90 protein-coding genes (1 of these 90 cut by a window edge) are annotated in these 93,007 nt (G+C 60.0%); 46 read left to right on the top strand and 44 right to left on the bottom strand.

Annotated elements, in window-relative coordinates; genetic code table 11:
* On the top strand, positions 1–253 hold the 3' portion of the coding sequence (locus AC1DPR_RS17100; RefSeq protein ID WP_018857383.1) for an AzlD family protein. Its footprint begins 50 nt before the window's first position; the window shows 253 of its 303 coding nt (coding positions 51–303); the start codon falls outside the window, past its left edge; the stop codon is at positions 251–253.
* A 31-nt stretch (positions 254–284) separates the two neighbouring features.
* Here AC1DPR_RS17100 and AC1DPR_RS17105 read toward each other — a convergent pair whose 3' ends face one another.
* Complete coding sequence (locus AC1DPR_RS17105; protein ID WP_018857382.1) at positions 285–1,781, bottom strand: replicative DNA helicase; 1,497 nt, start codon at positions 1,779–1,781, stop codon at positions 285–287.
* 339 nt (positions 1,782–2,120) lie between these two features.
* Here AC1DPR_RS17105 and AC1DPR_RS17110 point away from each other — a divergent pair, with 339 nt between their 5' ends.
* The 3 genes from AC1DPR_RS17110 to AC1DPR_RS17120 are packed head-to-tail and all read left to right on the top strand — an operon-like array spanning position 2,121 to position 5,337.
* Complete coding sequence (locus AC1DPR_RS17110) at positions 2,121–2,564, top strand: MarR family winged helix-turn-helix transcriptional regulator (protein WP_018116191.1); 444 nt, start codon at positions 2,121–2,123, stop codon at positions 2,562–2,564.
* A 10-nt stretch (positions 2,565–2,574) separates the two neighbouring features.
* Positions 2,575–4,257 (top strand): MFS transporter, encoded by a 1,683-nt coding sequence (locus AC1DPR_RS17115; RefSeq protein ID WP_113470710.1) that lies wholly within the window; start codon positions 2,575–2,577, stop codon positions 4,255–4,257.
* A 15-nt stretch (positions 4,258–4,272) separates the two neighbouring features.
* On the top strand, positions 4,273–5,337 hold the full coding sequence (locus AC1DPR_RS17120; protein WP_018857380.1) for an HlyD family secretion protein: 1,065 nt from the start codon (positions 4,273–4,275) through the stop codon (positions 5,335–5,337).
* 57 nt (positions 5,338–5,394) lie between these two features.
* Here the strand turns inward: AC1DPR_RS17120 and rplI are convergent, their stop codons facing one another.
* The 6 genes from rplI to AC1DPR_RS17150 form a co-directional block, all read right to left on the bottom strand.
* The gene (gene rplI / locus AC1DPR_RS17125) at positions 5,395–5,970 is read right to left on the bottom strand and encodes a 50S ribosomal protein L9 (protein WP_113470711.1); all 576 of its coding nucleotides are present in this window, start codon (positions 5,968–5,970) and stop codon (positions 5,395–5,397) included.
* A 21-nt stretch (positions 5,971–5,991) separates the two neighbouring features.
* Positions 5,992–6,975, bottom strand: a complete 984-nt coding sequence (locus AC1DPR_RS17130) for a YybS family protein (RefSeq protein WP_018857378.1) — start codon at positions 6,973–6,975, stop codon at positions 5,992–5,994.
* Between the two features lie 154 nt (positions 6,976–7,129).
* The gene (gene rpsR / locus AC1DPR_RS17135) at positions 7,130–7,378 is read right to left on the bottom strand and encodes a 30S ribosomal protein S18 (protein WP_004680498.1); all 249 of its coding nucleotides are present in this window, start codon (positions 7,376–7,378) and stop codon (positions 7,130–7,132) included.
* Positions 7,379–7,390: 12 nt separating this feature from the next.
* Complete coding sequence (gene rpsF / locus AC1DPR_RS17140; RefSeq protein WP_018857377.1) at positions 7,391–7,849, bottom strand: 30S ribosomal protein S6; 459 nt, start codon at positions 7,847–7,849, stop codon at positions 7,391–7,393.
* A 253-nt stretch (positions 7,850–8,102) separates the two neighbouring features.
* Positions 8,103–9,878 carry an adenylate/guanylate cyclase domain-containing protein gene (locus AC1DPR_RS17145; protein ID WP_113470712.1) on the bottom strand — a complete coding sequence of 592 codons (1,776 nt, stop codon included), beginning with the start codon at positions 9,876–9,878 and terminating at the stop codon, positions 8,103–8,105.
* Between the two features lie 201 nt (positions 9,879–10,079).
* Positions 10,080–11,123, bottom strand: a complete 1,044-nt coding sequence (locus AC1DPR_RS17150) for an aldo/keto reductase (protein ID WP_113470713.1) — start codon at positions 11,121–11,123, stop codon at positions 10,080–10,082.
* A 207-nt stretch (positions 11,124–11,330) separates the two neighbouring features.
* Between AC1DPR_RS17150 and fabD the strand changes: the two genes are divergently transcribed.
* The 7 genes from fabD to gmk all read left to right on the top strand — a co-directional run bounded on the left by fabD (position 11,331) and on the right by gmk (position 17,851).
* Positions 11,331–12,275, top strand: coding sequence for an ACP S-malonyltransferase (gene fabD / locus AC1DPR_RS17155; RefSeq protein ID WP_113470714.1), 945 nt, complete (start codon positions 11,331–11,333; stop codon positions 12,273–12,275).
* Positions 12,276–12,305: 30 nt separating this feature from the next.
* A complete protein-coding gene (gene fabG, locus AC1DPR_RS17160; protein ID WP_018857373.1) occupies positions 12,306–13,043 on the top strand; it encodes a 3-oxoacyl-[acyl-carrier-protein] reductase in 738 nt (245 codons plus the stop codon).
* Positions 13,044–13,332: 289 nt separating this feature from the next.
* A complete protein-coding gene (locus tag AC1DPR_RS17165) occupies positions 13,333–13,569 on the top strand; it encodes an acyl carrier protein (protein WP_003547058.1) in 237 nt (78 codons plus the stop codon).
* Between the two features lie 94 nt (positions 13,570–13,663).
* The gene (gene fabF / locus AC1DPR_RS17170) at positions 13,664–14,926 is read left to right on the top strand and encodes a beta-ketoacyl-ACP synthase II (RefSeq protein ID WP_026371806.1); all 1,263 of its coding nucleotides are present in this window, start codon (positions 13,664–13,666) and stop codon (positions 14,924–14,926) included.
* A gap of 111 nt (positions 14,927–15,037) precedes the next feature.
* The gene (gene mltG, locus AC1DPR_RS17175) at positions 15,038–16,279 is read left to right on the top strand and encodes an endolytic transglycosylase MltG (protein WP_425349845.1); all 1,242 of its coding nucleotides are present in this window, start codon (positions 15,038–15,040) and stop codon (positions 16,277–16,279) included.
* Positions 16,280–16,294: 15 nt separating this feature from the next.
* Positions 16,295–17,182, top strand: coding sequence for a YicC/YloC family endoribonuclease (locus AC1DPR_RS17180; RefSeq protein WP_018116251.1), 888 nt, complete (start codon positions 16,295–16,297; stop codon positions 17,180–17,182).
* 3 nt (positions 17,183–17,185) lie between these two features.
* Positions 17,186–17,851, top strand: coding sequence for a guanylate kinase (gmk, locus tag AC1DPR_RS17185; RefSeq protein WP_018116250.1), 666 nt, complete (start codon positions 17,186–17,188; stop codon positions 17,849–17,851).
* 111 nt (positions 17,852–17,962) lie between these two features.
* On the opposite strand, the gene rsmA is transcribed toward gmk, so the two are convergent.
* From rsmA to AC1DPR_RS17220, 7 genes are all read right to left on the bottom strand, one after another.
* On the bottom strand, positions 17,963–18,790 hold the full coding sequence (rsmA, locus tag AC1DPR_RS17190; protein WP_477816804.1) for a 16S rRNA (adenine(1518)-N(6)/adenine(1519)-N(6))-dimethyltransferase RsmA: 828 nt from the start codon (positions 18,788–18,790) through the stop codon (positions 17,963–17,965).
* Complete coding sequence (pdxA, locus tag AC1DPR_RS17195) at positions 18,790–19,815, bottom strand: 4-hydroxythreonine-4-phosphate dehydrogenase PdxA (RefSeq protein WP_113470716.1); 1,026 nt, start codon at positions 19,813–19,815, stop codon at positions 18,790–18,792. The genes rsmA and pdxA overlap by 1 nt, the downstream gene beginning before the upstream one ends.
* 5 nt (positions 19,816–19,820) lie before the next feature.
* Positions 19,821–20,771, bottom strand: a complete 951-nt coding sequence (locus AC1DPR_RS17200; protein WP_113470717.1) for a peptidylprolyl isomerase — start codon at positions 20,769–20,771, stop codon at positions 19,821–19,823.
* A gap of 187 nt (positions 20,772–20,958) precedes the next feature.
* Entirely contained in the window at positions 20,959–23,316 is a 2,358-nt protein-coding gene (locus tag AC1DPR_RS17205) for an LPS-assembly protein LptD (RefSeq protein WP_113470718.1), read from the bottom strand.
* Positions 23,316–24,404, bottom strand: coding sequence for an LPS export ABC transporter permease LptG (gene lptG, locus AC1DPR_RS17210; RefSeq protein WP_018116849.1), 1,089 nt, complete (start codon positions 24,402–24,404; stop codon positions 23,316–23,318). Before lptG ends, AC1DPR_RS17205 begins: the two co-directional genes overlap by 1 nt.
* On the bottom strand, positions 24,401–25,579 hold the full coding sequence (lptF, locus tag AC1DPR_RS17215; RefSeq protein ID WP_025659817.1) for an LPS export ABC transporter permease LptF: 1,179 nt from the start codon (positions 25,577–25,579) through the stop codon (positions 24,401–24,403). Before lptF ends, lptG begins: the two co-directional genes overlap by 4 nt.
* A 101-nt stretch (positions 25,580–25,680) precedes the next feature.
* Positions 25,681–26,412, bottom strand: coding sequence for a phosphatase PAP2 family protein (locus tag AC1DPR_RS17220; RefSeq protein ID WP_018857364.1), 732 nt, complete (start codon positions 26,410–26,412; stop codon positions 25,681–25,683).
* A 226-nt stretch (positions 26,413–26,638) separates the two neighbouring features.
* On the opposite strand from AC1DPR_RS17220, the gene AC1DPR_RS17225 reads away from it, so the two are divergent.
* Both AC1DPR_RS17225 and AC1DPR_RS17230 read left to right on the top strand, forming a co-directional pair.
* Positions 26,639–28,132: a leucyl aminopeptidase gene (locus AC1DPR_RS17225; protein ID WP_018857363.1), complete on the top strand. Its 1,494-nt coding sequence runs from the start codon at positions 26,639–26,641 to the stop codon at positions 28,130–28,132.
* Positions 28,129–28,578 (top strand): DNA polymerase III subunit chi, encoded by a 450-nt coding sequence (locus AC1DPR_RS17230; RefSeq protein WP_113470719.1) that lies wholly within the window; start codon positions 28,129–28,131, stop codon positions 28,576–28,578. The genes AC1DPR_RS17225 and AC1DPR_RS17230 overlap by 4 nt, the downstream gene beginning before the upstream one ends.
* Positions 28,579–28,627: 49 nt before the next feature.
* Here the strand turns inward: AC1DPR_RS17230 and AC1DPR_RS17235 are convergent, their stop codons facing one another.
* From AC1DPR_RS17235 to AC1DPR_RS17250, 4 genes are all read right to left on the bottom strand, one after another.
* A complete protein-coding gene (locus AC1DPR_RS17235; protein WP_113470720.1) occupies positions 28,628–29,554 on the bottom strand; it encodes a Gfo/Idh/MocA family protein in 927 nt (308 codons plus the stop codon).
* Positions 29,555–29,649: 95 nt separating this feature from the next.
* Positions 29,650–30,480: a polysaccharide deacetylase family protein gene (locus AC1DPR_RS17240; RefSeq protein ID WP_018859160.1), complete on the bottom strand. Its 831-nt coding sequence runs from the start codon at positions 30,478–30,480 to the stop codon at positions 29,650–29,652.
* 128 nt (positions 30,481–30,608) lie between these two features.
* Entirely contained in the window at positions 30,609–32,492 is a 1,884-nt protein-coding gene (locus tag AC1DPR_RS17245; RefSeq protein ID WP_029792495.1) for an ABC-F family ATP-binding cassette domain-containing protein, read from the bottom strand.
* Between the two features lie 47 nt (positions 32,493–32,539).
* A complete protein-coding gene (locus AC1DPR_RS17250; protein WP_477816805.1) occupies positions 32,540–33,592 on the bottom strand; it encodes a GGDEF domain-containing protein in 1,053 nt (350 codons plus the stop codon).
* A gap of 348 nt (positions 33,593–33,940) precedes the next feature.
* Here AC1DPR_RS17250 and ndk point away from each other — a divergent pair, with 348 nt between their 5' ends.
* Entirely contained in the window at positions 33,941–34,363 is a 423-nt protein-coding gene (gene ndk / locus AC1DPR_RS17255) for a nucleoside-diphosphate kinase (RefSeq protein ID WP_018116857.1), read from the top strand.
* A 68-nt stretch (positions 34,364–34,431) separates the two neighbouring features.
* On the opposite strand, the gene AC1DPR_RS17260 is transcribed toward ndk, so the two are convergent.
* Positions 34,432–34,935 carry a hypothetical protein gene (locus AC1DPR_RS17260; RefSeq protein ID WP_018859163.1) on the bottom strand — a complete coding sequence of 168 codons (504 nt, stop codon included), beginning with the start codon at positions 34,933–34,935 and terminating at the stop codon, positions 34,432–34,434.
* Positions 34,932–35,483, bottom strand: a complete 552-nt coding sequence (locus AC1DPR_RS17265; protein WP_029792498.1) for a CGNR zinc finger domain-containing protein — start codon at positions 35,481–35,483, stop codon at positions 34,932–34,934. Before AC1DPR_RS17265 ends, AC1DPR_RS17260 begins: the two co-directional genes overlap by 4 nt.
* A gap of 63 nt (positions 35,484–35,546) precedes the next feature.
* Here AC1DPR_RS17265 and AC1DPR_RS17270 point away from each other — a divergent pair, with 63 nt between their 5' ends.
* Positions 35,547–36,443: a branched-chain amino acid ABC transporter permease gene (locus tag AC1DPR_RS17270; protein WP_018859165.1), complete on the top strand. Its 897-nt coding sequence runs from the start codon at positions 35,547–35,549 to the stop codon at positions 36,441–36,443.
* Here the strand turns inward: AC1DPR_RS17270 and AC1DPR_RS17275 are convergent, their stop codons facing one another.
* The 5 genes from AC1DPR_RS17275 to AC1DPR_RS17295 form a co-directional block, all read right to left on the bottom strand.
* Positions 36,444–36,911, bottom strand: coding sequence for a molybdenum cofactor biosynthesis protein MoaE (locus tag AC1DPR_RS17275; protein ID WP_018859166.1), 468 nt, complete (start codon positions 36,909–36,911; stop codon positions 36,444–36,446).
* Between the two features lies 1 nt (position 36,912).
* Positions 36,913–37,167, bottom strand: a complete 255-nt coding sequence (gene moaD, locus AC1DPR_RS17280; protein WP_018116862.1) for a molybdopterin converting factor subunit 1 — start codon at positions 37,165–37,167, stop codon at positions 36,913–36,915.
* Positions 37,164–37,754, bottom strand: a complete 591-nt coding sequence (pgsA, locus tag AC1DPR_RS17285) for a CDP-diacylglycerol--glycerol-3-phosphate 3-phosphatidyltransferase (RefSeq protein ID WP_018116863.1) — start codon at positions 37,752–37,754, stop codon at positions 37,164–37,166. Before pgsA ends, moaD begins: the two co-directional genes overlap by 4 nt.
* Positions 37,755–37,864: 110 nt before the next feature.
* Positions 37,865–39,904: an excinuclease ABC subunit UvrC gene (gene uvrC / locus AC1DPR_RS17290; RefSeq protein WP_113470722.1), complete on the bottom strand. Its 2,040-nt coding sequence runs from the start codon at positions 39,902–39,904 to the stop codon at positions 37,865–37,867.
* The gene (locus tag AC1DPR_RS17295) at positions 39,901–40,668 is read right to left on the bottom strand and encodes an SDR family oxidoreductase (protein ID WP_026372045.1); all 768 of its coding nucleotides are present in this window, start codon (positions 40,666–40,668) and stop codon (positions 39,901–39,903) included. Before AC1DPR_RS17295 ends, uvrC begins: the two co-directional genes overlap by 4 nt.
* Before the next feature lie 362 nt (positions 40,669–41,030).
* Here AC1DPR_RS17295 and AC1DPR_RS17300 point away from each other — a divergent pair, with 362 nt between their 5' ends.
* Positions 41,031–41,663, top strand: coding sequence for an outer membrane protein (locus AC1DPR_RS17300; RefSeq protein WP_018116866.1), 633 nt, complete (start codon positions 41,031–41,033; stop codon positions 41,661–41,663).
* 72 nt (positions 41,664–41,735) lie between these two features.
* Here the strand turns inward: AC1DPR_RS17300 and AC1DPR_RS17305 are convergent, their stop codons facing one another.
* Positions 41,736–42,569 (bottom strand): oxidoreductase, encoded by an 834-nt coding sequence (locus tag AC1DPR_RS17305; protein ID WP_018859169.1) that lies wholly within the window; start codon positions 42,567–42,569, stop codon positions 41,736–41,738.
* A 113-nt stretch (positions 42,570–42,682) separates the two neighbouring features.
* On the opposite strand from AC1DPR_RS17305, the gene AC1DPR_RS17310 reads away from it, so the two are divergent.
* On the top strand, positions 42,683–43,606 hold the full coding sequence (locus AC1DPR_RS17310; RefSeq protein ID WP_477816806.1) for a LysR family transcriptional regulator: 924 nt from the start codon (positions 42,683–42,685) through the stop codon (positions 43,604–43,606).
* On the opposite strand, the gene AC1DPR_RS17315 is transcribed toward AC1DPR_RS17310, so the two are convergent.
* Together AC1DPR_RS17315 and AC1DPR_RS17320 are read right to left on the bottom strand one after the other, a co-directional pair.
* On the bottom strand, positions 43,579–44,175 hold the full coding sequence (locus AC1DPR_RS17315) for a glutathione S-transferase (RefSeq protein WP_018116869.1): 597 nt from the start codon (positions 44,173–44,175) through the stop codon (positions 43,579–43,581). The two genes, AC1DPR_RS17310 and AC1DPR_RS17315, sit on opposite strands and share 28 nt — an antisense overlap.
* A gap of 58 nt (positions 44,176–44,233) precedes the next feature.
* On the bottom strand, positions 44,234–45,103 hold the full coding sequence (locus tag AC1DPR_RS17320) for a 23S rRNA (adenine(2030)-N(6))-methyltransferase RlmJ (RefSeq protein ID WP_113470724.1): 870 nt from the start codon (positions 45,101–45,103) through the stop codon (positions 44,234–44,236).
* A gap of 83 nt (positions 45,104–45,186) precedes the next feature.
* On the opposite strand from AC1DPR_RS17320, the gene AC1DPR_RS17325 reads away from it, so the two are divergent.
* From AC1DPR_RS17325 to AC1DPR_RS17335, 3 genes are all read left to right on the top strand, one after another.
* Positions 45,187–47,325 (top strand): molybdopterin-containing oxidoreductase family protein, encoded by a 2,139-nt coding sequence (locus tag AC1DPR_RS17325; protein ID WP_477816807.1) that lies wholly within the window; start codon positions 45,187–45,189, stop codon positions 47,323–47,325.
* Positions 47,322–47,915, top strand: a complete 594-nt coding sequence (locus AC1DPR_RS17330) for an NUDIX domain-containing protein (RefSeq protein WP_018859174.1) — start codon at positions 47,322–47,324, stop codon at positions 47,913–47,915. Before AC1DPR_RS17325 ends, AC1DPR_RS17330 begins: the two co-directional genes overlap by 4 nt.
* Positions 47,916–48,014: 99 nt before the next feature.
* Complete coding sequence (locus AC1DPR_RS17335) at positions 48,015–49,178, top strand: alpha-D-ribose 1-methylphosphonate 5-triphosphate diphosphatase (protein ID WP_113470726.1); 1,164 nt, start codon at positions 48,015–48,017, stop codon at positions 49,176–49,178.
* A 106-nt stretch (positions 49,179–49,284) separates the two neighbouring features.
* Here AC1DPR_RS17335 and purN read toward each other — a convergent pair whose 3' ends face one another.
* Positions 49,285–49,959 carry a phosphoribosylglycinamide formyltransferase gene (gene purN, locus AC1DPR_RS17340; RefSeq protein WP_169681050.1) on the bottom strand — a complete coding sequence of 225 codons (675 nt, stop codon included), beginning with the start codon at positions 49,957–49,959 and terminating at the stop codon, positions 49,285–49,287.
* Positions 49,956–51,029 carry a phosphoribosylformylglycinamidine cyclo-ligase gene (purM, locus tag AC1DPR_RS17345; RefSeq protein WP_477816808.1) on the bottom strand — a complete coding sequence of 358 codons (1,074 nt, stop codon included), beginning with the start codon at positions 51,027–51,029 and terminating at the stop codon, positions 49,956–49,958. Before purM ends, purN begins: the two co-directional genes overlap by 4 nt.
* A 246-nt stretch (positions 51,030–51,275) precedes the next feature.
* On the opposite strand from purM, the gene AC1DPR_RS17350 reads away from it, so the two are divergent.
* The 5 genes from AC1DPR_RS17350 (at position 51,276) to AC1DPR_RS17370 (ending at position 57,764) form a co-directional block, all read left to right on the top strand.
* Entirely contained in the window at positions 51,276–52,400 is a 1,125-nt protein-coding gene (locus tag AC1DPR_RS17350) for an AI-2E family transporter (protein ID WP_018859177.1), read from the top strand.
* Positions 52,393–53,106 (top strand): DnaA regulatory inactivator HdaA, encoded by a 714-nt coding sequence (gene hdaA, locus AC1DPR_RS17355; RefSeq protein WP_018859178.1) that lies wholly within the window; start codon positions 52,393–52,395, stop codon positions 53,104–53,106. Before AC1DPR_RS17350 ends, hdaA begins: the two co-directional genes overlap by 8 nt.
* Positions 53,107–53,171: 65 nt before the next feature.
* A complete protein-coding gene (locus tag AC1DPR_RS17360; RefSeq protein ID WP_026372047.1) occupies positions 53,172–55,376 on the top strand; it encodes an RNA degradosome polyphosphate kinase in 2,205 nt (734 codons plus the stop codon).
* 12 nt (positions 55,377–55,388) lie between these two features.
* Positions 55,389–56,912: an exopolyphosphatase gene (gene ppx, locus AC1DPR_RS17365; RefSeq protein WP_018116879.1), complete on the top strand. Its 1,524-nt coding sequence runs from the start codon at positions 55,389–55,391 to the stop codon at positions 56,910–56,912.
* A 231-nt stretch (positions 56,913–57,143) separates the two neighbouring features.
* Positions 57,144–57,764, top strand: coding sequence for a YdeI/OmpD-associated family protein (locus AC1DPR_RS17370; protein WP_018859180.1), 621 nt, complete (start codon positions 57,144–57,146; stop codon positions 57,762–57,764).
* 87 nt (positions 57,765–57,851) lie between these two features.
* Here the strand turns inward: AC1DPR_RS17370 and AC1DPR_RS17375 are convergent, their stop codons facing one another.
* The 4 genes from AC1DPR_RS17375 to AC1DPR_RS17390 all read right to left on the bottom strand — a co-directional run bounded on the left by AC1DPR_RS17375 (position 57,852) and on the right by AC1DPR_RS17390 (position 63,089).
* The gene (locus AC1DPR_RS17375) at positions 57,852–59,210 is read right to left on the bottom strand and encodes an esterase-like activity of phytase family protein (protein ID WP_113470729.1); all 1,359 of its coding nucleotides are present in this window, start codon (positions 59,208–59,210) and stop codon (positions 57,852–57,854) included.
* A gap of 45 nt (positions 59,211–59,255) precedes the next feature.
* Positions 59,256–60,323, bottom strand: coding sequence for an adenylate/guanylate cyclase domain-containing protein (locus tag AC1DPR_RS17380; protein WP_026372048.1), 1,068 nt, complete (start codon positions 60,321–60,323; stop codon positions 59,256–59,258).
* Between the two features lie 145 nt (positions 60,324–60,468).
* Complete coding sequence (gene rnd, locus AC1DPR_RS17385) at positions 60,469–61,614, bottom strand: ribonuclease D (protein WP_113470730.1); 1,146 nt, start codon at positions 61,612–61,614, stop codon at positions 60,469–60,471.
* An 83-nt stretch (positions 61,615–61,697) separates the two neighbouring features.
* The gene (locus AC1DPR_RS17390) at positions 61,698–63,089 is read right to left on the bottom strand and encodes a multicopper oxidase family protein (RefSeq protein WP_018859184.1); all 1,392 of its coding nucleotides are present in this window, start codon (positions 63,087–63,089) and stop codon (positions 61,698–61,700) included.
* A gap of 268 nt (positions 63,090–63,357) precedes the next feature.
* Here AC1DPR_RS17390 and aspS point away from each other — a divergent pair, with 268 nt between their 5' ends.
* The gene (gene aspS / locus AC1DPR_RS17395; protein ID WP_113470731.1) at positions 63,358–65,148 is read left to right on the top strand and encodes an aspartate--tRNA ligase; all 1,791 of its coding nucleotides are present in this window, start codon (positions 63,358–63,360) and stop codon (positions 65,146–65,148) included.
* A gap of 59 nt (positions 65,149–65,207) precedes the next feature.
* On the opposite strand, the gene AC1DPR_RS17400 is transcribed toward aspS, so the two are convergent.
* Positions 65,208–66,374 (bottom strand): serine hydrolase domain-containing protein, encoded by a 1,167-nt coding sequence (locus tag AC1DPR_RS17400; protein ID WP_018859186.1) that lies wholly within the window; start codon positions 66,372–66,374, stop codon positions 65,208–65,210.
* Positions 66,375–66,440: 66 nt separating this feature from the next.
* Between AC1DPR_RS17400 and AC1DPR_RS17405 the strand changes: the two genes are divergently transcribed.
* A complete protein-coding gene (locus AC1DPR_RS17405; RefSeq protein ID WP_018859187.1) occupies positions 66,441–67,085 on the top strand; it encodes a TetR/AcrR family transcriptional regulator in 645 nt (214 codons plus the stop codon).
* Positions 67,086–67,165: 80 nt separating this feature from the next.
* Here AC1DPR_RS17405 and AC1DPR_RS17410 read toward each other — a convergent pair whose 3' ends face one another.
* Positions 67,166–68,353, bottom strand: coding sequence for a YdgA family protein (locus AC1DPR_RS17410; RefSeq protein ID WP_026372049.1), 1,188 nt, complete (start codon positions 68,351–68,353; stop codon positions 67,166–67,168).
* Positions 68,354–68,589: 236 nt separating this feature from the next.
* On the opposite strand from AC1DPR_RS17410, the gene parC reads away from it, so the two are divergent.
* Together parC and AC1DPR_RS17420 are read left to right on the top strand one after the other, a co-directional pair.
* Positions 68,590–70,845 carry a DNA topoisomerase IV subunit A gene (parC, locus tag AC1DPR_RS17415; RefSeq protein WP_018859189.1) on the top strand — a complete coding sequence of 752 codons (2,256 nt, stop codon included), beginning with the start codon at positions 68,590–68,592 and terminating at the stop codon, positions 70,843–70,845.
* Positions 70,846–70,977: 132 nt separating this feature from the next.
* Positions 70,978–71,511 carry an SRPBCC family protein gene (locus AC1DPR_RS17420; protein ID WP_018116890.1) on the top strand — a complete coding sequence of 178 codons (534 nt, stop codon included), beginning with the start codon at positions 70,978–70,980 and terminating at the stop codon, positions 71,509–71,511.
* Here the strand turns inward: AC1DPR_RS17420 and AC1DPR_RS17425 are convergent.
* The 4 genes from AC1DPR_RS17425 to hemB form a co-directional block, all read right to left on the bottom strand.
* Entirely contained in the window at positions 71,450–72,337 is an 888-nt protein-coding gene (locus AC1DPR_RS17425) for a DMT family transporter (RefSeq protein WP_477816809.1), read from the bottom strand. The two genes, AC1DPR_RS17420 and AC1DPR_RS17425, sit on opposite strands and share 62 nt — an antisense overlap.
* Positions 72,338–73,114, bottom strand: a complete 777-nt coding sequence (locus AC1DPR_RS17430; RefSeq protein WP_018116892.1) for an arginyltransferase — start codon at positions 73,112–73,114, stop codon at positions 72,338–72,340. It lies immediately after the preceding gene.
* Between the two features lie 179 nt (positions 73,115–73,293).
* The gene (locus AC1DPR_RS17435; protein WP_018116893.1) at positions 73,294–73,752 is read right to left on the bottom strand and encodes an RDD family protein; all 459 of its coding nucleotides are present in this window, start codon (positions 73,750–73,752) and stop codon (positions 73,294–73,296) included.
* A 75-nt stretch (positions 73,753–73,827) separates the two neighbouring features.
* Complete coding sequence (hemB, locus tag AC1DPR_RS17440) at positions 73,828–74,841, bottom strand: porphobilinogen synthase (protein WP_018116894.1); 1,014 nt, start codon at positions 74,839–74,841, stop codon at positions 73,828–73,830.
* Positions 74,842–74,976: 135 nt separating this feature from the next.
* Between hemB and AC1DPR_RS17445 the strand changes: the two genes are divergently transcribed.
* The 7 genes from AC1DPR_RS17445 to AC1DPR_RS17475 all read left to right on the top strand — a co-directional run bounded on the left by AC1DPR_RS17445 (position 74,977) and on the right by AC1DPR_RS17475 (position 81,684).
* On the top strand, positions 74,977–75,414 hold the full coding sequence (locus tag AC1DPR_RS17445; RefSeq protein WP_018116895.1) for a DUF6163 family protein: 438 nt from the start codon (positions 74,977–74,979) through the stop codon (positions 75,412–75,414).
* A 130-nt stretch (positions 75,415–75,544) separates the two neighbouring features.
* Complete coding sequence (gene ldtR, locus AC1DPR_RS17450; protein WP_018116896.1) at positions 75,545–76,060, top strand: transcriptional regulator LdtR; 516 nt, start codon at positions 75,545–75,547, stop codon at positions 76,058–76,060.
* A gap of 624 nt (positions 76,061–76,684) precedes the next feature.
* A complete protein-coding gene (locus tag AC1DPR_RS17455; protein ID WP_018859192.1) occupies positions 76,685–77,989 on the top strand; it encodes a L,D-transpeptidase family protein in 1,305 nt (434 codons plus the stop codon).
* Between the two features lie 177 nt (positions 77,990–78,166).
* Entirely contained in the window at positions 78,167–79,465 is a 1,299-nt protein-coding gene (gene glyA, locus AC1DPR_RS17460) for a serine hydroxymethyltransferase (protein WP_113470732.1), read from the top strand.
* Positions 79,466–79,474: 9 nt separating this feature from the next.
* The gene (nrdR, locus tag AC1DPR_RS17465; protein ID WP_007531462.1) at positions 79,475–79,951 is read left to right on the top strand and encodes a transcriptional regulator NrdR; all 477 of its coding nucleotides are present in this window, start codon (positions 79,475–79,477) and stop codon (positions 79,949–79,951) included.
* Positions 79,952–79,954: 3 nt separating this feature from the next.
* The gene (ribD, locus tag AC1DPR_RS17470) at positions 79,955–81,064 is read left to right on the top strand and encodes a bifunctional diaminohydroxyphosphoribosylaminopyrimidine deaminase/5-amino-6-(5-phosphoribosylamino)uracil reductase RibD (protein ID WP_113470733.1); all 1,110 of its coding nucleotides are present in this window, start codon (positions 79,955–79,957) and stop codon (positions 81,062–81,064) included.
* On the top strand, positions 81,064–81,684 hold the full coding sequence (locus AC1DPR_RS17475) for a riboflavin synthase (RefSeq protein ID WP_018859195.1): 621 nt from the start codon (positions 81,064–81,066) through the stop codon (positions 81,682–81,684). Before ribD ends, AC1DPR_RS17475 begins: the two co-directional genes overlap by 1 nt.
* Here the strand turns inward: AC1DPR_RS17475 and AC1DPR_RS17480 are convergent.
* The 3 genes from AC1DPR_RS17480 to AC1DPR_RS17490 all read right to left on the bottom strand — a co-directional run bounded on the left by AC1DPR_RS17480 (position 81,647) and on the right by AC1DPR_RS17490 (position 83,162).
* Positions 81,647–82,183, bottom strand: a complete 537-nt coding sequence (locus AC1DPR_RS17480) for a GNAT family N-acetyltransferase (RefSeq protein WP_113470736.1) — start codon at positions 82,181–82,183, stop codon at positions 81,647–81,649. The genes AC1DPR_RS17475 and AC1DPR_RS17480 overlap by 38 nt on opposite strands.
* 25 nt (positions 82,184–82,208) lie before the next feature.
* Complete coding sequence (locus tag AC1DPR_RS17485) at positions 82,209–82,712, bottom strand: cupin domain-containing protein (RefSeq protein ID WP_018859197.1); 504 nt, start codon at positions 82,710–82,712, stop codon at positions 82,209–82,211.
* A gap of 99 nt (positions 82,713–82,811) precedes the next feature.
* Entirely contained in the window at positions 82,812–83,162 is a 351-nt protein-coding gene (locus tag AC1DPR_RS17490) for a hypothetical protein (protein WP_018116903.1), read from the bottom strand.
* A gap of 332 nt (positions 83,163–83,494) precedes the next feature.
* On the opposite strand from AC1DPR_RS17490, the gene AC1DPR_RS17495 reads away from it, so the two are divergent.
* The 3 genes from AC1DPR_RS17495 to AC1DPR_RS17505 all read left to right on the top strand — a co-directional run bounded on the left by AC1DPR_RS17495 (position 83,495) and on the right by AC1DPR_RS17505 (position 86,779).
* Positions 83,495–83,950 (top strand): 6,7-dimethyl-8-ribityllumazine synthase, encoded by a 456-nt coding sequence (locus AC1DPR_RS17495; RefSeq protein ID WP_016553506.1) that lies wholly within the window; start codon positions 83,495–83,497, stop codon positions 83,948–83,950.
* Positions 83,951–83,953: 3 nt separating this feature from the next.
* Positions 83,954–84,436, top strand: coding sequence for a transcription antitermination factor NusB (gene nusB / locus AC1DPR_RS17500; RefSeq protein WP_018116902.1), 483 nt, complete (start codon positions 83,954–83,956; stop codon positions 84,434–84,436).
* Positions 84,437–84,643: 207 nt separating this feature from the next.
* Positions 84,644–86,779, top strand: a complete 2,136-nt coding sequence (locus AC1DPR_RS17505) for a sodium-translocating pyrophosphatase (RefSeq protein ID WP_113470734.1) — start codon at positions 84,644–84,646, stop codon at positions 86,777–86,779.
* Between the two features lie 70 nt (positions 86,780–86,849).
* On the opposite strand, the gene AC1DPR_RS17510 is transcribed toward AC1DPR_RS17505, so the two are convergent.
* On the bottom strand, positions 86,850–87,386 hold the full coding sequence (locus tag AC1DPR_RS17510; RefSeq protein WP_018116900.1) for an outer membrane protein assembly factor BamE: 537 nt from the start codon (positions 87,384–87,386) through the stop codon (positions 86,850–86,852).
* Between the two features lie 179 nt (positions 87,387–87,565).
* Here AC1DPR_RS17510 and AC1DPR_RS17515 point away from each other — a divergent pair, with 179 nt between their 5' ends.
* The 7 genes from AC1DPR_RS17515 (at position 87,566) to AC1DPR_RS17545 (ending at position 92,857) form a co-directional block, all read left to right on the top strand.
* Positions 87,566–88,156 (top strand): ubiquinol-cytochrome C chaperone family protein, encoded by a 591-nt coding sequence (locus AC1DPR_RS17515; RefSeq protein ID WP_192304347.1) that lies wholly within the window; start codon positions 87,566–87,568, stop codon positions 88,154–88,156.
* 10 nt (positions 88,157–88,166) lie between these two features.
* Complete coding sequence (locus AC1DPR_RS17520) at positions 88,167–88,721, top strand: YceD family protein (protein WP_018116898.1); 555 nt, start codon at positions 88,167–88,169, stop codon at positions 88,719–88,721.
* Positions 88,722–88,824: 103 nt separating this feature from the next.
* Positions 88,825–89,871, top strand: coding sequence for a phosphate acyltransferase PlsX (gene plsX, locus AC1DPR_RS17525; protein WP_025661225.1), 1,047 nt, complete (start codon positions 88,825–88,827; stop codon positions 89,869–89,871).
* Positions 89,872–89,890: 19 nt separating this feature from the next.
* The gene (locus tag AC1DPR_RS17530; protein ID WP_026372141.1) at positions 89,891–90,862 is read left to right on the top strand and encodes a beta-ketoacyl-ACP synthase III; all 972 of its coding nucleotides are present in this window, start codon (positions 89,891–89,893) and stop codon (positions 90,860–90,862) included.
* A 107-nt stretch (positions 90,863–90,969) separates the two neighbouring features.
* Positions 90,970–91,308 carry an integration host factor subunit alpha gene (locus AC1DPR_RS17535; protein WP_007531489.1) on the top strand — a complete coding sequence of 113 codons (339 nt, stop codon included), beginning with the start codon at positions 90,970–90,972 and terminating at the stop codon, positions 91,306–91,308.
* 217 nt (positions 91,309–91,525) lie between these two features.
* Positions 91,526–92,068 carry a MerR family transcriptional regulator gene (locus AC1DPR_RS17540; protein ID WP_018859820.1) on the top strand — a complete coding sequence of 181 codons (543 nt, stop codon included), beginning with the start codon at positions 91,526–91,528 and terminating at the stop codon, positions 92,066–92,068.
* 123 nt (positions 92,069–92,191) lie between these two features.
* Positions 92,192–92,857: an HAD family hydrolase gene (locus tag AC1DPR_RS17545; RefSeq protein ID WP_113470735.1), complete on the top strand. Its 666-nt coding sequence runs from the start codon at positions 92,192–92,194 to the stop codon at positions 92,855–92,857.
* Positions 92,858–93,007 lie beyond the last annotated feature (150 nt).

Here is a 93,007-nt window from a genome sequence, read left to right on the forward strand (position 1 = left end):
AACGGTGCTGACCCGCATGAGCGGCCTGTTTCTCCTTCGCCATGTCGAGATGACGGAACAGACTCGCACGGCCATCGAGGCGATACCGCCAGCGGTTCTGATGGCTGTCATCGCGCCCACCGCCTTTGCGACAGGCTGGGCCGAAACGGCGGCCTCCCTGGTGACGGCGCTCGCAGCGCGGCGGCTGCCGATGCTCGCAAGTGTTGCCGTCGGTGTGGCGACCGTTGCCATCCTGCGAACTGCCGGCTTGTAGATCGAGCAGTGTGCTGACGGAAAGGGTCCCGTCAGTGCTCTTCGTACTGAATGAAGGAGGGATCGGCGAGGTCGGCGAAGCGGGTGAATTCCGATTGGAAGGCGAGCTTCACCGTACCGGTCGGCCCGTGGCGCTGCTTGGCAATGATGACGTCGGCCGTACCCTTCACCTTGTCGAACAGCGCTTCCCATTCGGCATACTTCGGATCGTTCGGATCGCGCGGCTCGAGGTTCTTGACGTAGTATTCCTCACGGAACACGAAGAGCACGACGTCGGCGTCCTGTTCGATCGAGCCGGATTCACGAAGGTCGGAAAGCTGCGGGCGCTTGTCGTCGCGGCTTTCGACCTGACGCGACAGCTGGGAGAGTGCAATGATCGGAACGTTGAGTTCCTTACCGAGCGCCTTCAGGCCCGTCGTGATCTGGGTGATTTCCTGCACGCGGTTTTCGCCTGATTTGCCCGATCCGGTCATCAGCTGGATGTAGTCGACGACCAGGCAATCGAGGCCGCGCTGGCGCTTCAGGCGGCGGGCGCGGGCGGAAAGCTGCGCGATCGAGATACCACCGGTCTGGTCGATATAGAGCGGCACCTTCTGCATCATCATCGAGCAGGCAACGAGCTTTTCGAAGTCGGCATCGTTGATGTCGCCGCGGCGGATCTTCGAGGAGGAGACTTCCGTCTGTTCCGAGATGATACGGGTGGCCAGCTGTTCGGAGGACATTTCGAGCGAGTAGAAGCCGACGACGCCGCCGTTCTTGGCCTTGTAGCTGCCATCGGGCTGCACTTCGCCTTCATAGGCAGCCGCGATATTGTAGGCGATGTTGGTCGCTAGCGAAGTCTTGCCCATACCCGGACGACCGGCAAGCACGATCAAGTCAGAACGCTGCAAACCGCCCATTTTGCCGTCAAGCGAATGGATGCCGGTGGAGATGCCGGACAGACCCCCGTCGCGCTCCTTGGCGACGGCTGCCATGTCGATCGCAAGCGCCACGGCATCGTTGAAGGACTGGAAGCCGCCATCGTAGCGGCCGTTCTCGGCGAGTTCGAACAGACGACGTTCCGTATCTTCGATCTGTGTCTGCGGCGGCATGTCGAGCGGGGCGTCATAGGCGATGTTGACGACGTCTTCGCCGATGGTGATCAGCGCGCGACGCAGCGCCAGATCGTAGATCGCGCGACCATAGTCCTCGGCATTGATGATGGTGACGGCTTCGCGGGCAAGACGCGCCAGATATTCGGAGACCGTCATGTCACCGACCTTTTCCTCAGCCTTGAGGAAGGTCTTGATCGTCACCGGATTGGCGATCTTGCCCATGCGGATGATGTCGCCCGCGACTTCGAAAATCTTGCGATGCAGCGGTTCGTAGAGATGGATCGGCTTCAGGAAGTCCGACACCCGATAATAGGCGTCGTTGTTCATCAGGATCGCGCCGAGAAGCGCCTGTTCGGCCTCGATATTGTTCGGGGCTTCCCGGTAGTGCTGCTCCGCGGGAGCAACGGCGGCAATCTTTCGAGCGACGTCGTTCATCTTGATCCGTTCTGTCTTGTTCAGCTTCGGGTGTGGCGCGCGCGCGCGACAAAATCAAGTGCGGAAGAGAGAAGACGCCAATGCCGCTGTCGATACAGGGGAGCTTTGCCCATTGTTCGACTTCTCCACAGTCTCACTTGCGGTTAATGCAAAAATACCGAAAGTGTCACCTGCGGAACACGGCCAAAACGACTCACTTCCATTGTGCCTTATTTGGTAGTCTAGGCCTGTCGGAGGAGACTTGCATCCGAGCAGGCGCGTCGGCACTTGAAAAACAACGGAAAATAATATAGGTAGTAAGGATATAATTAGTGCACTAACAAAATGGGGCTGAAATATATGGCAAAACCCACCCTTGGGCGTGAGCTAATCGAAGACCTTGCTGCCTTCAATCGCAAGCTTAGGGCCGTCTTCGACAAGATAGTGCGGGAGCGCAGCATGACGTTGCCGCGCGCCCGGGTCTTCTTCACGCTCAACAAGAAAGATGGGATCAATCAGCGCGAACTTGCCGAACGGCTGGAGCTGGAGACGCCAACGCTCGTCAGGATCCTCGATGCGATGGAAGCGCAGGGCTTCGTGCAGCGGCGCGTGGCCGGCTCCGATCGCCGTGCCAAGGAAATCTACATCACCGAGACCGGCAAGGTCGTGGCGGGTGAGATTGAAGACATCGCAGTAAAAGTGCGGGCGCAGGTCATTGCCGGTATTCCCGAAAGCGATCTGAAGACTACTTTGGACGTGATACGGGCCATGCAAGCCAACCTGCAGGGCATTCGGGGAATTTGAGGTCCTGCCGATGAGCCTCGCCCAGACCGCCAACGACAATGTGGCGCCAAGGCCAGCCGGGGAGGCGAAGCCGGACACGCAACCGATGCCGTCGCCGCCTCCAGCGGCGGGCGTACCGATGCCGGCCTGGAAAATGCCGCTCTACATGGCGGCGTCGGTCCTGCTTTTTCTGACGCAGGGCCTCGGAATGAACCTGCTCACCGCCAATATCTATCAGCTGCAGGGTTCGTTTTCGGCGACCACGACTGAACTCTCCTGGCTGTCGGCGGCTTACATGGCGCCTTACGCCAGCATGTCGATTGCACTCTTCAAGATCCGTAGCCAATACGGCCTTCGCCGTTTCGCTGAACTCGGCATTATCTGCTTCGTCGCTGCGGCGGTGCTCAATCTTCTTATCACCGACCTGCATTCCGCAATCGTCGTGCGCACGCTGAGCGGCATGGCTGCAGCACCGCTGTCGACGCTCGGCTTCCTCTACATGCTGGAGCCTTTCCCCCAGGAAAAGAAGCTCTCGCTGGGGATCAGCCTTGCGCTGATGTGTACGTTGTTTGCTTCGCCGGTGGCGCGCATCGTCTCGCCCTCGCTGCTTCATTTCGGCGGCTACCAGGCGCTCTATATGTTCGAGATGGGGCTCGCGCTCGTCGCCTTTCCAATCATCTATCTGCTGCCGCTCACAGCACCGCCGCGGGCCAATGTCATCCAGCGGCAGGATATAGTGAGCTATCTCCTGCTGGCGGTCGGCTTCGGATGTCTCGCCGTCGTATTGACGCTTGGCCGGCTCTATTGGTGGTTCGAGGCGCCGTGGATCGGCGTGCTGCTGGCGGTGTCGGTCGGCTCGCTTGCGCTCATGCTCGCCATGGAGTTGCCACGCGCCAGTCCCCTGATCGATTTCCGCTGGCTGTTCACCGGCGCGAACATGCGGATGGCAGGCGTCCTGCTGCTCTTCCGCTTCGTCTCCTCCGAGCAGTCGTCAACCGCTGCCAATTTCTATCAGCAGCTCGGGCTTCTGAACGATCAGACCGTGACACTCTACGCGATCATTCTCCTCGCCTCGTTGGTTGGTGGTCTTTTCTGCGCATTTCTGATGACGACCCGTTACGTCGAGACCGCCCACGTGCTGGCGCTCGCCCTTATTGCAGCCGGCGCCTTCATGGACAGCCAGTCGACGAGCCTGACGCGTCCGCCTCAGATGTATCTGAGCCAGGCGATGGTCGCCGCCGGTGCGGCGATGTTCCTGCCGCCTGTCATGGCGAATGGCTTCAAGGCGGCGATCTCCCGCGGCGTGCAGTATATCGTGAATTTCCTGGTGATCTTCGTCTTCACGCAGAGCATTGGCTCGCTCTTTGCCTCGGCGATGCTCGGGACTTTCGTGACGATCCGGGAGAAGTTCCACTCGAACGTGCTCGTCGAGCATATTCTGCTGCAAGATCCGATCGTGGCGCAGCGCATCTCCCAGATGAGCGCGGCCTACGGCAAAGTGCTTGGCGACAAGACGCTGCTCAACGCGGAGGCCCTGATGTTGCTCGCGCAGCAGGTCAGCCGCGAGGCCTGTATTCTCGCCTACAACGATACGTTCCTTGTCATCGGCTACTCCTCCGTCTTCGGCCTGATCGTCATTCTTCTGCATCAAGCGTGGCGCCGGCTGCCGTGGTCAGGGACAGGCCAGTCCGATGCAATCCCCGCTCAATCGTGATCTCAGGGCGTCAGCATGTTGAAATTTCTTCGGTCCCCCTCGACCATCATCGCAGTGCTCGCCGGCATCGCCGGCGTCCTGCTCGTTCTCTATGCATGGCGCCTTCCGCCGTTCGTCACGTCAGTGGAGACGACCGACAATGCCTATGTTCGAGGCTACGTCACGATCTTGAGTCCACAGGTGAGCGGCTATGTCGTCGATGTGCCCGTGAAGGACTATCAGCAGGTCAAGCAGGGCGACACGCTCGCCCAGATCGATGACCGCATTTACGTCCAGAAGCTTGCCCAGGCGCGTGCTGCGCTCGACGGGCAGAAGGCGTCGCTCGAGAATTCCCGCCAGTCCGAGCTTGCGGCAAAGGCGAGTATCGCCTCCAGCGAGGCGCAGATCGATAGCGCGAACGCAGCGTTGACGCGCGCGCAGCAGGCCTGGGATCGCGTAAACAACCTCAGCAACCGCGGGATCGCATCGCAGAGCGAGACAGAGGCCGCACAGGCGACGCTTGACCAGGCAAAGGCCGCCCTGAACCAGGCGAAGGCCGCACTCGAGGTTTCCAAGCAAAACCTTGCGACGATCATCGTCAACCGTTCGCTGCTGGAAGCCAACGTCTCAAGCGCTGAAGCCGTGGTGCATCTGGCGGAAATCGACCTCCAGAACACCAGGATCCTGGCGCCACGCGACGGTCACCTCGGCGAAGTCGGGGTTCGAATCGGGCAGTACGTGACGGCCGGCACGCAGCTCATGGCGGTCGTGCCGGAGGACGTCTGGGTCGTCGCGAATTTCAAGGAAACGCAGCTTTACGGCATGCAGGTCGGCCAGCCGGTAACCATCACCGTCGATGCGCTCGGCAGGCGGCAGCTGAGGGGGTACATCGAGCGCTTCTCGCCGGCCGCCGGATCGGAGTTCGCGGTCATCAAGGCTGACAATGCGACCGGCAATTTCGTGAAGATCGCGCAGCGTGTCGGCGTGCGCATCCGCTTCGATCCCGACCAGCCGGCAGTCAAGGACTTGGGCCCGGGTCTCTCGGTCGTCGTCGATGTCGACAAAAGTGCCGCGCCGCAACAGAACACAGCATCCAAATAAGCAGAAAGCCCGGCGTGAGCCGGGCTTTCGTACATTCCAGAGAGGTTTCTCTGAAGATTAAGCTTCGTCGCCTTCGAGGTTTGCTTCCGGATCGAAGAAGTCTTCCGGACGCAGGGCGTCTTCGTCAACGCCGTAGATGGCATCGACGGAGGTGAGGGTTTCGCCCTTCGCCTGACGGCCAGCTTCTTCAGCCGAACGCGCAACGTTGAGCTCGACGTGAATTTCGACTTCAGCGTGGAGCTGCAGTTCAACCTTGTGCAGGCCGATCGACTTGATCGGGGTGTTCAGGTGAACCTGGTTGCGGCCGATGTTGAAGCCTTCGGCAGCGAGGATTTCAACGACGTCGCGAGCAGCAACCGAGCCGTACAGCTGGCCGGTTTCGCCAGCCGAGCGAACGACGATGAAGGACTTGCCGTCGAGAACGTCAGCAACCTTCTGTGCTTCCGACTTGCGCTCGAGGTTACGAGCTTCGAGCGTTGCACGCTCGGATTCGAAACGCTTCTTGTTGGCTTCGTTGGCGCGAAGAGCCTTGCCGAGCGGCAGGAGGTAGTTACGAGCGAAGCCGTCGCGAACCTTTACGGTTTCGCCCATCTGGCCGAGCTTGGAGATGCGTTCAAGAAGAATGACTTCCATGTTGGTGTTCCTTTCGTGTCTTTAGATTTTCGTGTCTGTCTGTTTGGGGGCATCGACATCCTTGTTCGGGGTCAGTGCGATCGCCTTGCGGGTATCGCTCAGTCCCACCACGAGGATGAAAAAGGCTGGCACCATCAGGACGAGCGATGCCAGGTAGCAGAGGATGAGTGCCGGCAGGCGCCAATCCTTGCCGCGCGTGCGGAAGTGCAGCGCGGCGAAGCCGGAAAGCAGGAAGCCGGCGCCGAAGGTGCCGACGACGGTTGCTCCGATCATCGCCGGTATGCCGCCGAAGAACGTGGCGGCAAGCCCAACGAGAAAAACGAAGATTGAATTGCGGTTCATGCGCAGTGCCGAAGGAATGTCCTCACGCGGACGCAGACCACGGCCGGATGCACTGACGATCCGGGTTGCGATGTGGTAGGCGGAAAACAGCATGACCACCCACATGCCACCCTGGATGGCAGGCAGCATGAGCAGGACCAGCGATTTGGTTTGTGCCGTCACTGCCGGATCGGGCGAAAACTCTGGCTGCTGCTGCGCAAGCGAGCCGAACAGGACATCGACCAGCCGGTCGATGAGCTCAGGACCGTAACCGATCATCACGCCAACGACGATCACCGCGATGGTGACGAGGCCGCAGAGATGCAGCAGGATATCCGAAAGCGGATACCAGGCCATCAGATGCTCAGGCCCGCCAAGCTCCGAGGCGGGACGGGCAAGATTCGCAAGGTGGCTGAGCCACCCGGCCGGAAGCAGCGTGACCAGCGTCATCATCAGCGCGAAGGACGGCGAGATGGCGATCGCGCCGACTACAGCGGCTGCGACGACGGCAGAGATTGCCGCCATGTTGCCCCAGCCGAGGCCGACGAGAAGAATGGGAAGTGCCGAAGCAGCGTAGAGGACCGCGCTGAACGACGGCTGCAGGCTCGCGCCGAGCACCAGAAGTGCTGCGGTCACTCCGGCGAGTGCGCCAATGCTTAGCGTTTTTGTGTTCAGTCGGTTCACGGTCGCTGTCCTGCTTCATCGAGCAGTTAGAGGGTTCTTCTGAACAGCTTCAGAAAAGCCTCAACATGGGTTTTAAGAGTTCCGATCCGCGCCCATCGCGAAAGGGAGAAGGGAAGGCACAGCTGCCTTCCCTCGATTTGGTCTCGTCGGCTGATTAAGCGACGACGTACGGCAGCAGGCCGAGGAAACGAGCGCGCTTGATCGCCTGGGCGAGTTCGCGCTGCTTCTTCTGGGAAACAGCCGTGATACGGGAAGGAACGATCTTGCCGCGCTCGGAAATGTAGCGCTGCAGGAGACGAACGTCCTTGTAGTCGATGCGCGGAGCGTTTGCGCCGGAGAACGGGCAAGTCTTGCGACGACGGTGGAACGGGCGACGAACCGGAGCGGAGGAAGCTTCAGACATTCTTAGATCTCCTTATGCACGGTCTTCGCGGGGAGCACGGTCCGGACGCGGACCACGCTGGAAGTCGCCATCCCGGCGCGGCGGACGGTCGCCGAACTCGCGGCGCGGGCCACGGTCGCCGCCTTCACGCGGGCCGCGGTCGTCGCGGTCGCGCTTCTGCATCATGGCAGACGGGCCTTCTTCGTGCTTTTCAACAGCGATCGTCATGTAGCGCAGGACGTCTTCGCTGATGCGCATCTGACGTTCCATTTCCTGCACGGCAGCAGCCGGGGCGTCGATGTCGACGAGAACGTAGTGAGCCTTGCGGTTCTTCTTGATACGGTAGGTGAGGGACTTGAGGCCCCAGTTTTCTACGCGCCCGACCTTACCGCCGTTAGCTTCGATAACACCCTTGTACTGTTCTACGAGGGCATCAACCTGCTGAGCGGAAATATCCTGTCGGGCAAGGAATACATGTTCATAAAGAGCCATGACAGCTTTGCCTTTCTTGCGTTTATTCAACCCGATATTCGGCGGCTAAGCCTCAACGACTGCTCCTGAATGGGCGGACCCAGGCAAGAAAAGCGTTTCCGAGACGGTCGAGAGCGGAGACACGGGAGGCTGGAACGCTTCCGTTCCGAACGATTTCCCGTAGGAAACCGGCCCTCCGTTCAGCCACCAGCCAGAAGACCGGGTTTGCGAACAGGGCGCTTATACGGATTTTTGGCGGAAACGCAAGGGACAGTCAGCAATGTTCTCGTTGCGAGTTCAACGACGGTAGCCCGGCCTTGCGCAGCCCGTCGACGAAATGGTCGTAGTGACCGGGGTCGACGTAGGGCGTCAGGATCTTCCAGTAATGCTCCAGGTCGGCGGGGACATTCGCGAGAATTTCCGGGATCAGGCGCTGTGCCTCCTCGCGCCGCTGCAATTGCCCCAGGCTTGCAAGAAGAACGACGCGGTTGAAATAGGCGCGTCGCAGGGAAAGGCCGCGCTCGGAATAGTGGATCGCTTCCTCGTAGTTGCCGAGATGGTAGTTCGACAGCGCCAGCCGGTCGAGGATGAGGTAGGCCAGGGGATCATGCGGGCTGAGCCGCAGGGCCATATGGAGTGGATCGCAAGCTGCCGCAAAGTGGCCAGTGAAGATTCTGGCCCACCCAAGTCCCATATGCGCCAGCGCGAAATTGGGATTGAGATCGATCGCCTGCTGTGCCTCTTCTACTGCGGCCGGGGCGTTGTGAGCGACGAAATGGCCAAGACACATGGCGTAGTGGGAATAGGGATCGCGCGGATCGAGCGCCACTGCGCGCTCTGCCTCCGCCCGAAGTTCCGTGCTGTCCCTGTCGACATCGCTGCTGAAGCCGTGGAAACAGCGCGCGTAGAGCGAGCGAGCCAGCATCATGTGAGCGCGTGCGAATTCGGGGTCGAGCTCGATGGCTCGGCGATGCCAGGCTATGGATTCGATGAAGTGTTCGGCGGTATCCTGGGCATTGTGGAGCCATGTGCCGCGCATATGGCTTTCATAGGCATCAAGATTGTCCGTCGTTCTAAGCAGTGCCCGGCGGCTTTCGCCTATCAGGATTTCCGGCTCGATGGCGCCGACGACATTTTGGGTGAGCTCGTCCTGGATGGCGAAGATGTCGGCGATTTCGCGGTCGTAGCGCTGTGCCCAGAGGTGAATGCCGCTCTCCGCTTCGATCAGCTGCCCCGTGACGCGGACCCGCGTCCCGGACCTGCGCACACTACCCTCCACGAGATAGCGGACACCGAGATCGCGTCCAATCTGCTTCACGTCGACGGCCCGCCCCTTATAGGCGAAGGAAGAATTCTGGGCGATGACGAAAAACCAGCGGTAGAGCGAAAGCGCGGTGATGATGTCTTCGGTCAAGCCATCGGCGAAGAACTCCTGCTCTGGGTCATCGGACATGTTGACGAAGGGCAATACCGCAATCGAGGGTTTGTCAGGCAGTCGGAGCGGCCCCCCGAGCGCGCCGCCCTCCACGGGGTCCTCGCCGGTCCAGTCGACCTTATGCACAGGCACCGGGCGCGGAATGTTCTTCAGCGTACGATCGCCCATCGGCACGAGAGGGAAGTCCAGCTTCCCTTCGATCTGCTCGCGCAAGGCGCCAGAGATGCAGATACCCGAAGGTAGCGCCACCTCCTGAAGGCGGGCGGCGACATTCACCCCGTCGCCGAGCAGGTTATCGCCGGAAACCACGACGTCCCCGAGATTGAGCCCGAGGCGAAACTCCATTCGGCGATCCACAGGCAAGTCGGCGTTTCGGCGATTGAGCGCGCGCTGGATGGCGACCGCTGCGCGAACGCCTTGCACTGCGCTGTGGAATTCCGCCACCACGCTGTCTCCGGAGCTGCCGAAAATCCGCCCGCCATGCTCGCAAACGAGGTCACCAATCGTGGTGCTGTAGACGCTCAGGGTCGCAAGCGCATCCTCCTCGTTGGCTGCAACAAGGCGGCTGTAACCGGCCACGTCGCCGGCAAGGATGACTGCGAGCTTCCGTTCCACGGAATGAGCTCCCCGCGGCCCTACACAGAGCCCTATAAACGTAGCTGAATTGCGCAGGACGGAGAAGCGGAAATTGCCGCGCGGGCAAAGTTCTCGAAACTTGTCGTTGTGGCGACTTGCGTGGGGCGGGCCCCGATGCAATGGTTTCAGGGCAGTGATCTGGCCGTCGACGGCCAGATCGTGATGCATCGTCCGGTTGCCTTAGATCGGGATCGGGTACTGGCGATGAACCGCCTCGATTTCCACGAGAACGTCGTGCGACAGCTTGAGATTGACGGAGCTCAGGTCTGTATCGAGCTGTTTCATCGTCGTCGCGCCGATAATCACCGAAGCCATGAATCGGCGATGCAGGCAGAAGGCGAGCGCCATCGCAGCAGGATCGAGCCCATGCCGTGCAGCGATGTCGAGATAAGCCTTCGTCGGTGCTTCCTGCAAAGGCTGCAGCCGACCGCCGAGATCGCCATTGATCGCCCCGCGCGAGCCTTCCGGCTTGGCGCCGTCGATATACTTGCCGCTCAGGATGCCGCCGGCAAGGGGGGAATAGGCGAGCAGGCCGACATCCTCGTGATGCGACAGCTCCGCCAGATCGAGGTCGTGGTGGCGGTAGAGCAGATTATATTCGTTCTGGATCGTGGCAACGCGCGGCAGGCCGAGCTGTTCGGCGAGCGTCAGATACTTCTGGGTGCCCCAGGTGGTTTCGTTGGAAAGGCCGAAGGCGCGAACCTTGCCTTCCCTCACAAGAGCACCCATCGTTTCCAATATCTCCGTGATATTGGCGACGGCCTTGGCGTGGTCCTGCTTGAAGGGATCGTAGTGCCAAGCCTGACGGAAATGGAAATGTCCGCGGCTCGGCCAATGAATCTGGTAGAGGTCGACATAGTCGGTCCGCAGGCGCTTCAGGCTTGCCTCGATCGCCAGGCGAATATTCTTCGCGTCGGCACCGTCGCCGTTGCGGATGTAGGAACGGCCGGGGCCCGCGACCTTCGTCGCGAGCACGATATCCTCGCGCTTGCCCGTCTTCTGGAACCAGCTGCCGATGTAGTCTTCGGTCAGCCCCTGCGTTTCCGCCGAAACGGGCGTAGTCGGATAGAGCTCGGCCGTGTCGAAGAAGTTGACGCCCTTCTCGACGGAATGGTCCATCTGCTCGTGCGCTTCGATCTCGGTGTTTTGCGTGCCCCACGTCATGGTGCCGAGGCAGATTTCGGACACGGAAATATCCGTGCGGCCAAGTTTCCTGTATTTCATCTGAAAGCCTTGAAAGTGATCTGAAAAAGAAATGGTCTGGAGGGGCGGCGCAAATCTAGACTGTAATTGAGTAAGCGCAAGGGGCCAAAACGCTGCGTTCTCGCAGCTGCAAAAGCCTTGGAGCGCGGGGCTCCGGCACTTGACTCTGAAGGAAAGAATGTCAATTGGAGGCGAAATAACCAGAGGTCCAATTATAAAGGACATAGGATGACCATCGCTTTCACATTTCCGGGGCAGGGCAGCCAGGCTGTCGGCATGGGCAAGGATCTCGCTGAAAACTTCGCCGAGGCACGCGCCGTCTTCCAAGAAGTCGACGAAGCGCTGGGCGAGAAGCTGTCCGAGACGATGTTCAATGGGCCGGAAGATACGCTGACCCTGACGGCCAATGCGCAGCCGGCCTTGATGGCGGTGTCGATGGCGGTTATCCGGGTCCTCGAAACCAACGGCGTCGACCTAAAGGCAAAGGTCTCCTATGTCGCCGGTCATTCGCTAGGCGAATACTCAGCGCTCTGCGCCGCAGGAACCTTCTCGCTGGCCGACACTGCACGGTTGCTCCGCATCCGCGGCAACGCCATGCAGGCCGCCGTACCGGTCGGCGTGGGCGCGATGGCGGCCATTATTGGCCTTGAACATGCCGATGTCGCCGCCGTCTGCGAGGAAGCCTCGGCCGTCGGCTCCTGCCAGATCGCCAACGACAACGGCGGCGGTCAGATCGTCATATCAGGCGAGAAGGCGGCCGTCGAAAAGGGCGCTGCGATTGCGACCGAGAAGGGCGCCAAGCGCGCGATCCTGCTTCCGGTCTCCGCTCCCTTCCATTCTTCGCTGATGGCCCCAGCTGCAGAAGCGATGCGCGAAGCGCTGGCCGGCGTGAGGAAGTCCAACCCGGTCGTGCCTCTTATCGCCAACGTGCGCGCTGCGCCGGTGACCGACGCCGACGAGATTGCAAAGCTGCTCGTGGAGCAGGTGACGGGCCAGGTCCGCTGGCGCGAGACTGTCGAGTGGTTCGCGGTCAATGGCGCGACTACGCTTTACGAGGTCGGCTCCGGCAAGGTCCTGACCGGCCTTGCACGCCGCATCGACAAGACGGTGAACGGCATCGCCGTCAACACGCCTGCTGATATCGACGCGGCCGTTGCCGCCCTGATGGCCTGATAGATTTAACGATTACAAGGAACACTACCCATGCTCGATCTTTCCGGCCGCAAGGCTCTGGTTACCGGCGCATCCGGCGGCATCGGCGAAGAAATCGCCCGTATCTTGCATAAGCAGGGCGCAATCGTCGGCCTTCATGGCACCCGCGTCGAGAAGCTTGAGGCGCTGGCCAACGATCTCGGCGATCGCGTCAAGATCTTCCCGGCCAACCTCGCAGACCGCGATGAAGTCAAGGCGCTTGGCGTCAAGGCGGAAGCCGATCTCGAAGGTGTGGACATCCTCGTCAACAACGCCGGCATCACCAAGGACGGCCTGTTTGTGCGCATGAGCGACGAGGACTGGGATAGCGTCATCGAAGTGAACCTGACGGCGATGTTCCGCCTGACGCGCGAGATGACCCATCCGATGATGCGCCGCCGCTATGGCCGTATCATCAACATCACGTCGGTCGTAGGCGTGACCGGCAATCCGGGCCAGGCCAATTACTGCGCCTCCAAGGCGGGCATGATCGGCTTCACGAAGTCACTGGCTCAGGAGATCGCAACCCGCAACGTCACGGTCAACTGCGTGGCGCCTGGCTTCATCGAGTCCGCCATGACCGGCAAGCTGAACGACAAGCAGAAGGAAGCGATCATGGGAGCGATCCCGATGAAACGCATGGGCACCGGCGCGGAAGTCGCCTCTGCGGTTGCCTATCTCGCCTCGTCGGAAGCTGCTTATATGACAGGCCAGACGCTGCACGTAAACGGCGGCATGGCCATGATCTGAAACGGGAAACTGCGTTTCGAGGCAGTTTTCGCCGCAATAGCGTGTTGAGCAACCCGATGGGGTTGATTTTCTGGCTTTGCGGCAGACTTAAACCGTGTTAAGCGGGCCATGACTGTGAACAGTCTCCCGAGAAAGCAGACGGACCGGCGGGCTTTTGTGCAAGCCTGGGACATTTCTGGTAGCCGGGTTCAAAGAGTTTGCCGAGGGTGGCTTAACGGCGCCGCAGGCTGAAACAGGGTAGGGATGTCACAAGGCATTCTGATCAGGATATAAGGTCGAGGAAACCGACATGAGCGATATCGCAGAACGCGTAAAGAAAATTGTTATTGATCATCTTGGCGTCGACGCCGACAAGGTTGTTGAAAGCGCCAGCTTTATCGACGATCTGGGCGCTGACTCGCTCGACACCGTCGAACTGGTCATGGCGTTCGAAGAAGAATTCGGCGTTGAGATTCCGGACGACGCTGCAGACTCGATCCTGACGGTCGGCGATGCCGTGAAGTTTATCGAAAAGGCTCAGGCTTAATCCTRAGCGATTGAGAAAAGGGCGGACCCGGAGTCCGCCCTTTTTATTTCTGGCATGGTTCTCCAAGAACATAAAAGGCGGGGGAATGCAGTCGATGAGACGGGTCGTCATAACAGGTACCGGCATGGTATCACCCTTGGGATGCGGAACAGAAGTGACGTGGTCCCGCTTGCTTGCGGGTCAGAACGGCGCCCGCCTTGTCACTGAATTCGAAGTCGACGATCTGCCCGCAAAGATTGCCTGCCGCATTCCGGTTGGTGACGGCAGCAACGGCACCTTCAACGCCGACGACTGGATGGAGCCTAAGGAACAGCGCAAGGTTGATCCGTTTATCATCTACGGCATGGCCGCCGCTGATATGGCGCTTAAAGATGCGAACTGGCACCCCGAGAGCGATGAGGACCAGGTTGCGACCGGCGTCTTGATCGGCTCCGGCATTGGCGGCATCGAGGGCATTGTCGAAGCAGGCTATACGCTGCGCGACAAGGGCCCGCGCCGCATTTCGCCCTTCTTCATTCCTGGCCGTCTGATCAACCTCGTATCCGGACAGGTGTCGATCCGCCACAAGCTGCGCGGGCCGAACCACTCGGTGGTCACGGCATGCTCGACTGGCGCTCACGCGATCGGTGACGCTGCCCGTCTCATCGCGTTCGGCGATGCGGACGTCATGGTTGCTGGCGGCACCGAGTCCCCGGTCAGCCGCATCTCGCTCGCCGGCTTTGCCGCCTGCAAGGCGCTCTCCACCCAGCACAACGACGATCCGACCAAAGCGTCGCGCCCCTATGACAAGGACCGTGATGGGTTCGTCATGGGTGAGGGGGCCGGTATCGTCGTTCTCGAAGAGCTGGAACATGCCAAGGCGCGCGGCGCCAAGATCTATGCCGAAGTGGTCGGCTATGGCCTCTCGGGCGATGCCTATCACATCACGGCTCCGTCCGAGGACGGTGAAGGCGCGCAGCGCTGCATGACGATGGCGTTGAAGCGAGCCGGCTTGACCGCTGCCGATATCGACTACATCAACGCGCATGGCACGTCGACGATGGCCGACACGATCGAGCTCGGCGCGGTGGAGCGTCTGGTTGGTAATGCAGCCTCCAAGATCTCGATGTCGTCGACGAAGTCCGCGACCGGTCATCTGCTCGGTGCTGCCGGCGCGATCGAGGCCATCTTCGCAACGCTTGCGATCCGGGACAATGTCGCGCCTCCGACGCTCAACCTCGACAATCCTGAGCGCGAGACCGCGATCGACCTCGTCCCGCACAAGGCCAGGCAGCGGGAAATCAACGTCGCCCTGTCGAATTCCTTCGGATTCGGCGGCACGAATGCCTCGCTGGTGCTGCGCCGCTACGTCGCCTGAGTTCAGGCGTTGACGTTCTGGCGGTGGGGCTGCACCTTGCGCGGCGTGGCCCCACCTGCATTTTGCCGCATTGCTTAGCAAGAAGCGGGACTTGAGGCCAAGTTTAGAGGATTGCCGGTGAACGATACGAACCAAAACAACGGGACGATCGGCGAGGAGAGCCAGCAGACGCAGAGTGGGCCGATCATTCCCAAGTCGCCAAGCGAGGCGCTGCGGCCGGAACGCGTGCCCGAGCCGCCGAAGCGCTCGAAGAAAGCGCGCAGCCAGGTTATCATTTTCCTGAACTTCCTGATGACGCTGGTCGTCCTCGGCTGCGCAGCCGCTGTCTTCCTCTTCTACTACGCGATCTCGGCCTACCAAGATCCTGGTCCGCTGGAAACGAATACGAACTTCATCGTGCGAAATGGTGCCGGCGTTGCTGAAATTGCCGCGAGCCTTGAACGAAACAACATCGTCTCGGATGCCCGTATCTTCCGCTACCTCACGGCAACCCACCTTGATGATGGCGAGAGCCTCAAGGCGGGTGAGTACGAAATCAAGGCACATGCTTCCATGAACGACATCATGGAACTGCTGAAATCCGGGAAGTCGATCCTGTATTCCGTCGCCTTCCCCGAGGGCCTCACCGTCCGCCAGATGTTCAATCGCCTGAACGAGGATGCCGTGCTGGAAGGCGATCTCCCGGCTGTCGTCCCCGCAGAGGGAAGCCTCCGCCCGGATACCTACAAGTTCTCGCGCGGCACGAAGCGGGTCGAAATCATCGGGCAGATGGCTGCGGCCCAGCAGAAGCTGGTCGAGCAGGTTTGGGACAAGCGCGACCCGTCGCTGCAACTCAAGTCAAAGGACGAACTGGTCGTCCTCGCCTCGATCGTCGAGAAGGAGACTGGCGTTCCCGATGAGCGTGCCCACGTGGCTTCCGTCTTCCTTAACCGGCTGGGCAAGGGGATGCGCCTTCAATCAGATCCGACAATCATCTACGGGTTGTTCGGCGGCGACGGAAAGCCGACGGATCGCCCGATCTATCAGTCGGACCTGAAGAAGGAAACGCCCTACAACACCTACGTGATCAAGGGGCTTCCCCCGACGCCGATCGCCAATCCGGGCCGTGATGCGCTGGAGGCTGTCGCCAATCCGTGGAAGACGCAGGATCTGTATTTCGTCGCCGATGGCTCCGGCGGGCACGTTTTTGCAGCCACTCTTGAGGAGCATAACGCGAACGTCAAGCGCTGGCGCCAACTGGAAGCCGCCAAGGGAGCCGATCCCAATATTGCGGTCGACGGACAGCCCGAGAGCCAGACGCAGCCGGACACACCTGCCGCGCCTGCTGCCCAAAAGAAAAAGAAGACGAACTGATTTTTGGAGGCTCGCATGGCTTTGCAGTCCATGACCGGTTTTGCGCGGCGAGAAGGCACGAGCGGCCGTTGGCGTTGGGCTTGGGAGTTGCGTTCGGTCAACGGCAAGGGCCTTGACCTGCGCTTGCGCTTCCCGCCGGGGCTGGAGCGTATGGAGAGCGACGTGCGTCGCCTTGCCGGCGAGCGCTTCAGCCGAGGCAATATGCAGGCGTCGCTTTCCGTCTCTGCCGGTGAGAGCCGCATTGAAACCGTCCTCAATCAGGAAGCGCTTTCCGCTGTGCTCGCCTTGCGCGATCAGCTTGGCGGCATCATCGATCCCGCGCCGTTGCAGCTGGATACATTGCTCGCCATCCGGGGTATCATCGAATTCCGCGAGAGCGAGGACGGTGATGAAGCGATCGCCGCCCGCGATTCCGATATTGTGGAAGGCCTGATCGCAGCTCTCGCCGACCTACGGCACATGCGCGAGACGGAAGGTGCCGCTCTGTCGCGCGTACTTCTCGACCATGTGGCCACTATCGAGGGATTGACAGAGGTGATCGAGCGTGACCCCTCCCGCTCTCCGCAGGAGATCTCGACGAGATTGGCCGCGCAGGTCGCATTGCTGATGGATGGATCGGGAAAGCTGGATCGCGACCGGCTGCATGCGGAAGCTGCTCTGCTCGCCACCAAGGCGGATCTCCGTGAAGAGATCGATCGCCTGAAAGCGCATGTGGTTGCCGCTCGCGACCTGCTCGGCAAGGGCGGCCCGGTCGGGCGTAAGCTGGATTTCCTTGCACAGGAATTTAACCGAGAATCGAATACTATCTGCTCGAAGTCGAATGCCGCGGCAATCACCGCCGCCGGCATCGAACTGAAAGTCGTCATCGACCAGTTCCGCGAGCAGGTCCAGAATCTGGAGTGATACATGAGCCCGGCCCAGTCGAGCACACCCACCAAAATCGCCCGGCGCGGGCTGATGCTTGTCCTGTCCTCGCCCTCGGGCGCAGGCAAGTCGACAATTGCTGGCAACCTTCTCCGAGACGACCACAGCCTCGAAATCTCTGTCAGCGTTACGACCAGGGCCAAGCGGCCGAGCGAGATTGCCGGCAAGCATTATCACTTTATCACTGTACCGCAGTTCGAGAGGATGCGCGACTCAGGCGATCTGCTCGAATGGGCGGAGGTTCACGGCAACTTTTACGGCACGCCGCGCGAGCCCGTGGAATCGGCCATGGCCGAAGGTCGCGACATGCTGTTCGATATCGACTGGCAGGGTGCCTTGCAGCTTCAGGACAAGATGAAGGCCGATATCGTTTCGATCTTCGTGCTGCCGCCCACCATGACCGAACTGCAGTCTCGCTTGCATCGCCGGGCCGAGGATTCGGAAGAGGTCATTCGTACGCGGCTTTTGAATTCGCGCGCGGAGATCGAACGCTGGCGCGAATACGACTATGTCATCGTCAACGACGATCTCGATGAGGCTTTTCGCAATGTGAGCTGCATCGTCAATGCCGAACGCGTCCGCCGCGACCGGCGTTACGGCTTGTTCGATTTCGTCAACGGGCTGCTGACTGAAGAGCCGAACCTTTAGGACCTGCACGGTCGATGCAATGGTGCTTGCGGCTAGATCAACTGACCGGGCCGATATGCTGTCACGCGATTCACTATCCTGGAAAGTCGGCGTGCCCTAAGCGAACGCTGGCTAGAGGCAATTCGCCAGTCGAACAAACTCTTCGACTGAAAGCGTTTCGGCCCGTCGTTGCGGGTCGATATCCGCCTTCTTCAACAAGACTTCGCCCCCCAGCGGCTTTAGGCTCTGCCGCAGCATCTTGCGTCGCTGGCCGAAGGCGGCATGCGTGACCTTCTCCAGATCGGCGACCGAGCAGGGGATCGGGCTTTGCTTTGGGGTCAGATGAACGACAGTCGACGTTACTTTCGGCGGCGGCGTGAAAGCTTGCGGCGGAATGTCAAACGCCATCCGTGCGTTCGTACGCCATCCGCAAAGCACGCCAAGACGTCCATAGTGGTCGTCGTCTTCGGCCGCAACGACGCGCTCTCCCACTTCCTTCTGAAACATCAGCGTCAGCGAGTCCCAGAAAGGAGGCCACTGCTTCGGCAGGATCCAATTGACCAGCAGCTGCGTGCCGACATTGTAGGGCAGGTTGGCAATGATCTTCACCGGTCCCTCGGGCGTCAGAGCTTCGAAGTCCGTCTTCAGCGCATCGCCTTCGATGACCTCGAGCCTCCCCGGATAGTGATCCGCGATTTCCGAAAGCGCGGGTAAACAGCGAGAATCACGCTCGACGGCGATCACCTTCTTTGCACCCAATGCCAGAATGGCGCGCGTCAGGCCGCCGGGACCCGGACCGACCTCAAAAACCGTGGCTCCTTCCAAGGAGCCGGCTGTGCGAGCAACCTTCTGCGTCAGGTTGAGATCGAGCARGAAGTTCTGSCCGAGCGCCTTGCGCGCRTCGAGGCCRTGGCGCTGRATRACMTCGCGAAGSGGCGGCAGCCCATCCAAGGCAGCCATCAACGATGCCCTTCTGTGGTGCGTCCGAGGTGACCGGCGAGCTTCAGCGCCGCGACGAGACTGTTTTCACGCGCAAGGCCCTTGCCGGCGATCCCGAAGGCGGTGCCGTGATCGGGCGAGGTGCGCACAAAGGGCAATCCCAGCGTGACGTTGACAGCGTCGTCGAAGCCAAGTGCCTTGGCCGGTATCAGGGCCTGGTCGTGATACATGCAGATCGCAACGTCGTAACGCGCTCTGGCGTCGTCGTGGAACATCGTATCGGCAGGCAGCGGACCGATTGCGTTTATCCCCTCGGATCTCAGGAATTGGATGGCCGGTTTGATGACCGTTTCATCCTCTTTGCCGATCGCACCGTCTTCTCCGGCGTGTGGATTGAGACCGGCTATCGCGAGCCGGGGTTGCTCGATCCCGAAGCGACGCCTGAGATCGGCATCAGCAATCCGGCAAGTCTCGATGATGAGATCGGCCGTCAGTGCATGAGGCACATCCTTGAGCGGAATATGAATTGTAACAGGAATGGTGCGGAGCTTCGGACCCGCGAGCATCATCACCGGCATCCCCGCCTGTCCAGTCGCACGTGCGGCGAGATCGGCCAGAAACTCAGTGTGTCCGGGGAAGGGAAAGCCGGATTCGTAGAGAACGGACTTGGCGATCGGGTTGGTGACGACGCCGAGGGCTTCGCCACTCATTGTCAGCGAGACAGCTCTTTCGATCGCGGCGATCGTGCTCTTTGCCGTCGCCACATGCGGCTCACCCGCTACAACGTCGATACCTGCGGCAATGGGGAGCACGGGGAGGGCATCTGCAAAGACATCATTGGCGTTGGTGCAATCGGTCTCGCGAATGGCGATCGTCAAGCCTAGGAGCTTGGCACGCGATGCCAGCACATCAGGGTCGCCAATGAACACGAACGGAGGCAGACCCAGCTCCCTGCGCCGCATCCAGGCCAGAAGTGTGACATCGGGGCCGACGCCGGCCGGATCGCCCTGGCTGAGAGCAAGCGGGCGCGAGAACGAGAGTGTCATCTTGCTCAGGGACGCATGATCTGCGCCTTCTTGCGCAGCTCTTCCATATATTTCTGGGCGTTCGGATTTTCCGGAGGGGCGTTCTTCCCTGCCTTCGCCTTATCAAGGTCTTCCTGGCGGAACACCATTTCGGCGGCTTGGTCATCAGAAACCTGGCGCTGGCTGCAGATGGCGATGTATTCGACACCTCTGTCGGTCACGCGCGTGGCGGTCGTGTTGCCCTTTGCCTGCTCGACAAGCGGCTTCCATTCGGCCGGAAGTTCCGGTGCAAGAACGCGACCAAGGTCACGGACTGACACGTCAAGCATCGTTGCTGCGAAGACCTTTGCCTGGTCACAACCCGGATACTTCGCGCGAGACGCCTCGGCTTCGCTCTTGCGTTTGCCGACGATGCCCTTCTTGTTGGCGGGAACGACGAAGATCATCTGCTGCAGAATATATTCGGTGGTTTCCGGCTTCTGCTTGTTCTCCATCATGCGGGCAACAAGGTCGGAATTCGACATGCGATTGCTCGAACCGTAGCGGGCATTGACAAGGCGCGGCCAGCTCATCTGCACGGCAATGAAAGCCTTGAAATGATCAACACCGACGCCGGCGCGTTCGAGAATTTGCGTCATCTGGTCCGTCGTCAACTTGTTGCCGCTCGCGAACCGCGCGAACGATGCGTTGACGTCGTCCTTGGAAACCGACATGCGGACGCGGGAAATTTCCTGCTGCTTCAGCGTCTGTTCGATCAGCTGTTCTTCCGCTGCTTTCGCATCAGCCTTTTGATGCTGCAGGCGCAGGAATGCCTGGCGCTTGGCGATGTCACCGCTGGTGATTGCTGTTCCGTTGACGACAACTCTGACTTCGCTTGCAGCAACAGCTGAGCCGGCCTGCGGCGAGGCAAAAGCCGCCAGCATCGCGAAAGTCGCACCGGCAATCATCGTCCTTACGGTTCTTCTTGCGCCAATCATCTATCGACCCTTCCCATTGACGCCGCGCACTCACGTCGCGGCGCGCATACCTTCCCGAGACACACGGGCATTACCGCTGCAAATTGAAAATTCAGCATATGCCTTAGATCTCAACTGGCGACAATGTCCTGCATAGTCTTACGGCGAAAGAAAGGCCCTTTCTTTCGCCGTATTACAGAACTGACAGTTAATTCTGGTAGATGGTTGGGCTGGCATCTATGGGCGTGCCGAGATTGATGTCGCCCAGCGTCCGGAAGGTCAACCTCGCCCCGATACTCCAGTCGCTCGCGGTTTCCGCGGTGGTATCGCGCTTGTCGATATATGCGATCGTGAAGATGGTGCATTCGTCTTCATAGGTAAGGCCGATTGTCTTCCTGACAACAGTGTTGTCCTGAAGGTCCCAAGCGACGCCGCCAAATACCGTCCAATAATCCTTGAACTTAACAGCAGCCTTGGCCTGGATCTCATCATTGTCCTCGGCGAAGCCGTATTCCGGCTGCGCCGAGACATGCGTGTAGATCATCTGACCTTGGAAATTGTCGGTCTGGTAACCGGCCGTCAAATCGCCACGACGGAAATCCAGGTCCTTGTCGTCAATCCGATAGGAAGCTGCAAGGGCAACGCCCTGTGGCGTTTCGATCCCGCCGAGTCCGACGAAGTCGGAGACGTCCGTTTCGAGGCCGGAGTCGGCGCCGACGTTTACCAGATCAGCCGTGTCAAAGGAGTTTTGGCCGCCGAGCTGGTAGGATTGGCCGAAGATACCGTGCAGCTTGTAGCCGTTGTCAAACGTACCGGTGTACTGGAAGCCGACATTGGCGCGCGTGCCACCTTCGATACGGTCGTAGCCGGAGAACTTATCACGCTCGAAAAGATTGGTCGCATCGAACACGAAGCTCTGCGCATCTTCGTTCGGAAGAGAGCCGGCAAGCCGTTCGTCGGGCCGTGCATAAAGCTGAACAATCGGTTCGAACAGGTGTGTGCTGTTCGCGGTCGTACCGAGGATCGGGTAGCGCATTTCCAACCCTGCGGTAAACATCGAACGCGTCGCTGCATTACCGTCGTCGTAATTGCCGTCATAGACAAAGGTGCCGGAGGTCGGCGGCGGCGTCATGTTCAACGCCAAGGCATCGCCGCGGGCTGCAAGCAGCGGAGTGATCAAGAAGCCCTGAGGCGTGACAAAGGTCCGCTTCCATTCCAGTTCGCCCGTCAGGCGAGATGTCTGGCCCTCAAGGCCGCGGAACCGATCAAAGCCTGCGACGCTATAAAAGTCGTCGTGCGTGCGCGACAGGTTCGTGAAGTTGACATCGGCAGATAGTTCACCTCCGGCGAGCGGCTGCGGCGCCACGAAGTGATAGTCCATCACCGGGTAAACGATTGCCTGCTGCTTCTCGGCGATATCATTCGGATCGGCGTTCTGAACGTCGAAATAGAACGAGCGCAGATCGAAATAATTCCGCTTGCCGAGACCCGTCAGGTAAACTTGGTTGGTATGTGTACTTTCGTCCAGACCCTTCAGGTTATAGGTGCGAGCGAAGTTGTTGTCACTCTGAACCATCACGTCCCAACCAAACGCCCATCGCGGGTTGATTTGGAAGGCCCCCTTCGACGCTACGACACCGCGGAAGTCATTTTCGGCATCGCTAGTGCCGGGCGTAAAGGTCCCCGGGCTGAGCTGGTCGATACCGGCCACGCGCAAGGTGTGCGTGCCGTTCTCGAATCTCTGGCGGAATTCCGCGTCCGCCAGGAAACCCTGGGTGGTGTAACCCGTGCCGGTCACCGTGACGTCGCTGCTCGGCGAAATGACGTAATAGTACGGGACAGAAAGGCCGAAGCCGAGATTCTGCGATGCGCTAAAGGTCGGGAAAAGGAAGCCGGACTTCCGCTTCACGGTATTGTCGGGGACCTCGATCCACGGAACGTAGGCGAGCGGGTGGCCAAGGAGCTCGAAGCGCGCCTTTTCAAGGCGAATCGTATGCTTGACGCCGTCCTGAATGACGCGTTCAGCCTTTACCTGCCAGAAGGGAGGTCGTTCCGGTCTTTCAGCGCAAGGCAAACAGGCGGTATAGACGCCCCTGTTCAGGATCATTTGCGTGCCCCCAACACGCTGGCCGGTTTCGGCAACCAGGCGCGTATTGTCGGGGGTCTCAATTCGGAGCGCGTTTACGAACCCGTTGGCAAAATCGTCGGTGATGTCAATCTTGTCACCGTACATGCGGTTGCCGTCGGGGGCGATCAACTCCACGTTGCCGAGCGCCATCAGGCGGCGGGTCTGCTGATTGTACTCGACGCGTTGCGCCACCAATCTGTAGCCGGCGTAGTTAATCTGTACACCGCCGATGGCCGAAACGATCTGCGCGTCCTTGTTGTAGACGAGTTCGTTTGCCGACAGAATCAGCTTCTGGTCGGCGGACACGTTCGGCCTCAAGCCTTGCAGGGCATCCTGGGCGAAAGCAGCAGGAAAGCCATTCGAATAGGTAGACAGGGCCGCGCCTAGGAGCAGGGCAACCAACTGTTTACTAAGAGTCTTGCGGTCGCCTGCCGCCACTAGCCATCCTCCTGATGAAGCAGAATTGTTGCACCCAAAGCCAAGGCAACAATGACCGGAATCCACGTTGCCACGAAAGGCGGGACAACCCCACTGCTTCCGAATGCTTTTACAAGCACGGTGACCACATAAAGCACGAAGCCCGACAGGATTCCACCCAGAATCACCGACCTCGACTGGTTGAACCGGCTAAATTTTAGGGACACTGTTGCAGCAATGAGAGTCATTGCGACAAGCAACAGTGGTTGGGACAACAACGAATGAAATTGGGTCTCAAGCGCCTTGGTCGGAATCCCGAAGGATCTCGCCGCGTCAATTCGGCTCGAGAGATCAAAAAAGCCAATAGTTTCAGGGGCTGTCAGCCTCTGCTGGATGAAATCCTGTTTCAAATTGGTGCTTACGCGCACCTCATCGAGCCGTGTGGCGACTTCGCCCGGACGACGCTCGACAACGTTCTTAAGAAGCCAGTAACCATCTTCCAATTTTGCCGACGCGGCGTCCTGTCTCAGGATGATGTGATCGGACGAATCGAAATGCACGAACACGGCGTTCATAAGCAGCGTGCCGTTTTCGAGAATCGTATTCGCTCCGATGATCACGTCGTCCCCGCCGCTGATCTGGCGAATCCACGGAACTTGCGGCGCGGCGTTCGACCCTGAGACTTCTCCACGCCAGTTGCTCTCGATGACGGCAGCCTGACGTTGCCCCCAGGCTGCCAGCGGGTTGAGGACGGTCATGACCAGGACGCCGAGCAAAAAAGCGCCTGCGAGGAAGGGAGACATGAACTGCCAAACCGAGATGCCGGCAGCACGCGTCACGACCAGTTCGTATTTTCGGTTGAGCCCGATTAGAACGGTCATGCCCACAAAGAGGGCAATGAAGGGCACGGTCTGCTGCAAGATGAGCGGCAGACGCACCGCCGTCATCGCGAGCCCGCCGGTCACGGTGTAGCCGGGAAGACCGGAGAGTCGGCCAGCGGTCTCGCTGAAATCAACGAGGTAGACGATGCCAATCACGCCGAGAAAGAACCACATTGTGGTCAGCAGGTATCGACGGAAGAAGTAACGGCCGAGTGTCCCGAGAATCATGCGCTGCCTCCGGCGGAGGGATCTGCCGACCGACCAAAGCGTCGCGACAGTCTCTGCCAAGAGGCGGAGATTCGGTCGCTCATCGCGGACACGACCGACAGGCGCTTGTGGTGCGACAGAGATGCGATTGCCAAAAGGCTGGCGACCACGGGAATCGCATAGAGCACGCCGATATACTCTGGATCCGTGTCGATCTGGTTGGCGGCGTAGAACGACGCCCAACGAATACCGAACGCGAAGATGAGCGCCGCGACCATGGGGTGCAACCGTGCTTCGCGGTGGGAGCGAGCATCACCGGCGATCGCGAGCGAAATCAGCGCAAACACCATCGGAAGAACCCAATCCGTCATGCGGCGGTGCAATTCGGCACGATAACTACCGGGTCTGGCGATGTAATCCTTGTCGTTCGGATCCGGATTGAAGAGGAACGCAAGCTCGCGGTCGGATGCGCGAAGAGTCGCCTGACCGCGGTTTTGGGTCAGATCGGACAGGTCGAAGGAGTAGGAATCGAAACGAATGACGGAGACTTCACCGGTTTGCGTTTTGCGGTGAACCTCGCCATCATGCATGATGAGTGACGTGCCCTTCTCGTCAACGGCGCCTTCACGTGCGTAGTAGATAAGCTCGAATGCGGGGTCGCGCTCATCGACGACGAACAAGCCCTTGAGCACGCGTCCGGCCAATCTCTCGGATATCTGTACGTAGAGGCCGGTGTCGATGCGGCGGAAGTTCTTCTCTTCAATCACGGTCGAGAGCAGATCCGCATAGGCAGCGGCCACCATCTGGCGAACCCCCGTCTTGGCCTTCGGCTCGACGACGTTGTCCACCAGAAACGAAAAGATGCTAATGACGGCGGCGAGGATGAGGATCGGGCGCAGGATAATGCTGCGCTTGGCGCCAGCCGCGTCGATGACGGTCAGCTCCGAATCGTTGTTCATTGTCGTCAGGGTCTGCGTCACACCGATGACAAGTGCGAACGGCAGCACGATCGGAATGATCGACGGTAGAATCAGCGTTGCCAGCTTGGCGAACGATCCCATCGACTGGCCGCTGTCGGTTACGAGATTGACGCGCTGCAGGACCTGAGTCGTCCAAATGATCGCGAGCACCGGCAACAGGGCAACGAGAAACATCTGGCCAACGCGCCGGAGTATGTATGTTTCAAGCAGTTTCATTAATGCCCTTGAACGCCATTTGCGAACCAATGCCGCTACGCAGCGAAATCCATCTACGCTGTTTGGGTCTCTTTTGCGACAAGCTGGAGTCGAAAATTCATTCAAATTTCAGATTTTTTTTTGCCCTGTGGCGAATCGGTAAGCGCAAGAAGACCTGCAAAGACAACAACGGACGAAAGCCAACCCAGGATGACGTCTGAAAGGTAGTGCGCGCCAAATGCAAGACGCATGGCAGGTGTCAGAAAGGCGATCGCTGTGAGGGGGAGGGCAAGCGCGAAGCGCGCCGGCTGTGGTATCAGGAAAATCAGACAGAAAACCCAGCCGGCGCCTGCCGCTTCGCCGGAAATGAAAGAGCAGTTCGATACGCATTTTCCGATCATGGAGCCCGCCTGCACGAAGTCGAGGTGGCCACCAAAATCCAGCGTTTGGGACGGTCGCGGTCTACCCCAGTATGTCTTGAGAATGAGATTGGCGAGGATCACGGGGCCGATCATCAGCGACGTGAGCGCAATCTTGAAGGAGCGGGCGCGCGCGAGGTTGAAAGTGGATCCGCAGTGCCCGTAGCACTCCAAAAGTTTCCACAAGAGGACGATGGCGATGAGGTAGGGAAGCCGGAAGAACAGCGTTCTCAGGAACCCGAGATAAGCCTCGTGCCGGTAGGGAAAGTAGCCGCAGTTTTTTCCGAATGTGGCTGGAGTGCTGCATGCCTCGCGCACAAAGAAATGCGCTGATGCGTAGACATCGATCTGCGGAAAGCCATTGAACAGCAGAAGCAGCAGCCACCACAGACAGAAAAGACCTATAAACACACGTGCGGGATCGCTGTCGGGCATTGGTATGCGCCAAGACGTCCTGGTCCCTGCAGGCATCAAAAGGGAAAGCAATTCGGAATTCCTGTGGACTCAATTCCGCGGGAGGAATATGCGCCGAAGATGACATCCCTTTAACGGGTTGGCGGTTAGTCAGGCCGCCACGGCCTCATCCCGAAGACTTGTTTTTGGGGGTGAAACCCGAAATGATCGGATAGAGCGGATTTAGGACAATCCCACTGGAGAAGACATGTCAGCCAAGTTCGATATCTCATTTGCAAGCTCCACCGAGATCGCCGGTGGCTACGCGGTCCTCCTGCAGGCAAGCGGAGCGGATCTTGCCGCCGGGGGCAAGCTTGCGGATCCCGCTGGCGTCATCGCGAGAGCCGCAAAGATCGCCGGCTTCTCCGCCAAGGCGACGACTGTGCTGGATCTCGTTGCGCCCGAGAGGTCCGCGGCTGAGCGGCTTATCGTCGTAGGACTCGGCAAACCTGAAGAGCTGACCGCTCACGATTGGCTGAAGGCTGGCGGCGTCGCCGCATCCAAGATCAAGAAGGCCGAAAAGGTCGCAATCTTCGTCGATGCGCCGGGTGCCGGCGTCGGAGCGAAGGAAGCGGCGGATTTTGCGCTTGGAATGCTTTTGCGCGCCTATAGCTTCGATACCTACAAGACCAAGAAGAAGGACGAGGACGGCAATGGCCGGAACGGGCAGGTGCCGATCAAGATCGTTACCGCCAAAGCGACAGAGGCGGCAGAAGCCTTCAAGCTCTCGGAAGCCGTTGCGGCGGGCGTTAACCTGGCCCGCGATCTTGTGAACGAGCCGCCGAATGTTCTGGGTCCGGTGGAGTTTGCCGCCAAGGCAAGCGAGTTGCAGAAACTTGGGGTCGAGGTGGAAATCCTCACCGAGAAGGAAATGCAAAAGCTTGGCATGGGCGCCCTGCTGGGCGTGGCACAAGGCTCGGTCCGGCCCCCGCGTCTGGCGGTCATGCAGTGGAAGGGCGGCAAGAGCGGCGAGAGCCCGATCGCCTTCATCGGCAAGGGCGTGGTCTTTGATACCGGCGGCATTTCGATCAAGCCCGCTGCCGGCATGGAAGAAATGAAGGGTGACATGGGCGGTGCTGCCGCTGTCACCGGCTTGATGCACGTCCTCGCTGCCCGCAAGGCAGCCGTGAACGCGGTCGGCATCATCGGTCTGGTCGAAAATATGCCCGACGGAAACGCGCAGCGTCCCGGCGACATCGTTACCTCGATGTCGGGCCAGACGATCGAGATCATCAATACCGATGCTGAAGGCCGGCTCGTTCTGTGTGACGCGTTGTGGTATTGCAACGATCGCTTCAAGCCGAAATTCATGATCAATCTGGCAACATTGACCGGCGCTATCCTTGTTGCGCTCGGCAATGTTCACGCCGGTCTGTTCTCGAATGACGATGAGCTCTGCGCGCAGCTGACCGCTGCCGGCCTGACAAGCAGCGAAAAGCTGTGGCGCATGCCGCTCGGCAAGGAGTACGACAAGCTGATCGACAGCAAGTTCGCCGACATGAAGAACTCCGGCGGCCGTCATGCGGGATCGATCACCGCCGCTCATTTCCTGAAGCGATTCGTGCAGGAAACGCCTTGGGCACACCTCGACATCGCAGGAACGGCAATGGGCTCGCCGCAGGATGAGATCAATCAGTCCTGGGGTTCCGGTTACGGCGTACGCCTGCTCGATGAGCTGGTGCGTGCCAACTACGAGTCATGACGGAAGTTCTGTTTTACCATCTGACGGAATCCAAGCTGGAGGATGCCCTCCCGCCGTTGCTCGAGAAAAGCGTCGAGCGCGGCTGGCGGGTCGCGGTGCAGTTGAAAGACGCTGCGCGACGCGACCTGCTCGATCAGCATCTCTGGACATTTCGCGAAGATAGCTTCCTGCCGCATGGCACGGATGAGGGGGACCTGGCGGCAGATCAGCCGGTTCTCCTTACGGTTTCCGAAGGGAATTCCAACGCGGCGACGGTACGATTTATCGTCGATGGCGCTGAGCCGCCGCTGGTCGAGCCTTATAGCCGCATCGTCTTCATGTTCGATGGTTACGACCAGGCGCAGCTCGAAGGGGCTCGCGCGCAATGGAAGAAGCTGAAAGGCGAGGGACATAACCTCACCTATTGGCAACAGACCCCGGAAGGGCGCTGGGAAAAAAAAGCATGAAAAAGCCCGCTTCAAGCGGTCCGCTTCAAGCGGGCTTTTTCATTTGAAATCAATCGTGGAAGGCGTCGACGAACTTGCGCCTGCCGAGCATGAAGGCATCGGCAACGTGGCGAAGCGGCGCCAGATCGACGTCGGATTTGCCGGCTTTGACAATTTCCGCAAAGCGCCGGTAAAGCGCGGGGTACTCTTCCTCGGGCGCCGAAAACTTCAGCTCGCCATTGATCGACAGCTTGGAGCCGCCTTCCGCAAGGTCCACATGGCCGGCTTCGGTTTCCGCGAGGATGTCCCAGCTCTGCTTGCCGGTCTGACGCCAGTCGAATTCGGCATGAACCGGCACGCCGTCAGCGTTCTGGAAGTGCAGATCCGCGGCGATCGGCGCATCGCGATTTTCCGGGAATTCGAGCGTTGCGCCTGTCAGGAAGATCGCCTTTGGGAGGATGTGGGTAACGATCGAAAGGGCGTTGATGCCCGGGTCGAAGACGCCAAGGCCGCCGGCTTGCCAGATCCAGTCCTGGTTCGGATGCCAGTGGCGAACGTCTTCCTTCCAGATGACATGAACGCTCTTGATCGTCGTCGACGCGAGGAAGGACTTCGTGGCTTCGACAGCTGCTGCGTAGCGGGAATGCCAGCTCGCAAACAGCGAAACGCCCTTGCTGGCCGCCAGCTTTTCGAGATCGGCCACTTCGCTTAGAGTCGCGCCCGGAGGCTTTTCGAGGAACACATGCTTGGCGGCGGAAAGCGCCTTGTGCGCTGCCTCGTAGCGATACTGCGGCGGCATGCAGAGCGAAACGGCATCGATCGCCGGAACGGCGTCGAGCATTGCATCGATCGTCGTGAAGCTCTGGATGCCTTCGACGGTGCCGTGGCGACTCGCCGTTGCAACGAGCTTGAAGTCCGGATTCTTTGCAATCGAGGGGAGGTGCTGGTCGCGGACGATCTTGCCGACGCCAACGATGGCGAGGTTGATAGGTGACATGCTGGTGCTCGCGTTCGGTGTTTCGCTCAAAAGTATGATTTATTTTGCGCCTGTTTTAGCAGAAAGAAACCGGGGGGCAAGCGTCGATAGGCCCGTCAGATGGACGCCATTTCGGCCGGTGCCGTCGGCTTCTTGAACTGCAGCGTTACGACCTTATACCCCTCGGCCTCAAGGGTTGAAAGGAGCGTCGGCAGCATTGTCGCCGTGCGATTGTGGATGTCGTGCATGAGGATGATGCCGCGGCCCCGCTTGTGCAGCAGGTCCATCGTCCGCTTGGTGACGGCGGCTGGCGATGTATTGAAGTAGTCCTTGCTGTCGACGTCCACATCCATCACCACCATATCGCGCATTGCCACGGCGCCACGAAGCTTCTGGCTATCGGCAAGGTATGGAAAGCGAAAGAAGTTGACGTCGCCGCCGGTCGCCTTGGTCACGGCGGCCTCGCCGCGTGTGATTTCCTTCATGGCCATGTCGAAGGTCAGCGTCGCCAGGTTCTCGTGCTGGTAGGTGTGGCTGCCGATCGCGTTGCCTTCAGACGCGATCTTGCGGGCAAGCTCCGGATGTCGTTCCGCCATTTCGCCGACCATCATGAAGGCGCCCTTGACGCCGAAGTGGTCCAGTGTCGCGAGGACACGGTCCGTGCGGCCGGGGATCGGACCGTCATCGAAGCTGAGGATGACCTCCTTGTCCTGGAGGTGCAGGTCATGAATGGACGCGACGATGAGTGCTCGACCGGCGAGGTGATGCAGGCGGCTGTCGCTCGACATTTGGGGCAGGGCAGCATCGGTCCCCGTTGCCGGGCTGCCTTCAGGCGCGACGATGGAGGAGGTGGTCATTGTGGTGTCAGGCGCAGGATGCCTGGTGGATTGGCAGCCGGCCAGGGCCATGCTCAAGATGGCACCGGAAATGAGGGCAAAGCGATGCATAAAAGGGCTCAACAAATCAGTAATGAAAGTTGAGGCAACCTTGATGATTATGGTTAACGATCGGTTTCGATCGCCCCGGAACGCGTCGAATCGTGCTCAACCCGACAAGCTTCCAGCCATACCTGTGGCTATCCTGCCATCGCTTCTTCGTATTCGGAGGAAAGCTCCAGCCACTGCTCCTCGGCGGCGGTGAGCTTTGCTGCAGCCTCGCCACGTTGCTTGGCCTTTTCCGCAGCCTTCGCAGGCGCCTTTTCGTAAAGCAGCGGATCCGCAAGTTCTGCATCAAGCGCCTGAATCAATTTCTCCAGCTTGCCGGTCAAGGATTCGATTTCGTTGATCTTTTTCTTGAGCGGCGCCAGCGAAGCGCGCTTCTCGGCATTGAGCTTGCGCTGGTCGGCCCTCGAGGCGGGTTCTTCAGCAAGCTGTGGTTTCTCGTCCTTCTTCTTGCCCGATGCGACAACGAGATCGCGGTACTCGTCCATATCGCCTTCGAAGGTCGTGACGGTGCCCTTGTTGACGAGCCACAGCCGATCGACGGTTGCCTCGATAAGGTGGCGGTCGTGCGAAATGAGAATGACCGCGCCCTCGTAATCGTTCAGCGCCTCGATGAGCGCCCGACGGCTGTCGATGTCGAGGTGGTTGGTCGGTTCGTCGAGGATCAGGAGGTTGGGCGCGTGGAAAGCCGCGAGCCCCATCAGCAGGCGCGCCTTCTCCCCGCCGGAAAGATCCTTGGCCGCGGTGGACATCTTTTCGGTCGCAAGACCCATCTGAGCGACTCGGGCCCGCACCTTCGCTTCCGGCGCGTCGAGCATCAAACGGCGCACGTGATCAACCGGCGACTGGTCCGGAATTAGATCGTCGAGCTGGTGCTGCGCGAAAAAGCCGATCTTCAGGTTCGGCGCGAGCTTGACCTCGCCCGCCTCCGCCGACATGCGACCGGAAATGAATTTCGCGAAGGTGGATTTGCCGTTGCCATTGGAGCCGAGCAGCGCGATGCGATCGTCATTGTCGATCCGCAGATTAAGGCCCTTCAGGATAGGTTTGCCGGGCTCGTAGCCAACAGCGCCGCCGCTGATAGCCACGATCGGGGAGGCAGGTTGCTTTTCCGGCTCGGGGAAGGTGATCGGCTGTACGTGGTCTTCGATGACGGCAGCCACCGTTCCCATGCGCTCCAACGCCTTGACGCGGCTCTGCGCCTGGCGTGCCTTGGAGGCCTTTGCCTTGAAGCGGTCGATGAAGCTCTGCAGGTGTTTGCGCGCCGCCTCGTTCTTGGCTCGCGCCTTCGTCTGCAACTCGTCCGCTTCGGCCTTCTGCCGTTCAAACTGGTCGTATCCGCCGCGATAGAAGGTCAGCTTCTTCTGATCGAGATGGACGATCGAGTTGACGGCGTTGTTCAGCAGGTCGCGGTCGTGGCTGATGACGATGACGGTGTGCGGATATCGGCGCACGTAATCCTCGAGCCACAGTGTGCCTTCGAGGTCGAGGTAGTTGGTCGGCTCGTCGAGGAGCAGCAGGTCGGGCTCGGAAAACAGCACCGCGGCGAGGGCAACACGCATCCGCCAGCCGCCCGAGAAGGACGACGCCGGACGCGATTGCGCCTCCTGGTCGAACCCGAGGCCAGCGAGGATGCTGGCAGCACGCGCTTCCGCGGAATGGGCGTCGATATCCACCAGCCGCATCTGGATTTCAGCGATGCGATGCGGATCGGTGGCGCTTTCCGCCTCCGCCAGCAAGGCTGAGCGCTCCTTGTCGGCTGCCAGTACGATTTCGATCAGCGCGTCTTCCGTTCCCGGTGCTTCCTGAGCGACCTGTCCGATGCGTGCATTCTTCGGGATCGACACGGAACCGCTTTCCGCGGCTACATCGCCGGTGATCACTCGAAACAGTGTGGATTTGCCGGCGCCATTCCGACCGACAAGACCGGCCTTCGTGCCGGCTGGCAGCGAAACGCTGGCGTGATCGAGAAGCAGGCGGCCGGCAATACGTGCGGAGATATCGGAAATCGTGATCATGGCCGGCGTTTTGGCCGAAAGCCGCGATCAGCGCAAGAGCCTCCGGCTCAGCGACCGAAGGCTTGCACGGGCTGCCGTCGATTTGACTGAGCGGCGTGAAGGGCAACGCGTGCATTTGCCTGCAGCTGCGATGCCGTCGTTGCGTCGGCGCTTAGAGCAATGCCGAGCGAAATCGTAAGGCCCGAGGGGGCAGCGTTGTCGGATGCCGCGAATGTCATGTGATCTTCTACCGACGCTCGGAGGCGATCGGCAATCGCCAGAGCTTCCTGCATCCCGACATTGGCGAACAGGAAGGCGAACTCGTCACCATCGGTGCGCGCAACAAGATCGTTCTTCTTGATCGACTTGCGCAAGAGATCCGCGAGCTTCTTCAGGAGGCGCGTGCCGATCTGTGTGCCGTAGCGGCTGTTGAATGCCTTGAAGTCGTCGACGTCGACCATGATGAGGGCGCTGCCGGCAGCACCTTCCTCCCGGTCGTAGAGATCGGCGATCGCCTTATTGAGGGCGATGCGGTTTGGGATCCCTGTGAGCTTGTCGGTGACCGACGCGGAATGAGCAGCAGCGATACCAAGCTCGATTGCTTCAAGGCGTTCGACGTCGCTCTTCAGCCGGGCCCCGATCTCCTTTTCCGAAGCGAGCACGTTTGAGAGGGAGGTCGACAGATACTCCATCTCGCTCATGAAGGAGCCGAGGCTTTGGTCAGGTTTTCCTGCAATGGATTGCAATGCTGTTTCTGCAGCGCGCAGGAATGCCTGCTTCTGGCGCAAGCTGTCCGAAAGTCGGTCCGCCGCGTCGCGCAGCATCCTGCTTGTCTCTGCATGCGAGATTTCGCTTGAGAGACCGCAATGGCTGACGAGCCGATACTTCAGGCCGATTTCATCGAGCGAGGCTTGCCGCGGGCTTGGCCCGAGCGCCGCGATGTCCTGTGCTAGGGCAGCGTTCTGGCCGATGATCGCCTCGTACAGGAGTTCGTAGTTGCGCGGCAGGCCGGCAATCGCGAGCCGTGTCATATGCTGGGCGATCCGCTGAATATCGGTGGGGGCGGCGGCCGGGCGCGGTGCGGCTTCTCGTTGTACCTGTGAGTTTGGCGCAGTTCGCATGACGTTCCCCTCGTGCCGACTGTGGCGCCGGCGGTTGGCTTCTCTATGCAACTACCGCGCTAAAAATAGCTTAAATTCGGTCGTTTGTAGTTGAATTGTGGCGCTGAACAGTGAAACGCGGTTAATGGAGCGTATCCATCTGACATTTACTGTCCTGGCGGACGTTGGATGTTGGTTGTAGCGGAACCGGTATCGTGTGGCGAAGCGCGTGTTGGAGACGTTGCTATCAGTCGACGAGGGGCAATCGTTACATGACAGGCGCGTGAAATTGCCCATGCCCACTTGTTTTCAGGCTATCGGGCGGGTAAACACCGCCCACTTTTCCCACGAAATAAAGGAATTTGACCCATGGCGATTGAACGCACTTTCTCGATGATCAAGCCGGACGCAACGAAGCGCAACCTGACGGGCGCTATTACCAAGATGCTCGAAGATGCCGGCCTGCGTGTCGTCGCCTCCAAGCGCGTCTGGATGAGCAAGCGGGAAGCTGAAGGCTTCTACGCCGTTCACAAGGAACGCCCGTTCTTCGGCGAACTCGTTGAAACCATGACCTCCGGCCCGACCGTCGTTCAGGTTCTGGAAGGCGAAGGTGCCATCCTCAAGAACCGCGAAGTCATGGGTGCGACCAACCCGGCAAACGCTGACGAAGGCACGATCCGTAAGGTTCACGCCCTTTCGATCGGCGAAAACTCGGTTCACGGCTCGGACGCTCCGGAAACCGCTGCCCAGGAAATCAAGTACTGGTTCTCCGACACCGAAATCGTCGGCTGATTCAGGCTCTCAGCGAAACCGCTGAAGCTTTTGAATTGACTGAAAGCCGGGGCTTTGCTCCGGCTTTTCTACGTTGAAGGACAGGTTGCGGCAGTATCGTAGTCCACGGTGCCGTCAGGTTTGAAAACCTCGGGGTTCTTCGTATAGAGCGGCCCAACGACGAGGGGCTTGCCGGGCATGACCGACTGATCGAGGCTGGAGATCACCTCGGTCTTCAGGCTCTGCAAGGTTTCGCCCCTGGCATCGACGAGGCGAACGTTCACCGCGTAAGGCTTATCCTTCTTGACGCAATGAAGTGCGGGGCTCTGCAGCGTGATCTTGTCCCAGAACGGATAGATCTTTTCGTTTGTGACCAGCACGTCACCGCCCGCCGGGTTCTCGAACTCCGCGATGGCGACGGTGCCTTCCGGTATCGGCGCCTTCTTGTTCAGGGTCACGACATAGGTCGCGACCGCGATCCTGTAGTTGAAAACGAAGACGCGACCGCTGATCTCGACCAGCTTGTCGGTCTCTCGCTGGCATCCCGTCAGCATTGCGGCTGCAACGGAAACGGCCATCAACAGCGCTTTCATGGCGCTTCCTCCTCTTTCCTGCGGCGATAGTGGCGGCTCGCCTTGGCGCGATTGCCGCACACCGCCATGTCGCACCAGGCGCGACTTCTGTTCTTGCTCCGGTCGATGAAGAGCCAGCCGCAGTTGCGGCAGATCTTCATGCGCTCGGGATCCGGCATCGCGATCAGCCGCAACACCGAATGGGCTGTTGCCGCATCAAGGCCGTTTGCTCCATTGGCGCCACGCAACGTGCGCGCCAGCGCTTCCAGAAGATCGGCGAGCAGCCGGTCATCGGTTTCGCCTGAAACACGAGTCCGGAAATACCTGTCCGTCGCCTCGCGCAACTCCAGAAAGTTTCTTTTGTTCTGTGGGGCCGGAGCGGCCATGTCGCCGAAGAGCGCCCGCTCAGCGCAGAATTCCGCCGCTGCCTGCGGAAAGGCTTCCAGTTGAGCGGGTGCTTCGAAACGGTCGATCCGTCGCGCCCCGTCATGGCGAAGCACGACGCTGTTGGCGACATCCAGCGCCAATGCGCCTCCGGAAAAGCGGTGTGGGGTCCAGGCAAAGCTCATGATGAAAATATAACTGGTAAAATAAGTTTTGCTAGTTATGATTTAAGCAATCAGGAGCTTTTGATGGCCTATCTGCTGCAGCAATTGGCGAACGCGGTACCGCTGGCTGCGCTCTATGGTGCGCTTGCCTTTGGCTACGCCGTCGCCTTCGGGGTCACTAAGCGTGCGGACATCACCTATGGCGCGATCTTCGCGTTCTCGGGCCAGATTCTCCTGCTTTTCACGGATCTTGGCTACAACAGGCTCTGGTTGATCCTGCCGGCTGCGCTGGCGCTGGGGGCTCTGTTCTCGCTCATCTATTCGATGCTGGCCTCGGTCTGGATTGGCCGTTCCATCATGCTGCCGCTGGTTCGCCAGTCGTCGAACACCGTGATCGTCGCGGCGCTCGGCATCACCATCGTGCTGATGGAGACGGCGAGGCTCGCATCCGACACCAAGAGCCTATGGCTTTCGCCGTTCCTGAACAGCGTCGTCGTCTTCTGGAATGACGGGGCGTTTAAGGTGACGCTCACTGAGATCCAGCTGATCAATACCGCATTGATGTGCGCCATGATCGCGCTCGGCGTTGCCGTCATGAGGCTGACCTCCTGGGGCCGCGTCTGGCGGGCCGTGACCGACGATCCCCTGGCCGCAGAATTATGTGGCACCAGCGCCGATCGCGTCTTTCTCGTCGCCTACGCGGCGGCTGCCCTGATCGCCACGGCATGCGGCATTCTTGCGACCTTCTATTACGGCACGATGGATTTCGGTGCTGGCCTGATGTTCGGCCTCAAGGTGCTGATGGTGGCAGCCGTCGGCGGATATTCAGATCCGTTGAAGTCGGCCGGCGGTGCCGCCGGTCTCGGTGTCGCGGAGACGATGTGGAGCGCTTACGGCCCTTATCTCTGGCGTGACCTTGTGGTGTTCTCGCTGCTCGTGCTTCTTCTCGTCCTCAGCCGGAGGGAGCGGGCGATACCCTGACTATTTCCATTTGTCGCGGGCAGCGTCATCCGCATCCTTGGCCGCGACCCATCCGCCCGTCGAACCATCCTTGCCGTGCTCCTTCTTCCAGAAGGGAGCGGCTGTCTTCAGATAGTCCATCACGAAGTTCGCGCCATCGAACGCGGCCTGCCGATGCGGCGCCGCGGCGATGACAAGCACGATATTCTCCCGTGCGGCGATCTTGCCGTAACGGTGGATGGCGGTCAGCCCGAGGAGCCCGAAGCGCTCGATCGCAAGGTTGGCGATCCGGCTCATCTCGGCCTCGGCCATGCCCGGATAGTGTTCGAGTTCGAGTGCTGCAAGCTTGCCGCCTTCGTCACGGCACAGGCCCGAGAATGTGACGATCGCGCCGATGCCGCTGGTTTGCGTACTGAGCCGATCGACTTCCGCCTGAAGGTCGAAGTCCTCGCGTTGGACGCGAATATAAGGCTCGACCTTGCTGCTCACTTCAGCCTCCGGTCATCGGCGGGAAGATGCCGATCTCCCTGGCGTTGCCGATCGGTTCGTCATGCTCGACGTGCTCCTGGTCGACCGCGACGCGGATGACGTCTGGAAACTGAAGCGCGGTCTCATATTCTTCGCCCATCGTCTTCAAATGATTCAGAAGGTCGGCAACGGAAACGACGGAAGAGGGCAAGGTCATTTCTTCTTCGGCCTTGCCGATCCGTTCGCGCACCCAGGCGAAATAGACGAGCTTTGTCATTCTTCATCATCCACGATGTGCTTGAGGCCCGCCCGGAAATAGTCATAGCCGGTATAGATCGTCAGCAGTGCTGCGATCCAGAGAAGGCCGATGCCGGTCTTCGTTGTGTATGGGAAGATTTCGTCGCCAGCAGGGCCAGCGAGCAGGAACGCGATCGCAACCAGCTGCACCGTCGTCTTCCACTTGGCAATCCGTGTCACGGGCACGCTGACCTTCAGGGCCGCCAGATATTCGCGCAGACCGGAGACCAGGATCTCGCGGCAGAGAATGGTGATTGCAGCCCAGATCGACCAACCGGCAATCGTCTGGTCGGCCGCTACCAGGAGAAGAATGGAGGCGACCAGCAGCTTGTCGGCGATCGGATCGAGCATTCGGCCGATGTTCGACGTCTGGTTCCATATGCGGGCGAGATAGCCGTCGAGAAAGTCGGTGATCGACGCGATGATGAAGATCCACAGCGCCACCCATCGTGCCGTATTGCTGATCGCCAGCTTTCCTTCGAGGAAAAAGCACAGCACGATCAACGGTACTGCCAGAATGCGGCCATAGGTCAGCAGGTTCGGTATATTATATGCGCGCGATGCCATGAAACATGTCTCTGAAGTTATGTGCTCGTAGATGACGGCTTTGAGCGTAAAGCGTCAACATTCTTTCTATTTTTTCGCTGCCTTTGCGTGGAATTTGCGACTGACGCCACCTATTTCGCGGCGTCATCATGAAAATGATTATAAACCAGCTTGGCGACGGTCTCCGAAATGCCTTCGACGGTCATCAGATCGGACAAAGCGGCGCGGGAGACCGCTTTCGCGGTTCCGAAGTGCTGCAACAGGGCGCGCTTGCGCGACGGTCCGATCCCGCCGATCTCATCAAGCGGGTTCTTGACCATCTCCTTCTTGCGCCGGGCGCGATGCGAGCCGATGGCGAAGCGGTGCGCTTCGTCGCGCATGCGCTGGATAAAATAGAGTACGGGATCGCGCGGCGGCAGCGTGAAGCTCTCGCGTCCCGGTGGGAAGAAGCGCTCGCGCCCGGCGTCGCGGTCGACGCCCTTGGCAACGCCGATGGCGATCACACTGTCGGTGATCCCCAATTCCTCAAGGATCGCACGCACGGCCGTCATCTGTCCCTGGCCGCCGTCGATCAGGATGACGTCGGGCCAAGCGGGGAAGGGCATGTCGGCGGCATCCGCCGGCGATGCCGGTTGGCTGCGATCGGGAATGCCTTCTTCTTTCAGCAGACGCGAGAAGCGTCGTGTCATCACCTCGCGCATCATGCCGAAGTCGTCGCCCGGCGTGATGTCGGTCGATTTGATGTTGAACTTCCGGTACTGGCTCTTCACGAAGCCTTCCTGTCCCGCGACGACCATGCCGCCGACCGCATTGGTGCCCATGATGTGCGAGTTGTCGTAGATCTCGACGCGCTGTGGCACATAGGGAAGCTTGAAGGTCTCCTTGAACTCCTCGAGCAACCGCGATTGCGACGCGGTTTCAGCGAGTTTGCGGCCATGCGCCTCGCGGGCATTGGCAATCACGTGCTCCACGAGGTCACGTTTCTCTCCGCGCTGCGGAATGAGGATCGATACTTTGTGTCCGGCCTTTTCGCCGAGCGCGGCAGCGAGCAGTTCGAGTTCCTCGACGGTCTCCGACAGCAGGATTTGCTTCGGTACCGGCTTGTCGTCGTAGAACTGCGCGAGGAAGGCGTTCAACACCTCGGCAGCCGAGAGCTGCGGGTCAGCCTTCGGGAAATAGGCGCGGTTGCCCCAGTTCTGCCCAGTGCGGAAGAAGAACACCTGGATACAGGAGATCCCGCCCTCATGATGGATCGCAAAGACATCCGCCTCTTCCACGCCCGCGGGGTTGATGCCTTGGTGACTGGAAACATGCGACAGCGAAGCCAGGCGGTCGCGGTAGACGGCGGCGCGTTCGAAGTCGAGATCCTCGGCAGCGACATTCATCGCCTCGGCCATATGCTCCTTGATTTTCTGGCTCTTGCCGGAGAGGAAATCCTTGGCCTCCTGCACGAGCTCGGCGTAGCCCTCGTCACTGATCTCATGCGTGCATGGCGCCGAACAGCGCTTGATCTGGTAGAGAAGGCAGGGGCGGGTGCGCGTCTCGAAGACGCTGTCGGTACAAGTCCTGATGAGGAAGGCGCGCTGCAGCGAGTTGATCGTCCGACCGACGGCGCCGGCTGACGCGAAGGGACCGAAATAGTCGCCCTTGCGAGCGCGGGCGCCGCGGTGCTTGAAGATGGCCGGGGCGCGGTGGTCCCCCGTGATCAGAATGTAGGGAAACGACTTATCGTCACGTAAGAGCACATTAAAACGAGGCCGCAAGCGCTTGATAAGATTCGCTTCAAGCAGCAGCGCTTCCGTCTCGGTGCGGGTCGTCACGAACTCCATGTTCGCCGTCAGCCGTACCATCTGGGCGATCCGGTTGGAGTGCACGCGCCCGAGCGCGTAGTTGCTGACGCGCTTCTTCAGGCTGCGGGCCTTGCCGACGTAAAGCACGTCGCCGGCTTCGTTGAACATGCGGTAGACGCCAGGGCTGTTGGGCAGTCGCTTGACGAATTCGGCGATCAGGTCGGCGCCGACGAGGCCGGTTTCGTTCACCCCGCCTTCGTTCCAATCGATCGCAGTCGTGGTGGGCGCAGCGGAGACGTCGCTCTCCACTTCGATTTCGTCGTCTGCGTCGTCCGTTTCGTCGTAAAGAACGCCGCCATCCGGCAGCTTTCTTGAATTCATTCCGTAATCTCCGCCACATCGGGCGTCTGCCAGGCAAGATGCTGGCCGCCATCCAGGGCAATCATTTGACCGGTGATCGAGGGCGTTTCGTAGAGGAAGCGAATCGTTTTGCCGAATTCCCCGAGCTGCGGCCCTCGTTTGAGGATAAGCGCTGAAACCTGCGCTTGGAAGTCTTCTTGCGACTGTCGCTCGCTCGGCATCGAGGGGCCGGGACCGATCGCATTGACACGGATACGCGGCGCGAGCGCCTGCGCCATGGTCTGCGTCGCCGTCCACAGGGCGGACTTAGACAGTGTGTAGGAATAGAAGCTCGGCCGCAGGGCCCAAACGCGCTGGTCGATGATGTTGACGACGAGACCATCCGTCTCGTCGGGCAATTGCGCCGCAAAGCCGGCCGACAGAATCGAGGGGGCGCGAACATGGACCGCGAAGTGCTCGTCCCAGGCGTCGGCATCGATGTGGCGGACGGAGTCCTCGTGGAAAACAGAGGCGTTGTTGACGAGGAGATCGATTGGCCCGATCGCTTCCGATGCCCTTTTTATCAGGTCGCTCGTCTCGCCAACTTCCGTAAGGTCTGCCCTTACGGCAATCGCCCGGGAACCGTTTTGCCGCAATTCCGCCGCGAAATTCTCGGCCTCCTCAATCGAGCGGCTGGCATGGATTGCGACCGCAAAGCCATTCGCAGCCAAATCCAAAGCGATTGCCCGGCCTATTCTTTTCGCCGCCCCCGTCACCAGCGCCGTTCGAAGTCTTTTCTTGTTCAAAATAATGCCTTTTCGCCGCGCAACTCTGTTCGCTGCTTATATAGGCGCGGGAGAAGATGAGATAAATAGCCGTTTTCATTGCGATGTTGCCGGAATTATTGTATGTATTATTTAAGAATATAATTCCGTAAAATAAGTATTCATGATTTAACCATTCATTATGGTTAACAAATAGTCTGTTGCGGCAAAGCAACATCGAATTTCAGCCGCCCCCGCGCCACAATCAAATCACAATTTGGCTCTTTCAAATCCTCAATTGGGCATCAATTTCCCTTCCGAACCGCAAGGGACATTTGTAATAACCCGCGAATGCTTCGCTGTAGGACAGTTGACGAAGGGCGCGGGTCTGAAAGGAGACGAGTATGCGTACGTTTATTGCTAGCCTGTTGGTTTCGACCGTTGCCCTTGGTGGGTTTTCCGCCGCTTATGCAGCCGATGCCGTTGATCAGATCCCGGAAGCTCCGGTTGCACAGAATGAGCCGGCTCCCGCTGCCAACTGGCAGGGCTTCTACCTCGGTGGTGCCGGCACCTACAACATGGGCGGCTTTGGCAACAAGTACAACGCGCGTGCGCTCGGCGGCCAAGTCTACACCGGCTACAACTGGCAGGCTGGCCAGATCGTTTACGGTGCCGAAGCCGACATCGGCTATTCCGGTGCTGACGGCGCTGCTGGCGGCGGCGAAGGCAAGAACGAAGTCAACGGCTCGATCCGCGGCCGTATCGGCTACGACCTGAATCCGTTCCTGCTGTACGGCACGGCCGGTCTCGCTGCGACCAAGAACAAGTTCAGCAACGCCGCTGGCTCCGACACTGACACGTCGCTCGGCTACACGGTTGGTGCAGGAGCGGAAACCTTCGTCACCAACAACATCACGGCCCGTGTCGAGTACCGCTACACCAACTACGCTGACAGCGACTTCCACGTCGGCGGCGCGAACATTTCGCGTGGCTACGACGAGCACAGCGTCAAGGTCGGTATCGGCGTCAAGTTCTAAGCCGAACATCGAATGCGGAAAAGCCGGGTTCCCAGCCCGGCTTTTTTGTTTCTGCGATGAACTGCTTGCGGCCTATTTGGGAAAGTCAGTCGAGACGGCAAGCTCACGCCATGCAGCGAGTTCTTTGGCGACATGGGCGTTCTTGGCTTCGATCACCGCCACGGTATCGCTCCCGAAGGGCATGCGCAGCGGAGGATTGTCCGAATGCGCCAGCGTGACCATCGCCTTGGCAAATCGAGCAGGGTCGCCGGGCTGCTGGTGGTTATGGCCGGCTGCGAATTCGCGCATCGCGCCGACCGGCGTCTCCTTGTAGTCGGCAATCGAGCTGGGACTAACGGCCAGTGAGCTCTCGTCGAGGAAGTCGGTGCGGAAGAAGCCGGGCTCGACGACCGTCACCTTGATGCCGAGTGGGGCCACTTCAGCAGCGAGAGCCTCGGAGATACCTTCGACCGCGAACTTGGTCGAGCAATAGATACCCCAGCCGGCATGCGACTCGTAGCCGCCGATGGACGAGATATTCAGCACCTGCCCCGAGCGCTGGCGACGCATGTGCGGCAGGACCGCGCGGGTGACCTTCAGCAGGCCGAAGACGTTTGTTGCGTAGAGCTTTTCGATCTCCTCAGTGGTTGCTTCTTCCACGGCGCCGAGCAGGCCGAAACCGGCATTGTTGAGCAGGATGTCGATCTTGCCGAAGCGCTTGACGGCTGCTTCAGTTGCCTTGTGCGCCGAGGCTTCGTCCGTCACGTCAAGCGACACGGCGAGCAGATTGGGATGATTGCCGAATTTCTCTTCAAGACCCTTCGGGTTACGCGCCGTAGCGACAACGGCGTCGCCGGCATTGAGAGCTTCCTGGGCGATGAGGGCGCCGAAACCACGCGATGCCCCTGTAATGAACCAAACACGCATGACGATCTCCTTTGTCCGTTGCGCTGCGATTTGCTTACGGAGTGAAGGTAGCGTATTGGCATAATTGAGAGAATTTACGTTGTGTTTCATAGGGTGCTGAGAAAAATTCATCAATGAAACGTGTCCGTTCGACCGATCTTGCGATTTTCCTGGCGATCGCCAACCACCGAAGCTTCAGGAAGGCATCGGTCGAACTGGGTGTCACGGCGTCTGCCCTCAGTCACGCGCTGCGGGCAATCGAGGAACGGTTGGCAGTCCGCCTTGTCAACCGGACGACCCGTGGCGTAGCTCTGACCGAGGCCGGCGAGCGACTGTACGACCGCATCCGACCGGCATTCCTCGACATCGATGCAGCCCTCGACGATCTCAACAGCTTCCGCGGCCAACCGCATGGCAAGCTGCGCATCAATGCGGCGCGGGTCTCCACCAAGCTTGTGCTGTTGCCGATCGTCTCTCGTTTCCTGAAGGCCTATCCATCCGTCGAGGTCGAGATTGTCATCGATGACGGACTGATCGATATGGTGTCATCGGGCTTCGATGCCGGTGTGCGCTTTGGCGAAAGCATCGAGGCCGATATGATTGCGGTGCCGATCGGTCCGCGCCACCGTTTTGCGGTAGTTGCCGCGCCGAGCTACTTCGAGAGCCGGAACCGTCCGTTGACGCCGCACGATCTGCGTGACCACGAATGCGTGCGCTACCGCTTTGCCGGTGGCGCCTTCTATCGATGGGAGTTCGAGCGCGGCGRCATCGAACTGGAGATCGAAGTCAGTGGTCCCCTGACATTGGGCGATCAGGACATTATCCAGGATGCCGTGCTGCGCGGTTGCGGTCTCGGATACCTTTTCGAAGAGCAGGCGCAAGCGGCGATCGCAGAGGGCAGGCTGATACGCGTGCTGGAAGATTGGTGCCCTTTCTATCCGGGCTTCTTCCTCTATTATCCGAGCCGCCGGCAATTGCCGACGGCGCTCCGGGCCTTCATCGATTTCGTCAGGGCCGACAAAGGAACGTCTCAGGTCTGGGGTTTCAGTTCGCCGTAGGCGGCAAACTTCTTTTCGAATTCGCGGCCCCAGCCGATCAGTTCGGCATGATCGGCTTCCCATTGTTCCTTGAAGCGCAGATCGAGATACCCGAGCGTGGCGGCAAGCGCGAAGTGGCCGCCGTGCAGCCGCTTGCCGATCTTTGGCAGGTGCACACTGAGATGGTTCAAGCCGCTGACGGCCTTCTTCCACTGCCGGTCGATCCACGGCTGGTGGACCTTTTCCTCGTCGCGGAAGCGCCGCTCATAAACGATCGCCAGCAGGCAATCGCAGATACCGTCGCATAGTGCCTCGAGGATTTCCGCCTCGGTCCGCTTGCCGTTCTTGGCAGGGTAGAGCTTCTTGCCTTTCAGCCGGTCGAAATAGTGCATGATCGCGACGCTGTCGAAGATTGACAGCCCATCGTCGGTTAGCAGTGTCGGGATTTTGCCGAGCGGATTGTTATCGACCAGGATCGCCGGGCCGGCATTGGTATCCACTCGGATTTCGATGGCGTCGAGCTCCAGATAGCGCGCCGCCATGCGCACCTTGCTGGAATAGGGAGACGTCGGTGCGCAAAGGATCTTCATGGTCATTCTTCCATACGGTCATGTCTTGGCGCGACTATTTCGCGCCAGCTAGAGTCGGTCAATCGTCCTTTGCCGCCTTGGTTTCGCCGCGCAGCCAAAACGCTCGATGCGACGCGTAGCGATCCTGTGCAAGATGGTCCTTGAGCGCGGGTAGAAGCGCATGCAACTCGTCCTTCAGCGTGAAGGGCGGATTGACGATGATCAGGCCGGAGCCGGTCAATCCATTGATCCCCCGGTCGCTGCGGACGATGAGCTCGGCGCAGAGAATCTTCGGAATGTCGAGGGCCTGCAGCGCCTCGTGGAATTCCTTGATCGGCGCCCCCTTCTTCAGCGGATACCACAGGCAATAGGTGCCGCCGGGGAAGCGGCGATAGGCTTTCGCCAAACCATCCACAAGGCGTTCGTATTCGCCATCTTCCTCGAACGGCGGATCGACCAGGACGATGCCGCGTTTCTCCTTCGGCGGCAGGTGTGCGCCGAGCGAGAGCCAGCCGTTGAGCTCGGTGATCCGCACCTGATGATCGCCCTCGAAAAGCCGATGCAGCCGGGCAAAGTCCTCCGGATGCAATTCCATCGCGGAGAGCCGGTCCTGCGGTCGAAACAGCATGCGGGCGAGCTTTGGAGAGCCGGGATAAAGGCGGATGCCGCCCTCCGCGTTTAGCTCACGCACGGCGGATAGATAGGGCTCCAGCAACTCGGCGACCTGTGGAGCAAGCTCTGTGTCCAGGAGCTTGCCGATGCCCTCGCTCCATTCACCGGTCTTTTGAGCCTCCTCGGAGGAGAGGTCGTAAAGCCCGATGCCGGCATGCGTGTCGAGCACGCGAAAGGCCGCATCCTTCTTCTGCATGTAGCGGATCAGTCGCGCCAGGACGGCGTGCTTGAGCACATCGGCAAAATTGCCCGCGTGGTAGATATGGCGGTAGTTCATTTTCGCTGATGCCCGTGATGAATTCACCTGATCGACGACATTTGTGGCTTTTGGCCGGTTTCCGGTTCGAATATAGAAAAGCCATGAACATTGCGACCCCCATTCACGCCAAATCCGCCAAGTCGAATGTTAGGCTCGGTCACACCGCCTGTCCGCACGACTGTCCCTCCACTTGCGCGCTGGAGGTGGAGATCGGCGACGATGGCCGCATAGGCCGTGTGCGCGGAGCAAACAATCACAGCTACACCTCGGGAGTGATCTGCGCGAAGGTCGCGCGCTACGCCGAGCGCCTCTATCATCCGGACCGGCTGATGCACCCGCTGCGCCGAACAGGCGCCAAGGGGGCAGGGCAGTGGCAGCAGATTTCCTGGGACGATGCGCTGGATGAAATCGCCGAAGCCTTCGTCAAGGCGGAAGCCAGGGACGGTAGCGAAGCGATCTGGCCCTATTTCTACGCCGGAACGATGGGCTGGGTTCAGCGCGACTCGATCGAGCGCCTGCGCCACGCCAAGCGCTATTCCGGCTTCTTCTCGTCGATCTGCACCAACCCGGCCTGGACCGGTTTCACCATGGCGACGGGAACGCTGCGCGGACCCGACCCGCGTGAGATGGGCGGCACCGATTGCGTCGTGATCTGGGGTACGAATGCGGTGTCCACCCAGGTCAACGTGATGACCCACGCGATCAAGTCCCGCAAGGAGCGCGGCGCCAAGATCGTCGTGGTCGACATCTACGACAATCCGACGATGAAGCAGGCCGACATGGCGCTGATCGTCAAGCCGGGTACGGATGCCGCGCTGGCATGCGCCGTCATGCACATCGCCTTCCGCGACGGCTATGCCGATCGCGAGTACATGGCAAAGTATGCCGACGATCCTGCCGGCCTTGAAGCGCATCTGAGGACGAAGACGCCCGAGTGGGCCGCCGCCATCACCGGCCTTTCCGTCGATGAGATCGAAGCCTTCGCGCGCCTCGTCGGCATAACGAAGAAGACCTATTTCCGCCTCGGCTACGGCTTTACCCGCCAGCGCAATGGCGCGGTTGCCATGCATGCGGCGGCCTCGATCGCGACGGTGCTCGGCTCCTGGCAATACGAAGGCGGCGGTGCCTTCCATTCCAACAGCGATATCTTCCGCATGAACAATGCGGAACTGACCGGCAAGGCGATGAAGGATGCGGATATCCGCATGATCGACCAGTCGCAGATCGGCCGCGCGTTGACTGGCGATGCCGTGGCGCTCCGCCATCGCGGCCCGGTGACGGCAATGCTGATCCAGAACACCAATCCGGTGAACATCGCCCCCGAACAACGGCTGGTGAAACGCGGCTTCGCTCGCGAGGACCTCTTCGTCGCGGTGCACGAGCAGTTCATGACGGAGACGGCCGAGATGGCCGACATCGTCATTCCAGCAACGATGTTCGTCGAGCATGACGATATCTATCGCGCCGGGGGCCAGAACCACATTTTGCTCGGCCCTAAGCTGGTTGAGCCGCCGGAGACCGTCCGGACGAACCTGTTCGTGATCGAAGAACTGGCAAAGCGTCTCGGTGTCGCCGATCGCCCCGGTTTCGGTTTCACGGCCCGCGAAATGATCGATCGGCTTCTCGAAGCCGGCAACCTGCCGGGATACGACCATTTCCTCGAACACAAATGGTTCGACCGTCAGCCGGATTTCGAGGATGCGCATTTCCTCAAGGGCTTCGCGCATCTTGACGGCAAGTTCCATTTCCGCCCGGACTGGGTCGACGGCCCTGCGCCGAACAAGCCGCCGGCCGCTGTCGGTGCTCTCGGACCATACAAGCAGCTGCCGGCGTTTCCGGATCAGGTCGATGTTATCGAGCTTGCCGATAGCGAGCATCCGTTCCGCTTGGCAACGTCGCCGGCGCGCAACTTCCTGAATTCCAGCTTCTCCGAGACGAAGACCTCGCGCCAGAAGGAAGGGCGGCCGGAACTGATGATGAACCCCGCCGATGCGACGGCAGGCGGCATCGAGCATGGCGACCTCGTGCGGATCGGAAACAACCGTGGCGACCTTCGGATCCATGTGCGCGTCACCGAGGAGGTCAAGCCGGGCGTGTTGATTGCCGAAGGCCTCTGGCCGAACAAGGCGCATATCGACGGTGAAGGGATCAACGTGCTGACCGGCGCCGATCCGGTCGCGCCCTATGGCGGCGCGGCGGTCCACGACAACAAGGTCTGGCTCCGCAGGGATGTTGCATGACGAAATTTGACAAGGCAAAAGCCGAGATCGTTGATGAAAAGACGCTCTCGAACGGCTGGACGCGCCTGAGCGACTTCCAGATCGACTATACGGATTCCGACGGCGAGACGCATCGGCTGCAGCGCGAGGTTTACCATCGCACGCCGGCGGCGACGATCCTGCTATACGATCCGAAGCGAGACACCGTTGTCCTCGTGCGGCAGTTCCGGCTGCCGGTCTTCCTGCATGGTGAGCCGGCCTGGGTCATCGAAGCCCCGGCAGGGCTGTTGGATGGTGATGCCCCGGAAGTGGCGATCCGCCGCGAAGCTGAAGAAGAAACCGGCTTTCGCGTCCGCGATGTGCGCTTCCTTTTCAAGGCCTACAGTTCGCCGGGCTCGAGCATGGAACTGCTGCATTTCTTCGCCGCGACGTTCGACACCACCGATCGGGTATCGGATGGCGGCGGCCTTGCTCACGAGCACGAAGATATCGAAGTTCTGGAAGTGCAGCTCGACAAGGCGATGGCGATGATCGAGCGTGGGGAACTTGTTGATCTGAAGACGATTGCGTTGCTGCAATGGGCCACATTGAACCGCGGGTCGCTGCGATAGCCGCAGGTTCAATCATGCGCGGTTCGTCGTTCATACCGATGTCATGAATCAGCGCTATGCGCTCCGCCTTGTCATAAATACGCGCTTGGAGAAAAACCGATGTGGCTCAGCAATTTTACTCTCGTCCTTCCAGATGAGATCGTGAGCCGCGGCTCGGTGCGCGTCGAGGACGGCGTAATCGCTGAAATCAGGCCGGAACCGGTCGCCAACGCCGCAATCGATGGTGGTGGGCGCCTGCTGATGCCGGGCTTCGTGGACCTTCACGGCGACATGGTGGAGCGCGAGATCGCGCCGCGCCCGAATGCGCCGATGCCGATCGATTTCAGCATCCATGAACTGGATAAGAAGCTGGCCGCTGCAGGCGTCACGACGGCGTTTGCCGCCGTCTCCTTCGCAACGGAAAGCGTCTACGGCCATGTCCGCTCGCTTGAGACCACCTCGGCCGTCATCGAGGGTATCAACCGACTCCAGGATGATTTGCTTATCGATCACCGCGTCCATGCGCGCTATGAGATCACCAACCTCGGTGCCGCGCCGGCGCTCGAGAAGCTGCTTGAAGCCGGCCACGTCGACATGGTCTCGCTGACCGACCATACACCGGGGCAGGGGCAGTATAACAACATCCAGAGCTACATCCTGAGCATTGCCGAGCGCCGGGCCATTTCCGAGGAGATGGCCGCCGAGATGGTCGCCAAGCGCATCGAGATGCGCAACAATCCGGAGATCGAGATCAAGCTGAAACAGGTCGTCGATCTCGCCCTGAAACACAAGCTGTCGCTCGCCTCCCACGATGACGATAGCGCCGAGAAGGTCGCGCAAATGCACGATCTCGGTGTCACGATCAGCGAATTTCCGGTGACGCTTCCGGCGGCGGAAGAAGCGCGGCATCGCGGTCTCTGGACGCTGATGGGGGCTCCGAACGCCCTGCGCGGCCAGTCCATGTCCGGCAATCTCAGTGCGATCGATGCAGCGGCCGCTGGCCTGCTGACCGTCATCGCTGCCGATTATCATCCCGCGGCCTTCGTGCCCGGTATCTTCAAGATTGCCGACCGCACGAGCCTGCCTTACGCCGTTGCCATGGCGACCGGTAATGCGGCGCGTTCCGCAGGTCTTCTGGATCGCGGCGAGATCGCCGTTGGGCAGCAGGCGGATCTCGTGGTTGTTGAAGCCGGCGACGTGCACCGCATCCGCGCGACGTTCCGCAAAGGCCGTTTCGTTTACAGCGACGGCACCCTGCACCAGCCTCGGGCGCTTGCCGCCTGAGGCCAAGAGCATGTCTCCGAAAGTGGGAACCGCTTTCAGGACAAACACATGCGTGAAAGCAAAAAACTAAAGTAGGGCAAGCGAAACCAAAAGATCGCGCCGTGCTTTAGGCCCCTTCGCCGATCAGCGAGATAACGCTGCTACGTTCCGCCGGCGCTGCCGCAGCGCCGGTGCTGACGGCCTTGCCGCCCTCCATCTTCACCTTGCCGTGGGCAAGGAGCCGCAGCGCTTGCGGGTAGAGTTGATGCTCCACGGTGAGCACACGGGCGGCCAAGCTTTCTGCACTGTCGTTGGAGAGGATCGGAACGGCGGCCTGGCCGATAACCGGGCCCTCGTCCATGCCTTCGGTCACGAAGTGCACGGTGCAGCCGGCGATCCGCATGCCGGCGTCGATCGCTCGCTGGTGGGTATGCAGACCCGTGAACAGCGGCAGCAGGGAAGGGTGGATATTTATCATCCGGCCCTCGTAGCGCTGGATGAAGGTGCCGCTCAGAAGCCGCATATATCCCGCAAGGCAGAGGATGTCAGGCGATAGCTCATCGAGCGCGGCAAAGATCGCTCCTTCGTGCGCTTCCTTGCTGGCATAATCCTTGCGAACGAAGGCAAAGCTCGGAATGCCCTCGGCTGCCGCCTTGGCAAGCCCTCCGGCATCGGCCCTGTCGGAGATCACCCCGACGATTTCCGCCGGATAGTCGGCAGCCTTGGCAGCGGTGACCAGCGCCATCATGTTGGAACCGCCGCCGGAGATGAAGACGACGGCGCGTTTGCGTGACGTCGTCATATGGCGAGCGTACCCTTGTAGAGCGTGCCGGCCGCGCCCTCGGCGCGGGCAATCATCCGGCCGAGCGTTACGACCGTCTCGCCTTCAGCTTCAAGAGCGGCAGTGACGGTTGCGACGTTCTCAGCCGAAACGACTGCGATCATGCCGACGCCGCAGTTGAAGGTACGCAGCATTTCATTGGCTTCAACGCCGCCGGTCTTCGACAGCCAGGAGAAGACGGCCGGAACTTTCACGGCCGTAAGGTCGATCTCGGCTGCAAGGTGCTTCGGCAGGACGCGCGGAATATTCTCCGGGAAGCCGCCGCCGGTGATGTGCGCCAGTGCCTTGATGGCCTTGGTTTCGCGGATCGCCTTCAGCAGCGGCTTTACATAGATGCGGGTCGGCGTCAGCAGCGCTTCGCCGAGGCTCTTGTCTTCCGCGAACGGAGCCGGGGCATCCCAGGCGAGGCCCGAAATCCCGACGATCTTGCGCACCAGCGAAAAGCCGTTGGAGTGAACGCCTGAGGAGGCAAGGCCGAGGATCACATCGCCTTCGGCGATGTCGCCTGACGGCAGCAGCTGGCCACGCTCGGCAGCGCCGACGGCAAAGCCTGCAAGGTCGTAGTCGCCGGAGGAGTACATGCCCGGCATTTCGGCAGTCTCGCCGCCGATCAACGCGCAACCCGCGTCGCGGCAGCCGGCAGCAATGCCCTCGACGATCGCCGCACCCTGGTCGGGATCGAGCTTGCCTGTCGCAAAGTAGTCGAGGAAGAACAGCGGCTCTGCGCCCTGGACCACAAGATCGTTGACGCACATGGCGACAAGATCGATGCCGACGGTATCATGATAATCGGCGTCGATGGCGATCTTCAGCTTGGTGYCGACGCCGTCATTGGCGGCAACGAGAACCGGATCCGTGAAGCCGGCAGCCTTGAGGTCGAACAAACCGCCGAAGCCGCCGATCTCGCCGTCCGCGCCCGGACGGCGCGTCGAGCGCACAGCCGGCTTGATCCTCTCCACCAGAAGGTTTCCGGCATCGATGTCGACGCCTGCGTCGCTATAGGTCAGGCCGTTTTTTCCAGACTGGCTCATACTGCTCTCCGATGGCTGCGCGGGGGCGGGAAATGTCACCGCCTCAATATTTGGGTCGCCATTGCATGACACGGGCCTACATGCAAGGGATTGCATGGAAAAAGCCCCAATTTCCCGCTCTTTTGACGCAGGCTCTCTGGATTTTTAGCGCCGGGGTTGACCATTCTCTCGGCCACATCCTATGTGCTCGAAAGGTTGCATCTGTATGATGCGAAAGATCGAGACAGTCGATCAGCGGGGAATGTGATGCCACAGCAGGTTAGCGGGGCAGGTCTGAAGCGCCAGGTGATCTTCTGGCTGATCGTTCTTGCCTTCTTCATCGGCTTCCTTTTCATCTTCAGCTCGATCTTGTTGCCGTTCCTGGCCGGGATGGCACTGGCCTATTTCCTCGATCCGGTCGCGGACCGGTTGGAACGCCTTGGGCTGAGCCGCCTCATGTCGACGATCGTCATACTGATCGCCTTCATCATCATGATCGTGCTGGCCCTGATGATTTTGATACCGGTCTTGGCGAGCCAGTTCAGCGACTTTGCCGGTCGCCTGCCGGGCTACATCGAGCAATTGCAGACATTTATCACGAACTCGCAGAACTCCCTCATGCCGGATTGGGTGAGGAACCAGCTCGGAACGATCAAGAACAACTTCTCCGAAATCCTGTCGCAGGGATTTGGATTGCTCACCGGTCTCTTCGGCCAGGTCTGGAGTTCCGGCCTTGCCGTCGTCAACGTGATCTCGCTGATGATCGTTACGCCCGTCGTGGCCTTCTACATGCTGCTTGATTGGGACCGCATGATCGCCAAGGTCGATCAGTACATTCCCCGCGACTACGTGGCGAACGTCCACCAGATCATGCGTGAAATCGATCAGGCGATCGCCGGGTTCATCCGCGGGCAGGGCTCGCTCTGCCTGATCCTGGGCGTCTGGTATGCGGTTGGCCTGTCGTTGGTCGGTTTGAACTTCGGCCTGTTGATCGGCCTGTTTGCGGGCATGATCAGCTTCATTCCCTATGTGGGCTCCTTGGTGGGGCTTGTTCTTGCCGTCGGCGTTGCCATCGTTCAGTTCTGGCCGGACTACATCTGGGTCGGCGCGGTGCTCGCGGTCTTCTTCAGTGGCCAATTCATGGAAGGCAACATCCTGCAGCCGAAGCTGGTAGGCCACAGTGTCGGGCTGCATCCGGTGTGGCTGATGTTCGCCCTGTTTGCCTTTGGTGCGCTGTTCGGCTTTGTCGGTCTGCTGGTTGCCGTACCGGCGGCAGCGGCCGTTGGCGTGCTTGTCCGCTTTGCCCTTTCGCGCTACCTTCAGAGCGATCTTTATGCCGGCCACTCGAAAGAGGGCCAGGTCGGCAAGACAAAAGCTGATCCCAATGACTGATGTGAAAAACGCTGGTCCAAGGCGCACCGCCGTCGAGCAGCTTCCCTTGGCTTTTTCGCACGATGCTGCGACCGGGCGCGATGATCTCTTGATCTCGGAACGGCTTGCCGCTGCGGTCTCCATCGTTGATGCCTGGCCGAATTGGCCTTCTCCCGTGGTGATCCTCGCCGGTCCGGTGGGCTCGGGAAAATCGCATCTCGCGAATATCTGGAAGGACCATAGCGGCGCCGTAGAGATCCATCCGAAGGCCGGCGCCAACGCGGCTATTGATGCGGCGAACGGTCCCGTGCTTTTCGAGGATGTCGATCGGGTAGGGTTCGATGACAACGAACTCTTCCATGTCATCAACAGCGTGCGGGAGAACGGCCACAGCCTTCTGATGACAAGCCGCCTCTGGCCCATGTCGTGGCCGGTGGAGCTGCCGGATTTGCGCTCACGCCTCAAGGCCGCGACCGTCGTCGAGATTGGCGAGCCGGACGAGGAACTGCTGTCGCAGGTCATGGTAAAGTTGTTTGCAGACCGCCAGCTTTATATTGATGACAAACTGGTCCTCTATATCGTTGTCAGGATGGAACGATCGCTGAATACGGCTCAGACGATCGTCGACAGGCTGGACCGGCTCGCCCTCTCTCGCGGCACAAAGATTACCCGAGCTCTGGCCGCTGAAGTGTTGAATGAATTGGGTAATTCGGAACCGTCGGATTGACTGTCACAGTTCCGTCGTGAAACTGATATAATTCGCTTGGCCGAATGAAACGGGACAATCAGACCATGGACAGCGCAGTCACGGAGCATCACGAACCCACTCCGGAAACCGATGAGACTGCGCCTTCGCTAGAAGAACTGCTGGCTAGCCCCGAGCGCTTCATCAACCGCGAGTTCTCATGGTTGCAGTTCAATCGCCGTGTTCTCGAGGAAACGCTGAACACTGAACATCCCCTGCTCGAGCGGGTCCGCTTCCTGTCGATCTCGGCCGCAAACCTCGACGAATTCTTCATGGTGCGCGTTGCCGGTCTGGAAGGGCAGGTACGTCAGAATATTATGATGCGCTCGCCGGACGGCAAGACTCCGGCCGAACAGCTCGATGCTATCCTCCAGGAGATCGACAATCTGCAGATGGAGCAGCAGGCATCGCTTGCCGTGCTCCAGCAGTACCTCGCCAAGGAAGACATCCTGATCGTGCGTCCGGGAGCTCTCAGCGAATCCGATCGCGCGTGGCTCGCGACAGAATTCGAGCAGGCGATCTTCCCGGTGTTGACGCCGCTGTCCATCGACCCGGCGCATCCGTTCCCCTTCATCCCGAACCTCGGCTTCTCGATCGGCCTGCAGCTTGTCAGCAAGAGCGGCCGCGAACCGATGACAGCGCTGCTGCGCCTGCCTCCGGCTCTCGACCGCTTCGTTCGCCTGCCGGATGATCGCAATACGATCCGCTACGTCACGCTTGAGGACGTGACGAACGTCTTCATTCACCGGCTCTATCCCGGCTACGAAGTGCAGGGCTCGGGTACGTTCCGGATCATCCGCGACAGCGATATCGAAGTCGAGGAAGAGGCCGAAGACCTCGTGCGCTTCTTCGAAACCGCGCTGAAGCGCCGCCGCCGTGGATCGGTGATCCGCATCGAGACCGATTCCGAAATGCCGGCGTCGTTGCGCCAGTTCGTCGTGCAGGCGCTGAACGTTCCCGACAATCGCGTCGCGGTTTTGCCGGGCCTCCTTGCGTTGAACACTCTCTCCGAGATCACCAAGGCACCGCGCGACGACCTTCGATTTCCCCCCTACAATGCGCGATTTCCCGAACGCGTCCGCGAGCACGCCGGCGACTGCTTCGCTGCCATCCGTGAAAAGGACATGGTGGTTCACCATCCCTACGAGTCTTTCGACGTGGTGGTCCAGTTCCTGCTCCAGGCTGCGCGCGATCCTGACGTCCTGGCGATAAAGCAGACGCTCTACCGCACGTCGAACGACAGCCCGATTGTGCGTGCGCTGATCGACGCGGCCGAATCCGGGAAGTCTGTCACCGCTCTGGTGGAGCTGAAGGCACGGTTCGACGAAGAGGCAAATATTCGCTGGGCCCGCGATCTGGAGCGCGCCGGCGTACAGGTCGTTTTCGGTTTCATCGAGCTCAAGACCCACGCCAAGATGTCGCTGATCGTCCGGCGGGAGGAGGGCAAGCTGCGCAGCTACTGCCATCTCGGCACCGGTAACTATCATCCGGTCACCGCGAAGATCTATACCGACCTGTCGTTCTTCACGTGCAATCCGGTGGTCGCCCACGACATGGCGAACATCTTCAACTTCATTACCGGCTATGGCGAACCGGAAGAAAGCATGAAGCTTGCGGTCTCGCCTTACACGCTACGCACCCGAATCCTTCGTCACATCGACGAGGAGATCAAACACGCCAAGGGTGGTGCGCCGGCGGCGATCTGGATGAAGATGAATTCGCTTGTCGACCCGGAGATCATCGACGCGCTCTACACGGCAAGCCGCGCCGGCGTTGAGATCGATCTCGTGATCCGCGGCATCTGCTGCCTGCGTCCACAAGTTGCCGGTCTCTCTGAAAATATCCGCGTGAAATCGATCGTAGGCCGTTTCCTGGAGCATAGCCGCATCTTCTGCTTCGGCAATGGTCACGGGCTGCCGTCGGACAAGGCGCTGGTCTATATCGGCTCGGCCGACATGATGCCGCGTAACCTCGATCGCCGGGTCGAAACGCTGGTACCCTTGAAGAATCCGACGGTTCACGAGCAGGTCCTGTCACAGATTATGCTCGGCAATATCATTGACAACCAGCAAAGCTACGAGATATTGCCCGACGGAACGTCAAGGCGCATGGAAGTGCGCAAGGGCGAAGAGCCGTTCAATGCGCAGCAGTATTTCATGACCAACCCCAGCCTGTCCGGCCGTGGCGAAGCCTTGAAATCCAGTGCACCCAAGCTGATCGCCGGTCTGCTTTCTGGCCGAAACAACAAGTAATATTGGACCTGCATGGTTGAATCAGAAGCCCAGGGGCGCCTTCCCGGTATTGCCCCGGTCTCCGTCGTCGACATCGGGTCGAACTCGATCCGTGTGGTCATCTATGAAGGCATGTCCCGATCGCCGACGATCCTTTTCAACGAAAAGGTGTTGTGCGGCCTCGGACGGGGCATCGCGCTGACCGGAAAGATGGACGAGGCAAGCGTCGAGCGCGCTCTGGCGGCTTTGCACCGGTTCAAGGCTTTGTCCGATCAGGCGCGCGCTGCCACCATGTACGTTCTCGCGACCGCGGCTGCCCGCGAAGCATCGAACGGCCCCGACTTCATCCATCAGGCCGAGACCATTCTTCAGCGCAAGGTCCGCGTTCTCTCCGGCGAGGAAGAGGCGAAATTCTCCGCCCTCGGCATTGTCAGCGGCTTCTATGCGCCAGACGGTATTGCCGGTGACCTCGGCGGCGGTTCGTTGGAATTGATTGACATCAAGGGCAAGGAAGTCGGCAAGGGGGTTACCTTGCCGCTCGGTGGGCTTCGTCTGTCCGAATATGCCGGCGGCTCGATGGAGAAGGCCAGGACGTTTGCTCGCAAGCATGTGAAAACAAGTTCCAAGCTGCTGGCGAAGGGGGCTGGGCGCACTTTCTATGCCGTTGGCGGTACCTGGCGAAACATCGCGAAGCTGCACATGGAAATGACGGAATATCCGCTGCACATGATGCAGGGTTATGAGGTTCCGTTCGATGCGATGATGCAATTCCTCGATCAGGTGGAGATTGCCAAGGACTCGAAGGATCCTGCGTGGATGGCCGTTTCGAAGCATCGCCGCGCGCTGCTTCCCTTCGGCGCGGTTGCCATGAAGGAAGTCCTGAGCGCGATGAAACCCTCTGTCATCTCGTTCTCGGGGCAGGGCGTGCGCGAAGGCTACCTCTATTCATTGCTCTCCGAGAGCGAGCGCCGCAGCGATCCACTGCTTGCGGCCGCTGGCGAACTCGCCATTCTGCGCGCCCGTTCGCCGGAACACGCCAGGGAGCTGGCGGACTGGACAGGCCGCATGATGCCCTATTTCGGCATCACGGAGACGGAAGAGGAGGCGCGCTATCGCCAGGCTGCGTGTCTGCTTGCCGACATCAGCTGGCGCGCGCATCCCGATTACCGCGGCCTGCAGGCGCTGAACATTATCGCTCACTCATCCTTTGTCGGCATCAGCCATCCTGGCCGCGCCTTCATTGCGCTGACGAACTACTACAGGTTCGAAGGGCCTTATGACGACGGCGCCACGGGGCCTCTTGGTACGATTGCAACGCCGCGATTTATCGAGCGCGCCAAGCTCCTCGGCGGCCTGCTGCGTGTCGTCTATCTCTTTTCGGCATCGATGCCCGGCGTCGTGCGCAATCTCACCTTCCAGAAATCGTCCAAGCCCGATCTCGACCTGGAGTTCGTAGTGCCGGCGGAATATCACGACTTTGCAGGTGAGCGTCTCGATGGCCGGCTGCAGCAGCTTGCCAAGCTGGCGGACAAGCGTCTGGCTTTCCGCTTCGAATAGCACTCGGCGCGGAACTGACGTTCCGCGAAAGCCGACCAACGGATGGCCCATCGACGTCCGGTGATCCGAAGGCTCGCTGCGGATAGCGGGAGACCGCATGCCCCGATGCCTGGCCCGCCAATATTGCCGATGCATGCAGCGTAGCGCAGTCCGGCGGCTATCGGCGAGGTTGACGTATCTGTTTGACATGCTTCAACTGGCCAATGACACAAACGAAATGCGGGCAGAGACATGATCACAGATATCGAGGACTTCTTCACGAAGGGATGCGGACGCTGCGAGCGCTTTGCGACTCCGGACTGTTCGACGCGGCAATGGATCGACGGCCTGAACGACCTTCGCCGAATTTGCCTCGAGGCCGGGCTCGTCGAGACGGTGAAATGGGCGCATCCCTGCTACATGCACGAAGGCCGCAATATCGTGATCCTCGGTGCCTTTCGCAGCGACTTTCGCGCCACGTTCTTCAACGCAGCGCTCATGAAGGATTCCGAAGGCGTTCTCGAGAAGCAGGGGCCGAATACCCGGCATCCCGACATGATCCGCTTTGTGGACAACGCCCTAGTGGCAAAGATGGAACCTGTCATCCTGTCCTACCTTAAGGAGGCGATGGGATATGCAGAGGCAGGCATTAAACCGCCAAAGGAAGAAAGCGAACTCGAATTGCCTGACGAGTTGGTCGAGGCATTGGATTCCGACCCTGAACTTGCAGAAGCCTTTCACGAATTGACGCCCGGGCGACAGAAGAGCTACGTGATCAATCTCAACGGGGCGAAGACGTCCGTTACGCGCACGTCACGCATTGTGAAGTTTCGCGATCACATTATCGCCGGAAAGGGCGCGACCGAGCGCTGAGCCGAACTTTCGAACGTCCGTAGATCGAGCATTCCGGTCAAAGAAGCCCCGCCCTTCCGAGCGGGGCTTCTTGGCGAAGCCCGAGACTTACTTCGCGTTCAGAAGTTCGCCGACTTCAAGCAGGCTGAACTCGTTGTTGTCGGCCTTATCGACGGCGCGGCCGGCCGAGAAGGGCAGGTTGTTGTCGTTGCCGACGATGATGTGCGTGGCATCGACGCGATCGACGTTCTCAATCGTCACGAACGGCATGTCGTAGACGCCATCCTTGCTGCCAGCTTTCTTCTTGTTGTCGGGGTCCTTGATGTTCAGGAGGTCGATGTAGCCGATCTTGCGAACAGCCTTGCCGACGTTGGCGTCGTTGAATTCGATCTTGTAGATGCGCTTGAGTTCGGCTGGGGCTTCAAAGCAATCCGGCTTCGGCTGCTTGGAATCGGCGCAGGCTTTGTCCTTGGTGCCGGCGCCGTTGTCGCGCTCGATCACGAGTGCGGTCGAGCCATCGAGCATGTTGAAGTCGCCGATCGAAACGCCCTTGTCTTCGAAGGGGTAGAACCACGTACGACCGGTCCAGCTTTTGGAAGCAGTGTCAAATTCGATGACGCGGATGGCGGTGTGGCCGTCAACCGATTCCATCTTGCCGTCGTCCTGATAAAGCGCGCCTTCCAGCAGGCCATAGAGCTTGCTGCCGTCCTTGGACATAGCAAGACCTTCAAAGCCGCCCGAGCGCTTCAGGTTGAAGATCGGCGTCTTCGCGGTCGGGTTTGCCTGGATGGAAAGCACCGGATTGTCGGGCGACATGACCGGCTTACCATCGACCGTGGTCGCAGTAACGTCGGTCAGGCGGCCTTCGGTGTCGAACTTGAGAAGGTACGGTCCGAATTCTTCGCCGATCCAGAAGCCGTCTGCGACGGGCTGCACGGATTCGATGTCGAAGTCCGCACCCGTAAGATAGCGGTTTTCGGCGCCTTCGAGCACGATCGGGAAGGGGGCCTTCTTGTCCGGATCGGAGAGGAAGAGGTTCTTGACGACATCGACCTTGCCGGCCTGCCAGTCGAACTTGACCTGATGCAGGGAGAGCATCGCGTCGCTGGAGTTGGCCTTGGCGCCGAAGCCGTTATCCGAGAGCGTCCAGAACGTGCCGTCCGGCATGCTCTTGATGCCGGAGAAGCCCTGGATCGGCTGCCCATCGAAGGGCAGTTTCAGATCGGTGACGCGTGCGCCGTCCTTGCCGGGAACGCTGTTGAGCGCTTCGGTGCGCTTGCGGTCAGCAGTGGTGAATTTGCCGGAATGCTTGAGGAACTCTGGCGCATCGGCGGGAGCCGCCACGAGCGTGTTGGCGGGCAGAATGGCCTGGCTTGCAAGCTTTGCCGGAAATTCCTGCTGGTCAGCGGCGGCTGAACCGGCGATCAAAAAAAGAAATGAAACAGAAGCAAGAAGAGTATTTTTCATCGAAACCCCCAGGGATTGGAATGCGGGTCTCGAATAGCAAGGCTTTCATGTCGGTGCGTTGACGCTTGCATGAAGCTTTGGTGACGTCTTGTGGTTGTCCGCTTTGGCGAGCGCGATGACACCGAGGCTCTGGCCCCGGCCCTTGACGGCGTGGCTTCCAAGGTCCTCGACCGAGACGGTCTCCGGCATCTTGATCCGCTGGGCAAGGTCGCTCGAGATCAGGACTGATCGGTTCAGCGTCTTGGAGAGCGACTCAAGTCGGGAGGCGGTGTTTACGGTGTCGCCGAAATAGGTGATCTTATGGTGGTCGACCCCGATTTCGGCCGTGATCACCGTACCGCCGTGGAGAGCGGCGCGCAGGCGAGGGACTTGGCCGTATGTCTTCAGCCAGTTCTCGGCATCCGCCTCTATCGATCCGATGATGTCGAAGATGCAGTTCACGCATCGCGCGAACTTGATCCCGCGCTCCAATGGCCAGCTGATGATGGCGGCGTCGCCCACGTAGTCGTCGATGGTGCCCCTGTACTTTCTCACCGGCTCCGCAAAGGTGGCAAACAGCGAGCTCAGCATCTGTTGCGCGCGGAGATCGCCATGCTTCTCGGCGAAGGACGTCGAATCCACCAGGTCGATGAACAGGAAAACCCGCTCCTCACTGATTGGCTTCCTGTAGCGGCTGAAAAGCATGCTCGTGAAGATGTCTCGGCCCAGCAATTCGCGGATGCGCAGCACGAAGATGATAAGCGCACACACCGCAAGTGCATAGAGGAAGGCATCGAAAGGCAGGACAACGGCATTGACCCAAGATGCCGGACTAAAGACGCCGAGCCACCACATGGAGAGGCCGGCGATCGCGAACCCGATGCTCATCAGGATTTCGTAGGCGAAGATCTTGGCGAGGAAGAACGTCACCGTCGGCAACGCCTGCATGCGCCGGTAAAGACCACGCAGGATCACCTTGCGCTCAAAGGCCATGATCGGCATGCCGATGAACAGCGCAAAGGTTGCGCCCACGAAGGGATGGCCGCCATAGAAGCGCATGTCGTAGAGAACGCCGCTCGCAGCGATAACAAGCGCGATCAACAACCAGTTCTGAACTGGAGATATTTCCCTCATGTCGTCCTTTTCGCGGTCGCTTCGCCGGCGGTGCTCAAGCCACATAGGAACACTACTGCGCTTCCGAAAGGCGCGCCAAGCCGGCGTTCTTGGATCAAATCGATCTGGCGATGACTATGCGCGAAAAAAGTCCGCTTGATGGCGCTTAGAGTGCCACCGTCTCCACCTTCTTGCCGACGAAGCGAAGAGCGACCTGGCCCTGGATAAGCTGCAGCGCCGGCTCGCCGAAAAGCTCCCGGCGCCAGCCGTGCAGCGCGGCGACTTCTGCCATTTCGCCTTCCGCTGCGATCCTGTCGAGATCCTCGCTGTTGGCAATGACCTTCGGCGCGACGCCATGTTTTTCCGAGATCAGCTTCAAAAGGACCTTCAGAAGTTCGGCGGCAGCGGCAGCACCTTCCGGCTGCTGCGTCTGCCGCGGGGCGTGCGGCATGTCGGCCTTTGGCAAGGCAAGGGCCGCATTGACGGCGTCGATGACAGCTACGCCGGCAGCCGATCGCTCCCAACCCTTGGGGATCGTTCGCAAGCGACCGAGCCCTTCGGCGTCCTTCGGCTGCTGCTGGGCGATCTCGTAAATCGCGTCATCCTTCAATACGCGTGAGCGCGGCACGTTGCGGGAGCGGGCCTCGCGCTCGCGCCAGGCGGCGACATATTTCAGGATGGCAAGCTCCTGCGGCTTGCGCAGGCGCATTTTCAGGCGCTGCCACGCATCATCAGGATGCATGTCATAGGTCTCGCGGGCCTCAAGGATATCCATCTCCTCCCGCAGCCAGGAGGAGCGGCCTTCGCGTTCCAGCTCGGCTTTGAGATAGCGGTAGACGTCGCGCAGATGCGTCACGTCGGCAAGCGCATAGTCCAGCTGCTTTTCAGAAAGCGGCCGGCGGCTCCAGTCGGTGAAGCGCGAAGACTTGTCGATCTGAACGCCCTTGGTGCGGCTGACCAGCTGATCATAGGAGACCGAGTCGCCGAAGCCACATACCATCGCGGCAACCTGCGTATCGAAGATCGGATGCGGGATCAGTCCGCCGCGGTTGTAGATGATTTCGATATCCTGGCGCGCGGCATGGAAGACCTTTAGGACGGCCGGATTGGCCATCAACTCGAAGAACGGTCGGAGGTCGAGACCCTTGGCGAGCGGGTCGACCAGCACCTCGGTCGTCGGGCTTGCCATCTGGATCAGGCAGAGTTCCGGCCAGAACGTCGTCTCTCGGAGAAACTCGGTGTCGATGGTAATGAATTCTGACTTGGCCAGCTCTTTGCAGGCCGCCTCCAAATCGGCGGTAGTTTCGATCATCTCAATTCATTCGCAGGATAGACATAGTTGAACCTTCCTTCTCCTTTCGGCCGGATATGTCAACTAGAACCCGCAAAGACCTATCAAACAACTCTAACATAACTGGTCATACCGGTCTTTTGATGTTCGATGATGTGGCAATGCAGCACCCAGTCGCCGAGATTGTCGGCCACGAAGGCGAGCTGCACCTTTTCGTCAGGCTGGACGAGATAAGTGTCGCTGACAAGGGGCGTGACATCCCGCGTCGATGACGACAGAACCGTAAAACTCATGCCGTGCAGGTGGATGGGGTGCGTGTGCGGCGTCACGTTTTCGAGCTGCAGGATGTAGCTTTTGCCAAGTTTCAGTTCTGCCAGGGGCGCAGTCGGGTCTGGCCCGTCACCTGGCCACGGCACTTTGTTGATGGCCCAGAAGTTGTAGCCCAGCGTGCCACAGATGCTGTCGGCCGCTCCGCTTTCTGCCGTGGCGCTGAGGACGAGCGGGATCTTCTCTGCGGAAGACAGGTCGGCTTTGGCCACAGGGTTCTCGCCGAGCGCGGCGAGATCGCCGACATTGCGCTTCAGCGATGTTCCGACGGCTCGAAGCTTGGCGATCGTCTTCGGTGTTGTACCGCGGATGTCTTCAAGCGCGGCAATGGCGCCTTCGCTATCCGGCATCCGCACGACGAGATCGAGACGCTGGCCGGGGCCGATCAGCAGCAGATCGAGCGAGAAACGTTTTGGCACCGGATTGCCGTCGATCGCGATGATCGTCGCCTCGGCCCCTTGCATCCTCAACGAAAAGATGCGGGTGACGTCGGTCGCGGCGATCCGCAGCCGAACGAGGCCGCCGGCGGGCGCATCATACTGGGGCTCCTGACGCCAATTGGCTGTCCTGACAGTGCCGTAGGTGCCGCTCTTTGCCGCGTCGCGCGGGCGGAAAGCCGCAATGAACTGGCCATCGCCGCCGAGGCGCCAGTCGCGCAAGTTGAGCAAGACCTCTTCGTCGAATTTGGGGTCATCAGGATCCTCCACCACGAGAAGGCCTGTCATGCCGTGACCCATTTGCGTCAGCGTGTTGCAATGCGGGTGGTACCAGAAGGTGCCGGCATCCGGCGGGGTGAAGGCGTAGTCGAAGCTGTCGCCGGTATAGACGTAGGGCTGTGTCAGGAAGGGCACCCCGTCCATCTTGTTGGCGATTCTCAGACCGTGCCAGTGGATCGTCGTCGGCTCGTCGAGCGTATTCGTGAGCCTGGCAGCAAAAGGCTTCCCCTTCGTCATTCGCAAGATGGGCGGCATGCCGCCATCGCCCCAGGTCATGATGTCCTTCGTGATGCCTGCGTCGGTGATACCAGCGGTCGTCTTCACGGCCTTCAGCACCTGCGGCGCGGGTGCAGCCTCCGCCAGCCCGAACTTGTCCGCGATCCCGATCCCTACGCCGTAGGCACCTGCGACTGCAGACGTTTTCAGCAGATTGCGGCGAGTGAGAAGAGGCATTTCGAGGCTCCACACGAACGATATCGCTCCTCTTTAAAGTTGACCGAGAGTTTCAGCAATATGGTGCGAGGCTGCTAAACTGCCGCACGGCTGTTCACCAGCACGGGGTTGCAGCACGCTATAACCGCTCGCAAAGCGCAGGCTCGGTGCGCCAACCCTTGACAAATCAGACCGTCCATGCGCTTTTCCGCCCGATTTTCTTGTCGGTACGGGAGAGCCATCAGAGCCCCTTGCTGCCGTCTTAAGCCAAATACCGGGAATTGAGATTATGCATCGCTATCGCAGCCACACATGTGCAGCCCTCCGCAAGTCGGATGTCGGCGCGAACGTCCGGATTTCCGGCTGGGTCCATCGTGTTCGCGACCATGGCGGCGTTCTCTTCATCGATCTTCGCGACCACTACGGCATTACACAGGTCGTCGCCGATCCGGACTCTCCGGCCTTCAGGCAGGCTGAACTGGTTCGTGGCGAGTGGGTCATCCGCATCGACGGTCTCGTGAAGGCGCGCACCGAAGACACCGTCAACAAGAACATGGCAACCGGTGAGATCGAACTCTATGCGCAGGAGATCGAAGTTCTCTCCGCCGCCAAGGAACTGCCGCTGCCCGTTTTCGGCGAGCCTGATTATCCCGAAGACGTGCGCCTGAAGTACCGTTTCCTCGACCTGCGCCGCGAAACGCTGCACAAGAACATCGTCAAGCGCACGCAGGTGATCTCTGCCATGCGTCGCGAGATGGGCAATATCGGCTTCACCGAATACACGACGCCGATCCTGACGGCCTCCTCGCCGGAAGGTGCGCGCGACTTCTTGGTGCCATCACGCATTCATCCCGGCACCTTCTATGCCCTGCCGCAGGCGCCGCAGCAGTACAAGCAGCTGCTGATGGTTGCCGGCTTCGACCGCTACTTCCAGATCGCGCCGTGCTTCCGTGACGAAGACCCGCGCGCCGACCGCCTGCCGGGCGAGTTCTACCAGCTCGACCTCGAAATGAGCTTCGTCGAGCAGGAAGACATCTGGAACACCATGGGTCCGATGATGACCTCGATCTTCGAGGAATTTGCCGAAGGCAAGCCAGTCACCAAGGAATGGCCGCGTATTCCTTACGACGAAGCGATCCGCAAGTACGGTTCCGACAAGCCCGATCTGCGCAACCCGATCGTCATGGAAGCCGTCACCGATCACTTCGCCGGCTCTGGCTTCAAGGTCTTCGCGGGCATGATCGCCTCGAACCCGAAGGTCGAGATCTGGGCGATCCCGGCAAAGACCGGCGGCTCGCGCGCATTCTGCGACCGCATGAACGCCTGGGCGCAGAGCCAGGGCCAGCCCGGCCTTGGCTACATCTTCTGGAAGGAAGAAGACGGTAAGATCGGCGGCTCCGGCCCGCTCGCCAAGAACATCGGCGAGGAACGCACCGAAGCGATCCGCACGCAGCTTGGCCTTGATGCCGGCGACGCCTGCTTCTTCGTCGCCGGCGAGCCGTCCAAGTTCTACAAGTTTGCAGGCGAAGCCCGTACCCGCGCCGCCGACGAGCTGAACCTCATCGACCGCGACCGCTTCGAGCTGTGCTGGATCGTCGACTTCCCGTTCTTCGAATACAACGAGGAAGAAAAGAAGATCGACTTCGCCCACAACCCGTTCTCGATGCCGCAGGGCGGCCTCGACGCTCTGATGAACCAGGATCCGCTTGGCATCAAGGCCTATCAGTACGACGCGGTCTGCAACGGCTTCGAAATCGCTTCGGGCTCGATCCGTAACCAGTCGCCGGAAACTATGGTCGCCGCCTTCGAAAAGATCGGCCTCAGCCAGCAGGACGTGGAAGATCGTTTCGGCGGCCTCTACCGCGCCTTCCAGTACGGTGCGCCTCCGCACGGTGGTGCCGCTTTCGGCATCGATCGCATCGTCATGCTGCTCGTCGGCGCCAAGAACCTGCGCGAGATCTCGCTGTTCCCGATGAACCAGCAGGCGCAGGACCTTCTGATGGGCGCGCCGACCCCGGCAACGCCGACGCAGCTGCGCGAACTTGCGATCCGCCCGATCCCGCCGGTCAAGAAGGACTGAGGCAGAGTACATGATTGAAAAGAAGCCCGGCGCGCGTCGGGCTTCTTTTGTTTCTGGCTTCAGAGCGCTGTGTAGATCGCGTCGCGCAGATCCACCGTAAACTGCCCCCACATCCCCTCCAGTGCCGTATTCGTCAGCGCCACGACACTCAGGTTCTTTGTGGGATCGACAAACCAGCTGTGGCCGTAGGCGCCGCCCCAGCGGATCGTCCCCTTCGACCACGGCACCTGTGCGGCGACCGGATCGGTCACCACCGCCCAGCCGAAGCCGAAGCCGACGCCCGGATCGAGAGGCTGGCGCACGCCGTTCGCCTGATCCGCCATCATGGTCTTGACCGTCTCGGACGAGAGAAGCGGCGCGCCACCCTTGCGGATCGTCTCCAGAACCGCCAACACCTCGCCTGCCGTTCCCGCCATGCCGGCGCCGCCGGAATGATAGGAGTTCGGATCGAAGATGCGGTCCGGCGCGAAACGCACGAAACCGGTCAGCGCCCGCACGGACGCTTCCTTGCCCATCCGCTCCGGCTGTGGCGAGGCACTCATATAGGCGGCGGCCAGCCGATCCCGGTCGCGCACCGCAAAGGCGGTGTCAGCCAGGCCGAGTGGCTCGGTCACCAGTCTTGCCACCGCCTCGCCGAGCGAACTGCCGGTCTCTTTCTCGATGACGCCGCCGATGACATCGATGGCGAGCGAATATTGCCAGTTCGAACCGGGCGCGAAGAGAAGAGGGGCGCTCGCAAGCCGCTTCAGGTTTTCGGCAATCGGCAGGCCGGGCTGATCGAGGCCGTCGGAAATGCCGGCCCGGGCATAGGGGCCGTCTTCCTCGGTGAAGCGATAGCTGAGGCCGGATGTATGGGTGAGCAGATGCTGGATGACAATGACCGATTCCGTGCCGTCGGCAAGACGCGGGCGGAAATCCGGCAGCCATTTCGTCACTGGGTCGTCGAGGCCGATGCGGCCTTCCTCGACAAGCCGCATGGCGGCGATCGTGACGATCGGCTTGGTGATCGAGGCGAGCCGGAAGATCGTGTCCTCGGCCATGGCCTGTCCCCTTTCGCGGTCGGCCAGGCCGGCGGTGCGGCTATAGACGATATCACCGTCTTGGGCGATCAGGACCACCGCACCGACGAGGCGCTTTGCGGCGATGGTGCGGTCGATCACCGCATCGAGCGCGTTCGCGAAGCCGACTGTCTGCTGTGCATCCTGGGGTTCAAGGGGAAGACTCATCGGATCGAACCTCCTATAATCACAATGACCGTTCCTGAATAAACCGGATCGAGAAATATTTCTAGAGTGACCATTGTGAAAAATAATGACGGCACACAAGATAGCGGACAAAGAAAGCGCGGCCGCCCGCCCGCCTTCGATCGCGAAACGGTTCTTTCGGCCGCGCGCGACGTCTTCTGGGAGCACGGCTATGACGGCAGCTCGATTGCCGATCTGACCGCCTCGATGGGGATCACCCCGCAAAGCCTCTATGCGGCGTTCCGCTCGAAGGCGGAACTCTATCGCGAGGCGTTGAATCAGTACCGGCGCATGCCGCGGCCGAATCCCGGCAATCCGTTTGAAGAAAAGATCGATACGGTGTCGACGTTCAGGCGCTTCCTCGAGACATCGGCCGCCCTATTCACCGCCCCGGAACATCCCAAGGGGTGCATGATCTCCACTGCAGTTCTGAATTGTGCTTCCGAGAGCGGGGACATTGCGCACCACGTCTCGTCGTTGCGATTGCAGACGCTTGGCCTGTTCACCGCTCGCATCGAGCGCGGCATGAAGGAAGGGGATATCAGGCAGGATGCGAACGCCGGATCGCTTGCGCGCTTCCTCGGTGCGATCGTCCAGGGCATGTCGGTACAGGCGCGTGACGGTGCCACGACTGCAGAACTGCTGGAGATGGTCGGGCACGCTATGAACGAGCTACGCCGCTACGCCGCCTAACCGGCAGCGACCACCTTGCAAAAACAAAGAAACCCGGCGGGCAACTGCACGCCGGGTTTCAAAAACTCGAGCTCGGCGCATCAGTCGTTCGCCGAAACCTTGACCCCAAGCACCTGCGGCAGCGTGTTCGGTGCGCCCATGGCAGCGCCCATGATCATCGGGAACGGAACGGGCTTCGCCGGTGCGGCGGCAAGCGTCAGGCTCTTCGGGTTGTCGAGGAAGGTGTTGACGGCTGCCGATATGGCGTTCTGCAACTCCGGAATGTTGAGCTGTGCCAGCATGATCGGCGTCATTGCCTTCAGCGAGTCCGCCATCTGCTGGCCGGAAATGTTCTGCTGGCCACCGGCGTAGTCGAGCGCACGCTTGGTGATGGAAGCGTCGTCGAAGCGGATCTGGGCGCTCTCGAACGACAGCTGCTGCATTAGCCCGAGCATCGAGAGACCGAGGGCCTGCTGCGCCTCTTCCTTGTTCTGGTTCGCTTCGGCCTGCTTGGCGGCTTCCTGCAGAGACTTCACGAAGGGCATCGTATAGCCGGAGATCTTGAAGGCCAGGTTCAGCTTGCCGACGTTGTTGAAGTCGAAGGCGAACTCGGAAACGTCGATCGTGCCGGGCGTCAGGTCCCAGGCGCCCTTCATTGTGATGTCGCCCTGGATATGCTGGAGGGCAAGCTTCTCGATTGCTTCCTTGCTCTGTGCGTCGCTTGCCTTGCTGAGATCGGCCTTCAAGCCCTTGAAGGCACCATCGAAATCGAAGCCGGACTCATCTTCGCGAAGCGTCAGATTGAGGTCGCTTTCGGCGAGAGAGAACAATTCCTCTCCATTCTGGACAACCTTCACGGGGCCGCTGTGGGCATTTTCGTAGAGGAGCATTGCGTCGAGGCCTTCGCCCTTCGGATCCGCGGGGATCGAAATGCCGCTCAGGGTCAGGTCGGATGCCGTGAAGGTGGAGCCTTCACTCGTGGCGCTGACGTTCGGGAAGGATGCTTCCTCGACATAGTAGCTGCCATCCTCGTCTGCTTCTACGCCGGTCATGGTGATGTCGCCGATGGACACCGCTTCGCCGCTGTTTGGTTTGAAGCTTGCCTTCTTCAGCGTCACGGTGGTTCCGTTGACATCGACGCCGTCGGCAACGATCGTACCGCCCTGCTGGCTATAGGCTGCGTTGATCTTCTTCAGCAGATCCTGGCCGTCGAGCGCGAAAGCCGAGCCGGCGAGAGAAAGAAAGGCGACGCTCGAAAGCATCAGCCGTGTCGTCCGGTAAAAAGTCATTTGGGTCCTCTGGTGGCGGCGTTGTGCGGCGAGCGAGAATTCGCCGTCGGTCTATTGTGGTTCGGTCGTGGTTTATATTTGCGGATTTCTAAATTTGTGTTGAAGGGAAAACGAAACAACGACGAAATTCAGGCAAAGCGTCTCGGGGCATTCTTTTCTCGTACGCCAAGACTTCATCCACAGCCGGAATGCCCGGATTCCTTGCTCAAAACAACCATCTCGGCTAGTCAGGACATATGGGACAAGAGATTTTGCCGCCCTCTGGCGGAGACGACGACAGTATCCTTCCGGTCGATTTGAAGGCGGCGCTTGAAGAGCGTTACTTGGCCTATGCGCTATCGACGATCATGCATCGTGCGCTCCCTGACGTGCGCGACGGCCTGAAGCCGGTGCATCGCCGCATCATTCACGCCATGAGCGAAATGGGCATTCGGCCCAATTCCGCGTTCAAGAAATGTGCTCGTATCGTCGGCGATGTCATCGGTAAGTTCCATCCGCATGGCGACCAGTCTGTCTACGATGCGCTCGTGCGTCTCGCGCAGGATTTCTCACAGCGTTACCCTGTCGTCGACGGGCAGGGAAATTTCGGCAATATCGACGGCGACAGCGCTGCCGCCTATCGATACACCGAAGCGCGCATGACGGATGTGGCCGGCCTCTTGCTTGAGGGTATCGATCAGGACGCGGTCGATTTCCGCCCGACCTACAACGAGGAAGACGAAGAACCGGTCGTCCTGCCGGGCGCCTTTCCGAACCTGCTGGCGAATGGCTCGTCGGGCATTGCAGTCGGCATGGCGACGTCCATTCCGTCGCACAATGTCCACGAACTCTGCGACGCGGCCCTCTATCTCATCAAGCATCCCGATGCTACCGTCGAGAAGCTGGTCGAGTTTATTCCCGGTCCGGATTTCCCGACCGGCGGCATCATCATCGATGGCCGTGAAAGCATCATCGAGGCCTATAAGACTGGCCGTGGCGGTTTCCGTACACGCGCCAAGTGGGAGACCGAGGATCTTGGCCGCGGCGGTTATCAGATCGTCGTCACCGAAATCCCGTTCCAGGTACAGAAGTCCCGCCTGATCGAAAAGATCGCCGAACTTCTCTTGGCGCGCAAGCTGCCCTTGCTCGAGGACATTCGCGACGAGTCCGCCGAAGATGTCCGCGTCGTGCTGGTGCCGAAGAACCGGACGGTCGATCCGACGATCCTCATGGAATCGATGTTCAAGCTGACGGAACTGGAAAGCCGCTTCCCGCTGAACATGAACGTTCTCTCCATGGGCCGCATCCCGCGCGTCATGGCGTTGAACGAGGTCCTGAAGGAGTGGCTCGACCATCTCCGCGAAGTGCTGCAGCGCCGCTCGCGCTTCCGCCTGGCGGCCATTGACCGCCGCTTGGAAATCCTCGGCGGCTTGCTGATCGCCTACCTCAACATCGATGAGGTCATTCGCATCATCCGCGAAGAGGACGAGCCGAAGCCGGTGATGATCGCGCGCTGGTCCCTGACCGACAATCAGGTGGAAGCGATCCTCAACATGCGGCTGCGGTCGTTGCGCAAGCTCGAGGAGTTCGAGATTCGCACCGAGTTCGACGAACTCACCAAGGAGAAGGGCGAGATCGAGGCACTGCTGGCATCGGAAGAAAAGCAGTGGCAGACCGTCGCCTGGGAAATCGGCGAAGTGAAGAAGAAGTTCGCCAAGGCGACCGAGCTCGGCCGTCGCCGCACCCAGTTCGCCGACGCGCCGGAAGCCGACGAGCAGGCTATCCAGCAGGCGATGATCGAGAAGGAGCCGATCACCGTCGTCGTCTCCGAAAAGGGCTGGATACGCGCTCTGAAGGGGCACATCTCCGACACCGCGACCCTGACCTTCAAGGAAGGCGACGCGCTGAAGGTTGCCTTCCCTGCGCAGACGACCGACAAGATCCTGATCATCACCACCGGTGGCAAGGCCTACACACTTGGCGGCGACAAGCTGCCCGGCGGTCGAGGTCATGGCGAACCGCTGCGCATCATGATCGATATGGACAACGATCAGGACGTCTTGACCGCCTTCGTTCACGATCCTGCCCGCAAGCAGATGATCGTCTCGACGGCGGGCAACGGCTTCGTTGTTGCCGAGACCGACATGGTCGCCAATACCCGCAAGGGCAAGCAGATCATGAATGTCTCCATGCCTGATGAGACGAAGCTGATCGTTCCCGTCAGTGGCGACTATGTCGCTGTCGTCGGCGACAATCGCAAACTGCTCGTCTTCCCGCTGTCGCAGGTTCCGGAAATGGGTCGCGGCAAGGGCGTCCGCCTGCAGCGCTACAAGGATGGCGGCATTTCCGACGTACGCTGTTTCGCAATATCAGACGGCCTCGTCTGGGAAGACAGCGCGGGCCGCACCTTCACGAAGAACAAGGACGAGCTTGCCGAATGGCTTGGCGATCGCGCCACCGCTGGTCGGACCGTTCCGAAAGGCTTCCCGCGCAGCGGCAAGTTTGCCGGCTAAGCGAAAATAATTCTGCGCCTCGCTCTTGGCGAGCGGAGCAACTCCTCTACTTCTGGCCTGTAATCACAACATGGACAGACGTCATTCCGCAGGCGGACGGAATGATCGAGTGTGGTGCTCCTGGAGAGTGCCATGTCCGATCACGGAGGATTGTTGATGAGTGCTTGCAATACCATCACCTTGAACGTTGCGCATACATTCAATGCCTCGCCCTGCGCCGTCTACGACGCATGGCTGAACCCTCAGATCGCCAAACGCTTCCTTTTCGCAAGCGACGAAGGACGCGTTATCCGAGCCGACATCGATCCAAAGGTCGGCGGACATTTTCTCGTCATCGACCGACGTCCGACAGGCGATGCGGTGCATTACGGCGTATTTCTCGAATTGCGCCGACCGCGGCGGATGGTCTTCTGCTTCTCGGCAGCCGAACATGATCACAATGCGGATCGAATACAGATCGACATCGAACCGCTCGCCGAAGGCACGCGGTTGACGCTCTCGCACGAAATGTGCGCCCAATGGGGCCAGTTCGAAGAAGAGACGCGGAAGGGCTGGGTCCACGTCATGCAGGGGCTCGAGCGCGAACTCGATGCGATGCAGGTGGTCAGTGTGCCAGAGATTGTCGCGCAGGCTTCCGCCGAACCATCCAAAGCGAGTGCAGCATAATCGCGCAGACCAGGATCGTGCCGCCTACGAGCGTCATCGTCGGTGGGGCTTCCGCGAAGATCAGCCATATCCAGATCGGAGCCAGGATGGTTTCGAGCAGATAGAACATGCCGACTTCGGGCGCGGAGAGATAGCGTGGTCCGGTAGCTAGGCACCAAAAGGCGACCGGCATCAGAAGCGTACCGTTGAGGATGATCCAGGCGGGATGCTCTATGGCTAGCCCGACCGGCAGGGCCTTTGCAAAGCCGAGGGCCGCCGGCAGGGCGGCGGCAAGCAAGGGCACGAAGCCCATTTCCCGACGCGACGCCTGGGCAATGGTTATCGCCGATGCGAGGATAAAGGCGCTGAGAAGTGCCATGGCATCGCCGAAGAGATGGCCGCCGGCCAATCCATCATGCACGATCAGGCCAACACCGAACACCATGACCGCCATGGTGACGAGCGTGGATGCCGTAGGACGTTCCTTGAGAAAAATCCATGACAAGAGAGCGCCGAACATCGGATTGAACGCGACGATAAAAACCACATTGGCCGTCGCCGTGTTGAAGACGGCAAGCAGGAAGGTCAGCGTCGAGCAGCCGTAGAGCAGTCCCGTCGCAAGGCCGTGCCTGCCGGGCACGAGCACGGGCCATGCTCCCTTGGCGTATCTGATAAGACAGATCACCAGCAGCGCGGCGGCGACCGTCGTGATGCTGCGCATGCCCAGGATCGACCACATGTCGCCGTGAGCAAGCCGCACCAGTGGAATGTCCATGGAAAGAGCCAAGCCGCCGATTGCCGTCAGCAGCAGGCCTTTCCGATGATCGGAAAGGGAGGGGAGGAGCATTTAGTAGCGCGGGCTTTCGGGCAATACGGAGGGATCGAAACGTTCCCAGCCGCGCGAAGTCAGATGCTCCTGCGGCTGGAAGCGAGTCTTGTAGTCCATTTTCCTCGACCCTTGAACCCAGTAGCCGAGGTAGACGTGTGGAAGACCCAAGGCCTTTGTGCGCCTGATGTGATCAAGGATCATGAACGTGCCAAGGGAGCGGCGATCCATGTCAGGGTTGAAGTAGGAATAAACCATGGACAGGCCATCGCTCATGGTATCGGTAAGGGCGGCGGCCAAGAGCTCGCCGGTCGGGCGCTCTTCCAGGCCCGTCCCTTCCTTTCGAAGCCGATACTCGATGATTTTGGTGTTCACATGGGTGTCTTCGACCATGATGGCATAGTCGAGCACCGTCATGTCGGACATTCCGCCCTGCTGGTGGCGAAAATCGAGATAGCGTCGGAACAGCGAATATTGTTCGCTGGAAGGTTGGGCAGGGAATTCCGTGGAGATGATGTCGGCGTTCGTTGCCAGCACGCGCTTCATCGACTTCGTCGGCAGGAATTCCTGTGCGAGGATGCGCACGGAAATGCAGGCGCGGCAGGCCTCGCAGGCCGGACGATAGGCGATGTTCTGCGACCGGCGAAAGCCGCCCTGTGTCAGGATATCGTTCATCTCCGCTGCGCGGGGACCGACGAGATGCGTGAAGACCTTACGTTCCATCTCGTTGGCCAGATAGGGGCACGCAGCCGGAGCAGTCAGGTAGAACTGCGGTGATGGCGTCGTCTGCGTATTCATCTGTTGCGGAGATTTCCTTTGGTTCGCTGCTTATCTGACAGGATGACTTAAGAATAAAAAACGTCAACAGCGGGGCCGTTCTCCTGCCCGATGTCGCGCGTCATACTTTTGGATATGGCGTCGAAAGGCTCCCGGCAAAGGTCGGGAGCAGCGTTTATTTTAGCTTGTGGCGAGCCTGATCAGGCGGTGCGTACCGTGACGGTGCCAACCAGAAAATCGTGGATCAACCGGCTGCGTTCGGTGAACAGGCCAACCAGCAGAATCAGCGGCGTCAGGACTGAGTTCAGGATCCAGAAAAGCGCCAGGTGAACGATGGCCGTCAGGAAGTCCATCGGCTGCCCGTCGACGCGGATGATGGCAATGCCCATTGCGCGCATGCCGAATGAGGCCTGCTGGGAACCGCCCACCGTAAAGCCGAAATACAGGCCTGCAACGATCACGAACAGCGCCGGGTAGAGAAAGAATCCGAGCCCCAGTGTGACGATCGACAGGAAGAAAAGAATGACCGCCGCCGGTATGCAGAGCAGCAGAATGATCACGTAGTCGAGGATGAATGCGAAGACACGACGGCTCAGCGTGCCGCTATAGGCGCGCCAGTCGTCCGGTGCAGCATAGAGCGGATTGGGCGTGAGCGTCATCGTTACGGTCTCCTTTCGAGAAAGCGATGCCGCTGATATGGTATCGCTTCCCTCAAATGCAATATTGGCGCGCAATCAGCGCCTGGCTAGGATTCTTGCCACCTCGACTGCAAAGTAGGTGAGGACGCCGTCGCAGCCCGCACGCTTGAACGAGAGCAGGGTTTCCAGCATGGCGCGCTCGCCGTCGATCCAGCCGTTCATCGCGGCCGCCTTGATCTGCGTGTACTCCCCCGAAACCTGATAGGCGAAGGTCGGCAGACCGAAGGCTTCCTTCATGCGCCAGCAGATGTCGAGATAGGGCAGGCCCGGCTTGACCATCAGCATGTCGGCACCTTCCTCCACGTCAAGCGCGGCGTCGCGGATGGCTTCGGTGCCGTTTGCCGGATCAATGTAGTAAGTCTTCTTGTCACCCTTGAGCAGACCGCCGGTGGAGATCGCCTCGCGGTAGGGGCCATAGAATGCCGAGGCGAATTTGGTGGCGTAGCTCATAATACCAACATTCTGGTGCCCGGCAGCGTCAAGGGCGCGGCGGATGGCGCCGATTCTGCCGTCCATCATCTCCGACGGCGAAATGATGTCAGAGCCGGCATCGGCCTGCATGACGGCCGCGCGCGCAACCTGATCGACCGTCTCGTCGTTGACGATCTCGCCCTGTCGCAGGATCCCGTCGTGGCCATGGCTCGTGAAAGGGTCAAGCGCGACGTCGGTGATGACACCGATATTGGGCACCGCCTTCTTGATTGCGATTGTCGCTTGGTTGATCAGATTGTTGGTTTCAAGACTGTTCGAGCCTGTTTCGTCGCGCAGTTCCATTTCGATGTTCGGGAAGGTCGCGATCGCAGGGATGCCGAGATCGGCCGCTTCCTTGGTGGCTTCGACCAGCCTATCCACGCTCATGCGGTTGACGCCGGGCATCGCCGGGATCGCTTCGACGATGCCCGTGCCGGGAACGACGAAAACCGGCCAGATCAGGTCGTCGACCGTCAGGCGGTTCTCCTGCACGAGGCGCCGCGTCCAATCGGCCTTGCGATTGCGGCGCATGCGCCGATGGCCGGTAATCTCGTCGACGAGATGGGTCTTGTCCTGCATGGTGGTTTCCAGCTTTCTGCCATTCCAATTGTCGAAGCGCTCATTATCATGGCGTGGCCGAAATCCAAACCGGACGATTGGCCGCAATGGAGGAGGCGCTGGCGAAGTCGCAACGGCAACCCTATTGTTTGAGACATGGACGCTGATTCTCCGACGATACCTAAGCGGACGCTGACCAGCGTTCTCTTCATCCTGTTCCTGCGGCTTGTCGCCGTTTCCTGCTTCTGGTTCGGATTGCAGTATTGGGCGATGCTCGTCGGCTATTCGCTGGTCGGGGCAGGGCGCTTCGATCTGCTCAGCCTTCCGTGGAAGGTCGCAAGCACCAGCCTCGCCGTTCTCTTCCCCGTCGCCTCTCTCGGTCTATGGCTGGCCGTCTCCTGGGGGCCGGTTATCTGGGTGCTCGCGGCAGGCGGACAGATCATCATGTACGGCTTCATGCCGGAGGTTTTCGGGTCCAACCGGCTGATCGTTTTGCTGCATGCCGCGGTCGTCCTGGTCTACCTGGGATTCCGTGTTGCGCTCTGGTACGAAAAGCGCAAGCGGCGCCAGCAGGTAAGCGTTGATTTACCCTGATACATCTAGGGTTTCCGGTAAGGCACTGTTAAGCCTGCGGTTTAAGTAGAATTTTATTTGTATTCGATAGGGTCTGTCTCAAGGCGGGAAGAGAACCAACACCGCCAAACAAAACAGTGAGGCAGTCATCATGAACACGAAAATCAAGCCGCAGGCGGTGTCGAACTTCCGTGACCAGCAGGAACAAGGCATCCGTGATCTTTACATGGAATCCCTTCATCTTGTTGAACGTCTTCACCGCCGTCTCCTCGACGTCATCAAGGACGAGTTCGACCGCCAGGGTCGCAGCGACGTCAATGCCGTCCAGGCACTTCTTCTCTTCAACATTGGCAACTCCGAGCTCACCGCCGGCGAACTTCGCTCCCGCGGTTACTACCTGGGTTCCAACGTTTCCTACAACGTCAAGAAGCTTGTCGATCTCGGCTTCATCAACCATCAGCGCTCGCGCATCGACCGTCGCTCGGTCCGCATCAGCCTGACGGAAGCGGGTCAGGACATCGCTGAAACCGTCGCCAAGCTCTATGAACGTCACGTCGGCTCGATCGACAAGGTTGGCGGCATCGGCTCCGACGAATTCACGCAGATGAACAAGCTGCTTACCCGTCTGGACCGCTTCTGGAACGACCAGATCCTCTATCGCCTGTAATCTCGTAAGCCAACTTCCCTGCTGGCTTATCGGACCTCCAAGGCACGAAAGGGCGCAACGGTATTCCGTAGCGCCTTTTCGCCGTTAGCAGCGTCTCGCTGCCGGGCTGCGTACTCGGTCGCCGACTTGGACAATGACCTCCGCGACGAGCTTGGGGTTTCCCGGGAATCACGCGACGCGGTCGCGACGTCAGCTCTATTTGTTGCAGGCAGTGGGCGGACCGGACGCGCGTAATCCGCGCCTTGTCTGCGAGGTCGTGACATCTTTGCAACGCATGGCAGGCAAGCATAATCGACTGTATTCAAGCCGTTTTTTAGCCGCTATTAACCGCCACATTTCTGTGGATGGATATGGTTCTTTGCGCATCGCCCGCGACCGACGGTTGAGCGTGGTGCAGGGCGACACGAATTGGCCATATTAGCATGTCAGCGGAAATACACGGCAAAGGGCGCTTCCCAAATTGAGGTCTGACAACCTCGCGCTCCCTGCTCGCAATCATGTGATCGCCGGCAGAGAGATTGTGCGATGCGCCGTAGCGACGGGTTGATAGAGAGATCTGCGTTCTCGCAGGGATAGCGAAGGCTGCCGGTCTCTCAAGCGGCGGCAATTTAGTGGTTGGGATGAATGTCGAAGAAAATCGGTACTGAAGCTTTCTCTCGTCGGGCGTTTCTGACGTCTGCGGCAATGGTTGGCGCGGGCGCATTGGCGGCCCCCGCACTCGCGCAATCGGCGATCGACTCGCTCATTAATGCTCCACAACGCGGCGATTGGGACGATCAGTTCGATGCGAAGGCTGCGTCCCGCACCGCAACGGCCGTCGTTTCCAACACGCCGATTCTCGGGCCGCAGTCGGTGCCGAGCATCCAGCAGGCAATCGCCCAGTATCAGCAGATCGCTTCGGCTGGCGGTTGGCCCGAAGTCAGCCCAAGCCAGCAGCGCTTGCAGATCGGCGTGACCGACCCGGCCGTCCAGAGCCTTCGCCAGCGTCTTGCCATCACAGGCGACCTACCGCGCGAGGCTGGCATGTCTTCGGCGTTTGATTCCTATGTCGACGGCGCCGTCAAGCGCTTCCAGGCGCGCCACGGCCTTCCGGCCGACGGCGTCATCGGCGAGTTCACCTTGAAGGCCATGAACATTCCGGCCGATGTTCGTCTGCAGCAGCTGAACACCAACCTCATCCGCATCCAGACCTTCCCGGAAGAGCTCGGACGCCGCCACGTGATGGTTAACATTCCGGCCGCCTACGTCGAGGCCGTGGAAGACGGCAGCGTTGCGACGCGCCACGCTGCGGTCGTTGGCCGTCTCAGCCGTCCGACGCATCTCGTCAACTCGAAGATCTACGAAGTTATCCTCAATCCTTATTGGACGGCACCGCGCTCGATCGTCGAAAAAGACATCGTACCGCTGATGCGCAAGGACCCGACCTATCTCGAGAAGAATGCCATTCGCCTGATCGACGGAAAGGGCAACGAGGTGGCGCCGGAAACGGTGGACTGGAATGCCGAGAAGGCTCCGAATTTCATGTTCCGTCAGGACCCGGGCAAGATCAACGCCATGGCGTCCACGAAGATCAACTTCTACAACAAGAACGGCGAGTATATGCATGACACGCCGCAGCAGGGTCTCTTCAACAAGCTGATGCGCTTTGAGTCCTCGGGCTGTGTTCGCGTCCAGAACGTTCGCGATCTGACGACGTGGCTGCTGCGCGAGACCCCGCCGTGGTCGCGTCAGCAGATGGAGCAGGTCATCACGACCCGCGTCAACACGCCGATCAAGCTCGCCGAAGAAGTGCCGGTTTACTTCGTCTACATTTCCGCCTGGGGCATGCCGGATGGCGTCGTGCAGTTCCGCGACGATATCTATCAGCTCGACGGCAACGCCGAGCTTGCGCTCGACACGACCGCAACCACGGAGCAGCCGGTTCAATAAGTCAATTGGATCGCGTTTGGTTTTGAAGAAACCGCGCCTCTCTGGCGCGGTTTTTTGTTGTCCTGTCGGGCATAGAACGCGCGGCGCGTAGATTGCCTAGCAAATGTCGTTCTCCGTATTGCCCTTGAAAGGGCGGGGCGCTAATACCTTCGCGCATTCCAGTTGAGGAGCCCGCTCATGACCAATGCCTCCACCCAGACCTTCTTCAATCGCTCGCTTGCCGATACCGATCCGGAAATCTTCAGCGCGATTGGCAAGGAACTCGGCCGCCAGCGGCACGAGATCGAACTCATCGCCTCGGAAAACATCGTTTCCCGCGCGGTGCTGGAAGCCCAGGGCTCAATCATGACGAACAAGTATGCCGAAGGCTATCCGGGCAAGCGCTACTATGGCGGCTGCCAGTTCGTCGATATCGCTGAAGAACTGGCGATCGAACGCGCCAAGAAGCTCTTCGGTGTCAACTTCGCCAACGTTCAGCCGAACTCCGGTTCGCAGATGAACCAGGCCGTGTTCCTTGCACTGCTGCAGCCGGGCGACACCTTCATGGGCCTCGACCTCAACTCGGGCGGTCACCTGACGCACGGTTCCCCGGTCAACATGTCCGGCAAGTGGTTCAACGTCGTGTCCTATGGCGTGCGCGAAGGCGACAACCTGCTCGACATGGACGAAGTTGCCCGCAAGGCCGAAGAGCATAAGCCGAAGCTGATCATCGCCGGCGGCACCGCTTACTCCCGCATCTGGGACTGGAAGCGCTTCCGCGAGATCGCTGACTCGGTCGGCGCCTACCTGATGGTCGACATGGCGCACATCGCCGGTCTCGTCGCCGGTGGCCAGCATCCGTCGCCGTTCCCGCACTGCCACGTTGCCACGACGACGACCCACAAATCGCTGCGTGGTCCCCGCGGTGGCGTGATCCTGACGAACGACGAAGATCTGGCGAAGAAGTTCAACTCGGCCGTCTTCCCCGGTCTGCAGGGTGGTCCGCTGATGCACATCATCGCCGCCAAGGCCGTCGCCTTCGGTGAAGCGCTGGAGCCGGAGTTCAAGGACTACGCCGCGCAGATCGTCAAGAACGCCAAGGCGCTTGCGGAAACCCTGATCGCCGGCGGCCTCGATGTCGTCTCCGGCGGCACCGACAACCACCTGATGCTCGTCGATCTTCGCAAGAAGAACGCGACCGGCAAGCGTGCCGAAGCAGCCCTCGGCCGCGCCTACATCACCTGCAACAAGAACGGCATCCCGTTCGACCCTGAGAAGCCATTCGTAACTTCGGGTGTGCGCCTCGGCGCGCCAGCCGGCACGACGCGTGGCTTCAAGGAAGCGGAATTCAAGGAAATCGGCAACCTCATCGGTGAGGTTCTCGACGGCTTGAAGGTCGCCAACTCCGACGAGGGGAACGCAGCCGTGGAAGCAGCCGTTCGCGGCAAGGTGGTCGAGCTGACCAACCGCTTCCCAATGTATGATTACATGGGCTAAGGATAGCGCATGCGCTGCCCATTCTGCGGATCGGAAGACACACAGGTCAAGGATTCACGCCCGGCGGAGGACAATACGTCCATCCGCCGCAGGCGTATTTGTCCCGATTGCGGCGGTCGTTTCACGACCTTCGAGCGCGTGCAGCTGCGCGAGCTGATGGTGTCGAAGAAGACCGGCCGCAAGGTACCGTTCGACCGCGACAAGTTGGTGCGATCTTTCGAGATCGCACTGCGCAAGCGTCCCGTCGACCGCGACCGCATCGAACGTGCGGTATCCGGCATCGTTCGACGGCTTGAAAGCTCCGGCGAAGTCGAGATCAGCTCCGAGCAGATCGGCCTTCAGGTGTTGGAAGCATTGAAGAGCCTGGATGATGTTGGCTTCGTTCGCTATGCCTCTGTCTATCGGGATTTTTCGCATGCCGAGGATTTCGAGAAAGTCATTTCCGAGATCAACGCCAAGATCGCCCGCGATCCCCTGGACAACTAGCTCATGAGCGCTTCGGAAGACGACGCGCGTTTCATGGAAGAGGCGATCCGCCTGGGTCTCCTGCATCTCGGCCAGACATCTACCAATCCTTCCGTCGGCTGCGTGATCGTGCGTGACGGTCAGATCGTCGGCCGTGCAGTGACGGCAGTCGGCGGGCGTCCCCATGCCGAACCGCAGGCCCTGGCCGAAGCCGGCGAACTGGCGCGCGGCGCCACCGCCTATGTCACGCTCGAACCCTGCTCGCATTACGGCAAGACACCACCCTGCGCGGAGGCGCTGATTGCCTACGGCATTGGTCGTGTGGTGATAAGCGTCACCGATCCGGATCCGCGTGTCTCGGGCAGGGGCATTGCCATGCTGCGCGATGCGGGGATCGAGGTCGAGTCAGGAATTCTCGAAAAGGAAGGCAAGCGTTCGCTTGCTGCTTACCTCACACGGCAGACGAAGAACCGGCCCTATGTGACTCTCAAGCTTGCGGTTTCCGCTGACGGCATGATCGGAAAAAAGGGCGAGGGGCAGATTGCGATCACTGGGCCTGCGGCACGGGTAGAGGTGCAGAAGCTGCGCGCCGAAACCGATGCGATTCTGGTTGGGATCGGGACTGCGATCGCCGATGATCCCTTGCTCACCGTTCGCACGCCTGGACTTGAGGCCCGCTCACCGGTTCGTGTCGTGCTCGATGAAGATCTCTCTTTGCCCTTGGACAGCAAGCTGGTCGCTACGGCCAAGCAGGTGCCATTGATCGTCGTCGCGGCCGAACCGCCCCGCTTCGACAATAGCGAGGACGAGGCCTTTCTCGCACGACGAGACGCTTTGGATCAGGCTGGCGTCGAAGTGGTCCAATGCAGTCCCTACCGGCCCGACCAACTGCTGCCTGCACTAGCATCGCGCGGAATTTCTTCGCTTGTCATCGAAGGCGGCGCGCGGACGGCGAAGCTTTTCCTGGATGCCGGTTACATCGACCGCATCCTCCTCTATCAAGGCCCTGCGGTGATCGGGCAGGACGGTATTGAATCGCCGGTCCAGAAGACCGATATGCCATCGGGCTTCCTGCACAGGGGCACCTTCATGTTTGGCGACGATCGCCTGGACGAATACGAAAGAGAGCTTTGATGTTTACCGGAATTGTCACCGACGTCGGCAAGATCGAATCTGTTTCCCCATTGAAGGAAGGCATCAAGCTGCGTGTCGCCACTGCCTATGATCCGGCGACCATCGACATGGGCGCCTCGATCTCGCACTCCGGTATCTGCCTGACGGTGACCGGCCTGCCCGGCGAGGGCAGCAACGGCCGCTGGTTCGAGGTCGAAGCTTGGGAAGAGGCTCTGCGCCTAACGACGATCGGGACGTGGAAGGAAGGTACCCGCATCAATCTCGAGCGCTCGCTGAAGATCGGCGACGAACTCGGCGGCCACATCGTTTCCGGTCATGTTGATGGCAAGGCCGAGATCCTCTCGGTGACGGAAGAGGGCGATGCGACGCGCTTTCGCCTGCGTGCGCCTGAACATCTCGCCAAGTTCGTTGCACCTAAGGGCTCCATCGCTCTGGATGGCACGTCGCTCACCGTCAACGCGGTGGACGGTACCGATTTCGACGTCCTGCTGATCCGTCACACGCTTGAGGTCACGACCTGGGGCGAACGCAAGGCAGGCGACTTCGTCAATTTCGAAGTCGATACCATGGCGCGCTATGCCGCTAGGCTGGCGGAGTTCCCGACCGCGAAAGCAGAATAACCTCTCCATTATAGTTGCATCGCTGGACTTCGCGAAAGCCGAGCTTGTGCGCCAGGCGCAGCGAGGGATCGTTCCCCGGGTCGATAATGCAGGTCATTGGCTTGGAGGGGAACCGCTCTTCCGCCCAGGCGATCAGCGCCGTGAGCGCTTCGCTGGCGTAGCCGTGCCCTTGCGCGAAGGGCATCAGTCCCCAACCGGTCTCCAGAGTGCCTTCCGTGGAAACGGGGTGCATATCCCGTTTCATGTCGAGGAAGCCTGCTTCCCCGATGAAACGCCCTGACTGCTTTTCCTCGATCGCCAGAAATCCGAAACCCATGTGATGCCACATGCCGGCGACACGCAGCATGCGTGCCCAGGCCTGTTCGCGGGTGGAGGGGACACCTCCGATGAAGCGCACCACCGCTTCGTCGCTCCACATCGTCATATAGTCAGAAAAATCGTCAACGGTGTGCGGACGTAGCAGCAGTCGCGCTGTCTCGATGGTAGGAATGCTGGTCATCTTGAAGTGTTCCCTCGGATGGAGGTCAAGCACCCGGCTCGCCGTCCCAGTAGTCCAGCTTGCCATGCTCGCTGCCGATAAAGCGAAAGCGGTTCGCTTGTCCCTCGTCGCGATTGGTCTTGGCGAGAAACTTTCCGGAATCGGGATATTCGACAATCTCGGTTTTCGCCATTGTCGAAATGCCGAGGTAGATCAGAGGCGTCGAACCAGTGTTGATGATCTGGTGGGCGGTCTCTTGTCCCCCGGCTGGAGCGCCGAGCGTGTCACCCTTCCGGATCGGATAGCGATCAGGACCGAAACGATATTCGCCGGTGCCTTCGATGACGAAAAACAGCTCATCCTCCACGTGATGGTTGTGGAATGGACAGCTGGATTTGCCGGGCGGGACTTCGTTGTAGCTTATGCCGAGACCTGCAAGGCCGAGAAGCGAGCCGAATGAGACATCCGTCCCTTCGTACAGATCCCCTTGCTTCCAGTGCTCAAGCTTCAAATCAGCGACGTTGATGACGGGCTTCGATACGCCGGACATTGTCTTCTCCTGTTTCCGGAGAAAAGGCATCATCCTGCGAGAAAATACAACCCGCAAAGCATCGTGACGGGCGACAGTCTTCCGCTGTCGCCCTTGACCTTATCGATAGTAGACCGTGATACCGCCGTCCGCGGCCTGATCAGCGTTGACGATGTTTCCGAGCAGCACACCTCGGGCGTTGAGCTGATGCATAAGGGGTTTGTTGACGGCAATGGCCGCACGGATCACTTGGATGTCGTGGACACTGTGTGCGGCAAATGAATTGGGCGCTCCGATATTTTTCGATCTGCCGTGGTCGGCCACCTGCCGAATATCGAGATTTGCGCCGCTGAAGCTGCGGAGCGTTCGTTCGATGCCCGACGGGGTGGTCATGTCGAGACTTTCGGCACGGCTGGCATCTGCAAAGGCAAGGGTAGCGACTGCGGAGGCGATGGCTGCAACGCGATTCATGGGGTATCCTTTCATCTGCTCTGACGATCGACCGTCGGCAGTGGATCGTCAGCGTTACGCAGCTGAAATTGGTAATCGGATCATCCGCCTTCAATTCATAAGTATCTGGAATTTAGTCACATATTGTTCATGCGAATTGCCCTTCATTTGCCATCTTCGAGGCGCCGGTCCGACGCCGGCGCAAAATGACGCAAGAATTGCCCGCTCCGCCGTTGCCGGGATTCCGGATTCGGCATCCAATCATGGTCGGAATTTGCTTGCCATTCGGGTCGCGGCGTGTTTTGACCGCGGCCTGCCGAATGGTGAAGTCCTCTAGCTACTGAAGGTGAAGCATGGCGCGAGAAACCGCTCCCCACATTTTGATCGTCGAAGCACGCTTCTACGACGACATGGCCGATGCCCTGCTTGAAGGCGCGACCTTCGCCTTGAAAGAGGCCGGCGCGACCTATGAGGTCGTCACCGTTCCGGGCGCTCTCGAGATTCCGGCGGCGATTGCCATGGCGCTCGACGGAGCAGATAATGAGGGCACGCAGTATGATGGGTACGTCGCCCTCGGTATGGTCATCCGCGGCGAGACCTACCATTTCGATATCGTGTCGAACGAATCCTCTCGCGCGCTGATGGATCTGGCCGTGAGCGAATCCCTTGCCATTGGCAATGGCATTCTTACAGTTGAGAATGACGATCAGGCCTGGGCTCGCGCCCGCCGTTCGGACAAGGACAAGGGCGGATTTGCCGCCCGCGCAGCTCTTACGATGATAGAGCTGAAGAAGAAGTTGGGTGCATAACGAATGAACAACGAGAACTCGGAGCGTCCGGTCAAGGCTGCAAACCAGCGAGGTGCTGCGCGCCTTGCTGCCGTTCAGGCGCTCTACCAGATGGATATTGGCGGCACCGGCGTGCTGGAGATCGTGGCTGAATACGAGGCGCATCGCCTGGGCCAGGAACTCGACGGTGAGACCTATTTGAAGGCCGACCCCTCCTGGTTCCGCTCGATCGTATCAGGCGTCGTGCGGGAGCAGCGTCGCCTTGACCCAATGATTGCGTCCGCCTTGCAGGACGACTGGGCGCTGTCGCGTCTCGATAGCACGGTCCGCGCGATCCTCCGTGCCGGCGTCTTCGAGATTCTCGAACGCAAGGATGTTCCCGTTGCGGTCATCGTGACGGAATACGTCGAAATCGCTCAGGCATTCTTCAGCGACGATGAGCCGAAGCTCGTCAACGCCGTGCTTGACCGCATCGCAAAGCAGGTGCGCGGCGAAGCCAAGAAGTAGCGTTCTGCCGGGTCGGCAGGCCCGACCTCCAAGAATCCTCCGTTCCCATTGTGCTGCAAGGGCTTTTGGCTCTTACGGGCTTGACGCGCCGTTTTCCTCCACGCAATCTCCGCCCGGCGTTGCAGCATTTCTGTGGGAGGAAATCGAGTCGGCGTATTCGCAGCCGGAGAGGGAGTGAGCTCCGGCTCTTTTGGAGGAAAGAGCGAAATGAGCATTCTTTTATGGGTAATAGCATGCGGTCTGCTCTCGGTGGTCTATGCCATCTGGGCAACCCGGTCGGTGCTTGCCGCCGATCAGGGTAACAAGCGCATGCAGGAAATTGCAGGCTATATTCGTGAGGGTGCGCAGGCTTATCTGACGCGCCAGTATAAGACCATCGCAATCGTCGGCATCGTCGTTTTCATTGCAGCTTGGCTGCTGCTCTCCGGCACGGCTGCAATCGGCTTCCTCATCGGCGCTGTTCTGTCAGGCGCTGCTGGCTTCATCGGCATGCATGTCTCGGTGCGCGCCAATGTTCGCACGGCGCAGGCGGCATCCCAGAGCCTGGCCGCCGGACTTGAGATTGCATTCAAGTCGGGTGCCATCACCGGGCTTCTGGTGGCCGGTCTCGCGCTCCTTGGCGTGTCGATCTACTACTACGTGCTGACTGTCGTGCTTGGGCACGAAGGCAGCTCTCGCGAAGTCATCGATTCCCTCGTCGCGCTTGGCTTCGGTGCGTCGCTGATTTCGATCTTCGCCCGTCTCGGCGGTGGTATCTTCACCAAGGGCGCTGACGTCGGCGGTGACCTCGTCGGCAAGGTCGAAGCGGGTATCCCGGAAGATGATCCGCGCAACCCCGCGACAATTGCCGATAACGTCGGCGACAACGTCGGCGATTGCGCTGGCATGGCAGCTGACCTTTTCGAAACCTACGCCGTATCCGTCGTCGCGACCATGGTTCTCGCCGCAATCTTCTTTGCCGGCGCACCCGTTCTTGAATCGGCGATGCTCTACCCGCTTGCGATCTGCGGCGCCTGCATCATCACCTCGATCATTGGTACGTTCTTTGTCAAGCTCGGCAGCAATGGCTCGATCATGGGCGCCCTTTACAAGGGGCTCATCGTCACCGGCCTGCTGTCGATCATCGGCCTTGGCGTAGCGACATCACTGACCATCGGCTGGGGTTCGATTGGCTCGGTCGGTGGCGAGGACATTACCGGCACGCATCTCTTTGTCTGCGGTCTGATCGGCCTGCTCGTCACAGCGCTGATTGTTGTCATCACCGAATATTACACCGGCACCAACAAGCGCCCAGTCAATTCGATCGCCCAGGCCTCTGTGACCGGCCATGGCACGAACGTCATCCAGGGTCTTGCGGTGTCGCTGGAATCGACAGCCCTCCCGGCGATTGTCATCGTCGGTGGCATCCTGGCGACTTATCAGCTCGGCGGCCTTTTCGGCACCGGCATCGCGGTTACCGCCATGCTCGGCATTGCCGGCATGATCGTTGCTCTCGACGCTTTCGGTCCGGTGACGGACAATGCCGGTGGCATTGCGGAAATGTCCCACCTGCCGCCGGAAGTACGCAAGTCGACCGACGCGCTCGACGCAGTCGGCAATACGACGAAGGCCGTTACCAAGGGCTATGCGATCGGTTCCGCTGGCCTCGGCGCCCTGGTTCTGTTTGCGGCCTATTCCTACGACCTCAAATACTTTGCCGCCAACGGTGACAAGTACCCGTATTTTGCAGGTATTGGCGACATCTCCTTCGATCTTTCCAATCCTTACGTCGTTGCCGGACTGATCTTCGGTGGTCTCATTCCTTATCTCTTCGGTGGCATCGCGATGACCGCCGTCGGCCGCGCGGCCGGCGCAATTGTCGAAGAGGTTCGCCGTCAATTCAAGCAGAAGCCCGGCATTATGGCAGGGACCGAGCGTCCAGACTATGGCAGGGCGGTTGACCTGCTGACCAAGGCAGCCATCCGCGAGATGGTCATTCCTTCGCTTCTGCCGGTTCTTGCCCCGATCGTCGTCTACTTTGGTGTATTGATCATCTCGGGCTCGAAGGCTTCCGCTTTCGCGGCGCTGGGCGCATCGCTGCTCGGTGTTATTATCAACGGCTTGTTCGTCGCGATCTCGATGACCTCGGGTGGTGGCGCGTGGGACAATGCCAAGAAATCCTTCGAGGACGGCTTCGTCGACAAGGACGGCGTTCGCCATATGAAGGGCTCCGACGCGCATAAGGCATCGGTGACCGGCGACACGGTCGGCGACCCCTACAAGGATACGGCTGGTCCTGCCGTTAACCCGGCGATCAAGATCACCAACATCGTCGCTCTTCTGCTTCTCGCCGTCCTGGCTTGAGGCACATCGCCGAAACTAAAAACCCGCCGGAGCGATCCGGCGGGTTTTTCTTTGAGAGTTCGCTCCCGCTTTAGCGGAGGCTGGCCGGGTTCTGCGGCGAGGCCGGCTGCGAGGTGCCGCCACCGAAGAGGCCCTTCGCAGCGTTCGCCGCGCTGCCGCCCGATAGCAGCTGTTGTAGGAAGGTGAAATCCTTGCCGCCCGTCGGGGTGACGCGGGTAATCGTATCGAAAATTTTGCCGTCCTTGAGGGTGTAGTTCGCACGGCGCGTAACGATGCCGTCCTTGTCGAAATAGATCGCCAGCACGCTCTGATCGACCACCTTCAGCTTCTGGAAGGCCATGGAGCGCTCGCGGCGCTGCGAGATGTAGTAGAAGACTTCGCCATCGAACGTCGCCGTCGTGGACGGGGTGCCGAGGGATAGGAGAACCTGCTCGCGGCTCGATCCTACTGGGACGAGATTCAGCGACTGCTCGTCGGCGACATATCCACCGTTGAGGACGGTTTGTGTCTGGCAGCCTGAAAGTCCGGCGGAGGCGATCATGATGGCAATAGCGGCATTGCTGAGGAATTTTTTGTCAGACTTGAAATACCGTTTCGTCAACGACATCTACTCCCTAAAATTATGAATGGCAGCCACCGGCCTCAGATCGCTGATGCAAAACCATTGTGGCCATTCCGGGGAGAGACATCCCGTTGGCTCATGCGGACAGAAGGGGTGCTGTCCCGAAAGTGGCCACCTTCGGCATTGCAATTCGCGCCTGCTTCGGTAAACCAGCTTTCGAAATCATGCAACAAGGTCGGACGCCGCTTGGCGCCCAGAATGAGGCCTTTCCGGAAAAAACGATGATCTTCGGGCTCTTTGGCAAGAAAAACAACAACCAGGTAATCGTAGATCGGCAATATCAGGCACTGACGTCGGCCGCACGGATGCCGGAATTCTATGAGCGCTTGAATGTCCCGGATACGGTGATGGGGCGTTTCGAGATGCTTTCGGCGGTGATGATCCTCTTCTTCCGGCGCACACGAACCTCCGGGACGAGCGGCCAGGAGATCGCGCAGGAAATCGTCGACGCCTTCTTCCAGGATATCGACTACTCCATCCGTGAATTGGGGATCGGTGACAACACGGTTCCCAAACGCATGAAGAAGCTGGCCGGCATGTTCTATGGCCGCCTGGAGGCCTACGCCAAGGCGATGGACACCAGGGATGCCGAAGGACTCGCTGCTGCGCTCGTGCGAAACATTCATCCGAAGGCGAATGAGCCGGTGGATATGCGCGGTCTCGCGGACTGGATGTTTGTTGCCGAAGACCATCTTTTGTCTCAGTCGGAGGACGTCATAGCGACAGGCTCGGCGACACTTCCGAAGGTAGCATGAGGAAGAGACGATGAAAAACAAAAGAGACGACGTTCCGTTCTCCTACCTCGTAAATGTAGGTCATATATCGGCCAATCCTGTCGAGGTGCATCTGGAGGCCGACAAGCGCGAATTGGCAGCCCTTGCGGACAGTTGGAGTGTCCTATCGGTGGACAGCTTTGGTGCTGACCTCCAGATCGGTCGGTGGAAGCGGGATGGTGTGCGCATCAAGGGCAGGGTGCGTGCCAACATCGTCCAGTCCTGCGTCGTGACCCTCGATCCGGTCCCATCGGAGATCGACGAGAGCTTCGAGCAGATCTTCGTGCCGGAGAATTCCAAGCTTGCGCGCCGGCCCGCCAATGATGCCGGCGAAATGGTGCTGGACCCCGATGGCCCGGACCTTCCCGAAAGCTTCACCGGCGATACGATTGACGCAGGTGAGGTGGTTACGGAATTCGCAGCTCTTGCGATCGATCCCTATCCGCGCAAGCCCGGTGTGGAGTTCTCCGGTCACATAGAAGACACTGGAGAGAACGATAAAAAGCCGTCTGCCTTCGCCGTGCTGAAGGATTGGAAAAAGGACTGAACCCCGTTGGGGATTTGACACAATTCAGTTGTAAGCGACGGGAAAACCGGTATTTTGGCCGAAATTTCGCCCGCCGGAGGCGAAAAACAAGGATCAGGGACGCGTGATCAGAATTTCTATCGACCTCATGGGTGGCGACTTTGGTCCCCAGGTTGTCATCCCCGGCGCCGCCAAGGCACTGGAAAGACATCCCGATATTTTCTTCGTGATGTATGGATTGAAGGAACAGTGCGAGCCGGTTCTCGACAGGTTTCCGAAGCTCAAGGAAAAGACCGTTTTCCACGACTGCGAGCTGGCCGTCCGCATGGACGAGAAGCCGAGCCAGGCGCTCCGTCGCGGTCGCTATATCTCCACCATGTGGCGGACGATCGAAGCGGTGAAGACGAAGGAAGCCGACGTCGCGGTGTCGGCCGGCAATACCGGCGCGCTCATGGCGATGGCCAAGTTCTGTCTGCGTACGATGGCCAATATCGAGCGGCCGGCGATCGCTGCCATCTGGCCCACCTTGAAGGGCGAGAGCATCGTTCTCGACGTGGGCGCGACGATCGGCGCGGATTCGCAGCAGTTGATGGATTTCGCGCTCATGGGCGGGGCAATGGCCCGTGCGCTGTTCGAGATCGAGCGTCCGTCGATTGGCCTGCTGAATGTCGGGGTCGAAGAGATCAAGGGCCAGGAAGAGGTGAAGGAAGCGGGGCGCCTGCTCCGTGAGGCCAACATCGACTCGCTCGAGTACTATGGCTTCGTCGAAGGCAACGACCTGGGGAAGGGTACCGTCGACGTCGTCGTGACCGAAGGCTTCTCTGGCAATATTGCTTTGAAGGCGGCCGAAGGTACAGCGCGGCAGATCGGTGAGTATCTGCGCGCTGCAATGTCGCGCACGCTGCTTGCCAAGATCGGCTACTTCTTCGCCAAGGGCGCCTTCGACATGCTGCGCGAAAAGATGGATCCGAGCCGTGTGAACGGCGGCGTCTTCCTCGGCCTCAACGGCGTCGTCATCAAGAGCCATGGCGGCGCCAATGCCGAAGGCATCGCTGCCGCCATCGAGGTCGGCTACGACATGGCCAAGAATGGCCTCAATCAGAAAATAGAAAACGATCTTCAAAAGTATCATGCCAAGCGGCTCCCCCCGATCGGGCCGGAAGCCGCATGAGCGACGGGGTTTAAGCAATATGATCCGTTCAGTTGTTCGCGGGTTCGGAGCCGCACTTCCGAAACGCGTTATGACCAATCGCGACATGGAAGATGTCGTGGACACATCGGACGAATGGATTGTCCAGCGTACGGGCATTCGCCAACGCTACATCGCGGGCGAGGGCGAGACGACATCGTCACTCGGCGAAGCTGCGGCGCGTGCTGCGCTCGACAAGGCAAGCCTGACGCCAGCTGATATCGATCTTATCATCTGTGCCACCTCGACGCCCGACAACACATTCCCGGCGACTGCCGTCAATATCCAGAACCGCCTGGGCATGCACCATGGCTTTGCGTTCGACGTACAGGCCGTCTGCACAGGCTTCGTCTATGCTGTGACAACGGCCGACGCCTTTATCAGGGGCGGTCTCGCCAGGCGCGTGCTGGTAATCGGCGCCGAGACCTTCTCGCGCATTCTCGACTGGAACGATCGCACGACCTGTGTCCTCTTTGGCGATGGCGCCGGGGCGATCGTGCTGGAGGCTGCCGAGGGCAAGGGCACGACCGCTGATCGTGGCGTGCTGACGGCGCACCTGCGTTCCGATGGCTCCCACAAGGAGAAGCTCTATGTGGATGGCGGTCCCTCGACGACTGGCACGGTTGGGAAGCTGCGCATGGAGGGCCGCGAAGTCTTCAAATATGCAGTCGGCATGATCACTGACGTCATTCAGGCCGCCTTCGACGCCACGGGAACGACCGCCGACGATCTCGACTGGCTCGTGCCACACCAGGCCAATCGCCGTATCATCGACGGTTCCGCCAAGAAGTTGCATATTGCACCTGAGAAAGTAGTCATTACGGTTGATCTCCACGGCAACACGTCTGCCGCGTCGATTCCGCTCGCGCTGGCCACGGCCGCTGGCGACGGCCGGATCAAGGAAGGCGATCTGGTGATGTTGGAAGCGATGGGCGGCGGCTTCACCTGGGGCGCAGCACTCCTGCGCTGGTAACCCGAAAATCCAAAAAACTACCGACGAACAAGAGCTTGACCGTGAGGCGCAAGACAAATACTCTTTGTCCGCTTTCATAATATAATTGGCAAATGGGCGGGGAAACCATGACCGGAAAGACAGTGACGCGAGCAGACCTGGCGGAATCAGTTTTTCGTAAGGTCGGTCTTTCAAGAACCGAATCTGCTGAGCTCGTGGAAACTGTCATTGACGAGATTTGTAACGCGATTGTTCGCGGCGAAACCGTCAAGCTCTCGTCTTTTGCGACGTTCCAGGTGCGCGACAAGAATGAGCGCATCGGCCGCAATCCGAAGACTGGCGAGGAAGTACCGATTTCTCCCCGACGCGTCATGACCTTCAAGGCCTCCAATGTCTTGAAGACGCGGATCCTCAAGGCGCATACTCTGCGCAAGACCAAGCAGAAGGCCGCAAATCCGGCTTCCTGATTGGGCTGAGGAGAGGGAGGTCCCTCTCGCTCGACGACAACAACCTGCAATCTTCCCTGAACGATCTGTGCGGTATTCAAGAGGTGACTTGAATTCGCGGCGTCAAACCGTTGAAATATGATGAGTCGCGGCTCGGTTCTGACGTTCGTGAGACACAGCTGCGCCTTGTCAGCCGAACAGACGCGCGGCGCACCCCGAGACCGCGTAGGGAGTAAGGATGTTGGATAAGAGCCCCGATGCGTTCCGCACCATCAGCGAGGTGGCGGACGACCTAGACCTTCCACAGCATGTCCTGCGCTTCTGGGAGACTCGGTTTCCTCAGATCAAACCGATGAAACGCGGCGGCGGCCGCCGCTACTACAGGCCCGAGGATATTGATCTTCTGAAGGGCATTCGCCACCTGCTCTATGATCACGGCTACACCATCAAGGGCGTGCAGAAACTTCTGAAGACCAACGGCAACAAGTTTGTCATCTCCATCGGGCATGGCGATCTCGCCAGCGTCCAGGCGCTGACGGGCGGCCCGCCGGAGGGCGGTGATGCGGCCGAGCCACGGGTCGGAATGTCCGAGGAGGATCAGGTGGTTGGCCGCGCGAAGCCGCCGATCACACGCCGCTTCTTCAATTTCGGCGGTGGCGATGAAGAATCCCCGGAAATCTCGATCGGCAAGTCGAGCGTCGGCAAGGAGGATCGAGCGCTGCTTCAGGAAGCACTCTACGATCTCCTCGAATGCAAGCGCCTGTTGGATCAAGTTCGCTGATCCAATACCGGAGCGCCTCGATGGCTTAGTTAGTGAAGCATCGCCCGCGCGTTCGGACGGCCTCTGCCAAACGCATCGTAGTTGGCGGCGAGCGTAATTCCAGTCAGTACCAAGGAAGCCTTCGTGACCGCGTCTCATTCCGTTCCCGGCAAATTCTATGACGCCTTCCTGTTCGATATGGATGGCACGCTCTTGAACTCGATCGCGGTGGTCGAACGCGTCTGGACGGAATGGGCTATGCGGCATGGCCTCGAGCCAGAGGTTTTCCTCAAGACGATCCATGGCATTCGCGCCTCCGACGTCATTCGCCAGCTGGCGTTGCCAGGCGTCGATCCGGAGTATGAGGCAAAGCAGCTACTGAAGGAGGAGATGGAGGACGTTGGAGGTATCGTCTCGATCCCCGGCGCGATCGATTTCCTGAACAGCATTCCACCGGCAAAGTGGGCGATCGTAACCTCGGCACCGATCGAACTCGCCCGGCGGCGCATGGCCGCCGCAGGCATTCCGACGCCCGTGGCGATGGTGAGCGGTGAAGAAGTGGTAGCCGGGAAACCGAGCCCGGAGTGCTACCTGCTGGGGGCCAAGCGCCTCGGAGTCGATCCGACGAAATGCCTGGTGTTCGAAGATGCCGTTGCCGGAATTCTCGCAGGCGAAGCGGCGGGCGCGGATGTGACAGTCATCACAGAGACGCATACGACGCCGTTCGCAACGCCGCACTTTTCGATCTCCAACTATCGGGAGTGGCGTGTCGACACCGGCCCAGACGGGCGCGTTGCGCTGGTCAGATAGCGCTCTAGGTGTGTAGTCCCTGAGTGTGATGGTGCATCATTGAACCTGAGTCGTCAGGAAGAGGATGCATTATGGGAAGTATTCTTCACGGCAGCGCCCGCACGACGCCGCGTCTTCGAGCCGAACTCCAAGCGTCGCAAGAAAGTACCC

This window comes from Rhizobium sp. 01T417, assembly GCF_056398905.1.

Bases quoted from the DNA above. Each gene is read 5' to 3' on its own strand.
- moaD (WP_018116862.1), bottom strand. From the start codon at position 37,167: ATGACAAAGCTCGTCTATTTCGCCTGGGTGCGCGAACGGATCGGCAAG.
- AC1DPR_RS17480 (WP_113470736.1), bottom strand. From the start codon at position 82,183: ATGACCAGCATTCCTACCATCGAGACAGCGCGACTGCTGCTACGTCCG.
- fabF (WP_026371806.1), top strand. From the start codon at position 13,664: ATGAGACGGGTCGTCATAACAGGTACCGGCATGGTATCACCCTTGGGA.
- AC1DPR_RS17320 (WP_113470724.1), bottom strand. From the start codon at position 45,103: ATGAACTACCGCCATATCTACCACGCGGGCAATTTTGCCGATGTGCTC.
- AC1DPR_RS17360 (WP_026372047.1), top strand. From the start codon at position 53,172: ATGGACAGCGCAGTCACGGAGCATCACGAACCCACTCCGGAAACCGAT.
- AC1DPR_RS17520 (WP_018116898.1), top strand. From the start codon at position 88,167: ATGAAAAACAAAAGAGACGACGTTCCGTTCTCCTACCTCGTAAATGTA.
- AC1DPR_RS17220 (WP_018857364.1), bottom strand. From the start codon at position 26,412: ATGCCCGACAGCGATCCCGCACGTGTGTTTATAGGTCTTTTCTGTCTG.
- AC1DPR_RS17115 (WP_113470710.1), top strand. From the start codon at position 2,575: ATGAGCCTCGCCCAGACCGCCAACGACAATGTGGCGCCAAGGCCAGCC.
- AC1DPR_RS17490 (WP_018116903.1), bottom strand. From the start codon at position 83,162: ATGAATCGCGTTGCAGCCATCGCCTCCGCAGTCGCTACCCTTGCCTTT.
- fabD (WP_113470714.1), top strand. From the start codon at position 11,331: ATGACCATCGCTTTCACATTTCCGGGGCAGGGCAGCCAGGCTGTCGGC.
- AC1DPR_RS17475 (WP_018859195.1), top strand. From the start codon at position 81,064: ATGTTTACCGGAATTGTCACCGACGTCGGCAAGATCGAATCTGTTTCC.
- lptG (WP_018116849.1), bottom strand. From the start codon at position 24,404: ATGATTCTCGGGACACTCGGCCGTTACTTCTTCCGTCGATACCTGCTG.
- AC1DPR_RS17265 (WP_029792498.1), bottom strand. From the start codon at position 35,483: ATGAGCTTTGCCTGGACCCCACACCGCTTTTCCGGAGGCGCATTGGCG.
- AC1DPR_RS17260 (WP_018859163.1), bottom strand. From the start codon at position 34,935: ATGAAAGCGCTGTTGATGGCCGTTTCCGTTGCAGCCGCAATGCTGACG.
- AC1DPR_RS17250 (WP_477816805.1), bottom strand. From the start codon at position 33,592: ATGCGAACTGCGCCAAACTCACAGGTACAACGAGAAGCCGCACCGCGC.
- glyA (WP_113470732.1), top strand. From the start codon at position 78,167: ATGACCAATGCCTCCACCCAGACCTTCTTCAATCGCTCGCTTGCCGAT.
- nrdR (WP_007531462.1), top strand. From the start codon at position 79,475: ATGCGCTGCCCATTCTGCGGATCGGAAGACACACAGGTCAAGGATTCA.
- AC1DPR_RS17420 (WP_018116890.1), top strand. From the start codon at position 70,978: ATGTCCGATCACGGAGGATTGTTGATGAGTGCTTGCAATACCATCACC.
- aspS (WP_113470731.1), top strand. From the start codon at position 63,358: ATGCATCGCTATCGCAGCCACACATGTGCAGCCCTCCGCAAGTCGGAT.
- AC1DPR_RS17330 (WP_018859174.1), top strand. From the start codon at position 47,322: ATGACGAAATTTGACAAGGCAAAAGCCGAGATCGTTGATGAAAAGACG.
- AC1DPR_RS17495 (WP_016553506.1), top strand. From the start codon at position 83,495: ATGGCGCGAGAAACCGCTCCCCACATTTTGATCGTCGAAGCACGCTTC.
- AC1DPR_RS17300 (WP_018116866.1), top strand. From the start codon at position 41,031: ATGCGTACGTTTATTGCTAGCCTGTTGGTTTCGACCGTTGCCCTTGGT.
- AC1DPR_RS17535 (WP_007531489.1), top strand. From the start codon at position 90,970: ATGACCGGAAAGACAGTGACGCGAGCAGACCTGGCGGAATCAGTTTTT.
- AC1DPR_RS17435 (WP_018116893.1), bottom strand. From the start codon at position 73,752: ATGACGCTCACGCCCAATCCGCTCTATGCTGCACCGGACGACTGGCGC.
- AC1DPR_RS17165 (WP_003547058.1), top strand. From the start codon at position 13,333: ATGAGCGATATCGCAGAACGCGTAAAGAAAATTGTTATTGATCATCTT.
- AC1DPR_RS17370 (WP_018859180.1), top strand. From the start codon at position 57,144: ATGATCACAGATATCGAGGACTTCTTCACGAAGGGATGCGGACGCTGC.
- AC1DPR_RS17240 (WP_018859160.1), bottom strand. From the start codon at position 30,480: ATGCATCGCTTTGCCCTCATTTCCGGTGCCATCTTGAGCATGGCCCTG.
- AC1DPR_RS17375 (WP_113470729.1), bottom strand. From the start codon at position 59,210: ATGAAAAATACTCTTCTTGCTTCTGTTTCATTTCTTTTTTTGATCGCC.
- AC1DPR_RS17350 (WP_018859177.1), top strand. From the start codon at position 51,276: ATGCCACAGCAGGTTAGCGGGGCAGGTCTGAAGCGCCAGGTGATCTTC.
- AC1DPR_RS17235 (WP_113470720.1), bottom strand. From the start codon at position 29,554: ATGTCACCTATCAACCTCGCCATCGTTGGCGTCGGCAAGATCGTCCGC.
- AC1DPR_RS17380 (WP_026372048.1), bottom strand. From the start codon at position 60,323: ATGAGGGAAATATCTCCAGTTCAGAACTGGTTGTTGATCGCGCTTGTT.
- AC1DPR_RS17325 (WP_477816807.1), top strand. From the start codon at position 45,187: ATGAACATTGCGACCCCCATTCACGCCAAATCCGCCAAGTCGAATGTT.
- AC1DPR_RS17110 (WP_018116191.1), top strand. From the start codon at position 2,121: ATGGCAAAACCCACCCTTGGGCGTGAGCTAATCGAAGACCTTGCTGCC.
- AC1DPR_RS17540 (WP_018859820.1), top strand. From the start codon at position 91,526: ATGTTGGATAAGAGCCCCGATGCGTTCCGCACCATCAGCGAGGTGGCG.
- AC1DPR_RS17150 (WP_113470713.1), bottom strand. From the start codon at position 11,123: ATGAAATACAGGAAACTTGGCCGCACGGATATTTCCGTGTCCGAAATC.
- AC1DPR_RS17505 (WP_113470734.1), top strand. From the start codon at position 84,644: ATGAGCATTCTTTTATGGGTAATAGCATGCGGTCTGCTCTCGGTGGTC.
- AC1DPR_RS17425 (WP_477816809.1), bottom strand. From the start codon at position 72,337: ATGCTCCTCCCCTCCCTTTCCGATCATCGGAAAGGCCTGCTGCTGACG.
- pgsA (WP_018116863.1), bottom strand. From the start codon at position 37,754: ATGGCATCGCGCGCATATAATATACCGAACCTGCTGACCTATGGCCGC.
- AC1DPR_RS17390 (WP_018859184.1), bottom strand. From the start codon at position 63,089: ATGCCTCTTCTCACTCGCCGCAATCTGCTGAAAACGTCTGCAGTCGCA.
- rpsF (WP_018857377.1), bottom strand. From the start codon at position 7,849: ATGGCTCTTTATGAACATGTATTCCTTGCCCGACAGGATATTTCCGCT.
- ndk (WP_018116857.1), top strand. From the start codon at position 33,941: ATGGCGATTGAACGCACTTTCTCGATGATCAAGCCGGACGCAACGAAG.
- nusB (WP_018116902.1), top strand. From the start codon at position 83,954: ATGAACAACGAGAACTCGGAGCGTCCGGTCAAGGCTGCAAACCAGCGA.
- AC1DPR_RS17315 (WP_018116869.1), bottom strand. From the start codon at position 44,175: ATGAAGATCCTTTGCGCACCGACGTCTCCCTATTCCAGCAAGGTGCGC.
- gmk (WP_018116250.1), top strand. From the start codon at position 17,186: ATGAGCCCGGCCCAGTCGAGCACACCCACCAAAATCGCCCGGCGCGGG.
- AC1DPR_RS17230 (WP_113470719.1), top strand. From the start codon at position 28,129: ATGACGGAAGTTCTGTTTTACCATCTGACGGAATCCAAGCTGGAGGAT.
- AC1DPR_RS17410 (WP_026372049.1), bottom strand. From the start codon at position 68,353: ATGACTTTTTACCGGACGACACGGCTGATGCTTTCGAGCGTCGCCTTT.
- ldtR (WP_018116896.1), top strand. From the start codon at position 75,545: ATGAACACGAAAATCAAGCCGCAGGCGGTGTCGAACTTCCGTGACCAG.
- AC1DPR_RS17335 (WP_113470726.1), top strand. From the start codon at position 48,015: ATGTGGCTCAGCAATTTTACTCTCGTCCTTCCAGATGAGATCGTGAGC.
- AC1DPR_RS17400 (WP_018859186.1), bottom strand. From the start codon at position 66,374: ATGAGTCTTCCCCTTGAACCCCAGGATGCACAGCAGACAGTCGGCTTC.
- AC1DPR_RS17180 (WP_018116251.1), top strand. From the start codon at position 16,295: ATGGCTTTGCAGTCCATGACCGGTTTTGCGCGGCGAGAAGGCACGAGC.
- lptF (WP_025659817.1), bottom strand. From the start codon at position 25,579: ATGAAACTGCTTGAAACATACATACTCCGGCGCGTTGGCCAGATGTTT.
- hdaA (WP_018859178.1), top strand. From the start codon at position 52,393: ATGACTGATGTGAAAAACGCTGGTCCAAGGCGCACCGCCGTCGAGCAG.
- rpsR (WP_004680498.1), bottom strand. From the start codon at position 7,378: ATGTCTGAAGCTTCCTCCGCTCCGGTTCGTCGCCCGTTCCACCGTCGT.
- ppx (WP_018116879.1), top strand. From the start codon at position 55,389: ATGGTTGAATCAGAAGCCCAGGGGCGCCTTCCCGGTATTGCCCCGGTC.
- hemB (WP_018116894.1), bottom strand. From the start codon at position 74,841: ATGCAGGACAAGACCCATCTCGTCGACGAGATTACCGGCCATCGGCGC.
- AC1DPR_RS17225 (WP_018857363.1), top strand. From the start codon at position 26,639: ATGTCAGCCAAGTTCGATATCTCATTTGCAAGCTCCACCGAGATCGCC.
- AC1DPR_RS17510 (WP_018116900.1), bottom strand. From the start codon at position 87,386: ATGTCGTTGACGAAACGGTATTTCAAGTCTGACAAAAAATTCCTCAGC.
- fabG (WP_018857373.1), top strand. From the start codon at position 12,306: ATGCTCGATCTTTCCGGCCGCAAGGCTCTGGTTACCGGCGCATCCGGC.
- AC1DPR_RS17485 (WP_018859197.1), bottom strand. From the start codon at position 82,712: ATGTCCGGCGTATCGAAGCCCGTCATCAACGTCGCTGATTTGAAGCTT.
- AC1DPR_RS17105 (WP_018857382.1), bottom strand. From the start codon at position 1,781: ATGAACGACGTCGCTCGAAAGATTGCCGCCGTTGCTCCCGCGGAGCAG.
- ribD (WP_113470733.1), top strand. From the start codon at position 79,955: ATGAGCGCTTCGGAAGACGACGCGCGTTTCATGGAAGAGGCGATCCGC.
- AC1DPR_RS17200 (WP_113470717.1), bottom strand. From the start codon at position 20,771: ATGATTGGCGCAAGAAGAACCGTAAGGACGATGATTGCCGGTGCGACT.
- rplI (WP_113470711.1), bottom strand. From the start codon at position 5,970: ATGGAAGTCATTCTTCTTGAACGCATCTCCAAGCTCGGCCAGATGGGC.
- AC1DPR_RS17445 (WP_018116895.1), top strand. From the start codon at position 74,977: ATGGACGCTGATTCTCCGACGATACCTAAGCGGACGCTGACCAGCGTT.
- AC1DPR_RS17270 (WP_018859165.1), top strand. From the start codon at position 35,547: ATGGCCTATCTGCTGCAGCAATTGGCGAACGCGGTACCGCTGGCTGCG.
- AC1DPR_RS17245 (WP_029792495.1), bottom strand. From the start codon at position 32,492: ATGATCACGATTTCCGATATCTCCGCACGTATTGCCGGCCGCCTGCTT.
- parC (WP_018859189.1), top strand. From the start codon at position 68,590: ATGGGACAAGAGATTTTGCCGCCCTCTGGCGGAGACGACGACAGTATC.
- purN (WP_169681050.1), bottom strand. From the start codon at position 49,959: ATGACGACGTCACGCAAACGCGCCGTCGTCTTCATCTCCGGCGGCGGT.
- rnd (WP_113470730.1), bottom strand. From the start codon at position 61,614: ATGATCGAAACTACCGCCGATTTGGAGGCGGCCTGCAAAGAGCTGGCC.
- uvrC (WP_113470722.1), bottom strand. From the start codon at position 39,904: ATGAATTCAAGAAAGCTGCCGGATGGCGGCGTTCTTTACGACGAAACG.
- pdxA (WP_113470716.1), bottom strand. From the start codon at position 19,815: ATGACACTCTCGTTCTCGCGCCCGCTTGCTCTCAGCCAGGGCGATCCG.
- AC1DPR_RS17455 (WP_018859192.1), top strand. From the start codon at position 76,685: ATGTCGAAGAAAATCGGTACTGAAGCTTTCTCTCGTCGGGCGTTTCTG.
- AC1DPR_RS17305 (WP_018859169.1), bottom strand. From the start codon at position 42,569: ATGCGTGTTTGGTTCATTACAGGGGCATCGCGTGGTTTCGGCGCCCTC.
- AC1DPR_RS17530 (WP_026372141.1), top strand. From the start codon at position 89,891: ATGATCCGTTCAGTTGTTCGCGGGTTCGGAGCCGCACTTCCGAAACGC.
- AC1DPR_RS17515 (WP_192304347.1), top strand. From the start codon at position 87,566: ATGCAACAAGGTCGGACGCCGCTTGGCGCCCAGAATGAGGCCTTTCCG.
- AC1DPR_RS17120 (WP_018857380.1), top strand. From the start codon at position 4,273: ATGTTGAAATTTCTTCGGTCCCCCTCGACCATCATCGCAGTGCTCGCC.
- AC1DPR_RS17430 (WP_018116892.1), bottom strand. From the start codon at position 73,114: ATGAATACGCAGACGACGCCATCACCGCAGTTCTACCTGACTGCTCCG.